We start from the raw sequence: 114,852 nt of genomic DNA on the forward strand, positions 1-114,852 counted from the left end.
GATCCCCTTCTGCATGTCCTCGGCGATGCCCGCGCCCGTGAACGTCGCCCCGAAGACGACGGTCTGGGCGAAGATGCCGCCGATCAGGAACTCCTTGTAGTCGACGTCGCCGGGCACGTCGATCGCCCCCGAGAAGACGTAGGCGAAGAGCAGCACGAACATGATCGGGCTGATCAGCACGAAGACGAGCACCTCGGGCACGCGCTTGATCTTGATGACGTTGCGCTGGGCGACCACCCAGCCGTCGGAGAGGGCCTTGGTGGTGCTGCTCATCGGGTCGCCTCCGTGGTCTGGTTCTCGTCGTGGTCCTCGGCGGCTCGACCGGTCAGGGAGAGGAAGACGTCGTCGAGGGTCGGGCGTCGCAGACCGATGTCGAGCACGCGGACCTGTTCGGACTCCAGCTGCTGCAGCACGCGCAGGAGGGAGGAGGAGCCGCCGTCGACGGCAGCGGTCAGCGCCCGGCCGTTGTCCTCGACCTGCACCTCGCCGACCGCCACGGAGGCCAGCGCCCGCGTGACGGTCTCGCGATCCGCGGCGTCGGGCAGGACGACCTCGATCCGCTCGCCGCCGGTCTGGGCCTTCAGCTCGTCGGCGGTGCCGCGCGCGATGGCTCGGCCGTGGTCGATGACCACGATGTCGTCGGCCAGCTTGTCGGCCTCCTCCAGGTACTGGGTGGTGAGCAGGAGCGTCGCACCCGAGGCGACCAGGTCGCGGATGACGTCCCACATCTGCTGGCGGCTGCGCACGTCGAGACCGGTGGTGGGCTCGTCGAGGATCAGCACCGGCGGCTCGGCCACCAGCGCGCCGGCCAGGTCGAGGCGGCGCCGCATGCCGCCGGAGTAGGTCTTGGAGGGTCTGTCGCCCGCCTCGGTGAGGGCGAACCGCTCCAGCAGCTCGCGGGCCCGCTCGCGCGACCGTGCTCGGCCCAGGCCGTACAGGCGGCCCACCATCACCAGGTTCTCGAAGCCGGTGAGGTTCTCGTCGACCGCGGCGTACTGGCCGGAGAGCCCGATGCGCGAGCGCACCCCCTCGGGGTCGGCCAGCACGTCGACCCCGGCCACCTCGGCGCTGCCGCCGTCGGGCTTGAGCAGGGTGGCCAGCACCCGCACCGCCGTGGTCTTGCCCGCGCCGTTGGGCCCGAGCAGGCCGAGCACCTTGCCCTCGGGCACCTCGAGGTCGAGACCGCTGAGCGCCTCGACCTCCTTGTAGCGCTTGACCAGCCCGCTGGCCCTGATCATGAGCGTCATATCCGTCGCCTCCTGCGATGCGTGTGCGTGCAGCGTAGGGACCGCCGCCGACATGCGTACTCATCGGTGAGCGGGGAGGTCTGGACCTGCGCGGACGCCGAGCACCCGCCGGACCCGGTGGGTCGGACGGCCGCTCGCGCCACCCGGGGTCGCCGGTGGGGCGGCTCAGGCGGGCGCGGCCGCCCGCAGCTTCTCCAGCAGCGGGCCGGCGGCCTCGTCGAGGAAGCGCTGCTGGTGCTCGTCGCCGACCTGCACCAGGGCGACGTCGGTGAACCCGGCCTCCCAGAAGGGCCGCACGGCCTCCACGATCGCGTCGAGGTCGGGGCCGCAGGGGATGTTCTCGGCGACGTCATCGGGTCGGACGAACTGGGTGGCACCGGCGAAGCCGGCGGGCGTGGGGAGGTCGGCGTTGACCTTCCAGCCGCCCGCGAACCAGCGGAACTGCTCGTGCGCGCGCTGCACGGCGGCGTCGCGGTCGGGGTCCCAGCAGATCGGGATCTGGCCGATCGCCCGGGCCCCGCCGTCGGCTCGCGGCTGCCCGATGGTGCCGGCGCCCTCGACGGCGTTCCACGACTCCACCAGGTCCGCCCGAGGCTCGACGGCGACCAGGTCGTCGGCCAGGGGGGCCAGCTGCGCGATGCCCCGGTCACCCGCGACGGCGACCGCGAGGCGCAGCGGGTCCTCGGGGAGGTCCCACAGCCGGGCGGACTCGACGTCGAAGTGCTGCCCGCGGTAGTCGAACGGCGTCTCGTCGCGGCCGGTGTCGAGCAGTCCGCGGATGATCTCGACCGCCTCGACGAGCATCTCCTGGCGCGCCCCGACGGCGGGCCAGCCGGCGCCGACGACGTGCTCGTTGAGGTTCTCGCCGCTGCCGAGCCCCAGGGTGAAGCGGCCCTCGGCCAGGATCTGCAGGGTCGCGGCCTTCTGCGCCACGACGGCGGGGTGGTAGCGCAGGGTCGGGCAGGTCACGTAGGTCATCAGCTCCACGCGCTCGGTCACCTGCGCCACCGCACCCAGCACGGTCCAGGCGTACGGGGCGTGGCCCTGCTCGGTCAGCCAGGGGGAGTAGTGGTCGCTGGAGACCTCGAAGTCGAAGCCGGTCTGCTCGGCGGCGGCCGCGTAGCGCACCAGCTCGCGCGGGCCGCTCTGCTCGGTCATCAGGGTGTAGCCGAATCGGGTCATGGTCGGCCTGTTCCCGGGTTACCGGCGCCTCATGACTCCCCTCGACGTGCTCCGCGACGCATTCGGCCGGATCCCCGACGGCGTGGCAGGCGTGCTCGAGGGCCTCGACGACGAGCAGCTGCACCACCGTCCGGCCCCGGACGCGAACCCGGTGGGGTGGCTCGTCTGGCACCTGCTGCGGGTGCAGGACGACCACGTGGCGCGCGGCGTCGAGCGCGAGCAGGTCTGGGACGAGCAGGGGTTCTTCGACCGCTTCGTCGAGGCCGGCCTGCCCTACGAGCGCCACGAGATCGGCTACGGCCACACCTCGGAGGAGGTCGGCGCGTTGCGGGTCGACCCGTCACTGCTGCGGGAGTACGCACAGGCGGTGCACGCCCGCACGCTGGAGGTGCTCGACGGCCTGGGCGCCACCGACCTGGACCGCGTCGTCGACGAGAACTGGGACCCGCCGGTCACGCTCGGCGTCCGGCTGGTCAGCGTCGTCGACGACGACGCCCAGCACCTCGGCCAGGCCGCCTACGTGCGCGGCCTGCTGCTCGGCCCCGACGCCTGATCCCGCGCCCCCAGCTGCACCCGGTACCGCACGAAGGACGGCACCGCCAGCGCCGCCACCACCGTGAGCACGACGACGAGCACGCCGCCGCCCGCGGCCGCCGTCGCCGTGCCGACCACCGCCGCGGCCGACCCGTGCGCGACGTCGGCGACCCGCGGGCCGCCGGCCACCACGACGATGAAGATGCCCTGCAGCCGCCCGCGGACGTCGTCGGAGGCCGCGCTCTGCAGCATCGAGGTGCGGAACGCCGCGGAGGCCATGTCGGCGGCACCGCCGACGGCGAGCAGCACCACGCACGCCACCAGCATCGGGCGCTGCCAGCCCTCGCCCAGCCCGGCCAGCCCGACGGCGATGCCGAAGCCGGTCATCGCCAGCCCCCACACGAGGATGCACGCGATCACGGCGCGCCCCTGCGCGGAGACGCGCGACACCCAGCCCGACAGCACGCCGCCGACCACCGCTCCCAGCGGGATCGCGGCGAAGAGCAGCGCGAAGGCCAGCCCGCCCTCCTCGGGTCCGCCGAGGTCGAGGTGCGCGATCTCGGGGAACAGCGCCCGCGGCATGCCGAACACCATCGCGATGATGTCGACGACGAAGCTCATCATCAGCACCGGGTGGCCGCGCAGGTAGCGGAAGCCGTCGACCACCGAGCGCAGGCCGGGCGTGCCCTTGGGCGCCCCCTCCACGGGCAGCAGGGGCAGCGCCAGCACCGCCGAGAGGGTGGCGAAGAGGGTGATCGTGTCGATCAGGTAGAGCCAGGAGAACCCGAGCACGGGGATGAGCACGCCGGCCACCAGCGGTCCCGCGATCGCCCCGGCCTGGAAGACGGTCATGTTCAGCGAGTTGGCGGCCGGCAGCAGCTCGGGCCCCACCAGCTTGGGCACCACCGCGCTGCGGGTGGGCTGGTTGACGGCGAAGAACGCCTGCTGCACCGCGAACAGGCACAGCAGCAGCCACACGTTGGTGGAGCCGGTGACCGCCTGCACCCAGAACAGCCCGCTGGTGACGATCAGGCCGACGGTCGAGACCACCAGCAGCGTGCGGCGGTCGAAGACGTCGGCCAGCGCCCCGCCCCACAGGCCGAACACCACCAGCGGCACCAGGCCGAAGACGCCCGTGAGCCCCACGTAGGCCGAGGAGCCGGTGTCGGCGTAGATCTGCGCGGGCACCGCGACGACGGTCAGCTGCGCGCCGACCACGGTGACGATGTTGGCCAGCCACAGCCGGCGGAAGGCCCGGTTGCGCAGCGGCCGCGTGTCGGCCAGCAGTCCCCGCACTCCCACGTCCGTGCACGTTACGCCCGGGCCGCGGGACCGGTGGTCGGGAGGTCGTCACCCGGGGTACCGGGGCAGGACGCAGCGAATCGACGAGCAAGAGGGAGCACGCGTGAGCGAGCACGAGCAGGGCGGGACGGCGGCGCTGGGCGACGTCGAGGCCGCCTACGGCCGGACCATCCCCGACTGGGCGCGGCTGGTGCGCGCGACGCCGGGCTACGGCGACGGCGGGGGCGCGCTGAGCCGGGAGGACCTGGTCTCGATGATGCGCAGCGACTACGGCATGACCGGTGAGCACGCCGAGGCGCTGATCGACCACCTGCTCACGCAGGACCGTGGCTGAGGTGGCCGGCCACCCCGCCCCGGACCCGGTGGGCCCGGGCCAGGAGTCGGTCTGGGACTACCCGCGCCCGCCGTCGCTGGTGGAGAGCGCCGAGCTGGTCGAGGTGGTGCTCGACGGCGTCACGGTGGCGCGCACCTCGCGCTCCTGGCGGGTGCTGGAGACCAGCCACCCGCCCACCTACTACCTGCCGAAGGAGAGCTTCAGCGAGGGCGTGCTGCGCCCCGCACCCGGCTCCAGCTACTGCGAGTGGAAGGGCGTGGCGGCCTACTTCGACCTGGTGACCGGCGACGTCGTCGCCTCGCGCGCCGGGTGGACCTATCCCGAGCCCACCCGCGGCTTCGAGCCGCTGGCCGGCGCGGTCGCCGTGATGCCCTCGGCGGTGGATCGCTGCCTGGTCGACGGCGAGGTGGTGCGACCGCAGGTCGGCGGCTTCTACGGTGGCTGGATCACCGACCGCGTCGTCGGCCCGTTCAAGGGCGGTCCGGGCAGCGCCTGGTGGTGACGCCGGTGGTGAGGGTGCGCCCGCGCACCTGGGTGCGCTAGAAAAAGATCCGAGAAAGTTCTCGGGCAGGTGTCGTATCGCGCCGACCTCGTTCGTGGACTGTGCGAGAGGCGGCCACGGGGCCGCCCACCCGTCCGAGAGGAAACGCCATGCCCCAGTACCTGCTCTCCGTGCACCACGACGAGGCCGGCACCGCCGAGATGGCCGAGATGACCATGGAGGACATGCAGCCGCTCTTCGAGGCGGTCGACGCCTTCAACACCCGCCTGCAGGAGCAGGGCTCCTGGGTGTTCGCCGGCGGCCTGATGCCGATCGAGCAGTCCACCTGCGTCGACGCCACCGGCGAGGGCGCTCCCGTCGTCACCGACGGCCCGTTCTCGGAGTCCAAGGAGTATCTCGGCGGGTTCTGGATCATCGAGGCCGCCGACCTCGACGCCGCCCTCGACTGGGCTTCGCAGGGCTCGGCCGCCTGCCAGGGCAAGGTCGAGGTGCGGCCGCTGCAGGGCGAGTGAGCTCGCGGGGCGACACGACGCCTGCAGCCCTCGACGTCGAGCGGGTCTTCCGGCGCGAGCACGGCCGCGTCGTCGCCCAGCTGGCGCGTCGCCTCGGCGACCTCGACCTCGCCGAGGACGCGGCCGCCGAGGCGCTCGTGGTCGCGCTCGAGCGCTGGCCCACGGACGGGCTGCCGCCCAACCCGGGCGCGTGGCTCACCACCACCGCGCAGCGCCGCGCCATCGACCGGATCCGGCGCGAGCGCCAGCGCGACGACAAGCACCGGGCGGCCCAGATGATCCTCGACGACACCCCGCACGAGGCCACCGGCGTCGTCGAGGACGACCGGCTGCGGCTGGTCTTCACCTGCTGCCACCCGGCGCTGGCGCCCGAGGCGCGCGTGGCGCTGACGCTGCGGCTGCTCGGCGGTCTCACGGTCCCGGAGATCGCGGCGGCGTTCCTGGTGCCCGAGACGACGATGGCCCAGCGGATCACCCGCGCCAAGGCCAAGATCAAGGGCGCGCACATCCCCTACCGGGTGCCGGCGGCGGCCGACCTGCCCGCACGGCTCGAGGCGGTGCTGGCCGTGCTGTACCTGGTGTTCAACGAGGGCTACCTGGCCACGGGGAGCGGCGAGCCGCTGCGCGCCGAGCTCACGCAGGAGGCGCTGCGACTGACCCGGGTGCTGCACGAGCTGCTGCCCGAGGAGCCCGAGGTGCAGGGCCTGCTGGCGCTGCAGCTGCTGGTGGAGGCGCGCCGTCCGGCCCGCCTCGACGATGCGGACGACGCCGCCCTGGTGCCGCTGGACCGGCAGGACCGCTCCCGCTGGGACGCCGCCCTGGTGGCCGAGGGGCACGCGCTGGTGCGCGGGTGCCTGGCCCGGGTGGCCGCCGGCGGCGCGCCGCCGGGTCGCTTCCAGGTGCTCGCCGCCGTCCAGGCCGTGCACACCGACGCCCCCACCTTCGCCGCCACCGACTGGCGCCAGGTGCTCGCGCTCTACGACCAGCTGCTCGCCCTGGACCCCTCACCGGTGGCGCGGCTCAACCGCGCCGTCGCGCTCGCCGAGCTCGACGGCCCCCAGGTGGGTCTCGCGGAGGTCGACCGGCTCGCGGAGCGGCTGGCCCGCTATCCCGCCTGGCACAGCACCCGCGCTGCGCTGCTGCGCCGGCTGGGTCGTGACGAGGAGGCGCGGGCTGGCGACCAGGCCGCCCTGGCGCTGACCGCCAACACCGCCGAGCGGGCCTTCCTGGAGCAGCGACTGGCGCATGTTACTGACCCGCCCGACTAGTAGGAGGGGTCATGGTGACGGGTCCTACTAGTGCCAGCGATCAGTAACATGCGCCCGCGCCCAGCCGCTGAGCTGCGCCCGAGGTCAGCCCCGGCAGGCGGTCCGGGCGTCGGCGCCGCGGGGCAGGGCGAGGTCGCGGGTGTTGGTCACGCGGCCCGCGGTCACGCTGACGCCGTCGAGGGTGCACTGGCCGAAGAGCTCGCGGTCGGGCTCGACGCCGAGGTAGCCGCCGCCCTCGTTCGGGTCGGGCCGGACGACCAGTCGCGCGCCGCGGATGCCGTCGTAGGCGCCGGCGATCCGGTAGCTGCCGTCGGCGCCGGTGGTGTCGCTGCCGATCGCCCGCCCGTCGGAGCCGTACAGCGTCACCATCGCGCCCTTGAGCGGCGTCCGCTCGGCCTTGCCGCCGTCCTTGACCGCGCCGACCACCGACCCGCCGCGCTTGGTCATCACGAAGTCGGTGAAGGTGACCTTGCCGGGGCGCACGCGCCCGCGCACGGGCCCGGTCTGGGTGAGGAAGTCACCGGCGCCGTTGACGACGAGCCGGTAGCCGCCGGGAGCGAGGCCGTCGAAGGTCACCGAGCCACCGCGTGCCTTGGCCACCCAGAACTGGCCGGTGCGACGGTTGACCGCGGTGGCGTAGGTGCTGGGGAAGGCGCGGCGGTCGGCGTCGTAGAGGTCGACGAGCATCCGGCCGGCGGGGGTGGCGAGCTTGACCGTGGTGTTGCGCACGACGCCGGGCTTGAGGTTCTTGAAGTAGCTGCTCTTGGCCGTGAACTTCTTGGCGCGGTCGTAGGTGAACAGGCTGTAGCTGCCCGACGGCAGGCCGCCGAGGGCGAACTGGCCGGCGGCGTTGGCCACCACCTCGAAGGTGCGCTCGTCGGGCAGGGCCGCCACCAGCCGGGCCTTCGAGGCGGGCTTGCCACCCGCGCGCACCGTGCCGACGATCGCCGCGCCGCGGCGGAGCTTGACGTTGCGCTGCGCGGTGCGGCCGGCGGTCACCGTGACGCCGACGTCGACCGGCGCGGCCTTGCCGACGTCGTAGGCCGGCCGGGTGTCGGTGAACTGCAGGCGGTAGCGACCGGGCGCCAGCGAGAGCGAGTACGCCCCGCCGCGCACGGTGCGCTTGCCGAGGTAGCGGTAGTCGGCGGTGAACCACTGCAGCAGCACCGACTTCGCGGCGCTCGGGGCCGAGACCGACCCGCGCACGCGACCGGGCGTCGCGCGCTCCGCGGAGGCGGGCGCGGAGGCAGGGGCAGCAGCAGGGGCAGCCACGGCGGAGGCCGCCTCGGGCAGCAGCAGCGCGAGGGGCAGCGCGAGCACGACGCCGAGCAGCGAGGCCAGGAGCCGGCGCACCAGCAGGGAGTGGGTCGTCATCACAGGTCTCGCGCTCAGTTCGAGGTGTAGGGGATCTTCTCCGCGACCGTGGGGGTCTCGGAGGCGAAGACGGAGATGGGGACGGTGCGCTTGACGACCTTGCGCTCGAACTCGTCCGAGCCCGGGGCGGTCTCGATCCAGGTGAGGATCGAGAACTTCAGGTCGATGCCGACGGTGCCCTGGGGCACCGAGCCGATCGCCTGGTTGCGCAGCTCGAGCGCACCCTTGGGCGAGGTGATCAGCATCCCGTAGCGGTTGGCCAGCGGCTCGGGGTCGAACGTGACGTCGCGCGCCTGGTCGTCGAGCTCGTAGGGCTGCTTGCCACCCTGCACCGGACCGTCGGCGTCGACGAGCGTGGAGGTCACCCGCACGCGACCGGCGTAGACCTCGCGCTTGGTGTCGAAGTCGTCGCGCAGCTCGCGGCGGAGGTCGTAGGCCTGGAAGGTGAAGGAGAAGTACTTGTCCCCGGCCGGGTACCACTCGTGGGTCCGCGGAGTCGCCTTGGTGGGGTAGAGCGTGAGCACCATGTCGAGTCCCTCGACCTTGGTGTGGGACTGGAAGGTGCCGTCGCGGGTGAAGACCGACTCGTAGGGCAGCACCTCCTCGGTGGCCGCCACCGGAGCCGTGGCGGCGGCGCTGGGAGCCGCGTCGCCGCTGAGTCCGAGGGCGTCGCCGACGCTGCTGCAGCCGCTGAGCAGGCCGGAGGCCAGGACGGCGCCGGCGAGCAGCAGGCTGCTGGTGCGGCGGGCGCGGTGGTTGCGGGGGGTGCGGGGGGTGGAGCCGAGCATGGTGGGCGCCTTCGCGGGTGTGGGGGTGAGGGAGTCGGGGAGGGGGTGGGGAGTGGCGGGCAGCCGGCGGGTGCTCATGCGCGGTAGCCCCGGTAGCGCTTGCCGATCTTCAGGAACATGAACGCGGTCTGCGCCAGCGTGACGACGCCGAGGATCGGCCAGCCCGCAGCGAGGATGTCGGAACGCACCGCGATGTCGATCTGCGCCCAGACGGCGACGAAGATCCCGACGATCACACCGAAGATCAGGAACGGGTAGAGGTAGGACCAGCCGCGACCGCGCTCGGCCTTGGCCTGGGCCGCCCAGTTGTCGGTCTGCTGACGGCTGAAGAACTTGGTCCACGCCCGCAGGAAGTGCCCGAACCGGATGATCATGTACAGCTCGGCCGGGAAGATCAGCAGCGCGAACAGGTAGTCGTTGCGACCACGATCCATCATGGAGTGGGCGACGCGGAAGTTCAGCAGGACCGCCGCCATCGGCGGCAGCACCCACCAGGCGTAGAAGACGAACGCGTCGATCATCAGCGCGCCGACGAGCAGCACGATGAACATGCCGCGGGTCAGCAGGTTGAGCACCATCGAGAGGTGCTCGAACCAGCGCAGCCGCAGGTTCGGGTGCAGCGGCTGGCCCTGGGTGTCGCCGCGCTGGCCGGGCCACATCAGGTCGATGGCGCCGAAGTTCCACTTGACCTGCTGGGCGTCGAGCGCGCGCAACGTCTCCATGCCGCCCACGTGGGCGCGGGCCTGCGCGCTGATCTTGGTGAGGTAGCCGGCGCTCTTGATCTGCAGCGAGAGCAGCGAGTCCTCCACCTCGCTGTCCTTGACCCACGGCGTGCGCTGGTGGGAGTCCTCCATCACGGCGCGCAGCGCCTCGGTGGAGAAGATCGAGAACTGGCCGCCGAGCACCGCCATGTTGCGGCCCTTCAGCAGGTTCTGCATGTTGAAGGCGGCGAACTGGGCGCGCTGCCCGGCGATGAGGAACTTCGCCATGGGGCCCTTGAGGGCGCTGTCGTCGATGCTGTAGATCGCCGAGATGCCGCCGATGCGGTTGTCGCTCTCGATCTCCTCCACCAGCCGCTCGACGGCGTCGGGCTGCGGTGTCGTGTCGCCGTCGACGCCGAGCAGGTAGTCGCAGCCCTCGACCAGCGCGTAGCCGTAGTTGAGCGCGCCGACCTTCTTGTCGGGGTTCTTGCCGATGTCGTGCACGAAGACCTCGGTGACCTGCGGACCGGACGGCGTCATCCGCACCTGCTCGCCCGAGTAGTGCGAGGCCACCTCGACGGTGTGGTCGGTGGTGTTGTTGACGACCACGTGGATCACGTCCGGCAGCCGGGTCTGCATGAGCAGGGAGTCCAGCACCGCGGCGATGCTCTCGCCCTCGTTGTAGGCCGGGACGACGCAGCCGACGGTAGGCCGGTAGACGACCGGGTCGAGCAGCTCGCCGAGCTCCAGGGCGAGCTCGTTGGTCTCGCCGAGGCCCGGGTGCGTGGGCACGTTGCCGTTCATGCGGGTGTTCCGTTCCGAGTGTCGTGGGGAGCGGCCCCTCGGACGTGCGGGGAGGGGCGCCACACCAGGATGTGGCCCCGACCTTGGCAGGGGGTCAGGCTCCGCGCAGGATCTCCCGTTGTTTGCCTCCGGTTCGGCTCAGGAAATGTCCGATCGGTTGCTCAGGATCTGCTCAAGACGGGTGGTGGGCCACCACGGGACGGTCATGATGGGGCGATCAGACTGGTTGCCTCGGGGCAGCGGGGTTCTCCCGCGCCGCGAGGTCGGGCGTGCGAGGAGGCGCAGGTGAGCGGGGTCCGACGGACTCTCCGCAGCGGCATCGCGCTCGCGGCGGGTCTGGCCCTGACGGCGCTGCTGGTGGCCGTCGTCGTCGGCGGGTGGCGTCCCTGGGCGGGGCCGAGCTCCCCGTTCGCGGGGCGCGCGCTGTTCGTGCCGCCCTCCTCGGCCACGCTCGACGCCGTCGACCAGCTGGCCGCCACCCAGCCCGAGCAGTCGCAGGCGCTGGCCCTGATCGGGTCGACGCCGCAGGGGGTGTGGCTCACGCCGGAGGCGCTGCCGCCGGGACGGGTGGGCGACCGGGTGGCCGAGCTCTCCGGGCAGGCGGCGGCGGCGGACGCCGTCGTGCTGCTGGTGCTCTACGGGCTCCCCGACCGTGACTGCTCCGGCGGGCTCTCGGCCGGCGGCCTGGACGCCGCCGACTACCCCGGCTGGGTGGCCGAGGTGGCCGGCGCCGCCGACCCCGACCACATGGCGGTGGTGCTGGAGCCCGACGCCGTCCCGCAGCTGATCACCTGCGGTGGCGGTGTCGACCGCGAGGAGCGCCTGGGTCTGCTGGCCGGCGCCGTCGGGGTGCTGGCCGAGGCCGAGGTTGCGACCTACCTCGACGCCGGCCACTCCAACTGGCTGCCCGCCGAGCAGGTGGCGCCCCTGCTCGAGCAGGCCGGCGTCGCCTCCGCGCGGGGTTTCGCCACGAACGTGAGCAACTACCAGCCCGAGTCCGACGAGCTGGCCTACGCGCAGCGCCTGCGCACCGCGCTCGGGCGGGCAGGCAGCGAGGCCCACTTCGTCGTCGACACGGGGCGCAACGGGGCCGGCGCGACGGCGGGCCAGGACTGGTGCAACCCGCCGGGCAGCGCCCTGGGGCGGCGACCCGTCGCCGTCGAGGACGGCCAGGGAGCGGCTGCGGGCCTGGACGCCTACCTGTGGGTCAAGCCGCCCGCGGAGTCCGACGGCGAGTGCGCCGGGGGACCCCCCGCGGGCGTCGTGTGGCCCGATCGGGCACTGGCCCTGACCCGTTCGGGTGGTGGGTGAGATGAACGTCTCGGTCGGCTTCGATCGACCTCGTGCGCGCACCGGCGGCGCTCGGTAGCCTCGAGCACGGGCTCCCCGGCCCCACCCCCACCCCACCATCGGAGCAGGCACCATGACGAACTGGAACGCGGTGGTCATCGAGGACGACCCCAGCGTGCGCGAGCTGCTGGAGATCGTGCTCACGCAGAGCGGGTTCTCGGTGGTGGCCACCGAGGACGGACCAGCCGGCCTGCAGGCCGTGCGCGACACGACGCCGCTCGTCACGACGTGCGACGTCTCGATGCCCGGCATGGACGGCCTGGCCGTGGCCCGCCGCATCCGCGACTTCAGCGACACCTACCTGGTGATGATCTCGGGCATGGGCGAGGAGATCGACGTCGTCCAGGGCCTGGAGGCCGGAGCCGACGACTACGTGGTCAAGCCGTTCAGCCCGCGCGAGGTGCGCGCCCGCATCGACGCCATGATCCGCCGGCTGCAGGTGCAGGGCCGGATCCCCGAGAAGTCCGACGACGCCTCCGCTCCGGCTCCCGCGGCGCCGGCCGAGCCCGCCGACTGGGTGGCCGAGGCCCGCCGTCGACTGGAGCAGGAGGCGCTGGCCTCGCAGCAGGGAGGGGTCCCCGCCCCGCCGTCACCCGCCCCGGCTCCGGCCCCCGCGCCGGCGGCGAGTGCTGCCCCGGGTACCTACGCGGCTCCGGCTCCCGCCGCCACCATGGCTCCTCCGGCGCCGGTCCCGGCCGCCGCCCACGGCGAGGTGCTCGAGTTCAACGGGCTGCGGGTCGACCTCGCCGCCCGCACCGTCAGCGGGCCGCAGGTGGGCTCCGAGCAGCTGACCCGTTCGGAGTTCGAGCTGCTGGCCACGCTGCTGCAGAGCGGACGTCGCGTGCGCAGCAAGGCTGACCTGGTGCTGGCGCTGCGCGGGCAGGGCCACGTGACCAGCTACTTCGTCAACGAGGCCGACAAGCGCTCGGTCGAGGTGCACATGGCCAACCTGCGTCGCAAGATCGGCGACAACGCCACCACCCCCGAGTTCATCGAGACCGTGCGCGGCGTCGGCTACCGGCTCGCCCCGCAGCGCTGAGCCCCTCGGGGCTGATGCTGCCCCGGACCGTGCAGACCTGCGGCTCCTCGGTGGCCCGGCGCAGCAGTTCGTAGGCTGACGACGTGAGCGAGTCCCCGCAGCCCCTGACCCTGCCCGACGCCGAGGAGTTCGAGGCCTGGGTGCGCGAGCGCGCAGCCGCGGGCATGGCGCAGGCGAGCGAGCTGGTCGCCGCCCTGAAGGCCGACCCGACCGCGAGCACGGTCACGGCGCTCGAGTCCTACGACCGGGCCGTGCAGCACCTGGGCGAGGTCGCCGCGATGGGCTCGCTGTTCAGCAACGTGCACCCCGACGCCGGGGTCCGGGCGGCCGCCGAGGAGGCCGAGTCCCAGGTGATGCGCGTGCTCACCGAGCTGGGCCTGGACCGCGAGCTGTTCGAGGTCGTCGCCGGACTCGACGGCGCCGGTCTCGACGACGCCGCCGCCCGGCTGCTTGCCCACGTGCGCCGCGACTTCACCCGCTCCGGCGTGGACCGTGACGACGCCACCCGGGCCCGCATCACCGCCGTCCGCGAGCGGCTCACCGAGCTCGACCAGGAGTTCTCCCGCCAGCTGCGCGAGGACGTGCGGTCCATCCGGGTCGCTCCGGAGCGGCTCGAGGGCCTGCCCGAGGACTGGCGCGCTGCCCACCCGCCGGAGGACGACGGCCTGGTCACCGTCACCACCGACTACCCCGACGCCGTCCCGACCCGGATGTACGCCCACGACGCGCAGGTGCGCCACGACATGGCCGTCGCGTTCCTCTCCAAGGGCTGGCCGCAGAACGACGCGGTGCTCAAGGAGATGTTCGCCCTGCGCCACGAGCTGGCGGGCCTGGTGGGCCACAGCGACTGGGCCTCCTACGACGCCGAGGTCAAGATGATCGGCTCCGGGCCTGCCATCCCCGCGTTCATCGACCGCATCGCCGACGCCGCCGAGGAGCCGATGCGCCGCGACCTCGCGGTCCTGCTCGAGCGCTACCGCGCCGACCACCCCGACGCCGAGGAGGTGCCGGCCGCCGACGCGCAGTACTACAGCGAGGCGGTGCGCCGCGAGCGCTACGAGGTCGACTCCCAGGAGGTGCGGCGCTACTTCGACTTCACCCGCGTGCGCGCGGGACTGCTCGAGGTCACCGCGCGTCTGTTCGGGCTGCGCTACGAGCCGGTGCCGGACGCCGTCACCTGGCACCCCGAGGTCACGGTGCACGACGTGCACGACGCCGACGCGCCCGCGGGCACCCCGCCGTTCGGCCGGATCTACCTCGACCTGCACCCGCGCGCGGGCAAGTACAGCCACGCCGCGCAGTTCACCCTCACCGACGGCGTCGCCGGTCGCCGTCTGCCCGAGGGGGTGCTGGTCTGCAACTTCTCGCGCGAGCTGATGGAGCACGACCACGTCGTCACGCTCTTCCACGAGTTCGGCCACCTGCTGCACCACGTGCTCGGCGGCCGCGGCCGGTGGGCGCGCTTCGCCGGCGTCGCCACCGAGTGGGACTTCGTCGAGGCGCCGAGCCAGATGCTCGAGGAGTGGGCCTGGAACCACGAGGTGCTGGCCACCTTCGCCCACGACGCCGCCGGCACCCCGATCCCGCCCGAGCTGGTGGAGCGGATGCGTGCCGGCGAGGAGTTCGGCAAAGGCGTCTACGCGCGCACCCAGATGTTCTACGCCGCGATGAGCTACTGGTTCCACACCGAGCGGCCCGAGGACCTCGAGGCCGCGATGCGGCGGCTGCAGGAGCGCTACGCGCCGTTCGGTTGGATCGAGGGCACCCGGATGTTCGCCAGCTTCGGGCACCTGGGCGGCTACTCCTCGGGCTACTACACCTACATGTGGTCGCTCGTGATCGCCAAGGACCTGTTCAGCGCCTTCGACGAGGACGACCTTTTCGACACCGAGGTCGCCCGACGCTACCGCGAGGCCGTGCTCGAGCCGGGCGGGCGCCGCGACGCCGCCGACCTGGTGGCCGACTTCCTGGGTCGTCCCTCCACCTTCGAGTCCTACGAGGCCTGGCTCGCCCGCTGACCCCGGGGCGCGCGTCACGCCGGTTCCACGCATCCCCTTGGCTGGCGAGGTTGCGCGGCGTACAGTCGCGATATATCGCGAAACGATCGCGACTGTGTCGACTGAAGGAGCACACCATGCATGACCACCACCGACGCCGGCCCGGCGGCTGGCGACCCGAGGACCTCGCCCGCACCTGGGCCCAGAACGCCGGCTCCGGCTGGGGCTCGTGGGGAGCCTGGGGAGGCGGCGCCGACGGCGGCGACGGCCCCTGGGGCGGCCCCGGGCGTCGCGGCCCGGGCGGACGCGGCGGCCCCGGCGGCCCGCCGCCCTGGCTCGCCGGCCTGTTCGGCGCCGTCCAGCCCGAGCGCGGCCGCGGCCCCCGTGTGCGTCGCGGCGACGTGCGCGCCGCGATCCTCGACGTGCTGGCCGAGGCCAACCGCCGCGAGGAGCCCATCAACGGCTACCAGGTGATCCAGCAGATCGCCCGCCGCAGCCACGATGCCTGGCGCCCCAGCCCCGGCTCGGTCTACCCGACCATCCAGCAGCTGCAGGACGAGGGCCTCGTGGTCGAGGACGAGGAGCGCGGTCGCCGCGCCCTGACCCTCACCACCGCCGGCCTGGCCTACGTGGGCGACCACGCCGACGAGCTGGCGGCCGTCTGGGCACCCTTCGAGCGCCCCGACGGCAGCAGCCGGGCAGAGGCCTCCGAGGGTCACGCGGGCGGCGGCGAGCGCGCCGACGTCAAGGCCGAGATCGGCCAGGTGATGAGCGCCGTGTGGCAGATCCTCACCCAGGGCTCGGAGCAGCAGCGACGCGCCGCCGTCAGCATCCTGGTCGAGACCCGGCGCAAGCTCTACGGCGTCCTCGCCGACGGCGACGAGCCGCGCGGCATCACCGCCGAGGAGGACGACGAGCAGGAGCGCTAGCTGGAGGCCGAGGTCAGATCCAGCCCATCCGGCGTGCGGTGGCGCAGGCGTCGTGCCGGTTGGCGGCGCCCAGCTTGGTCATCGCGTTGGAGAGGTAGTTGCGCACGGTGCCGGGGGAGAGCGAGGCGCGGGCGGCGATCTCCTCCACCGGAGCGCCCTCGGCGGCCAGCTCGAGCACGTCGGCCTCGCGCGGCGTGAGCGGGCTGTCGCCGGCGGCGATCGCCTCGGCGGCCAGCTCGGGGTCCACGTGGCGTCCGCCGGCGTGCACCCGGCGCACCACCTCGGCCAGCGTGCTCGCCGAGGTGGTCTTGGGCAGGAAGCCGCGCACGCCGGCCGCCAGGGCCCGCTTGAGGTGACCCGGTCGGCCGTGGCTGGTGACGATCACGCACCCGCAGCCCGGCAGGTCGGTGGCCAGCCGCTCGGCCACCCCGATGCCGTCCGGCGCGGGCATCTGCAGGTCGAGCACCGCCACGTCGACCCGCTCCTTGAGCGCCATCGCCACGGCCTCCTCGCCGCTCGCGGCCTGCGCGACGACGTGGAGGTCGTCCTCGAGGTCGAGCATCTGCGCGAGGGCGGTGCGGATCAGGTGCTCGTCGTCGGCCAGCAGCACCCGGATGCTCCCCGTGCTGCCCCGGGTGGTCATGCCCCCACCTGGCTCGCGCGCCGGCTGCTCAGCGGGCCGCTGCCCGGCAGGCTCGCGGTCACGGTCCACCCGTGCTCGCCGTCGGAGCCGGCCTCCAACCGGGCTCCGAGCGGGGCGAGCCGTTCGCGGATCCCCTGGAGCCCGGTCCCGGTCGCGCTGCCCGCGGATCCCACCGCCACCCCGTCGTTGTGCACCCGCAGCTCCTCGCTCTCGAAGGTCAGGCTCACCGAGCGCGCCGTCGAGTGGCGCAGCACGTTGGTCACGGCCTCGCGCACCACCCAGCCGGCCGCCTCGTGCCAGCCGCGCGGCACGTCGTCCACGGCCAGGTGCACCTCGATGCCGGCCGAGCGGAGCAGGGAGCGTGCCCCCTCGAGCTCCTGGGCGAGGTCGGTGGCTCGGTAGCCGCGCGCCAGCTCGCGTGCCTCGCGCAGCGCCTCGTGCGCGACGCCGCGCACCTCCAGCATCCGGGCGGCGGCGCGCTCGTCGCCGCGCTCGGCCAGGGTGGCGGCCAGCTCGGACTGGACGGCGATGGTCGAGAGGCGTCGACCCATGACGTCGTGCACGTCGCGGCTGAACCGCAGCCGCTCCTCGGCCACCGCCAGCGCCGACTGCGCGTTGCGGGCCTGGTCGAGCTCGGTGACGACGTCGAGCAGCCACAGCGAGGCGCGGACGGTGAAGAGGAAGAACACCGCGACGCCGGCGCCGGCGGCCGCGGCCAGGGGGTTGCCCACCGACAGGCCGAAGAGCGCAGCACCGAAGACGGTGATGGCGGCACTGACCCGGTTGTCGGGGACACCTCCGACCGCCCAGGCGACGTTGGCGAAGACCACCATCACCACCGCGCCCTGGATGCCGTCCTCGAACGCGACGCCGGCGGCCAGGTAGACCGCGGCCACCAGCAGGAACGGCACCAGCTCGGCGCGCGGCAGCGGACCGGTCGCGGGGTGCAGGGCGAAGACGGCACGCATGGCGCGGGTGCCGAGCACGGTGGTGACCAGCGCGCCGCCCAGGGCGACGGCGGTGCCCGTCGACGACGCGGACTCCGAGGTGCCGGAGACGAGGACGAACACGACGAAGGACCAGAGGATCAGGTAGAGCGACTGGCGCGTGTAGAGGTCGACGCGCTCGACCTCGGAGAGCTCCTCCCAGCGGCGCCAGCGCCAGCGCCGGCCGGAGGTCACGGACGCACCCATGGGGCCCAGCCTAGGGATCGGGCGAGGATCCCGGGTCGGGCCCGTGGGGGAGCGCAGCGTGCTGGTCAGGAGCGGGGCTCCCAGCGCATCGAGCGACGCATCAGGTCGAGGGCGATCGCCGTCCAGGCGACCAGCACCAGCAGCGGCTGGCCCGCGGCGGCCCAGGTGTCACCGAAGGCGAGCGACGGGTCGCTGGCCTCACCCTCGGCGAGCCCGAACCAGCCGACCCGCACCAGCTCGGTGATGGCGGCGCCCGGCGTAAAGGAGACGATCTCGCGCAGCGTGTCGGGGAAGGCGATGCTGACCTGGCCGATCACCGCCAGCATGATGATCGGGAGGCTGGTCAGCTGCGCGGCCTCCGCGTTGCGGGTCCAGGCCGCGGTCCAGTAGGCGAAAGCGGCGAACATCAGCACGGTCGCCAGCGCCATCACCGCGACCAGCAGCGGGTTGAGCGGCCACGGCTGGCCGAGGGCGGCCATGATCGGCACGCCCAGCGCGATGATGGCCAGCGCGACGACGACGCCGGGCAGCGCGATCGCGGCGAGCAGCTCGGAGTCGCGCACCTCGCCGGTCCGCATCCGCTTCAGCACCAGCTCGTCACGCCGGTTCACGAACTGCGAGAGCACGTTGTAGTAGACGGGGAACAGGCCGGCCACCAGCACGGAGCTGACGATGGCCGACGCGCCGGCGCCGGTGTCGCCGTCCGCGCCGGCCAGCACCAGCAGCAGCGGCGCCAGGGGCAGCGCGGTGGCGTAGAACAGCGCCAGCTTGTTGCGGGTCAGCAGCACCGCGTTCCAGCGGGCCATGTGCACCGTGCGGCGGGTCGAGAAGCCGCCGCCGCTGCCGCTGCTCGTGGTGGTGGCGGGTCGGGTGGGTGCGGACGTGCTCATCGGGTGGCTCCTTCCAGGAGGGCCGGGTCGGTGGTGCCGGAGTCGGGTGTGTCGTCGGGCTGCTCGACGGCGGGGTCGCGGCCGTCGGCGATCGCGAGGAAGACCGACTCCAGGCTGGCGGTGCGCGCCTCGAGCGACTCGAGCCGCAGGCTGCTGCGCTCGGCCCAGGTGAGCAGCGCGGTCAGCGAGGTCTGCAGGTCGGAGGTCTCGAGCGTGGTGCGGCCCTGCTCCTCGACGGCGCCGGTGACGGCGGCGAGGTCGCCGGGCAGCGGGGCGGAGGCGGCCGCGGGGGTGGTGAAGGCGATGGTGGAGGGGTGGCCCTCCGCGATCTCGGTGGGGGTTCCCGAGCGGACGATCCGCCCGGCGTGCATGATCTCCAGCCGGTCGGCCAGCGACTCGGCCTCGGCGAGGTAGTGGGTGGTCACCAGCACCGTGGCGCCGCCGTCGCGCAGGCGGCTGACCAGCTGCCAGACCTCGCGGCGGCTCTCGGGGTCCAGGCCCGTGGTCGGCTCGTCGAGGAACACCAGCTCGGGGCGTCCCATCAGGGTGCAGGCCAGGTCGAGGCGCCGGGTCTCACCGCCGGAGAGCGCCGAGACGCGGACGTCGGCGCGGTGGCCGAGCGAGAGGGCCTCGAGCAGGTCGTCGACGGGCTGGGGGTCGGTGATCGTGCCGTGCCACAGCCGCAGGGTCTCGCGCACGGTGAGGTCGCCGGAGAAGCCGCTCTTCTGCAGCAGCACCCCGGTGCGACGCCGCACCTCGGCGCGGTCGCGCACCGGGTCCAGGCCCAGGACGGCGACCTCGCCGGAGGAGGCGGTGGCCAGGCCCTCGATCATCTCCAGCGTGGAGGTCTTGCCGGCACCGTTGGTGCCGAGGAGGGCGGTGATCGATCCGGTACGCACGTCGAGGTCGACGCCGCGCACGGCCTCGAACGCCTGGGCGCCCTTGCCGTAGGTGCGGCGCAGCCCGCGCACCCGGATCGCGGTCTCGGAGAGGTGGTTCGTGGTCATGGCTCCACCCTGCCGCCGGTCGGGGCTCCGGGGCAGTCCGCTGCCTCACCGGCTGGTGATGACAGATGTCATCGCCCGGCCGTGAGCACGTGACGTCCCGTGGGTTACCCGTGGTTACAGTGACCGCGTGAGCAGCGACCCCACCGGCCCCGCCGGCCCCTCCTTCGACCTCGGCCCCGACCACCTCGAGCTGCGCTCGTGGGTGCACGACTTCGCCGCCGAGGTGATCCGCCCGGCCGCTGCCGAGTGGGACGAGCGCGAGGAGTTCCCCTGGCCCGTCGTCGAGGAGGCAGCCAAGATCGGCCTGTACTCCCTCGACTTCTTCGCCACCCAGAGCTTCGAGGAGTCCGGCCTGGGCATCCCGATCGCCATGGAGGAGCTCTTCTGGGGCGACGCCGGCATCGGGCTGGCCATCGTGGGCACCGCGCTGGCCGCCGCGGGCGTGCGCGCCAACGGCACCGACGAGCAGGTCATGGAGTGGGTGCCGCAGATGTTCGGCAGCCCGGGCGACCTCAAGCTGGGCGCCTTCTGCTCCTCCGAGCCCGACGCCGGCTCCGACGTCGGCGCCATGCGCACCCGTGCGGTCTACGACGAGGCCACCGACGAGTGGGTCCTGAAGGGCACCAAGACCTGGGCCACCAACGGCGGCATCGCCGACGTGCACGTGGTCACCGCCGTCGTCGACCCCGAGCTGCGCACCCGCGGCCAGGCCAGCTTCGTGGTCCCGCCCGGCACGCAGGGCCTCAGCCAGGGGCAGAAGTTCAGCAAGCACGGCATCCGCGCCTCGCACACCGCCGAGGTGGTGCTCGACGGCGTGCGCGTGCCCGGCCGCTGCCTGCTGGGCGGCAAGGAGAAGCTCGACGCCCGCCTGGCGAAGGCACGCGAGGGCGCTCGCGCGGGCACCACCGGTGGCGGCAACGCCAGCATGGCCACCTTCGAGCGCACCCGTCCCGCCGTCGGCGCGCAGGCGGTCGGCATCGCGCGCGCCGCCTACGAGGTGGCGCTGGACTACGCCCGCACCCGCGAGCAGTTCGGCAAGCCGATCATCGAGAACCAGGCGGTGGCCTTCATGCTCGCCGACATGGCCACCTCGATCGAGGCCGCCCGGCTGCTGGTGTGGCGCGCGGCGTGGATGGCGCGCCAGGGCAAGCGCTTCGAGAAGGCCGAGGGGTCGATGTCGAAGCTCGTCGCCGGCGAGGCGGCCGTCAACGTGACCACGCAGGCCATGCAGATCCTCGGTGGGAACGGCTTCACCCGGGAGTACCCCGTGGAGCGGATGAGCCGCGACGCCAAGATCTACACGATCTTCGAGGGCACCTCGGAGATCCAGCGGCTGGTCATCGCGCGCACGATCAGCGGCGCCCCGATCAGGTAGGGATCCGCACCGCGCGGTGCACCCAGTCCGAGGTCACCACCATGCCGAGGCGCTCGTAGAGGCCGAGCGCCCCGGTGCGGGAGTCGGTGGAGAGCTCCGCGCGGTCGTGGCCGTGACGCCGACCCTCGGCGAAGGCGTCGGCCAGCAGCGCCTGGGCCAGGCCGCGCCCGCGGTGCTCGGCCCGGACGGCGAGCTGGGCGACGAACACCGTGCGGCCGTCGTCGCCCCCGACGGTGAGCACGGCGACGCCGACCACCTGGTCGTCCTGGTCAGTGGCCACGCGCAGGTGCCAGGGTTCGAAGCCCGGCCGGCCGACCACGCCGGCGGCCCAGTCCTCGAGCGGCTGCCGCTCGCGGCGCGACCACTCGAGGAAGGCGTCCTCGACGACCTGCCAGCACGCGGCCAGCTCGTCGTCCCGGGCGGCGCGGACGGCGTGCCCGGGCGGGAGGGTGCGGGCGGGCACCTGCGCGTGCGCCGGCAGCGCGAGCACCCAGCTGCGCCAGCGCACGTGCCACCCCAGGTGCTCGAGCAGTCGGTCGGCGGGGGAGCCGGCGGGCACCGGAGTGCCGACGACGCTCGCGCCACCTGCTCGCGCGGTGCGCTCCAGCCACCCGGCCAGCCAGGTGCCCAGCCCCGAGCCACGGTGGTCGGGGTGCACGGCGAGGTCGCCTCGTTCGGCGTGCCCGAGCTCCCCGTAGGCCACGAGCGTGCCGGGGGCGGCCAGCGGCTCGACGCCGATCGTGCGCAGCGACGGGTCGAAGGACGGGCGCGACCAGTCGGCGGCCAGGTCGGCCTCCTCGACCAGCACGTGCCCCAGGTCGTGCCGCTCCTGCGCCGCGACCAGCGCGGTCACGGCCGGGAGGTCGTGCACGGTGAGCGGCCGGGCGCGGTGGCCCGGGGGCAGGGGCACGTCGGGATCCGGCACGCCACCGAGTGTGCGTCGGCCGGCCTCGCGCACGCCAGCCGTTTCCTGCGCCGCGCAGCACCGGGCCGACCCGTGGGGGTCGGCCCGGTGCGGTGGTGCGGTGCGGTGCGCCGCGGGGGTGCGGCTCAGGCGTTCTGGATGGCCGAGACGTCGAGGTCGAGCTTGATCTTCTCGGAGACGAGGACGCCGCCGGTCTCGAGCGCGGCGTTCCAGGTCAGGTTCCAGTCCTTGCGGTTGATCGTGACCGAGCCCTCGAAGCCCACGCGCAGGTTGCCGAACGGGTCGCGCGCCGAGCCGGTCTCCTCGAAGTCGATGGTCACCGGCTTGCTGGTGCCCTTGATGGTCAGGTCGCCGGTGATGCTCCAGGTGCTGCCGTCGCGCTCGACGCCGGTGGAGACGAAGGTCAGCTCGGGGTTGTTCTCGACGTCGAAGAAGTCGGGGGAGCGCAGGTGGCCGTCGCGGTCGGCGCTGCCGGTGTCGATGCTGGCGAGCTGGGCGGTGATGGTGACCGAGGAGGCGGCGGGGTTCGCGGCGTCGATGTGCGCGGTGCCGGCGAAGTCGGTGAACTGGCCGCGGACCTTGGTGACCATGGCGTGGCGGGCGGTGAAGCCCAGGCGGCTGTGGCTGGCGTCGATGGTGTAGTCGCCGGTGATGTCGGCCAGGGCGGTGGTGGGGGCGTCGAACTCGGACATGGGATCTCCTCGGAGGTAGGTGGTTGAAGAATCAACTGGCCTAACCGTACCGCAGTCCGCTTCTATTCCGCACCTGGCGATCTCCCCGGACGCACAGGAGGACCACGCCCGGCGGGCGTGGTCCTCCTGGGTGGCCGACGGGCGTCGGCCGGGGTGCTGCGTCCTCAGGCTGCGCGGTCGACGAGCACCGCGGCCTCGGCCGTCACGCTCGTGTCGATCCACCGCATCTCCAGGGACGGGCGACCGGACTGGTCGGTCGTCGTCACCCAGCGCATCTCGAGGGAGTTGGTCATCGGCGAGTTGGTCATGTGACACCTCCTGTTCACCTTGTGTTCACCAGAGTACCTGGTCCCCACAAGAGGTGTCGAACATTCGCGATTTCTCGCAGGATTCCCCCACCTGGGGACCGAACACGCCGGGCATCGATGGCGCGGCGCTCCACCGGGCCTCGCGGAGGAGGTCGTGGTCGAGCTGGAACGCGAGCTGGTTCCCCCTGAGGATCAGGTTCCTGCCCGATATCGGGCAGGAACTTGCCGAGTCACCTGCACGCCAGGCACAGTGCGCTGCGTGCCCGCCGACCCCGACCTCGTGGCCCACCTCGTGGCCACGACGCCGCTGAGTGCCGCCGAGGCCGCGCGCGTGGTCGCCGACGTGGTCGCGTTCCACGCCGAGCCGGTCGAGCACTACGTGCGACGCCGTCACGCGGCGCTGCAGACCCGCGGCGTGCGCAACGCCCAGATCTACGCCCGGCTGCGCGCCGAGCTGGCCGAGCGCGTCGTCGCCCCGCCCGAGCTCAGCGAGCGGCAGCTGCGCCGGATCGTCTACGGCTGAGCACCCGCGGATCCCCACCCCGGATCCCCACCCCGAGTCCCCTCACGTCCCCGGAAGAGAAGAGAACCCCTGCATGTGCGGCATCGTCGGCTACATCGGTCACCAGCCCACCGCCCCCCTGCTGCTGGAGGGGCTCGCTCGGCTGGAGCACCGGGGCTACGACTCGGCAGGCATCGCGGTCCTCGGATCGGGCGAGGGCCGGCTGCGGGTGGCCAAGCGCGCCGGGCGGGTGCGTGAGCTCGACGGCGCCATCGCGCCGCGCTACGCCGGGCGGATCGGGATCGGGCACACCCGGTGGGCCACCCACGGCCCGGCCACCGACGCCAACGCCCACCCCCACCTCGACGCCACCGGCCGCGTGGCGGTGGTCCACAACGGGATCATCGACAACGCCTCGGTGCTGCGCGAGAAGCTCATCGCCGAGGGCGTCGAGCTGGCCTCCGACACCGACTCCGAGGTCCTGGCCCACCTGGTGGCCCGCTCGGACGCCGAGACCCTGGAGGAGAAGGTCACCCAGGCCCTCTCCCACGTCGAGGGCACCTGGGGCCTCGCGGTCCTGCACGCCGACTTCCCCGACCGCATCGTCGCCGCCCGCAACGGCTCCCCGCTGCTGGTCGGGGTGGGGGAGAAGGAGATGCACGTGGCCTCCGACCTGGCCGCGATCGTGCGCTACACCACCACCGTGGCCCACCTCGAGGACGGCGAGCTGGCCACCGTCACCGCCAGCGGGTTCACCACCTTCCGCGCCGACCTGACCCGCACCGCCTCGGTCGCGACCACCCTCGACGTCGACCCCGCCTCCTACGACGCCGGCGAGCACGCCTCCTTCATGCGCAAGGAGATCCTCGAGCAGCCCGCCGCCGCCGAGCGCGTCCTGCGCGGACGCCTCGACGAGCGCTTCGGCACCGCCCACCTCGGCGGCCTCAACATGGACGCCCGCGAGTCCCGCGCGATCCGCCGCGTCAAGATCCTCGGCTGCGGCTCGGCCTACTACGTGGGCCAGATGGGCGCCGGCATGATCGAGGAGCTGGCCCGCATCCCCGCGAACGCCGAGGCGGCCTCGGAGTTCCGCTACCGCAACCCCGTCATCGAGCCCGACACCCTCTACGTCGCGGTCTCCCAGTCCGGGGAGACCATCGACACCCTCCTCGCGGTCCAGGAGATCCGCCGCAAGGGCGGGCGCGTCGTGGGCCTGGTCAACGTCGTGGGCTCCGCGATCGCCCGCGAGGTCGACGGCGGCATCTACCTCCACGCCGGCCCCGAGGTCGCCGTCGCCTCCACCAAGGCCCTCACCACCATGTACCTGGCCTTCGCGCTCCTGGCCATCCAGCTCGGCCGGGTGCGCGACCTCTCCATCTCCGAGGGCCGACGCCTGGTCACCGCGCTCCAGGCCCTGCCCGAGCAGATCCAGACCATCCTCGACACCGAGGAGGAGCTCGCGGCCGTGGCCCACCGGCTGGCCCAGGCCCGCTCCCTGTTCTTCGTCGGCCGCGTCCGCGGCTACCCCGTGGCCCGCGAGGGCGCCCAGAAGTTCAAGGAGATCAGCTACCGCCACGCCGAGGCCTACCAGACCAGCGAGCTCAAGCACGGCCCCCTGGCCCTCATCGACCCCGAGGTCCCCACCGTCGCCCTCGTGCCCCACGACGAGCTCACCGACCGCAACCTCGCCGCCCTGCACGAGATCGCCGCCCGCCGCGGCCCCCTGGTCGTCATCACCCACCCCGACGTCGACCTCGGCGACCTCGCCCAGCACCCCGAGGTCACCCGCATCGAGGTCCCCCGCTCCGAGCGCGAGCTGGACCCCATCCTGCTCACCATCCCCCTGCAGCTCCTGGCCTACCACGCCGCACTCACCCTCGACCTCGACGTCGACAAGCCCCGCAACCTCGCCAAGTCCGTCACCGTCGAGTAACGGGCACGGCCAGGGGCCACGGGGCCCGTGACCAGTCGCACCGCGACGGGGAATCCCCACGCGGCGCTCGGACCCCCTACCGTGGACGGGTGAACGACGACGCACCGGCCCCCCGCACCGACGAGGCCCCGGAGGCCCCGAGCCTGACCTTCGCCGACCTCGGCCTGGGCGAGGCCGTGCTGCGCAGCCTGCGCGACGTCGGCTACGAGACGCCGTCGGCGATCCAGGCCGAGACCATCCCGCACCTGCTGGCCGGGCGCGACCTGATGGGCCTGGCGCAGACCGGCACCGGCAAGACGGCGGCGTTCGCGCTGCCGATCCTCGACCGGCTCGACGTCTCCCAGAAGAGCCCGCAGGCGCTGGTGCTGGCGCCCACCCGCGAGCTGGCGCTGCAGGTGTGCGAGGCGTTCGAGCGTTACGCCGCCCGTACGCGCGGAGTGCACGTGCTGCCGGTCTACGGCGGTCAGGGCTACGGCGTCCAGCTCTCGGCGCTGCGGCGCGGCGTGCACATCGTCGTGGGCACGCCCGGCCGGATCATGGACCACCTCGACAAGGGCACGCTCGACCTCTCCCAGCTGCGCTTCCTGGTGCTCGACGAGGCCGACGAGATGCTCAACATGGGCTTCGCCGAGGACGTCGAGACGATCCTGGCCGACACGCCCGCGGAGAAGCAGGTGGCGCTGTTCTCGGCCACCATGCCCGCCCAGATCCGTCGGCTCTCGGCCAAGTACCTCAACGAGCCCGTCGAGATCCAGGTCAAGGGCAAGACGGCCACGGCCAGCAACATCACCCAGCGCTACCTGACCGTCAGCTACCCGCAGAAGGTCGACGCCCTCACCCGCATCCTCGAGACCGAAAACTTCGAGGGGATGATCGTCTTCGTCCGCACCAAGAACGAGACCGAGACGCTCGCCGAGAAGCTGCGGGCCCGCGGTTTCTCCGCCGAGGCGATCAACGGCGACGTCGCGCAGGTGCAGCGCGAGCGCACCGTCAACCGGCTCAAGTCCGGCAAGCTCGACATCCTCGTGGCCACCGACGTCGCCGCCCGCGGTCTCGACGTCGAGCGGATCAGCCACGTCGTCAACTACGACATCCCCACCGACACCGAGTCCTACGTGCACCGCATCGGCCGCACCGGCCGCGCCGGGCGCAGCGGCGACGCGATCTCGTTCGTGACGCCGCGCGAGCGCTACCTGCTCAAGCACATCGAGAAGGCCACCCGCCAGCCGCTGCAGCAGATGCAGATGCCGACCGTCGAGGACGTCAACACCACGCGGTTGAGCCGCTTCGACGACGCCATCACCACCGCGCTGCAGGCGACCGAGCGCATCGAGCGCTTCCGCGACATCATCGCCCACTACGTGCGCGAGCACGACGTGCCCGAGGTCGACGTCGCCGCGGCGCTGGCCGTGGTCGCGCAGGGGGAGACCCCGCTGCTGCTCGACCCCGCCGCGGAGCCGAAGCCGCGCCAGGAGCGCCCGGTCCGCGAGGAGCGCGGACCGCGCGGTGACCGGCCGGAGCGGCCGGCGCGCGAGCGGGGGCCCCGCCGGGGCGGCGCCGAGAAGCCGATGGCCAGCTACCGGATCGCGGTGGGCAAGCGCCACAAGGTGGAGCCGCGCCAGATCGTGGGTGCGATCGCCAACGAGGGCGGGCTGCAGCGCTCCGACTTCGGGCACATCTCCATCCGCCCGGACCACTCGATCGTGGAGCTGCCGGCCGACCTGGACCCGCAGATCTGGGAGAAGCTCAGCAGCACCCGGATCAGCGGCAAGCTGATCGAGCTCAGCCAGGACCAGGGCCCGCCGAACGCGCGTCGTCAGCAGGACGGCCCGCCCCGGCAGAAGAAGCCGCGGCACAAGAACGGCTGATCGAGGGTTTCCCCGCTACCGCGTGCCCGTGCGCGGTGGTGGGCTCAGCGCATGCGCCGCCTCGCCCTCGCCGTCACCACCGCCGCCACGGCGCTCAGCGCCCTGATCGCCCTGCCCGGGGCCGGTGCCACGGAACCGGCGGAGCGCACCGCCACGGCGGCGGCCGGCTCCTACGTGGCGCTGGGCGACTCCTACGCGTCCGGCCTGGGCACCCGCAGCTACCTGGCCGACGGCAGCCAGTGCCGCCGCTCGGCCCAGGCCTACCCCAGCCTGGTGGCCGCCCAGCAGGGCCTCGACCTGGACTTCCGGGCCTGCTCGGGTGCCACCATCCCCGACGTCACGAACGCCCAGCTCGGGGCGCTCGGCGCGTCCACCAGCCTGGTCACGGTCTCGGTGGGTGGCAACGACGCCGGCTTCGCCGACGTGCTCACCGAGTGCGCGACGCCGTTCTGGGCCGGCGACTGCGACGCCGCCGTCGACGGTGCCCAGGCCTTCATCGCGGGAACGCTGCCCGGCCGCCTGGGCACGCTGTACTCCGGCATCCGCAGCAGGGCGACGACGGCGCGGGTCGTCGTCGTCGGGTACCCCCGGGTGTTCATGGGCGAGGACTGCAACGCGCTCACCTGGTTCTCGCCGCAGGAGCAGACCCGGCTCAACCAGACCGCCGACCAGCTCAACGCCGTGCTCGCCGCGCGTGCCGCGGCGGCCGGCTTCGCGTTCGTGAACCCGACCAGCCGGTTCACCGGCCACGCCGTGTGTGACGACCCCGAGTGGCTCAACGGCCTCTCCAACCCGATCGAGGAGAGCTACCACCCCAACCTCGCCGGGCACAGCCAGGGCTACACGCCGATCGTGGGCTCGGCGCTCACCGGCAGCACCGTCCGCGTCACCACCGCCACGCGTTCCTTGGCTCGCGCCCAGGCGCCCGAGCTGGCCCGCGAGCAGCGTCGCAACGCCGGGCTCGACGCCGGCATCGAGCCCCGCACCTTCCGGGCTCCGCGCCTCGACAGCCCCCAGCTGCGCCGCGCCGCCGAGCGCGCCGGCGTCGACTTCGACCGCTGGCTCGCGCGGCAGCGTCGCTGATCGGTCGGAGGCGCCTGGTAGAACCGGGCGCATGCGAACTCGGTCGCGCCGCCTGCTCCCCCCGACAGCCGCACTCCTCACGCTCTGCCTGGTCGCCGCCGGCTGCACCGGCGGCGACGGCGAGGCCGAGGGCGAGGGGCCGCAGGCCGCCGCCGAACGGCTCGCGCAGGGCCTGGCCGACGGCGACCTGGCGCGGGTGGCGTTCACCCGCGAGACCGCCGAGGCGGTGACCGAGGAGCGCGCGGCCGTCGTCGAGGGGCTGGTGGCCCAGCTCGGGGAGGCCGAGGTCGCCGTCGAGGTGGTCGAGGTGGAGGAGCAGGAGGGCTCGGCGACGGCGACGCTGGCGTGGTCGTGGCCGCTCGGTCCCGCGGGTGAGCCGTGGGAGTACGAGAGCTCGGTGCGCCTGACCGAGGTCGAGGGTGCGTGGCAGGCGGTGTGGGAGCGCGCGGTGGTGGAGCCCAGCCTGCGGGGTGGCACGGTGCTCGACGCGACGCCGATCGGGGGCGCGCGCGGCGAGATCCTCGGCGCCCGCGGCCTGGCGCTGGTGGCCGACCGGCCCGTGGTGCGGGTCGGCCTCGACAAGGCGCGCATCCGGCCGGCGCAGCTCGAAGGCGCCGCCCGTGCGATGGCGCGGCTGGTGGGCATCGAGCCCGCCGGCTACCTGGAGCTCGCGCGGGCCGCGGGCGAGGAGGCGTTCGTCGAGGCCATCGTGCTGCGCTCCCAGGAGTTCCCCGAGCGGGTCGCGCTCGACTACGACACCATCCCCGGCGGCATGCTGATCAACGACGACCTGCCGCTCGCGCCCTCCCGCGAGTTCGCCGCACCGATCCTCGGCACCGTGGGCGAGGTGACGGCCGACATGATCGAGGAGGAGCCGGACCGCTACGAGGTGGGCGACGTCGCCGGGCTCTCGGGCCTGCAGGCGCGCTACGACGAGCAGCTGCAGGGCACCGACGGCGTGGTGGTCGACGCCGTCGCCTCCGACGGCCGCGAGCGCGAGCTCTGGCGCCTCGAGGCGCAGGCCGGCGAACCGCTGCGCACGACCCTCGACCTCGACCTGCAGCAGTCCGCCGAGCGGATCCTGGCCGGCGTCGGGCCCGCCAGCGCGATCGTCGCGCTGCGGCCCAGCGACGGCGCGGTGCTCGCCGCCGCCAACGGCCCCGGCGCCGAGGGGCTCAACATCGCGACGTTCGGGCAGTACGCCCCCGGCTCCACGTTCAAGACCGTCAGCGCCCTGGCCCTCCTGCGCGCCGGTCTGACGACGTCCTCGCCGCTGCGGTGCGAGGCCACCGCGGTGGTCGACGGCCGGCAGTTCGGCAACTACAGCGACTTCCCCTCCTCCGGGCTGGGCCAGGTGCCGCTGGGATCCGCGCTCGCCGACTCGTGCAACACCGCCTTCATCAACGCCCGCGACCGGCTCGGCGACGGCGACCTCGCCGCCGCGGCCGCCGCCCTGGGCCTCGGGGTCGACCACGACCTCGGCTTCCCCGCCTACTTCGGCCAGGTGCCGCCGCCCGAGTCCGAGACCGAGGCGGCCGCCGACCTGATCGGCCAGGGGCGGGTGCTGGCCTCGCCGATGGCGATGGCCGCGGTCGCCGCGTCCGTGCAGGCCGGCCGCACCGTGGTGCCGCAGCTGCTCACCCAGGTGGAGGCCGCGCCGAGCGCCGGGCAGGAGCTGGCCGCGCCCGAGGCGGAGACGCTGCAGGGTCTGCTGCGCGGCGTCGTCACCGACGGCACCGCGAGCCTGCTCGCGGGGCTTCCCGGCCCGCCGGTGCTGGCCAAGACCGGCACCGCCGAGTACGAGCGCGACGGCCAGGTGCGCACCCACGCCTGGATGATCGCCGCCCAGGGCGACCTCGCCGTCGCGGTGTTCGTCGAGGACGGCGCCTCCGGGTCGCAGACCGCCGGCCCGTTGCTGGCCGAGTTCCTGCACGCGGCCCGCTGAGCTGCTCCTCGGGCTGATCGCTAGTCTCCCCGTGTGACGCGGCTGGTCGGGCGGGGTGACCTCCTGGCGGAGCTCGGTCGACTGCTCAGCGCCGGGGAGTCCGTGGCGCTGCACGGCCCCGCCGGCGTCGGTCGCACCGCGCTGCTCGACGCCGTCGAGGAGGCCGTGCAGGCGCGTGGCGGCGCGCACCTGGTGCGGGTCTCGGGCTCGGCCGAGGAGCGGACGCTGCCCTTCGCCGCGGTGCACGACCTGCTCGACCAGGTGCCGCCGGAGGTCACCGCGACCCTGCCCGAGGTGCTGCGCGAGCGGGTGCGCAGCCGGCTCCAGGAGGGTCTGCGCGGTGTGCCCGGGGAGGCCGGGGAGGGCCAGCAGGCCGAGCTGGCCGGTCTGCTGCGCGCGGTGCTCGAGCAGTGGAGCAGCACGGCGCCGGTGCTGCTGCTCATCGACGACGTGCTGCTGCTCGACCCCGAGTCCTCGGCCGTCGTCGGGTACGCGCGGCGTCGCCTGGCCGGGCGCTTCGTGCTGGTGGCCACCATCGGCGCCGACCTCGGGGGTGGCGGGGGCCGACCCGACGAGATCGACGTCAGCGAGCTGCGCCAGCTCGAGGTGCCGCCGCTGGCGGCCGCCGACACGGTGGGGCTCCTGGTCGGCCTCGGGCTCGGCCCCGACGTCGCGCAGCGGGTGCACGTGGAGTCGGGCGGGCTGCCTGGGACGGCGCTGGCGCTGGCCGGCGCGCTCGGCGAGCGGCCGGGGGTCCTCGACGCGCCGGCACCGCTGCCGGCCAGCGTGGCCCGCGGCCTGGCGACGCGGCTGCGCGCGCAGCCGGACGGGGTGCGCGAGACCCTCGCCACCGCCGCGCTGCTGCACCGGCCGACGCTGCGCCAGCTCGAGCGCGCCGGTCTGCTGGACGCCGAGGCCCACCTGCGCCGCGCCGCGCTGGCGGGGTTGGTGCTGCACCGCGGCGAGCTGGTCCGCTTCACCCCCACGGCGCTGCGCCAGGTGGCGGCGGAGTCGCTGTCCGCCGCGGAGCGCGCCGCGCGCCACCACGCTCTCGCCGAGGCCGCGCGCAGCCGACCCGAGCGGCTGCGGCACCTGGCGCTCGCCGACCCCCGACCCGACGCCGGGCTGGCCCGCGAGGTCGCGGACGCCGCGGGCGAGGCGACGGCGTCCGGGAGCCGTGACCTGGGTGCCGAGCTGTTCTGCCTGGCCGCGGAGCGGGCCCCCTCGAGCCTGCACGACGAGCGAACGGACTGGCTGACCCAGGCGGTCGAGAGCGCGGCGCCGGGCAACCACCGCGAGCTCGTGGGCCGGGCCCTGGCCGACTTCTGGGAGTCCGGGCCGACCCCCGACCAGGCGGTGCGGGTGCGTCTGGCGATCCCCGAGCTGGCGGGCGGCGCCACGATCATGCTGGACGAGGTCCTCACCGCGGCGCTGGCCGACGCCGGTGACGACGACCGGCTGGTCGCCCGGGTGCTGCTGCAGCGCGCCCGGGTGGCGCTGCGCGAGTCGCGGCCGGTGGCCTCGGCCCGCGACGCCGAACGTGCCGTCGCGGTGCTGGAGCGTGTGGGCGACCCGGACGAGCTGGCGCTGGGCCTGACGACGCTCGCCGGCGCCCGGCGCTGGGTGGGCGAGGACCACCTGCGCCCGGTGCAGCGCGCCGTCGCCCTGGCGGGGCCGCCCGCGCCGGGGTTGGTGCACATCTCCCCGGCCTACATGGCCGCGCGGTTCGCGTTCTACGACGACCGCCTGGACGAGGCCTGGGGCAGCTTCTCGGCCCTGCTGGCGCAGGTGGACCGCGGTGCCGCGGCCGACGAGGTGCACGTGCTGCGCTGCCTGGTGGAGGTGGGGGTGCGGCGTGGCCGGTGCCGCGAGGCCCGGGGCTACGCCGAGCGGGCGGAGCGGCTCGGTGAGGAGTTCGACCTCGACCCGCAGACGGCCTGGTTCATCAGCGCCCTGGCCGAGCTGGCCGGCGGTGACCTGGCCCGTGGCACCACCCTGGCGACGCGAGGTGCCGAGACCGCCGAGGAGCAGGGCGACACTCGTTACCTCATCCGTCACCTGGGCCTGCTGGGCCAGGCGCGGCTGCGCTCGGGCGAGGCGGCCGCGGCGCGCGAGGCGCTGCTGCGCATCCGCGAGGTGGAGGAGGAGCGCGGCTTCAGCGACCCGACGGTCAACCGCTGGCACGCCGACCTGGCCTCGGCGCAGGTGGCCCTGGGTCAGCTGGCGGAGGCCGAGGCCACGATCGCGCAGGCGCGCGGCGAGCTGGCGCCGCGGGTCAGCACCGAGGGGGTGCTGGCCACGCTCGACCGCGCCGAGGCTGAGCTGGCGGTGGCGCGCGGCGACCTCGACCGAGCCGACCGCCTGCTCACCCGTGCGGCGGCCGCCCTGGCCGCCCGGCAGATGCCGATCGAGCTCGGTCGCACGCTGATGGTGAGGGCGCTGCTCGAGCGGCGGCGTCGTCGGGTGGCCGCGGGCCGAGCTGCCACGCGCCAGGCGCTGGACGCCTTCACCCTGGCCCGGGCGGAGGCCTGGGTCAGCCAGCTGCGCCAGGACGAGCCGGCGCGGGCGAGTGCGGGCGACCCGCGGCTGGCGCGCCTCAACGACACCGAGCGGCGCATCGCGCACGAGGTCTCGACCGGCGCCAGCAACCGCGAGATCGCCGAGCGCACCTACCTCAGCGTCAAGACCGTCGAGGCCACGCTGACGCGCATCTACCGCAAGCTCGAGGTGCGCTCGCGCACCCAGCTGGCGGCCCTGCTGCGGACGCCGCCGCCGGGGGAGTAGCGCTGAGGAGGGGAACCGGAGGCCGAGTCGTCAGGGGGATGCCGACCCGGCCTCCGGCGTGAGGAACCCCCCGTTGCATGGGGTCAACGAGGGGTTCTGTCGCCTTCTCGGTGCTCCCTCCGAAGAACGACGTGCCCATGCTAGCGCGGTACCCCGCGGGGCGTCACCTCTTGGACAGAAGTGGCCGACCTGTCCAGACGGCCGATCGGCCGACACCTGCTCGCCGCTGATCGGGGCGGCCGGGGCGCAGCGCCGGTGACCGCCGGGGTGCCACAGTGGTCCCATGAGCGGACTCGACCTCGTGCCCCAGCAGCAGCGTCACCTCCTCATCGGTGGGGAGTGGCGCGAGTCGTCCTCCGGAGCCCGGATCGAGGTGCTCGACCCAGCCGACGGATCGGTGCTCGCCGAGGTGGCGGACGGCACGCCGGACGACGCCGTCGAGGCGCTCGACGCCGCCGTCGCCGCGCAGGCCGCGTGGGCCGCGACGCCGCCGCGCGAGCGCAGCGACGTGCTGCGCCGCGCCTTCGAGCTGATCACCGAGCGCACCGACGAGTTCGCCGAGCTGATGAGCCTGGAGATGGGCAAGCCGGTGGCCGAGGCGCGCGGCGAGGTGGCCTACGGCGCCGACTTCTTCCGCTGGTACGCCGAGGAGGCCGTGCGCATCCAGGGCAGCTGGTTGCCCGCCCCCGCCGGTGGCAGCCGGATCCTGACGATCCGCAAGCCGGTGGGTCCGTGCCTGTTCGTCCTGCCGTGGAACTTCCCGCTCGCGATGGGGACCCGCAAGATCGGCCCCGCCATCGCCGCCGGCTGCACGATGGTCGTCAAGCCGGCCGCCCAGACGCCGCTCACCACGCTGGCGCTGGCCGCGCTGCTCGAGGAGGTCGGCCTGCCCGCGGGCGTGCTCAACGTCGTCACCACCACCGACGCCGGCGGTCTCAGCACCGCGCTGCTCGGTGACGACCGGCTGCGCAAGCTCAGCTTCACCGGCTCCACCGCCGTCGGACGCCACCTCGTCGAGCTCTCCGCCCCCCAGCTGCTGCGGGTCAGCATGGAGCTCGGCGGCAACGCCCCGTTCCTGGTCTTCGACGACGCCGACCTCGACGCCGCCGTCGAGGGCGCCATGCTGGCGAAGATGCGCAACATGGGCGAGGCCTGCACCTCGGCCAACCGCTTCCTCGTGCACGAGTCGGTGGCGGCGGACTTCTCGCAGCGCCTCGCCGACCGGATGGGCGCCCTGACCCTCGGCCGTGGTCAGGACGACGGCGTCGACGTCGGCCCCCTGATCGACGAGCGCGCCCTGGAGTCGGTCAGCCAGCTGGTCACCGACGCCGTCCACGACGGCGCGCGGGTGCTCACGGGCGGCAGCGCGAAGGAGGGCGCGGGCTACTTCTACGAGCCGACCGTGCTGGTGGACGTGCCGGCGGACTCGGCGATCAACACCGAGGAGATCTTCGGCCCGGTCGCGCCCATCACCACCTTCGCCACCGAGGAGGAGGCCATCGAGCGCGCCAACTCCACCGAGTACGGCCTCGCCTCCTACGTGTTCACCCGCGACCTGCAGCGCACCATCCGGCTGGCCGAGGGCCTGGACTTCGGCATGGTCGGCGTCAACACCGGCCTGGTCTCCAACGCCGCCGCCCCCTTCGGCGGCGTCAAGGCCAGCGGGTTCGGCCGCGAGGGTGGCTTCGAGGGGATCGACGAGTACCTCGAGACCACCTACGTGGCGCTCAAGACCGACTGAGGCGGAGCCTCCTCACGGCGCGAAGCCCTCGCGCGCCGCGCGGGCCCCGTCGTCGAGCTGCTCGGCGAAGAGGGTGATCTGCAGCCCCGGTGCGGCCGGCACGTCGAGCCGCGAGTTCACCGACTGCCACGGCGTGAGCCGCGGAGCGGCCACCAGCTCGGCGCCGCCCGCGACGGCGGCGTCGGTGGCCGCGGGGGTGTCCGCCACCTCGAGCGCGACGCGGATGGTCGGGCTCGGCCGCCCCTCGGCCTCGACGTCGTCGATGAAGCGCTTGTGGGCGGGGTTCGCGATCTCCAGCGTCGCCCGGCCGGCGTCGAGGATGACGACCTGGGCGTCGTCGCCCTGCGAGAACGAGGCCAGGGCAGGCATGCCGAGCACGTCGCGGAACAGCGCGACGGCGGCGTCGTAGTCGTCGGCCTCGACGACGACACGGAGCTGGCGGACGGCGGGCTGGTGCGCGTCGGCGGTCACGGACCCATCATGCGCACCGTGCGGCGAGCGGCGCTGACGGCTCGTAGGGTGGCGCGATGGAGACAGCTCCCATCACCGCCTGGACCTTCGTCGCCGAGTGCCCGATCCCGCCCGACCTCGGCCCCATCCTGGTCGAGGGCGAGCAGCCGTGGGCTGCCTACAAGACGTACCGGGACAGCGCGATCTTCACCAACAAGCGCCTGATCGTGCGTGACGCCCAGGGCATCACCGGCAAGAAGGTCGAGATCTATTCGTTGCCGTACTCGTCGATCAACATGTGGTCGTCGGAGAACGCCGGCAAGATCGACTTCAATGCGGAGATGGAGCTCTGGACGCGGGCCGGACACATCAAGGTGAAGCTGGGCAAGGGCATCGACATCCGCAAGCTGGACCACCTGATCTCCCACGCGGTCCTCAACGGCTGACGGGGTTCACTGCGCTCAGCCCTGGGCGTAGGCGTCGTCGACGAGCAGCTGTCTGAGGCCCAACTCGATGGAGGTTCTCGGCCTCGGTGCTGTCGTCGTTCTCCCGTGGGCAGGACGTGGTCGAGGTGGCGGGCGGGTGCGTCGACGTCCGCGGTCTTCCGGCTCCCTGCACTGCCGTCCAGCTCGAAGGCCTGCTCCCTGTGCTCGGCCGGCTCAGGTCACCCGGCTGACGGCGAAGGCGGCGGAGGCACCCCAGGCGCCCAGGTACCAGGCGAGCACCACCGCGACGCTGCGCCGCGAGCGGGCGTGCGCGAGGGCGACGGCGGCGAGCGGCACCGCGGCGAGCACCAGCAACGAAGGGGTCAGCATGGCCTCGTCGACGCCGTTCGCACTGAGCAGCCGGTCGAACAGGTCGGGAGGGGAGCTCGCGCCCCGGCCCCCGTGCACGAACACGGCGAGTGGCGCCCCCCAGCCGGCGGCGACGGCGGCCAGCCCCCAGGCGGCGCGGCCGTACCGGGGGAGTGCCGGAACGAGCGCGCCCGCCCACACCAGCGTCAGGGCGCCCCACAGGTGGGCCAGCAGCACGACCCGCGGCGCGTCGTCACCGGCGGCGGCCACCAGCAGGTCGCTCCAGGCGGGCGCGAGGACGAGCAGTCCCACGACGACCAACCCGACCGCCAGGAGGGCCACGGCCACCACGATCACCCCCCAGTGCCGCGGCAGGCGGGCCCCGTCGTCGGTGGGCGGGGCGGCAGGTCGCCGGCTCATCCCTGCGGCACCTCCGGCGGCGCCGGGTAGAACCCCTGGGAGGTCCCGATCAGCACGTAGGCCAGCGCCCGGGTGAGCGGACGGGCTTCGGCCGAGGCCGGGTCGTCGCCGGTGGGCGCCTCGCCGGGGTCCTCGGCGGCGATGACCAGTGCGAGGGCGGCCCGCGCTGGCGTGGCGAGGGTGTCGCCCGGCGGCTCGGGCAGGCCGGCGCCGGGCACCAGCTCGACGTCGTCGAGGTCGTCGTCGAGCTGGTTCAGGGCACGCTCGGTGCGGGTCTGCAGCACCACCGCCACGAGGGAGCCGGTGTCGCGCCGGTCCGTGTCCGACCCGACCCTGCCCACGGCCTCGACGAGCAGCGCGGAGCGGCAGCCCTCCAGCGACGGCGAGCCGCCGTCGACGGCGAGTGCCTGTGCTGCCTCCTCGCACGAGACCACCGCGGCGCGCGAGGGGGCCAGGCCCACCTGGAAGTCAGAGGTGACCGCTTCGGAACCCTCGCCGGGTCCTGCCAGCTCCTGTGCGGAGGTGGCCAGCCAGTCGCCGCGCGATCCGTAGCTCTCCACCGTGAACCAGACCAGCGTCGCGCCGGCTCCCCAGACCAGGGTCCACACCACGACGGTGGTGCGCCAGCGGCGGACCGGCCCCTGCGGCTCGCGGACGCCGGCGCCTGCCCCGCTGGCCGCCGCCACGAGCATGGGGAGCGAGAGCAGCAGACCCATGGCCACCCAGGCGAGGTCGCTGCCCACGGAGAAGTCCGCGAGCACCTCCTGCGCCAGGTCCTCACCGCGGTCGCTGCCCGAACCACGGCTCGGCATGAAGGCGAGCATCGGCAGGGCCGCGAGCACCAGCAGCGCCCAGAGCGGTGCCGCCGACCAGGCACCGCGCCGGCGCCGTACCTCGGTGGCGAGCACCACCGGCACGAGCAGCAGCCAGCACCAGCCGACGACGACGAGCTCGAGCAACCGACGGTCGCCGTCGGCGACCCAGGTGTCGAGCCAGCCGATCCACGGGCGGGCGATCACGACCGAGCCCCAGATCAGGACCACGAAGCCCCCGAGGAGGAGGACCAGCCCTCCGAACGCGCCCGCCGCGCCCCCCTTCCCGGACCTCTTGCCGGACCTCGTGCTGGAACCGCCCGGCCGGGTCGCGGTGCGCGACCTCACGTGGAGGAGCTGGTCGACCCCGCGACGGTGTCGTCCGTGGCCGCGCCGACGCCGGTCTCCAGGCCCATGCCGCCCGCGGCCTTCTGCACCGAGCGCTGGATGAGCGTCTCGAGGTCGAGCCCGGTGGAGGTCTTGAGCATGTTGAGCGTCTGCACCACGTTCTCGGTGACCTGCTTGGGCATCGCGTTCGCGCCGTCGGTGGAGATGACGGTCAGCTGGTCGATGGCGCCGATCGGGGCGGCCACCTCCTTGGCGATCTGCGGCAGCACCTCGATCAGCATCTGCAGCACGGCGGCGTCGTTGTAGTTGGCGAACGCCTCGGCGCGCTTGTCCATCGCCTCGGCCTCGGCCTGGCCGATGGCCAAGGTGGCGGCCGCGGTGGCCTCACCCTCGGCGCGGGTGGCGTCGGCCTCGGCCACGCGGCGGGCCTTCTCGGCCTCACCGCGCTTGGCGCCCTCGATGGCCTCGGCCTCGGCGAGGGCGGCACGGCGCGACTTCTCCGCCTCACCGGTCAGGCGGGCCTCCTCGGCCTTGGCCTGCGCGGCGGCGATGGTGGAGGCCTTGCGGGCGTCGGCGGCGGCGATCTCGGCCGAGCGCTTGGCCTCGGCGTCCTGCTCCACCCGGTAGCGCTCGGCGTCGGCGGGCTTGCGCACCTCGGTCTCGAGCTTGCGCTCGGTCAGGGCCGCCTGGCGCACGGCCACCTTCTCCTGCTCGAGCAGGATCGCCTGGTCGCGGTCGGCCTGGGCCAGCGGACCCGAGGCCGCGGCCTGCGCCGAGGCGGCGTCGGTCTCGGACTTGATCTCGGCCTGCTTGAGCGCCAGCGTGCGCTGGGCGACGGCGATCTCCTGCTCGGCGGCGATCTGCGCCTGCTCGGCCGCTTGGCGGGCGTTGGCCTCCGCGATCCGGGCCTCCTGGCTCAGCCGCGCGGCCTCCGGGCGACCGAGGTCGGCCAGGTAGGAGCCGTCGTCGGTGACGTCCTGGATCTGGAAGGTGTCGAGGATCAGGCCCTGACCGGTCAGGGAGTTCTCGGACTCGTCGGCCACGCGCTGGGCGAAGGCGGCGCGGTCGCGGATGATCTGCTCCACCGTCAGGCCACCGACGATCGAGCGCAGCGCGCCGGCCAGCACCTCCTGGGTGAACGGCTCGACGTCGGCCTGCTGGCTGAGGAAGCGCTGCGCGGCGAGCCGGATCTGGTCGGCGTTGCCGCCCACCTTGACGATGGCCACGCCCTCGACGTTGAGCTTGATGCCCTGCCCCGAGACGGCGCCACGGATCTGCACCGAGATGCGGCGGCTGGAGAGGTCCATGGTGGCGAGCTTCTGCACGAACGGGATCACGAAGACGCCGCCGCCGAGCACCACCTTCTGGCCCGAGAGGTCGGTGGAGAGCTCACCGGTCTCGGGGTTGAGCACCGCCTTGCCCTTGCGGCCGGTGACGATGAACGCCTGGTTGGGGCCTGCCACCTTGTAACGACTGGTGACCAGCAGGACCAGCAGCACCACCAGGACGATGAGGCCGATGATCGGGACGAGCGGGGAGTCGGGCATGGAGGTGCCTTTCGGAGCTGGTGCTGCAGGGTGGGTCGGGTCGGGGGGGAGTGCCAGCGAGGGTCAGCGTTCGGGGAGCTCGTCGACGTCGAGCTGCCACACCGGCGCGACGGCGACGGCGGAGGGCGAGAGCACCTCGGTGACGTGCACGGGGGTGCCGGTCTCGAGGGCGCGCGCCACCGAGGAGCGGGCGTTGAGTCGCATCGTGTGGCCGCCGAGCCGGACGACGACGACGCCGTAGCCCTCGGCGGGGATGTCGGTGACGACGTCGGCGTCGCGCCCGACCGTGGCCTCCAGGGTGGGGGTGGCGTCGCTGCCGCCGTCCTTGACCAGGCGGGTCAGCCAGACGGCGAACCAGGCGAAGACCACGCCGGAGCCGATGCCCACGGGCAGGGTGACGGCGCCGGGGAGGCCCGCGCCGGCGGCCGCGGCTCCGCCGAAGCCGAACGCCGAGACGAACGCGCCGATCACGGCGCTGGAGAAGACGTCGCCCGCGAGACCCTCCAGGCCGTCGAGGGCGCCGTCGAAGAGGTCGCCGACGACCAGCGAGACGGCCAGCAGCGCGAGGCCGACCACGCCGATCACCAGGAGCGTCGTCATGGGTTCCACCCTCTCCTATGCCGGTGCCGGCGAAACCCCGAGGATAGGGGAATGCAGATCTCGGGGTCGGTGCGCGAGCAGTACGAGGCGTTCCTGGGTCAGTGCGGGGACTCCCCGACGTTCGTGGACTGGACGCGCGGGGTGCTCGGGGACCCGGAGGTCCAGGCCTGGATCAGTGCTCTCCGCGAGGCCAAGCAGCAGCCCAACCTCGTGTACGCGGCCGCGCGGTGGCACGGCGTCGCAGCGCCGGGCCCGTTCGGCGGGCTGCGCGCGGCCCTGCTCGACGACGACGGCTCGATCCGCGACACGATCCTCTCGCGCGCCACGCAGACCAACGAGGTCGGGCGACTCGCGACGCTGCAGCCGGTGTTCGCGTCCGTGGCCCGGCAGCACCGGGGGGCGCCGCTGGCGCTGGTCGAGGCGGGGGCCAGCGCGGGACTGTGCCTCTACCCCGACCGGTGGGGCTACCGGTGGAGCACCGAGCGCGGGCCGGTCACGCTCGGCGAGGAGCCGGCGCTGCGCTGCGAGGTGAGCGGCCCCGCGCCGCTCGGGCACGGCCCGCTGCAGGTCGCGTGGCGCGGCGGCGTCGACCTCAACCCGCTCGACGTCACCGACGCCGACACGGTGGCGTGGCTGCGGACGCTGGTGTGGCCCGAGCACGAGGACCGGCGGGCGCTGCTGGCCCGCGCCGTCGAGGTGGCGCGGGCCGAGCCGCCGCACCTGGTGCGCGGCGACCTGCTCGAGCGGCTGCCCTCGGTCGTGGCCGAGGCTGCCGCCCACGGACCGGTGGTGGTGTTCCACAGTGCGGTGATCGCCTACCTCGCCGACGACGACCGCGAGCGGTTCCACGACCTGATGGCGGGCCTGGTCGCCGACGGCGCCTGCCACTGGGTCAGCAACGAGGGGGCGCGGGTGCTGCCCCGGGTGACGGCGACCGTGCCGGGCGCACCGGGCGAGGTCGAGCGTGCGCCGCTGCCGTTCGTGCTCGGTCTCGACGGGCGGGCCGTAGCCTGGACGCACGGTCACGGCCGGGCGATGGCCTGGCTCGGGTGACCTCAGGTCGAGCGGAGGATCCGACGACGAGGAGCGGAGGCAGGGTGCGCGGCACGGCGGCAGCGGCGGTGGCGATCTGCGCACTGCTCGCGGCCTGCGCCGGCGCGGACCCCGCGGAGTCCGGCACGGCCACCGAGGAGGGCTCGGCCGCAGCATCCGGATCGGTGTCCGGGTCGCCGTCGTCGAGACCCACCCAGGTGCCCAGCCCGATCGCGCCGCCCGCCGTCGACCCCGAGCTGCGTGACCTCGCCGAGCAGCTGGCCGGCGAGACCCGGGTGCCGCCGCGCAGCGAGCCGGTGCTGGGCGGCGACGTCAGCTGGCCGCAGTGCCCGCCCGGCATGGGCATCCCCGAGAAGCGCTCGCACGGCGGCCCGATGCCGGTCGACGACGCCGAGTACGTGGTGGTCGGGCTGACCAACGGCCCGGGGTTCACGCCCAACCCGTGCCTCGCCGAGCAGGTGGCCTGGGTGCGCGAGCGCAGCCTGCTGATCTCGGCGTACGCGGTGGCCAGCTGGCCCGGCGAGGAGGTGGTGCGCGAGCTCGGCGACGACGGGCCCTTCGACGGCGGCACGCGGCTCGGCGCGCTGCGCAACGCCGGCTACCAGCAGGCGCTCTTCAACGTGGAGAACATGCGCCGCGCCGACTTCCCGACCCCCATCGTGTGGATCGACGTCGAGCCGGTGCCCGACTTCGACTGGCCCGCCGACCTCACCGAGAACGCGGCCGTCGTCGAGGGTGTCGCCCAGGGCTACCGCGACGCGGGCTACGCCATCGGCGTCTACTCCACGCCCTTCCTGTGGGAGGAGATCGTGGGCGGCTTCGAGCTCGGCGTGCCCGAGTGGCGCGCCGCCGGCCAGACCTCCGGCGAGGAGGCGCTCGCCCGCTGCGGCGACGAGTGGGTGATCCAGGGCGGCGAGGCCGTGCTGGGCCAGTGGGTCGAGGCCGACCGCGACATGAACTGGACCTGCCCCGGCATCTCCGCCGACCTCGGCCGCTGGTTCGCGCAGACCTGAGGCCGGCCAACCGCACCAGGTCACCACTTGACTTCAACCTCGGTTGAGGGTGTCTGCTCCTGACCTGGGAGGACGCCACCACCGATGAATCCGGGTGCGACTGTCGGTCCTCCTCTGCACACTGCTGCGTGAAGGAGGACCGATGACCGAGCAGCTCACGCCCGACCCCGTCGCCGCCGCCGATGTCGCGAGCGCCGGCGGGCGGTCGTTGCCGCGCGCGCTCACGCCGTTCCGCCACCCGGGCTACCGGCGGCTGGCGGTCGCGCTGGTCTTCAGCAGCCTGGCCTCGGGCATGTGGGTGGTGGGCCTGGTGTGGGAGGTCATCCGCATCGACGGCGGCCCGGGCACGCTCTCGCTGGTCACCACCGCCGGCGCGGTGGGGGTGCTGATCCCCGCCCTGCTGGGCGGGGTGGTGGCCGACCGGGTGCCGCAGAAGAGCATCCTGCTGTGCGTGGCTGCCGTGGAGCTGGCCGGCATGGGGCTGGTGGCGACGCTCTCGGCCCTCGACGCCACGACGGTCGGCTGGCTGATGGGCGTCTCCTTCGCTGCCGGCGCGGGCATGGCCTTCTACTACCCCGCCTACTCGGCCTGGCTGCCCGCGCTGGTCGCCGAGGAGGACCTGATGGCGGTCAACGGCTTCGAGGGGATGGTGCGGCCGACCATCGGGCAGGCCGCCGGCCCGGCGCTGGCCGGCATCGCCGTCGCGGCCGTCAACCCGGCAGCGGCCCTGGGCTTGGCCGCCCTGTCGTCGCTGGTGGGGCTGCTGGCGCTCACCGCCGTGCCGCGCACGCCCGTGCGCCGCGACCTCACGCTCGGGGAGCCCGGGCAGGGCGCGGTGGCGTCGGCGCTGGCCGACATCCGCGAGGGCTTCGCGTACATGGTGCGCACGCCGTGGCTGCTGGCCACGCTGCTGTTCGCCTCGATCATGATCCTGGTAATGATGGGGCCGCTCGAGGTGCTGGTCCCCTTCCTGATCAAGGACCGCCTCGGCGGCGGGCCGGGCGACCATGCCCTGGTGCTCGCGGCGTTCGGCATCGGCGGCGCGCTCGGGTCCCTGGTGATGGCCTCACGGCCCATGCCGCGGCGCTACCTGACGGTGATGAACCTGATGTGGGGTGTGGGCTGCCTGCCGTTCATCGCCATGGTGCTGGCCACCGCCGTGTGGCAGGTCGTGGTGGCGGCGCTGGTGCTCGGCGTCTTCTTCTCCGCCCCGATGGTCATCTGGGGCACGCTGCTGCAGCGTCGGGTGCCGGCGCACCTGCTCGGCCGGGTCGCCTCGCTGGACTTCTTCGTCTCCATCAGCCTGATGCCGGTCTCGATGGCGCTGGCCGGCCCGGTCTCGCAGTGGATCGGGCTCGAGGCCACGTTCTTCCTCGCCGGCATCGTGCCCGGTGTGGTGGCGGTGGTCGCCGTGGTGGCAGCCCGGCTGCCCGCCGACGAGCTGGCCCACCCGATGCGCGACGACTGACGGGTCAGCTGGGTGCCAGCACCTCGGCCAGGGCGCGGCGCGAGCGGATGCCGAGCTTGCGGTAGACCCGCGAGAGGTGCCACTCGACGGCCTTGACGCTCAGCAGCAGCTCGCCGGCGATCTGCCGGTTGCTGTGCCCGGCCGCCGCCGGCACCGCGACGCGGCGCTCGGCCTGGGTCAGCGCGGCGAGGGCCTCGGCGTGGACGCGGCGCGGGGTCTCGCCCGCGCGCTCCAGCAGCCGGTGGACACGACTCTGGAGCGGCCACAGCTGCTCGCCGTCCGCGTAGGTCTCGGCCGAGCGCAGCAGCGCGACGGCCTCGGTGCGGGCGGCGGGGTCGCCCTGGAGCAGCAGCACGCCGGCGACGTCGGTCGCGATCTGGGCCGCCAACCGAGCCGCGGGAACGCCGGCCAGGGCCTCCTGGGCCTCGCGCAGCAGCACCAGGCGGCGGCCTCCGCCGTCGGTGGTGGCCAGGGTGCGCAGCGCCTGTGCGACGGCGTGCGCCGAGCCGGAGGTGGTCGCGGCCACGAGCTGGGCGCCGGCCAGGTGGTCGGCGTCACGGCCGCCGCCGCGCACGAGCGCCAGCACCGCGCCGACCCGCCACGGCAGGTCGTCGGGCGCGAGCCGGTGCTCGGGCGACAGCTCGGCCTCGCGGTCGCCGGCACGACGGAAGTGGGCCAGGGCGGCCTCGGGCGCGCCGAGGGCCAGCTCGATCTCGCCCAGGGCGTGCTCGGCCAGCGCGGCTACCGCAGCTGCCTGCTCGGGGCGGCAGAGCGCCGGCAGCTCCTCGCGCAGCTCGAGCGCGTCACCCAGGTCGCCACGGGCCAGGCGACAGTCCACGAGCAGGGCCAGCAGTCGTGCGTGCTCCAGCGGGTCGATCGGCCCCTGCGAGGAGCGCAGCGCCTCCAGCACCGCGAGGGCCTCGCCCACCTGCCCGCTGCGGGCCAGCATGCCCGCCAGCTGCAGGGTCGCGGCGACGTCGACGTCACCACCCGCTCCGACCTCGCGACACGTGTCACGGCCCCCGCCGTCGATCGTCATGGCCGCAGCCTAGGAAGCGCGCGGCTCCCCTGTACGGCGAACGCCGTGGTTGGTGGCGGCTGGTCTTGACCTACCGCGACCCAGCAGCGCCAGCAGCCGGGTGCTGGCGTCCGCGGACGCCGCGGGCGGAAGGGCCGTGGCGAAGCGAACCCCCCGGTCCGCGGGGTCCACGAGCACCGCTGCCACCTCGAGCAGGTCGCGGGCGAGCGCGGGGGCGAGCGGCGCCGGACGGCCGACGGCGGCGGCCACGTCCCAGCCGTGCACGGCCACCTCGAGCGCCGCCGTCAGCGCGACGAGCCCGGTCGGGACCGGGACGCCGTCGACCCGGGTGAGGGGCGGCGGTGCGGCGCTCCAGCGGCCCAGCAGGTGGCTCGAGCGGCGGCACAGCGCGTCGACCCGCACCGCGGCGGTGAGGGACGGGAAGGACGGGACGGACGGGGAGCCCGCGACGTCGACCCGCCCGTCGGCGCCCTCGTCGAAGGCGGCCAGGCCGTCGTCCATGTGGGCCAGCAGCTCCCCGAGGGTCCAGGCCGCGCACGGCGTCGGAAGCTCCAGCAGGCCGGGGCGCGCGGTCGACCGGAGAGCGGCCAGCACCGGCCGGGTGTGCTCGAGCGCGCGCTCGAGCAGCAGCACCGGGTCGGGCAGTCCGGGGATCGCGAGCGGGTCGGCCGGGCGCGGGCCCGGCCGGGTCACGAGACCGTCGCCGGGTCGTAGCCTGCCGGCAGCATCGCGGGCAGGCCGAAGCGCTCGAAGGTGCCCTCCTCGAAGAAGGCGCCGACGTGGCGCACCCGGGTGCCGTCGAGGTCGAGCACCTGCAGGTGGAAGGGACGGAAGGTGCCGTCGGGCTGACGCATGTAGAGGCCGAAGGCCGGCTGGCCGTTGGCGGTGGTGCGCACCATCGGCATGTCGTGCGTCCCGCCGGGGCACTGTCCGTCGATGAGCCGGCCGATGTTCTCGGCGCCCAGGTACCAGCCGGTGAACGGCGGCATCTCCCACACGGCGTCGGCGCGCAGCATGGCGACGATCGCCTCGATGTCCTTGCGCCAGAAGGCCTCCACGTAGCGGGACAGCAGCCCCTCCTGCTCGGGGGTGAGCTCCTCGACGACGGTGTCCTCGGTCAGGCCGCGCTCCTGCATCTGGGCGTGCGCACGCTGCAGCGCGGAGTTGACGGCGGCCACCGTGGTGTCGAGCGAGGCGGCGGTCTCGGCGGCGCTCCAGCGCAGCACGTCGCGCATGATCAGCACCGCGCGCTGGCGGGCGGGCAGGTGCTGCAGGGCGGCCACGAAGGCGAGTCGGATGGTGTCGCGCTCCTCCACCACCACCGCGGCGTCGGGCACGGGCTGGAGCCAGGCGACCTCCTGGTCGACCTCGAGGGCGTCACCGGCCTGCGAGTCGGCGGTGCCGAGCCCGGTGGGCAGCGGCCTGCGGGGCCGGCCCTCCAGGTTGGTGAGGCACACGTTGGTGGCGATCCGGTACAGCCAGGTGCGCACCGAGCTGCGGCCCTGGAAGCCGGCGCTGGCCTTCCACGCGCGCAGGAAGGTCTCCTGGACCAGGTCCTCGGCCTCGTGCACCGAGCCGCTCATCCGGTAGCAGTGCGCCAGCAGCTCGCGCTGGTAGCGCGAGGTGAGGGTGTCGAAGTCCTCGAGCTCGTCGGGTGTCGTGCTCTCGCGGGTCGTCACACCCGTCTCCTCGGTGCTGATCGTGGTCGTCGTCATCCTGGGCCCTCCGCAGTCTGCCTGGTGTCTGCGGTGACGACCAGGGTCGCGCGATGAACTCATCGCTCAGCCGGCGACGAGTGCCAGGGCGCGCTCGGCGGCGGGCACGGCCAGGGCGCGGTCGGCGGGCACCAGGCCGACCCGGGTGCGGCGGTCCAGCAGGTCGCCGACGTCGTGCGCGCCCTCGTGGGTCACGCCGAAGACGAGCTCGGCCAGGGCGGTGGGCACGCCGGGTGCCACCGGGGCGATCAGCTCGTCGGCGCCGAGGCCGGTGACCTCGCGCGCGATGTGCAGCACCAGTGCGGCGTCCGTGCCGTACCGGCGCACGAGCCGGGGCGGCAGCTCGAGCGCGGCCAGCTCGGGGCGGGGGGCGGCGCCCAGCAGCGGCAGCTCTCGGGTGCGACACGGGCCGGCGTCGAGCCCACCGGGCGCCGTGGCGAGGGCGACGTCGAGCGCGTCCTGCGCCATCCGGCGGTAGGTGGTCAGCTTGCCGCCCACCACCGTGACGACGCCGCTGCGCCCGGTGAGCACGGCATGACGTCGGGAGAGGTCGGCGGTGGAGCCGTCACCGGCGTCGAGCAGTGGGCGCAGCCCCGCGAAGGCGCCGACGACGTCGGTGCGGTGCAGCGGCCGCGAGAACGCGGCCGCGACGACGTCGAGCAGGAAGCCGATCTCGGGCTCGGTGGGCACGGGGACGTCGGGCACCGGGCCGGGGGCGGGCTCGTCGGTGAGCCCCACGTAGACGGTGCCGTCGGCCTGGGGGAGCACCAGCACGAAGCGGTTGGTGTGGCCCGGCACGGGGGCGAACACCGAGACGCTCAGACCCGGCAGGGCCTCGGCGCGCAGCACCAGGTGGGTGCCACGGCTGGGGCGCAGGCGCACCTGCTCGTCCAGGTCGCCGGCCCACACACCCGCGGCGTTGACGACGGCGCGGCAGGCGACGCGGGCGGTGGCGCCGGTCAGCCCGTCGCGCAGCACCACCTGCGTGCCGGTGGCAGAGAGCACCCGGGCGCGGGTGCGCACGTGGGCGCCGAGGCCGGCGGCGGTGCGAGCGATGGTGGTGACCAGGCGGGCGTCGTCCTCCAGCTGGCCGTCCCACGAGAGCAGCCCGCCGCGCAGGCCCTCGGGGCGCAGCGCGGGTGCCATCTGCAGCACCTCGGTGCGGGTGAGTCGGCGCGGGCGGGGGAGCGTGTCGGCGGCGGTGCCGGCGGCGCGGCGCAGGCCGTCGCCGGCCAGCAGCCCGGCGTGCACGAGGCCCGCCTGCGCGCGGCCCACCGAGGAGGTGAGCGGCAGCACCGTGGCCATCGGGCGGGTCAGGTGCGGAGCAGTGCTCTCCATCAGCACGCCGCGCTCCACCGCGCTCTCGTGGGCCACCCCCACCTGCCCGTTGGCCAGGTAGCGCAGACCGCCGTGCACCAGCTTGGAGGACCAGCGCGAGGTGCCGAAGGCCAGGTCGTGGGCGTCGACGGCGAGCACGCTGAGGCCCCGGCTGACGGCGTCGAGCGCCACGCCGGCACCCGTGACGCCGAGCCCGACGACGACGACGTCGACCTCCTCCGGCACGCCGGCGAGACCGGGGGCGATCCGGGTGGGGGACGCGTGCGTGCTCACGGCGCCAGCACCGCGCGCACGAGGTGGCGCAGCTCGGCCTCGAGCGCCTCGGCGCTGACGGCGTCGTCGACCATGGTGTGCGCGGAGATCACGAAGCCGTGCAGCGCCAGCAGCAGTGCCCGGGCGATGAGGACGGGCTCGCCCGCGCGCACCCGGCCGGCCCGCTGACCGGCGGCGATGGCCTCCTCGCCCGCCGCCAGGACCAGGTCCTGCGAGCGGCCGCGCCGGTGGAGCAGGTAGGGGAGCACGAGCTCGGGGTCGACCTCGACGATGCGCACGAACAGCTCGTTGCCGCGCAGCGCGCGCACCGCGGCCAGCACGCCGTCGGCGATCCGCTCGACGGCGTCGCCGCCGGCTTCCGGGGACTCCGCGACGGCGGTCGCGGCCATCACCTGCGACCACTCGCGCGTCATCAGGTCGCCCAGCAGCTGGGGCATGTCGTTCCAGGTGCGGTAGATCGTCATCCGCGAGACGCCGGCGCGACGGGCGACCTCGGTGAGGGTGGTGCGCCGCCAGCCGACGTCGAGCAGGCAGGCGCGGGCGGCGTCGAGGTAGCCGTCGCGCGGGCCCGGCTCGCTCGGGGGAGGAGATGAAGTGTTGTGACGAAGTGACGCCATGTGTCACACTGTAACACATGAGCAGCACGCGACCGGCCCACGAGCAGCCCGAGATGCACCCCAGCCGCTGGGGCGACCCCGCCCGCGCCGGCGGCCTGCCCGACGGCGCGAGGGGTCTGGTCGAGATGGTCTTCGGCGTGCACGAGCGGCCCGCGCTGGACGCCGTCACGCTGCCGGCGAGCGGCCTGGCCGACGACCTGCTCGAGAGCCTGCGCGCGGTGGTGGGCGCCGACCACGTGCACACCGACGACGCCACCCGCCGCCTGCGCACCCGCGGCAAGTCCACACCCGACCTCCTGCGGCAGCGCAGCGGCGACCTCGACGACGCGCCCGACGCCGTCGTCCGCCCCGGCGACCACGAGGAGGTGGCAGCCGTGCTGGCCTGGGCGGTGCAGCACCACGTGGCCGTGGTGCCCTTCGGGGGCGGCACCTCGGTGACCGGCGGGCTGGTGGCGCGGCGCGAGGGCTACGCCGGGCTGGTCAGCCTCGACCTGGTGCGGATGAAGCGCCTGCTCGGCGTCGACCGCACCTCCATGACCGCCACCCTCGAGCCCGGCCTGCGCGGTCCCGAGGCCGAGGCGCTGCTCGCCGCCGAGGGCCTCACCCTCGGCCACTACCCCCAGAGCTTCGAGCACGCCACCATCGGCGGCTTCGCGGCCACCCGCTCCAGCGGGCAGGCCAGCGCCGGCTACGGGCGCTTCGACGCGCTCGTCGTCGCCCTGCGCGTGGCCACCCCGCGGGGCGAGTGGCGCCTGGGCACCGCGCCGGCCACGGCTGCCGGTCCCGACCTGCGCCAGCTGGTGCTGGGCTCGGAGGGCGCGTTCGGCGTCATCACCGAGGTCACCGTGCGGGTGCGGCCGGTGCCGGCCGAGCGCCGCTACGAGGGCTGGCGCTGGCCCGACTTCGCCACCGGCACCGAGGCCATGCGCACCCTCGCGCAGGCGGGTCTGCTGCCCACCGTGCTGCGGCTCTCCGACGAGGCGGAGTCCGGTCTCAACCTGGCCCACCCCGACGCCATCGGGCAGGAGAACGCCGACGGCGCCTGCCTGATGATCACCGGCTACGAGGGCGAGCCCGAGGTGGTGGAGGCCAGGCGCGCCGCCGTGGCCGCCGTGCTCGAGGCCCGCGGCGGCCGCTGCGTGGGCGCCGAGGCCGGCGAGGCGTGGGTGCGCGGGCGCTTCGACGCGCCGTACCTCCGCGACGCGCTGCTCGACGTGGGTGTGCTGGTCGAGACCCTCGAGACCGCCACGTTCTGGTCGCGACGCGAGGCCGTCTACGACGTCGTGCGCAGCGCGCTGCAGGCCTCGCTCGGCGAGGGGACGTTGGTGCTCTGCCACGTCTCGCACGTCTACGAGACCGGCTGCTCGCTGTACTTCACCGTCGCCACGCCCGGCGGCGACCACCCGCTGGAGCGCTGGCTGGCCGCCAAGGCCGCCGCCAGCGACGCGATGACCGCCGCGGGCGCCACGATCACCCACCACCACGCCGTCGGCACCGACCACAAGCCGTGGCTGACCCGCGAGATCGGCGAGCTCGGCGGCTCGGTGCTGCGCGCCGTCAAGGCCGACCTCGACCCCACCGGCGTGCTCAACCCGGGGGTGCTGGTCCCGTGAGCGGCTCCCCCGAGCGGTCGTTCAGCTTCGTCGTCAACCCCGCCTCCGGCGGCGGCGCGGCGCCCGAGGCGGTCGTGCCGGTGGCGCGGCTGCTGCGCGACGCCGGCGCGCGCGTCGACGTCACCTACTCACCGGGGCCGCAGGCGATGGCAGCGGTGGTGCGGGCCGCGCTCGAGCGCGACGACGTCGTGGTCTCGGTGGGCGGCGACGGCATGGTCTCCTCGCTGGCCGGGCCGGTCTCGCGCGCGGGCGGCACGCTGGCCGTCGTGCCCGCCGGCCGCGGCAACGACTTCGCCCGGATGCTCGGGCTGCCCGAGGACCCCGCCGCGCTGGCCGAGGTGCTGCTGCACCAGCCGGCCCGCGCCGTCGACCTTCTCGACCTGGAGCTCGGGTCCGGGTCGGGCTCCGCGCCGCGCCGGGTGGCGGGGTCGGTCTACTGCGGCGTCGACGCGCACGCGGCCGCCGTCGTCGACCGGGCGCACCTGCTGCCCCGCACGCTGCAGTACCCCTACGCCGCGGTCCGCTCGCTGGCCACCTACCAGCCCGGCCGGTTCCGGGTAGTCGTCGACGGGGTGGTGGGGGAGTACACCGCGGCCACGGTCGTCGTCGCCAACTCGGCCTACTACGGCAAGGGCATGAAGATCGCCCCCGACGCCGTGCTCGACGACGGCCTGCTCGACGTCGTCGTGATCGAGGCCGCCGGCCGGCTGGAGCTGATCCGCGCGCTGCCCAAGGTCTACGACGGCGGCCACGTGGCCCTGCCCGAGGTGACCGTGCTGCGCGGTCGCCGCGTCGAGCTCACCGCCGACCCTGCCGGCTCCGCCCGCGGCCACGGGGTGCCCGTGGGCGGTGACGGCGAGCCGCTCGGCGTCCTGCCCCGCCTGGGCAGGCCCCCCGCCGTCGTCGAGGTGGCCCCCGGCGCCCTCCAGGTGCTCGCCTGACCGTTCAGGCAGCCTGCCGACTCGGCGCGTGCGCGCGTGTGGGGAGTGCCGAGTCGGCGCTTGCGCGCGTGTGGGGAGTGCCGAGTCGGCGCTTGCGCGCGTGTGGGGAGTGCCGAGTCGGCGCGTGCGCGCCTGGGTGACCGCGTTCTTGTCGAGGGCGCGCGCGGTAGCGCCGACTCGGGCTTCTGGGAGCGCGCCGTCGCGCCGACTCGGGCCTCTGGGGGCGCGCGGTGGCGCCGACTCGGGCTTCTGGCAGCGCGCGCTAGTGCCGACTCGGCACCACCTCGGCGCCGCCTCAGAGGCGCAGGTCGCCCAGGGGCGGGCGGTCGTCGGCGGCACTCGCGGCGGTGGCGCGCTCAGCGTCGAGGTCGCGCCCGCCGCCGGGGTGAGTCGTCCAGTGCCCGGCCGCGCCGGTGCGGTGCAGGAACACGGGGGCCGGGCCGTCGTGGAAGGTCCAGACGAGCAGGTCGGTAGGGACGCCGGCGGAGACGGTGTGGGCGGGCTCGTCGGTCATCACGAACGCGTCGCCCGTGGCCAGCGGCTCGGCCAGCGAGGAGCGCAGCAGGGCGCCGGTCGCCACGTAGGCGTGCACCAGCGGGGCCGTGGGCAGCTCGACGGCGACCGCCGGGTCGCCGGAGAGGCGCACGAGCCACAGGACCGCGTCGAGCCGCGGCTGCGCGAGCGGCTGCGCGGTGTCGGGGACGACGTCCGGGGTGGCGTGCTGGTAGTCGCCGGGCTGGACCAGCACCTCGGACTCCTCGCCCGGTCGCAGCCACACCTGGACGAACCGGCAGGGTCCGGACGACGCTGCGTGCTCGGCGTGGTCGACACCGTCGGAGCCGGCGGAGAGGACGGCCACCGAGCCGGGGCCCAGGGTGACCTCCCCGGCCGCGGATCCCGTGTGCACCAGGGCGCCCTCGACCACCCAGGAGACGATCAGCAGGTCGCTGTGCCGGTGGGTCTCGAACCCCCGTCCGGCCCCCAGCAGGTGGTCGTCGTGGCACACCATCGGACCCAGCTCGAGGCGCTGGGGGTCGTAGTGCGCGCCGAACGAGAAGGCGTGCTGGGTGCGCCGTCCGGCCTCGCGGTCGACGAAGCGGGCGGTTCCTCGGCGGATCTCGACGGTCACGGCCATGATTGTGCCCGTGGCACACCCCGAGGAGTACCCGCAGCTCCCGCCCGGCTTCCGGTTCGGCACGAGCACCGCGGCCTACCAGGTGGAGGGTGCGGCGCAGGAGGACGGTCGCGGGACGAGCGTCTGGGACACCTTCACCGCCGAGCCCGGCCGGGTCGTCGACGGCAGCAGCGGCGCCGTCGCGTGCGACCACTACCACCGCTTCGCCGAGGACGTGGCGCTGATGAAGCGCCTCGGCACCACCGGCTACCGCTTCTCGGTCGCGTGGCCGCGCATCCAACCCACCGGTCGCGGCGCGGTGGAGCAGCGCGGGCTCGACTTCTACGACCGGCTCGTCGACGAGCTGCTCGCCGCGGGCGTCCAGCCGATGGCCACGCTGTTCCACTGGGACCTGCCGCAGGCGCTCGAGGACGACGGTGGCTGGCTCAACCGCGACACCGTGGAGCGCTTCGCCGACTACGCCACCATCGTCGGGCAGTGCCTGGGCGACCGGGTCGAGCACTGGGTGCCGGTCAACGAGCCCAACGTCGTGACGCTGATGGGCTACGGCATCGGCATGCACGCGCCCGGCAAGACGATGATGTTCGAGGCGCTGCCGGTGGCCCACCACCTGCTGCTGGCGCACGGCCGCGCCGTCGTCGCGCTGCGCGAGGCCGGTGCCAGCAGCGTCGGCTGCGCCAACAACCACGCCCCGATGTGGCCCGCGAGCGACGACCCCGCCGACGTCGGCGCCACCAAGCTCTTCGACGCCGTCTGGAACGCGCTGTTCCTGGAGCCGATGCTGCTGGGCCGCTACCCGGTGGACCTGCAGCCGCTGCTGGAGGCGCACGTGCGCGAGGGCGACCTGGCCACGATCCGCCAGCCGCTCGACTTCTACGGCGTCAACTACTACAACCCGATGAAGATCGGCGCCGCCGCCGAGGACGCCGAGCTGCCCTTCGAGTTCCGCGAGCTGGTGGGCTACCCGGTGACCGACTTCGGCTGGCCGGTGGTGCCCGACGCGCTGCGCGAGTGGCTGATCATGTTCCGCGCGCGGTTCCGCGCCGCGCTGCCGCCGATCATCATCACCGAGTCGGGCTGCAGCTACGGGATGGGCCCGGACGCCGACGGCGTCGTCGACGACCAGCCGCGCATCGACTACCTGCGCAGCCACGTGCAGGCCGTCGCCGAGGCGGTGCAGCGCGGCGTCGACGTCCGCGGCTACTACGCGTGGTCGCTCATCGACAACTTCGAGTGGAGCGAGGGCTACACCCAGCGCTTCGGCCTCGTGCACGTGGACTACGAGACGCAGGCGCGCACGCCCAAGCGCTCCTTCGAGTGGTACGCCGACCTGATCCGCGCCCAGACGCCGGGTCGGGGCTGAGCCGGGACCGGTCGGGGCGGGCTAGCCGCTGGTCGAGTGACGCCGGGCGAGCACCGCGCGGGCGGCGTCCTCGTCCCAGGTCTCGCCGAGCCACTCCACCAGGCCCCGCAGCACCGTGGGGTCGGCGGTCCACTCGTCGTAGTGCACGCGGTAGGCGGCCTCGTCCAGCTGCTCGGCGATCGCCAGGATCCCGCGCTCGATGCGGGCGAGCTTGGCGCCGGCGTCGGGGTCCTCGGCCCACCAGCCGCTGCGCAGCACCGCGGCGTGGTCGCGGGTGTTGACGACGAAGCGCGCGCCGGGGAACACGCGGCGCAGCCACGCCACGTACTCGGGCAGGTCGGGCTGAGCCCAGCGGATCTCCTTGAACCCGGTCACCCGCGTGTCCGGCTTGGGGCGCAGCAGCGTCTCGAGCAGCATCCGCCGGCTCCCCGCCTCGGCGCGGGCCAGCGGCACGTCGGCGATCCCGAAGAACGGGTGGGTGCGCATCCGCGAGGCCTGCGCGGGCGTGCGCTCCTTCTCGGCGGCGAGCGTCTGGTGGAACCGGAACAGGTGGTAGGCGGCGTCGCGGTTCTCGCCGCGCAGCAGGTAGCCGGGCAGCGAGTTCAGCAGCCCCATCAGCAGCGTCGAGCCCGAGCGGCCGTAGGTGACGACGAAGACGTACCCGAGCTCGTCCCCGCGGTTGTCTCGGTCTCTGCTGGGCGGCACGCGGTGAGTCTAGGGAGGCCCGGCTGCGCGAGCCGGGCGGCGCGGCGCCAGTAGGGTGACGGCCATGGTCAGCAGCCCGCCGAGCAGCCCCGCGGACGGCCCGCCCCCGGTCAAGCGACGGGTGGTCTTCGTCGTCGGCTCGGGTCGCAGCGGCACCAGCACGATGGCGGGCATCCTCTCCACGCTGGGCATGCGCGTGCCGCAGCCCGAGGTGGCCGCCGACGCCACCAACCCCAAGGGGTTCGGCGAGCCGCAGTGGGTGGTCGACCTGCACACCGAGCTGCTCCAGCGCTGCACCGTGCAGGTCAGCGACGCGCGGCCCTCGGCGTGGTTCGAGTCGGGCAAGCTCAGCACCTTCGAGCCGTTGCGCCAGCGGCTCACCGAGTGGCTGGACCCGCAGTTCGACGAGGGCGCCGAGATCGTCGTCAAGGACCCGCGGCTGGCGTGGTTCCTCGGCCTGTGGCGCGCGGCCGCGCTGCGCAGCGACGCCGCGCCGGCCTACGTGACGATGCTGCGGCCGGTCACCGAGGTGGTGGGCAGCAAGCAGCAGTACTACGGCTCCAAGTTCGGCGAGGTCAACCGCACCGCCGCGTGGGTCAACATGATGCTGCACACCGAGCGCGCCACCCGCGGATCGCAGCGCGCGTTCGTGCGCTACGCCGACCTGCTGGAGGACTGGACGGTGCCGGTGTTCGGCCTCGGGCAGGCCTTCGACCTGGCCTCCGTGCAGACCGCCTCGGCCAACGACGTGCGCGCCGTGCACGCCTTCGTCGACCCCGGCCTGCGCCGCGTGCAGCTCACCTGGGACGACGTGCTGGTGCCGCCGCGGCTGCGCGAGATCGCCCAGGAGAGCTGGGAGGCGCTCGACCGGCTCGCCGATCCCGACGGCGACACCCCCCAGGTGCACGCCACCCTCGACTCGCTGCGCCGCGCCTACGCCGACTTCTACGAGGAGGCCGAGGCGGTGGCGCAGTCCAGCGCCGTCGCGGCCCACCGCGCCGGGCTGGCCCAGCTGCCCGAGCCCGCCAGCACCAGCCGCAGCGTCGTCGACCGCGTGCCCCACGGCGTCCGGGCGATGGTGCCCGAGAGTGCGCGTCGGGGCCTGCGCAAGGCGCTGGGCCGCGAGCGGTGAGCGTGACCCGGGTGCTCCCATGATCAGGAACCGCGAGGGGCTGGCGGACTACGACGTCCACTGGGCGTGGGAGGACGGGCCGCTGCCGCCGGGGCTCACCTGCGTGTTCCGGGTGCGCAACGAGGCGCGCAACCTGCCGTGGGTGCTGCCGCCGATGTTCGAGGCCGTGCAGCACGTGGTCGTCGTCGACAACGGCTCGGACGACGGCACGCCCGAGGTGGCGCGCCGCGCCGCGGAGGCCTGCGGGGCGCTGGACCGCCTGACGCTCACCTCCTACCCGCACCGCGTCAGCCGGGCCGGCGCCGAGCACCTGGCCACGCCGCCGGACTCGGTGCACTCGCTCACCCACTTCTACAACTGGTCCTTCAGCCACGTGCGCACCGGCTACTCCATGAAGTGGGACGGCGACATGGTGCTCACCACCGAGGGCGTGGCGCTGCTGCGCGACCTGGCCTGGCAGCTCGAGGACTCCAGCGCCGTCGTCGCCTTCCCGCGGCACCCGCTCACCATCGAGTCCGACTCGGTGGCCTGGATCGACCTCGGCTTCCGCTTCCTCGAGCCGTGGGTCTACCCGATGGGCCCGGAGTTCACCTACGTCAAGGCCTTCGAGTGGGAGGTGCGCGAGTTCCCCACCTCCTCCGACCGGATCGTCGCACCGGAGGGACTCGTCGTCGAGCTCAAGTGGCTCGAGGAGGACGAGTTCGCGCACTGGACCAGCACCGACGACTTCGAGTCCTCCCGCGCGCCGCGCAAGCGCCGCGAGTGGGAGGTCTTCAGTGCCCTGCGGGCCGGCCGCGGCCACGAGGTGCCCGGGCTGCACCGCGTGGAGGCGCCGCCGGGCGTGCACGTCGTCGACCACGTGACGAGCACCTGGCTGCCGCGCGCCGAGCGCCCGCTGGTGCGTCGCCGCGGCGCGCTGGAGGGGTAGGCGTGCTGCCTCCCCCGGCCGCGGCCTTCCTGCAGCAGTCCGACGACGCCGTGCTCGTGACGGCGGGCGCCACCGGACTGCCCGAGGGGCGGGTGCCACGAGTGCTGGTGGCTGTCGCCGACCGTGGTGAGCTGCGGGCGCTGGCCCGTGCCCGTTCGGTGCCCGCCGACCTGCGCACACCGGTGCTCGGGGTGTGGCTCGACGAGGCGAGAGCAGCGCTCTCCTACACGCCGCGACCGACGCCCACAGGCCCGTCGTTGAGGGCGATCAACGCCCGCCCCGAGAGTGAGGGGTGGCTGTGCGTGCTGCGGTTCGACAAGCCGGTGGCGGTCGCGCCGGTGCTCGCCGAGCTGGCGCGGCAGTCGGTGGCCGCGACGGCGGCGCCCGTGCCCGAGGCCGCCGTCGAGCTGGGTGTCGATGTGCGGGTGGTCAATCCGACCGGGTTCGACGCCGACGCGGCCGACCCGGTGGTCCACGCCTCTTCTCTCCCTCTCGGTATGGGCAGAGGCGTGACCGAGGCGTTGCTCGGCTCCCTGCGGCCGACGCTGGGCGTCCGGCTCGACGTCGACGTGCCGCCTCGCGACCTGCTGGCCCTGCAGGCCTCCGGCGTGCCGCTGGTCGGCGGCTCCGCCGGGGAGGTCGACCTCGCCGACCGGCACGCGCGCGAGGTGCACAGCATCCGCCAACGACGTCGTGCCCTCGACCGCCTGGTGCCGCCGGCCTCGCGCCCCTCGGTGAGCATCGTAATGGCCACCCGCCGCCCCGAGATGCTCGACCACGCGCTCGCCCAGGTGGGCGCGCAGCGTGGGGTCGAGCAGCTGGAGCTGGTGCTGGCCCCGCACGGCTTCGAGCCTGCCCTGCCGCCGGACCTGCCGCTGCCGGTGACCGTGGTGCCGTGCCCGGCCGAGATGCTCTTCGGTGACGTGCTCGACGCCGCCGCGGTCGCCGCCTCGGGCGACCTGGTGCTCAAGATGGATGACGACGACTGGTACGACCCCGAGTTCGTGGTCGACCTGCTGCGCGCCCGCGCCTACAGCGGCGCCGACCTGGTGGGTTGCCCCGACGAGCTCTACCACCTCACCGAGCAGGACCGCACCATCCACCGCCGCCACCCCGGCGAGCGCTACACGCACTGGGTGGCCGGCGGCACGCTGCTGCTCTCGCGGGGGCTGCTGCGCGAGGTCGGCGGCTTCGCCCCCGTGCCACGCCACGTGGACCGCCACCTGCTCGACGCCCTCGCCCGCGGCGGGGCCACGGTCTACCGCACGCACGGCCTGGGCTACGTGCTGCGCCGCAACGCAGGAGGCCACACCTACGACGCCGACCTGGACGCGATCCTGGACCCCGCGCGGCTGATCGCCCGGTGGCCCGGGCTGCACCTGGGTCCGCTCGTGTCACCGCCGGTCGAGTAGCGCCGCCACCCGCTGGTGATCGAGTAGCGCTGTCCCGAGCTTGCGAGGGACGGCGCGTACCGAGATCCGGTGAGCCGACTGCCGTCCGGCCCAGGCCGCTGGTTGAGGTGCTCCGGAGCGAGGCACGAGCGCAGGAGCCTCGAAGCCCGGTGAGCCGAGTGCCCTCCGGTGAGTCCACCGGCTCCCTCGGTACGGCTTCGTTCCTCAGCCGTGCCTCGTCCGCCTCGGCTGCTTCTCGGCTCACCACGTCTCGATACGCTCTTCGCGGCTTCGCGAGCTCAGCCGCGGACGCTACTCGACGACCATCAGGTAGGGATTCGCGAGCTCATCCCTACCTCCTCCCCAGCCCGCGCGCCGTCCAGCCGTGGGAGCGCCACAGGTCGAGGTCCAGGAGGTTGCGGCCGTCGAGGATCTGCTTGCGGCGCACCACCTCGGTGACGGCGGCGGGGTCGACCTCGCGGAACTCCTTCCACTCGGTCAGGTGCAGCACCAGGTCGGCGTCCTGGGCGGCCTCGAGGGCGGAGCCGGCGTAGCTGAGGGTCGGGAAGACCGCGCGGGCGGTCTCGGTGGCCTCGGGGTCGTAGACGGTGACGTTCGCCCCGCGCAGGTGCAGCTTGCCGGCGATCGAGAGGGCGGGGGAGTCGCGCACGTCGTCGCTGTCGGGCTTGAAGGCCGCGCCCCAGACGGCGATGTTGGTCTTGGTGAGGCTGCCGCCGAGCATCCCGGTGGCGATCTTCGAGACCCGCACCCGCTGGCGCTGGTTGATGTCGTCGACCTGGCGCAGGAACGACATCGCGTCCTCGACGCCGAGCTCGCCGGCGCGGTGCACGAAGGCGCGGATGTCCTTGGGCAGGCAGCCGCCGCCGAAGCCGATGCCGGCGTTGAGGAACTTGCGGCCGATGCGGGCGTCGAGCCCGATGGCGTCGGCGAGGTCGACGATGTCGCCGCCGGCGGCTTCGCACACCTCGCCCACGGCGTTGATGAAGGAGATCTTGGTGGCCAGGAAGGCGTTGGCGGAGACCTTGACCAGCTCGGCGGTGGCGTAGTCGGTGACCAGCAGCGGGCAGCCGGCGTCGGTGATGGGCGCGTAGAAGTCCCGCAGGGCCTGCTCGGCGCGCTCGGAGGTGACGCCGACGACGAGGCGGTCGGGCTCGAGGGTGTCCTTGACGGCGAAGCCCTCGCGCAGGAACTCGGGGTTCCACACCAGCTCGGCGTCGACGCCCTCGGGGGCGAGGTCGCGCAGCTCACCGGCCAGCCGGGCGGCGGTGCCCACCGGCACCGTGGACTTGCCGACGACGTGGTGGGTGCCCGGCCGCAGGTGCGGGGCGAGGGTGCGCACGGCGGCGTCGACGTAGCTGACGTCGGCGCCCATGCTCTCGGCCTGCTGCGGAGTGCCGACGCACACGAAGTGCAGGTCGGCGAAGGCGCCGGCCTCCTCGAAGGAGTCGGTGAAGCGCAGCCGTCCGGACTCCACGTGCTTGCTCAGCAGCTCGGGCAGCCCGGGCTCGAAGAACGGCACCCGGCCCTCGCTGAGCGCGGCTCGCTTGGCGGCGTCGATCTCGACCCCGAGGACCTCGTGGCCGAGCTCGGCCATGCTGGCGGCGTGGGTGGCGCCCAGGTAGCCGCACCCGATGACGGTGATCTTCACGTGCGGAGTCTAGGGAGGGCGATGTCAGGCGCGTGTCAGGGCGTGGGCCGTGCGGTGAACGACCTCGGTGAGCCGCTCGGGGCTGGTGGCGATGTTGAGCCGCACGTGGCCGGGCAGCCCCGGCTGGTAGTCGTGCCCGGCGGCCAGCCGCACCCGGCCGTGCTCGAGCGCCACCTCGGCGGGGTCGCCGTGCCCGTAGGCGCGCAGGTCGATCCAGGCCAGGTAGGTGGCCTCCAGCGGACGCATCCGGGCGAGCGGCAGGTGCTCGGCGAGCAGCTGCTCCAGCAGCGAGCGCTGCTCACCGAGCCGGGTGCGCAGGTCCGCGAGCCACGCGTCGCCGTCGGTGTAGGCCGCGATCGCTGCGACGACGCCGAGCGTCGACCACGAGTCGTTGCGCACCATCGGCGCCTCGAGCAGCCGGGTGCGGGCGTCGTCGTCGGGCACCACCAGCTGGGCGCACTTCAGGCCCGGCGTGCCGAACGCCTTGGAGGCCGCGACGACGGCGACGGCGTGGTCGTGGGTGCCCTCGACGTCGAGGTAGGAGACGTGCTCGCGCCCGGGCAGCACCAGCGGGGCGTGGATCTCGTCGCTGACCACCCGGGCGCCGTGGCGCACGACGACGTCGCGGATGCCCTCGAGCTCGGCGCGCGAGAACACCCGCCCCCAGGGGTTGTGCGGCTGGGTGAGCAGCAGCGTGCGGGCGCCCTCGGCGAGCAGCAGGTCCAGCTGGGTCAGGTCGATCTCGGCGCGCTCGGCGTCGGGGTGGACCGTGAGCGGCCACTGCTCGCGACCGGTGACCTCGCCGATGGCGAGCTGCGGCGCGTAGGCGGGCACCGGCATCACGACCGGCGCGGGGTCGCTGAGCACGTCGATGGCGAACCGCACCCCGGCGGTGACGTCGACGACGGGCAGCACCCACCCGGGGTCGACCCGCTGGCCGAACTGGCGCTGCGCGAACCCCGCGTACGCCTTGCCGAGCGGGCCGCCCGCGCCGAACCACGGGTAGCCCGCGACACCGGCCGCCACGGCGTCGTGCAGTGCCGCGGTGATCGGCTCGGCCAGCGCGTAGTCCATCTCGGCGACCCACGCCGGCAGCACGCCCGGCTCGGTCCCGCCCCACTTCATGGGCATGGCGCGGCGCGCCTCGGCCTCGGTCAGGTCACGGATCAGGCTCACCCGGGCAACCTACGCCCGAGCCTGCTAGAGGGCCGCGGCCAGCCGGGTGCCCTGGTCGATGGCGCGCTTGGCGTCGAGCTCGGCGGCGACGTCGGCGCCACCCACCACGTGCCGGCCCGGGGCGACGAGGTCGCGCACGGACTCCTGGCCGGCGCAGAGCACCACGTGGTCGACCTCGAGCAGCACCGGCTCGCCGTCCACCAGCAGGTGCAGGCCGGCGTCGTCGACGCGCACGTAGGTGGCGCCGGTGACCTGCTGCACGCCGGCCTGCTTGAGCACCTCGCGGTGCGCCCAGCCGGAGGTCTTGCCGAGGTCCTTGCCGATCCGGCTGGTCTTGCGCTGCACCAGCGTCACCTCGCGGGCGGGACTGCGCGGCTTGCGCTCGGTGAGGCCGCCGGGGTGCAGCGAGGGGTCGCCGACGCCCCACCACGCCATCCAGTCCTCGGTGGTGGCGCCGTCCTCGTGGGTGAGCCAGTGGCTGACGTCGACGCCGATGCCGCCCGCCCCGACGACGGCGACCCGGCGTCCGGGCACCACCTCGCCGGAGAGCACCTGGGCGTAGGTGAGGACCTTCGGGTGGTCGACGCCGTCGAGCTCGGGGATGCGCGGCATCACGCCGGTGGCGACGACGACCTCGTCGAAGGCCGCGAGGTCGGCCTCGGTGGCCTCGTGGCCGAGCTCCACCTCGACGCCGAGCACCTCGAGGCGGCGTCGGTAGTAGCGCAGCGTCTCGGCGAAGTCCTCCTTGCCGGGCACTGCCATCGCCAGGCGGAACTGCCCGCCCACCTCGGTGTCGCGCTCGAAGAGCGTGACGGCGATGCCGCGCTCGGCGGCCGAGACCGCCGTCGCGAGGCCGGCCGGTCCGGCGCCGACGACGGCGAGCGTGGTGCGCCGGCGGGTGGGGGCGAGCACCAGCGTGGTCTCGTGGCAGGCGCGGGGGTTGACGAGGCACGAGGCGCGCTTGTTGCGGAACGTGTGGTCCAGGCACGCCTGGTTGCAGGCGATGCAGGTGTTGACCTCGTCGGCGCGGCCGGCCGCGGCCTTGTTCAGGATCTCCGGGTCGGCCAGCAGTGGGCGCGCCATCGAGACCAGGTCGGCCTGCCCGGCGGCCAGGATCTGCTCGGCCATCTCGGGGGAGTTGATCCGGTTCGAGGCGCACACCGGCACGCCGACGGCGGCCTTGAGCCGCGCCGTCGCCTCCACCCAGGCGCCCCGCGGCACCTGCGTGATGATCGTGGGCACCCGCGCCTCGTGCCAGCCGATGCCGGTGTTGAAGACCGTGACGCCGGCCTGCTCGAGCGCGTGGGCCAGCGCGACCGTCTCCTCCCAGGTCTGGCCGTCCTCCACGAGGTCGAGCAGCGAGATCCGGTACATCACCGGGAAGTCGCCGCCCACCAGCTCGCGGGTGCGGCGCACCACCTCGAGCGGGAAGCGCATCCGGTTCTCGGCGCTGCCGCCCCAGCGGTCGGTGCGGTCGTTGGTGCGCCGGGCCAGGAACTGGTTGATCAGGTAGCCCTCGGAGCCCATGACCTCGACGGCGTCGTACCCGGCCTTGACCGCCAGCGCCACGCTGCGGGCGAACGAGGTGGCCGTCTTGTCCACCCCCGACGTCGAGAGCGCGGAGGGCCGGAACGGGGTGATCGGGCTCTTGCGGCGCGAGGCGCCCACGCTGAGCGGGTGGTAGGCGTAGCGGCCGGCGTGCAGCACCTGCAGGGCGACGGCGCCACCCTCCTCGTGCACCGCACCGGTGACCTCGCGGTGGCGCATCGCCTGCAGGCGGGTGGTCATCTCGGAGGCCAGCGGCTTGAGCCAGCCGCGCTTGGTGGGGGCGTACCCGCCGGTGACGATCAGCCCGACGCCGCCGCGGGCGCGCTCGCGGAAGAACGCCGCCAGCTCGGGCAGGTGGCGCACCGAGTCCTCCAGGCCGGTGTGCATCGACCCCATCACCAGGCGGTTGCGCAGCGTGAGCGGGCCGAGCTCGAGCGGCTCGAGCAGGTGCGGGAAGTGCTGGTTCATCGGGACTCCGTCGGGTGCGTGCCGGGTGTGGTGCTGTGGGCGGTGAGGTACTCGGTGAGCCACGCGATCCAGGTCTCCTCCATGAGGATCCCGCCGCGCAGCACCAGGTACTGGTCGAGCTCGAGGCCGGTCAGGCGCGCGGGCTCGGGGTGGTCGCGGGCCGCGAGCTGGCGGTAGTGCGCCAGGCGGGCGTGGTGCTCGGCCAGCTGGGTGCGGACGCCGTCGAGCACGGCCGTGCGCTCACCGAAGGAGGCGCCGCGCAGCTTGACGGCGAGGTCGCTGCGCAGCGGGGTGGCGGCGGGCGGCTCGGCCAGCCACGCGGTGAGCGCGGCGGCGCCGTCGTCGGTGACGGCGTAGACCTTCTTGGCCGGGCGCCCCTCCTGGTGCTGGGTGGTGGCCGCGACCCAGCCGTCGGCCTCCATGCGCGCCAGCGTGCGGTAGATCTGCTGGTGGCTGGCGTGCCAGAAGAACCCGATCGAGCGCGCGAAGCGCCGGGTGAGGTCGAGCCCCGCCGCGGGCTGCTCGCGCAGCGCCACCAGCAGCGCGTGCTCCAGGGCCATGCGGACATCCTGACACCCATGTGCAACGAGTTGCAAGTGCATCTCGTTGCATGCTGGCCCGATAGTGCGCAGCAAGGTGGTCGTCATGGCCCCTGAACCGCGACCACCTTGCTACGCACTATCGGGACGCGCGCCGACTGTGACAGTGAATGTGTCAAGATCGCGCGCATGGCTGATCACACGAGCGAGCAGAGCATCGAGCTGGGAGCGGGCACGGGTCCGCTGCGGGGCGTGAAGGTGGTGGAGATCGCCGGGATCGGGCCCGGCCCGCACGCCTGCATGATCCTGGCCGACCTGGGCGCCGACGTCGTGCGCATCGAGCGGCCGGGTGGTCAGTTCCTGGCCGGCGGGCCCACGATGCTGCTCAACCGCGGCCGCCCCAGCGTCGCGCTGGACCTGAAGAACCCCGAGGCCGTCGAGGTGGTGCTGCAGCTGGTCCGCGACGCCGACCTGGTCGTGGAGGGCATGCGGCCGGGCGTGACCGAGCGGCTCGGGCTGGGCCCCGAGCACTGCTGGGCGGTCAACGAGCGCGTCGTCTACGGGCGGATGACGGGCTGGGGCCAGGACGGCCCCCTCGCGCAGGCGGCCGGCCACGACATGAACTACATCGCCATCACCGGCGCGCTGCACATGATGGGCCAGGACCCCGCGCGCCCCCACTTCCCGGCCAACCTGGCCGGTGACTTCGGCGGCGGCTCCACCTACCTGGTCATCGGGCTGCTCGCGGCGCTGCTCGAGGCGCGCCTTTCGGGCAAGGGCCAGGTGGTCGACGCCGCGATCGTCGACGGCACCGCCCACCTCAACGCGATGACCTCCGCGTTCGCCGCCGGCGGCCAGTTCCGGGAGGAGCGCGGCGCCAACATGCTCGACGGCGGCGTGCCGTTCTACGACGTCTACGAGACCTCCGACGGCGAGCACATGTCGGTCGGCGCGCTGGAGCCGCAGTTCTTCGCCACGCTGGTGCGGCTGCTCGGCGTCGAGGAGACCTGCCCCGGCCAGGGCGAGATGGACCGCTACGACGAGATGCGCGAGGTCCTCACCCGCACCTTCGCCTCGCGCACCCAGGCCGAGTGGATCGAGCTGTTCGAGGGCACCGACGCCTGCGTCGCCGGCATCGTGCCCATCAGTCGTGCCCAGGAGCACCCGCACCTGGTGGCCCGCGGCACCTTCGTGGAGCGCGACGGCATGGTGCAGCCGGCCCCGGCCCCGAGGTTCTCGCGCACCGGGCCGAGCCTGACGACGCCGCCGCCCGCCGCGGCCGGCGCGCAGACCCGCGCGGCGCTCACCGCCTGGGGCGTCGACGACGTCGAGGGCCTGCTCGAGCGCGGGGTGGCCGTCCAGGTCGACTGACGCCGGGGCGAGCGCCGTCACAGCCTATTGAACATCTGTCAACGAGCGGCGTACCCTGGTGGCATGACCACGCCCGAGCACGTCGACGTCCTGGTGATCGGAGCCGGCCTGTCCGGCATCGGCGCCGCCTGCCAGATCACCGAGGCCTTCCCCGACAAGACCGTCGCGGTGCTCGAGGGCCGCGAGGTCAGCGGCGGCACCTGGGACCTGTTCCGCTACCCCGGCATCCGCTCGGACTCCGACATGTTCACCTTCGGCTACTCCTGGCGCCCCTGGCCCGGCGACACCGCCCTGGCCGACGGCCCACTGATCCTCGACTACGTGCGCACCGTCGCCGCCGAGCGCGGCGTCGACAAGCTGATCCGCTACCGCCACCGCGTCACCGGCGCCGAGTGGAGCAGCGAGACCGCCACCTGGACGGTGCACGTGGAGCACGACGGCGCCCCGCTGACGCTGACGACGAGCTTCCTCTACGGCTGCACCGGCTACTACGACTACGAGCAGGGCCACCAGCCCGAGTTCCCCGGTGCCGAGCGCTTCCAGGGCACCCTGGTGCACCCCCAGCACTGGCCCGAGGACCTCGACCACACCGGCAAGAGGGTCGTGGTGATCGGCAGCGGCGCCACCGCCGTCACCCTGGTGCCCGCGATGGCCGGCGAGGCCGAGCACGTGACGATGCTGCAGCGCTCGCCCTCCTACGTGCTCTCCCGCTCGGGCCGCGACCCCGTGGCCAAGGCGCTGCGTCGCCTGCCGCAGAAGGTGGCCTACCCGGCGGCCCGCTGGGCCAACATCCTGCTCGCCATGGGCACCTACGGCCTGGCCCAGGCGCGCCCCGCGCTGGCCCGCAAGATCATCCGCAAGGGCACCGCGCAGCAGCTGCCGCCCGAGGTCGACGTCGACACGCACTTCAACCCCAGCTACGACCCGTGGGACCAGCGCCTGTGCTTCGTGCCCGACGGCGACCTGTTCCGCGCCCTGCGCCGCGGCCAGGCCTCGATCGTGACCGACACGATCGAGACCTTCACCGAGCGCGGCATCCGGCTCAGCTCGGGCGAGGAGCTCGAGGCCGACATCGTCGTCTCGGCCACCGGCCTGCGGCTGCTCGCGTTCGGCGACATCGACTTCACCGTCGACGGCGAGCGCGTCGACATCTCCCAGGCCATGGCCTACCGGGCGCTGATGCTCAGCGGCGTGCCCAACTTCGTCTACACCATCGGCTACACCAACGCCTCGTGGACGCTGAAGGCCGACCTGGTCGGCTCCTACGCCGTGCGGCTGCTGCGCCACCTCGAGCGCACCGGGCGGCGCAGCGTCGTGCCGCGCCGCGACCCCACCGTGCAGGAGCGGCCGTTCCTCGACTTCTCCTCCGGCTACGTGCAGCGCGCCCTCGACCGCCTGCCCAAGCAGGGCGACCGCGCCCCGTGGTCGCTGAAGCAGAACTACGTGAGCGACCTGCGCACCATCAAGGGCGCGCCGCTGGAGGACGGCGTCCTCGAGTTCGCCTGAGTCGGCCGTGTCTCCCGGGTCTACCCGGTCACACCCGGCGCGTCGTGGGGCTCAGTGCGCGAGCGAGGGGTACCGGGTGGCCGTACGGCATCCGACTACCCGAGGAGGAACCATGGGGCTCGACGACAAGATCGGCAACAAGGCCGAGGACCTGAAGGGCAAGACCAAGGAGGGCGCCGGCAAGGCGACCGGCAACGAGCAGATGGAGGCCGAGGGCAAGGGCGACCAGGCCTCCGCCGCGGTCAAGGACGGCGTCGAGAAGGTCAAGGACGCTGCCAGCAACATCAAGGACAAGCTGACCAAGTAGTCCCCGCACCACTGGCAGTCACCGCAGGTCCGCCGTCCCGGCCCGGGCGCTCCGCCCGGCCGGGACGCACCTGCTCCATCGGTCCCGGGAGGTAAGCGCGTGCGCGCCTGGTTGCAACGGTCCCTGCTGGACGTCGTCCCGCGCGACCAGCGAGACACCCCGCGCGCCCTGCGGCGCCGTCAGGTGGTCACCGCGAGCTTCGTGGTGCTCGGCGCCGTGGTGCTCGGCTTCTCGCTGCGGCTCGACGCCGGCAGCGTGTGGTTCTACCCCGCCACCTTCGGGCTGGCCGCCATCTGGACCGTCGGCGCCTTCGCCTCCGGGCGTCTGCACCTGGGCCGGATCGCCCGCCACGACCTCTACGTGCGGCCGATCCTGACGCCGATCGCGCTCGGCCTGGCCCTCGCCGCGATCTTCGTGGCCGGCGGGCTCGTGGTGCGCCAGATCGAGCCGCTCGCGCGCCAGGTCTCCACCGTCCTGGACTTCGCCGACCAGGGCTCGCTACCGATCCTGGTGGTGATCACCGCGGTCAACGGCATCGCCGAGGAGCTCTTCTTCCGGGGTGCCGCCTACGCCGCCATCCCGCGCAACCCCGTGCTGTGGACGACCATCGCCTACGTCGTCGCCACCGCCGCCACCGGCAACATCATGCTCAGCTTCGCCGCCGTGTTCATCGGCGTCGTCGTGGGTCTCCAGCGCCGGGCCTCCGGGGGCATCCTCGCCCCGATCCTGACCCACTGCACGTGGTCGCTCTCGATGCTGTTCTTCCTACCGCTGGTGTTCGGGCAGACCCCGGGCAACTGAGCTCCGGCTCCGGCTCCGGCTCCGGCTCCGGCTCCGGCTCCGCGCGGCGCGGGTTCGTTCCGCACCCGCGGCGCGCTCCGCCTGGTGCTGCTGACCGGGCTGCGGGGATCTCGACGCGCCCGTCACGGGCTCGTTCCTCGCCCGTGGGGCTTGCTCGATCTGCGCGCGTGACGCGTCGACCTCGTCCCTCGGTCGCCGCTACGCGCTTTGCTCGATCTGCGCGCGTGACGCGTCTACCTCGTTCCTCGGTCGCCGCTACGCGCTTGCCCGCTCCTCCTCGATGGCGCGGCGGACGGCCTCCTGGTAGCTGACCGGCTCACCGGGCACGACCTCGCGGATGCTGTGGTCGTGCACGATCACCTCGGTGCTCATGGAGTCGATCAGGTTGCGGCCGGTGGTGGCGTCGACGTCGGTCACGAAGCCGATCCAGCGCGCGGAGAGCTGCGGGCTGAGCACGGGCACGGTCACGATGATCACGCGGTTGCCGTTGATGACCTCCGCAGCCTGCTGGAGCATGTCCACGTAGCTGACGACGTCGGAGCCGCCGATCTCGAAGACCCGCCCGATCGCGTCGGGGTGGTCGATGACGCCGGCGAGGTAGCGCACGACGTCGTCGATGCCGATCGGCTGGCTTCGGGTGGCGGCCCACTTGGGCACCACCATGGCCGGCAGGTTCTTGACCAGCTGGCGGGTGATCTCCCAGGAGATGCCGCCGTGGCCGACGACGATCGCGGCCCGCAGCACGGTGACCGGCACGCCCGCCTCGCCGAGGAGCCCCTCGACCTCGCGGCGCGAGCGCAGGTGGGCCGAGAGGTCCTGGTCCTCGGAGCCGAGGCCGCCGAGGTAGACGATCTGGCGCACGCCGGCCGAGGCGGCAGCCTTGCCGAAGGCGCGGGCCGCCTCGGCGTCCTTGCGCTCGAAGTCGTCGTCGTCGAGGGAGTGCACCAGGTAGACCGCCACGTCGACGCCCTCGAAGGCGCGCGCGAGGCTGCCGGGGTCGTGCACGTCGCCGTGCACGGGCTCGCCGGGGCCGTCGTACTCGCGGGGGCGGCGCGTCATCGCACGCACGGTCATCCCCTGCCCGGTCAGCTCGGGCACGAGGCGCTTGCCGACGAAGCCGGTGGCACCCGTGACGAGCACGGTGATCGGGTCGGTGGCGTCGCGGCCCTGGCTGCCCGCAGGCTTGTCAACGGTCACACCTCACCGATACCCCGATCGGCCCGCGGCGTGACGGGGACGCGCCGCCGGGTGACGGCGCTCACGGGACAGGACCCCCGGCGCGCGCGGATGCGGGGCGTGGGGGTGGCGACCGGTAGTCTCGGCCACGAGAAGCAGCCGGACCAGTCTTGCCACCGGCTCCTGCACCACCGCTCACGCAGCGCCGGTGCGGTCACCCGAGGCACCCAGCCTCCCGCAGCCCCGATCTCGGGGGTGCGTCTCGGTGAGACACAACCGAGAGATCTACCGACGTGAACAACGTGACCAGCTCCACCGACTTCGGCGCGCTCGGCGTGCCGGCCGACCTCGTGGCCATCCTGGCCGACCGCGGCATCACCACCCCCTCCCCGATCCAGGCCGCGACGCTGCCCGACAGCCTCCGCGGTCGCGACGTCCTCGGCCGCGGCCGGACGGGCTCGGGCAAGACCTACGCCTTCCTGCTGCCCCTCGTGGCCCGCCTCGCGGGCGGACGACGCGCCGCCGCGAAGTCGCCCCGCGCGCTGATCGTGGCCCCCACCCGTGAGCTGGTGGGCCAGATCGAGCAGGCCCTCGCGCCGCTGGCGGCCTCTGCCGGCCTCACCACCCAGACCGTCTTCGGCGGTGTGGGCCAGGGTCCGCAGGTCAACGGCCTGCGTCGCGGCACCGACATCGTGCTCGCGTGCCCCGGTCGGCTGGAGGACCTCATCCAGCAGGGTCACTGCTCGCTCGGCTCGGTGCAGGTGACCGTGCTCGACGAGGCCGACCACATGGCCGACCTGGGCTTCCTGCCCGCCGTCAAGCGGCTGCTCGACGCCACGCCGCGCGGCAGCCAGCGCATGCTGTTCTCGGCGACGCTCGACAACGCGATCGACGTGCTGGTCAAGCGCTACCTCAGCGACCCCGCCGTGCACGAGGCCGACTCCGCGCAGTCGCCGGTCTCCACGATGGACCACCACGTGCTGCACCTCGGCGGCCGCGACCAGCGCCTGCCGGTGCTCATCGACCTGGCCAGCGCGCCGGGTCGCACCGTGGTCTTCACCCGCACCAAGCACGGTGCCAAGGCGCTCGCCCGGCAGCTCAACAAGTCCGGCGTGCCCGCCGTCGACCTGCACGGCAACCTCAGTCAGGGCGCCCGCACCCGCAACATGGACGCCTTCCACTCCGGCAAGGCCAGCACGCTGGTGGCCACCGACATCGCCGCACGCGGCATCCACGTCGACGACGTCGCGCTCGTGGTGCACGCCGACCCGCCGACCGAGCACAAGGCCTACCTGCACCGCTCGGGCCGCACCGCCCGCGCCGGCGCCGCCGGCACCGTGGTCACGCTGATGACCGACGAGCAGGTGCGCGACGTCCGCGCCCTCACCCGCGCGGCCGGCATCAAGCCGCAGACCACCAAGGTCGACGGCGCGGGCCACCCGCTGCTGGCCGACCTCGCCCCCGGTGACCGGGTGCTCGTGCCCGGCGGCTACGTGGGCGAGCAGCCCGCCGGCAACCAGGGTGGCGGCAACGGCGGCCAGGGCGGCGGCAACGGTGGCGGACGTCGCTCCGGTGGCGGCGGACGCCGTCGCTCCGGCGGTGGCGGCCAGGGCGGTGCCTCCGCGCAGGCCGGCCAGGGCGGCCGCGGCGGTCGCGGTGCCCAGGGCGGTCGCTCGCAGGGTCAGTCCGCGGGCTCCGGCTCCGGTGGTGGCGGCACCGGCAACGGCGGCGGTCGCAACCGTCGCCGCGGTTCGGGCGCCGGCGCCGCGGCGGGCTCCGGCTCGAACCGCAACCACAGCGCGGCCTCGTTCAGCGGCCGTCGCTGACCTCGTGTGACGAACGCCCTCCCGCACGGCCCGACGGGTCGCGGGAGGGCGTTCGGCGTCCCGGGTCAGCCGCGGGTGCGGCGCTCGATCGTCTCGCGGTTGGTCTGGTCCATGCCCACCTCGTAGGCGGTCACCAGGCTGGCGATCGAGAGCGGCTTGAGCCGCTCCACCAGCTCGCGCACCGTGTCCGGTGAGGCGCCGGAGTCGCGGTAGCGCGGCCACACCATGGTGTGGAAGACGTCGTTGAGCTCGCGCGCGAGCTCGCGGCCGTGCCGCTCGTAGAGCGCCTTGGAGGCCAGCGCGGCCTCCCGGGGGAAGCCGAGGTCGATCAGTCCCAGGCCCACCGAGAGCTGTGAGAGCGCGACCTTGAGCACGTCCGGGTCGTCGTCGGGGAAGACCACGCCGATCGCCACGAGCGTGTCGAGCTCGTCGTCGGTGAGCGGCCGGTCCACGCGCTGCTCGAGCTCGGCGCGCGTCATCCGCGCGGGCGGCTCGGCCTGCCAGGGCGCCAGCATCGTGCGCCGCAGCGCCACCTCCTCGGGCGTGGCGTCGTCGGGCAGCCCGGCCACGTAGCGCTCGATGGCGGCCAGGGTGAAGCCATGGCCCTGCAGCTCCTGCACCAGCTCGAGCCGGGCCACGTGGTCGGCGGAGTAGTAGCCCGAACGGCCGCGGCGGATGGGCGGCGGCACGAGCCCCTTGGAGGTGTAGAAGCGCACGTTGCGCACGCTCATCCCCACCCGGGTGGTCAGCTCCTCGAGGGTGAGCAGCTGCTCCGGCCCGGCCCCGGCGAGGGGCTCGGGCTCGGGCGTGGGCTGGGCGGACATGTGACTCCTGGCACTCGCGGGACCCTTGACGACACTGCTTGACGACACTGACAGTATTGGTGTCACCATCGAGGGGCGCAATCACCGTGCCCGCTCGACCCCAGGCGATCGCGAGGACGGCTCCAGGACCATGGCAGAAGCATTCGTGTACGACCACATCAGGACCCCGCGCGGCAAGGGCAAGGCCGCCGGCTCCCTCCACGAGGTGAAGCCGGTCGACCTCGTCGTCGGGCTGCTCGACGAGGTGCGCAAGCGCAACGACGGCTTCGAGCCCGAGCGCGTCGACGACGTGATCCTCGGTGTCGTCTCCCCGATCGGCGACCAGGGCGGCGACATCGCCAAGACCGCGGCGCTGGCCGCGGGCTACCCCGAGACCGTCGCGGGCGTGCAGCTCAACCGCTTCTGCGCCTCGGGTCTCGAGGCCGTCAACCAGGCCGCCTCCCGCGTGCGCGGCGGCTTCGAGGACCTGCTGCTCGCCGGCGGCGTGGAGTCGATGAGCCGGGTGCCCATGGGCTCCGACGGCGGCGCGTGGGCCTCCGACCCCGCCACCGCGCTCACCACCGGCTTCGTGCCCCAGGGCATCGGCGCCGACCTGATCGCCACCATCGAGGGCTGGTCGCGCGCCGACGTCGACGCCTACGCCGCCGAGTCGCACCACCGCGCCGCCAAGGCGTGGGCCAACGGCTACTTCGGCCGCTCGGTCGTGCCGGTCGTCGACATCAACGGCGTCACCGTGCTCGACCACGACGAGACGATCCGCCCCGACACCAGCCCCGAGGGCCTGGCCGGGCTCAAGCCCTCCTTCGCCCAGATCGGCGCCGACGCCGGGTTCGACGACGTCGCGCTGGAGAAGTACCACTGGGTCGAGAAGATCGACCACGTCCACCACGCCGGCAACTCCTCGGGCATCGTCGACGGCGCCGCCCTGATGGCGATCGGCAGCGAGCAGGTGGGCAAGGACCTCGGCCTGACGCCGCGCGCCCGCTTCGTCTCGGCCGCCGTCTCCGGCGCCGACCCGACGATCATGCTCACCGGCCCCGCCCCCGCCGCGCGCAAGGCGCTGGCCAAGGCCGGGCTGGACGTCAAGGACATCGACCTGTTCGAGATCAACGAGGCCTTCGCCGCCGTGGCCATGCGCTTCATGCGCGACATGGGCATCAGCGACGAGATCACCAACGTCAACGGCGGCGCCATCGCGATGGGTCACCCCCTGGGCGCCACCGGCGCGATGATCCTGGGCACGCTGATCGACGAGCTGGAGCGGCGCGACCTCAAGCGTGGCCTGGCCACGCTCTGCGTGGGTGGCGGTATGGGGATCGCCACCATCGTCGAGCTCGTCTGAGACCGGTCGAGGAACGAGACCGAGCTCAGAAGTCGAGCGAAGGTCGAGTAGCGCCACGGTCGAGGAACGAGGCCGTGACGCGCGTACCGAGACCCCCGCAGTCAGGCTGACAGCGCTCAGCCAAGCCCGCCCAGCATCCCCGCACCAGCACCGAACAGGACCCAGATGAGCACCGACACCCAGACCGCCGTGCGCTACGAGAAGGACGCCGACGGCATCGTCACCCTCACCCTCGACGACCCGAACCAGAGCGCCAACACGATGAACGAGCTGTACATCAGCTCGATGGAGGCGGCCGTGGGTCGCCTCGAGGACGAGCTGGCCGCCGACGCCGGCTCGGTCACCGGCGTGGTGGTCGCCAGCGCGAAGAAGACCTTCTTCGCCGGTGGCGACCTGAAGAACATGGTCCAGGCCGGCAAGGACGACGCCGAGAGCGTCTTCGCGCTCGGCGAGCGCGTCAAGGCGGCGCTGCGCCGCCTCGAGAAGCTGCCCAAGCCGGTCGTCGCCGCCATCAACGGCGCCGCGCTCGGCGGCGGCTACGAGATCTGCCTGGCCACCAACCACCGCATCCTGGTCGACGACAGCAGCGTCAAGGTCGGCCTGCCCGAGGCCACGCTGGGTCTGCTGCCCGGCGGCGGCGGCGTCACCCGCACCGTGCGCAAGTTCGGCCTGCAGACCGCGCTGATGGATATCCTCCTGCAGGGCACGCAGTTCAACCCGGCCAAGGCGCTCGAGAAGGGTCTGGTCGACGAGCTGGTCGCCACCCGCGAGGAGCTCGAGCCCGCCGCCAAGGCGTGGATCAAGGCCAACCCCGACGCCGGCCTCAACCCCTGGGACGCCCCCGGCTACAAGATGCCCGGCGGAACCCCGAAGTCGCCCGCGCTGGCCGGCTTCCTGCCCGCCTTCCCCGCGATCCTGCGCAAGCAGACCAAGGGCGCCGTGTACCCCGCCACCCGCGCGATCCTCTCGGCCGCCGTCGAGGGCGCGCAGGTCGACTTCGACACCGCCTCACGCATCGAGTCGCGCTACCTGACGAACCTGATCGTCAACCAGGGCTCCAAGAACATGATCCAGGCGTTCTTCTTCGACCTGCAGGCGATCAACGCCGGCAAGCTGCGCCCCCAGGGCATCGACACCTGGAAGGCCACCAAGGTCGGCGTGCTCGGCGCCGGCATGATGGGCGCCGGCATCGCCTACGTGTGCGCCAAGGCCGGCATGGAGGTCGTGCTCAAGGACGTCGAGCAGGCCAACGCCGAGAAGGGCAAGGCCTACTCCGAGGGCCTGCTGGACAAGGCGATCTCGCGCGGTCGCAGCACCGAGGAGAAGAAGGCCGAGCTGCTGGGCCGGATCACCGCCACTGCCGACCCCGCCGACCTCGCCGGCTGCGACCTGGTCATCGAGGCCGTCTTCGAGGACCCCGCCCTCAAGGCCAAGGTGTTCGCCGAGGTGGCGCCGCACGTCAACCCCGACGCGCTGCTGTGCTCCAACACCTCGACGCTGCCGATCACCGAGCTGGCCCAGGGCGTCGACCGGCCGAAGGACTTCATCGGGCTGCACTTCTTCAGCCCCGTCGACAAGATGCCGCTGGTCGAGATCATCAAGGGCAAGGAGACCTCCGAGGAGGCGCTGGCCAAGGCCTACGACGTCGTCCAGCAGATTCGCAAGACGCCGATCGTCGTCAACGACAGCCGCGGCTTCTACACCTCGCGCGTCATCGGCTTCATGGTCAACGAGGGCATGGCGATGCTCGCCGAGGGCGTGCACCCCTGGACCATCGAGCGGGCCACCACCCAGGCGGGCTACCCCGCCCCGGTGCTGCAGCTCAGCGACGAGCTCAACCTCGAGCTGATGGGCAAGATCGCCAAGGCCACCCGCGAGGCCGCCGAGCGCGACGGCCTCGACCAGCCCGAGCACCCGGGAATCGCCGTCGTGCAGAAGATGCTCGACGCCGGCCGCGCCGGGCGCCTGCGGGGTGCCGGCTTCTACGACTACGAGGACGGCAAGCGGCAGTCGATCTGGAGCGGCCTGGCCGAGATGTTCCCGCCCGCGGAGAAGCAGATCCCGATCGAGGACGTCAAGGACCGGATGCTCTTCGCCGAGGCGCTCGAGACGGCCAAGTGCTTCGAGGAGGGCGTCATCACCTCCTCCGCCGCGGCCAACATCGGCTCGATCATGGGCATCGGCTTCCCGCCGATGACCGGCGGCGCCGCCCAGTTCATGACCGGGTACGAGCACCCCGTGACCGGCGAGATCGGTCTGCAGGCCTTCTGCCTGCGCGCCGACGAGCTGGCCAAGCTCTACGGCCAGCGCTTCGAGCCCACCCCCTGGCTGCGCGACCTCGCGGCCTCGGGCGGCTCGCTGCCCGCCTGACCTGATCCACCCCGCTCCACCCGTTCCACCCAGCGCCCCGACCGGTCCGCCGGTCGGGGCGCTGTGGTCCCCGCCCGGGACTAGTCGCAGGTGACCGATCGGTCAGACCTGCACCTCGTGACCGCGAACCGTTCCCCCGCGGCCCGGGGTCGGCGAGAATCGAGCGGGTGAGGGACAACCAGCAGCCCGCGCCCGTCGTCGACGTGCGCAGCCTGCACGTGCGCTTCGGCGAGGTCGAGGCCGTCGCCGGCGTCGACCTGCAGGCGCACGCGGGCGAGGCCACCGCGCTGCTCGGGCGCAACGGCGCCGGCAAGTCCACCACCATGCGCGTGCTGGCCGGCGTCGTGCCGCTCACCGCGGGCAGTGCCCGGGTGGCCGGCCACGACGTGCGCACCGAGCCGCTGCGGGTCAAGCAGGTCGTCGGCTACTGCCCCGACGTCGGCGGGCTCGTGCCCCGCGCGACGCCGTGGGAGCACCTGCAGCTGGCGGCGCGGCTGCGCCGGATGACCGGCTGGGAGGAGCACGGCCGCGACCTGCTCGAGCGCTTCGAGCTCGGCGACGTCGCCCACCGGGTGACTGCCGGCTTCTCCCACGGCATGTCGCGGCGCCTCTCGGTGGTGCTCGCCGCCCTGCACCTGCCCCAGGTGCTGCTGCTCGACGAGCCCTTCGACGGCGTCGACCCGATCGGCGTCGAGGCCACCTTCGAGGTGATCGCCGACGCGCGCGCCCGGGGGGCCTGCGTGCTGGTCTCCACGCACCTGCGCGAGCTGGCCGTCGAGGCGTGCACCAGCGTCAGCGTGCTGCGCGGCGGCTCGCGCGTGGCCACCCTGGCCGCCGAGGAGATGGCGGGGGAGGAGGGCGCGCGTGCCTACCGTGGCCTCCTCGACTGAGACCCCGCCCGTCCCCGCGCCGCCGCGCGGGCTCTGGCACCCGCGGCTGCGCGGCCCGCGCCGCAGCGACCTCACCGACGCTGTCCGTGCCGTGGTCGACGTGGGGCACCTGCTGCGTTTCCGTCGCGCCACCATGCGTCGCCGGGGTGCCTTCGCGGCCGGGATGACGCTCCTGCTGCTGCTCACCGCGACCGCCGCCACGGTGCCCGCCCTGACGCCGGGGGCCGGCGGGGACGGGCGCGCCTTCGAGGTCCTGCTCCTGCTGCCCACCGCGCTGGGTGCCTTCCTGGCGCTCGCGGTGGTCTCGGCGACCGCCTCGGGCGGCGGGCGCGAGCTGTTGGCCCGCGACCCCGCGGCCGTGCACCCGGTCAGCCCGACCACCGACCACCTCGGCGCCCTGCTGCTCGCCCCCCTCAACATCGCCTGGCTGCTGCAGGTCTGGATGCTGCTCGGGACCACCGCGTACGCGTTGGGCTGGCGGCCGCTGCTCGTCGGTGCCCAGGCCGTGCTGCTGCTCTGGGTGCTGACCGCCACCGCCGTCGCCCAGGCGTTCGCGTGGGCACTGGAGTCCGCCCGCCGGCTGCCGCACGGCGTCGTCGGTGTGCGGGCGCTGGTGGTGGGGCTGCTCGGCGCCGTCGTCGGGCTGCAGGTCGCGGGACAGCTGGTGGCCACCTTCGACCGGATCCCCACCCAGTGGGTGGTCATCGGCATGATCACCGGCGACCCGTGGGTCCTCGCTCGCACCCTGCTGGTGCTGCTGGGCGCCTTCCTCCTGGCCGTGGTGCTGGGCGCCGTCCCCGCCCACGTGGCGGCCCACCGCGTGCCGCGCGACGAGATCGGCGTCGAGGGATCCTCCTACGGGGTGCGCCGCACCCCGCGCACCGACCTCGGCGTGCTGCTGCGCACCGACCGCGCCTCGGTGTGGCGCGCGGTGCCGATGCGCCGCGGCATCACCGTGCTGGCGCTCGGGCCGGCGCTCGTCGCCGTCATCGGCAACCTGCCGTGGAGCTCGATGACCGTGCTGCCCGGGCTCGTCGCCTCCGGCGGGGCGCTGCTGTTCGGCGTCAACGCCTGGTGCCTGGACGGTCGCGGCGCCCTGTGGCGCGAGAGCCTGCCCGTCACCGCGGCGGCCGTCTTCGCCGCTCGCGCCTGGGTGCTGGCGGAGTTCCTGCTGGTGGCCTCGCTGGTCACCGTCGCCGTGGCTGCCCTGCGTGCCGGTCTCCCCACCGCCGCCGAGACGGCGGCCCTGGTCTGCACGGTCGTCGTGGTGACCGTGCAGGTGGTGGCGGCCTCGATGCGCTGGTCGGCCGCGCGGCCCTACGCCGTCGACTTCCGCTCCGCCCGCGCCACGCCCGCACCGCCGCTCGGGATGGTCGGCTACTCGGCGCGGCTCGCCATCAGCACCACGTTCACCGGCCTGCTGTTCTCGGGCCTCTCGCGCATCCCGGAGTGGCGCATCTCGGTGCTGGTGGCCCTGCCCCTGCTGATCTGGTCCGCCGCGCGGCTGCACCGGGCCTACCGACGCTGGCTGGAGCCGGACCAGCGGGCGCGCGTGGTCACGACCGTCGCCGTCTGAGCATCCGGTCGCGGACCGGTCGTGGGGGATAGACTCCGCCGTCATGCGCGCTGGCCCCCTCGACGTCGTCGCCGGCCTGCGCGCCGCCGTCGTCACGCTGCTGGCGGTCGGTGCCGTGTCGCTGCTGCTGGGCCAGGTGGCCGCGGCCCTGCAGGGTCCGGTCGACGACCCGTTCTTCGCGGCCATGGAGGCGCGCGGCACGTCGGCGTGGACCGACCTGCTCGCCGTCACCACGCAGATGGGCAACGTCCCCGAGACGCAGGTGCTCACGGTCGTGCTCGCGGTGGGCCTGGCGGCCTGGTTCGCCCTGCGGGGCGGGTGCTGGTGGATGCCGCTGCTGGTGCTGCCGCTGGCGTGGTGCGTCACCCGGTGCGCGCAGCTGGGCCTGGCCGGCGTCACCGACCGCGAGCGCGAGGTGCTCAGCCTGATCGGCACCGAGATCGGGGCCTACCCCTCGGGGGGCGTCGCACGGATCGTCGTCGTCACCGGTACCGCCGTCGTGCTCGTGGCGCACTACCTCCGACCCCGGAGGGCCGTCGTGCGGCTGCTCGGCGTCGGCGTGGTGCTGCTCGGGGTCGCCGAGATGTACTTCCGGGCCCGGCTCAACCAGCACTGGCTCACCGACGTCGTGGCCGGCTTCGTGGTGGGTTGCCTGGTGCTGTGGTCGGTGCGGCGCACGCTGCGTGCCTTCCACCCGCTGGCGGTGGCCGACCCGGCCGCAGCACTCGTGGGTGCCCCCGCGGTCGAGGCCCCCGCCGTGCCCGAGGTCGCGTCGGCCAGCTGAGCTGCGCGGAGCGGTTCGGCAGATCTGCTGACGCCCGGGGCCCGTCGGTGCGACGATGCGGGACCCCACCCCCCACCGCTTGGAGTGCCGATGCTCCCCGGCCCCCGTCCCCCCGTCCTCGTCCTGGTGCTCGTCGCCCTGGTGCTGGCGCTCGGCCTCGGTGCGGCCCCCGCCGGCGCCGGCGCGCCGGCCGTCTCCGCGGCGCGCGCCACTTCGGCCGACCGGGCCGCCGACCAGCTCGTCGTCGCCGTCAACCGCAAGCGGGTCGCCGCAGCGAAGAAGGTGGCGGCCCCCGGCGTCGTCGCGACGCTGATGACCCACCGCCGCGCCGGCCTGCGCTTCGGTGGCCGCGAGGTCAACCCGTGCACCGGCACGGGCACCCAGCGCTCCTGCACCGCGCTGGTCTACCGCGGCTCGGCCCTGCGCGGCTACCTGCAGGCGACGGCGACCAGGGCCGGCGGCGGCTGGACGATCACCCGCGCCACCGTCACCCTCTTCTGACCCACCCGCCCGACCCACCCGCCCGGCCGCCTGGTCGCGCTCACTAGTCTCCAGCCGAGACCGACGAGCGGCAGGGAGCAGGGGAGCAGATGGCACTGGTGCTGCTGGTGCGCCACGGGCAGGCGTCCTTCGGCGCCGCCGACTACGACGTGCTCTCCGAGACCGGCTGGGAGCAGGCACGCACGCTCGGGCGCTGGCTCGCCGAGCAGGGCCTCACCGCGACGTCGCTCGTGCGTGGCGGCCTGCGCCGGCACCGCGACACCCTCGCCGGGATCGTCGAGGGCGCCCGGTGGGACGACGTCGAGACGGTCGTGGACGAGCGGTGGGACGAGTTCGACCACCTCGGCCTGATGGCGCACGGCCCCGAGCTAGCGCCGGGACACACCCGCGAGGAGTTCCAGGCCGTCTTCGCCGAGGTGACCGCGGCCTGGGCCGCCGGTGCCGAGCACGACTACCCCGAGACCTTCGCCGCCTTCGTGGACCGCGTGCGCGCCGCCCAGGCCGACGCCGCGGCCCGGGCCACCGAGCAGCCCCGCGGCCTCGTCGTCGTGGTCACCTCCGGGGGGCCGGTGGGGGTGAGCGCCGCCCTGCTCACGACGCCGGCCGCCGCCGCCGAGCGCGATCCCGCGGCGCTGGGTGAGCCCTGGGCCGCCTTCAACACGGTGGTGGTCAACTCCTCGGTCACCCGGCTGGTCGTCGGGTCCGGCGGCACCCGGCTGCTGACCTTCAACGAGCACACGCACCTCTCGGCCGGGCTGCGCACCTACCGGTGACCGGCGCCTGATGAGAGGCGCCCGATGAGCGGGGCCGGCGTCGACCTCTCCAACGCGCTGCTCGCCACCCTGCTGGGCAGCGTGCTGGCAGTGCTGCTGCTGGTGCCCACCGCCGCCGTCCAGTACCGGCGCGACGGTCGGCTCGGGCCCGGCGACCTGCTCACGCTGCTGGCCGCCGCGGTCTACGGGCTGGCGCTGTGGACCTACACGCTGCTGCCGCTGCCCGACCGCGCCGACCTGCGCTGCGCCGGCCGCCAGCTCGAGCCGCTGGGCTCGATCCGGCCGGCGCTGGACCGCAGCGTCGTCGGCCTCGAGCTGTTGAGCGACCCCGCCTTCCTGCAGGTCGCGCTCAACGTGCTGCTGTTCGTGCCGTTCGGGTTCTTCGTGCGGCGGGTGCTGCGCCGGGGCGTCGTGGTGGCGACGCTGGCCGGCCTGCTCACCTCGGTGCTCATCGAGATCACCCAGGTGACGGGGGTGTGGGGCCTCTTCCCGTGCGCCTACCGGGTGCTCGACGTCGACGACCTGCTGCTCAACACGCTCGGGGCCGTCCTCGGATCACTGCTTTCCGCGCCCGTGGTGCGACGTCGGCCGGACCGCCCGCGACCCCCGACCCGGTTGACGCTGGGCCGCCGCTGGATGGGGATGGTGTGCGACCTGCTGGTGGTGGTGCTCGTGGGTGCGGCGGCCGGGGCGGCCTACCGGTCCTGGAGCCTGCTCGCGGGTGACCGGCTCCCCGACCTCGGCACCCAGGAGCTCTGGCAGCTCGCGGCCTCCGGGGCGGTGCAGGCCGGGTGCGTGCTGCTGCTGGGGCGCACCGCGGGGGAGTGGACGGTCGACGTGCGTCCGCGGCTGCGTCGTCGCCTCCCGGTGGCGGTGGCACGCCTGCTCAAGCTCGCCGTCGGCGTCGGTCCGCTGGTGCTGCTGGTGTGGGTGGAGGACAGCCGGGCCACGCTGGCGCTGCCGGTCTTCCTGCTCGTCACCGGCCTCGCGGCCTGGCCGACCCGCGGCCACGGCGGGCTCAGCGGCGTGGTCTCCGGGCTCGAGCCCGAGGTGGACGCCGATGCCCCGACCGGCACCGACACGCTCAGATCAGGCGCTTGAACAGCGGCAGCGGCGCGTGCTTCATCACCGGCGCCAGCACCGACCAGGGCAGCGACGGCACGCAGGCGTCGGCCACCTCCTTCTCGATGGCGCTCACCATGGCGCGCACGCCCTTCTCGGTGGAGACCATGAGCGGGGTCGAGCCCTCGACGCCATCGTTCATCTCCGAGGCGATGTAGCCCGGGTAGAGCACGCTCACCTTGACGGTGCGACCCAGCGGGCGCCCGGCCAGCTCGGTGCGGATGCCCTCGGCCAGGTGCGCGACGCCGGCCTTGGTGGCGGCGTAGGTGGTCATCGTCTTCGGCATGCCGCGCATCGCCGACATCGAGGAGACCATCACCAGGTGCCCCGCCTCCTGGGCGCGGAAGACGGTCATCGCGGCCTCCGTCTGCGCCAGCGCGCCCACGAAGTTGGTCATCGCGGTCTCGAGGTTGGCGTCGAAGCGGCCGGTGCCCAGCGGGGCGCCCTTGCCCAGGCCCGCGTTGACGACGATCCGGTCCAGCCGCCCGAGCGTGCTCGCCAGCTCCTCGAAGGTGCTGAACACGGCGTCGTGGTCGTTGACGTCGAGCGCCCGCACCTCCACCCGCACCTGCGGGTGGGCGGCACCGATCTCGGCCCGCAGCTCCTCGAGGCGCTCCAGGCGGCGGGCGCACAGGGCGAGGTCGTAGCCGCGGGCGGCGAACTGGCGGGCCATCTCGGCGCCGAGACCGGAGGAGGCGCCGGTGATGAGGATCGAAGGCATGGGCGCAGTGTGTCAGGCGTAGAAGTGCTGACACGTTGCCCGTGCCCGAGCACGCTCATGCGATGGATCTGCACGCGTCGTGCTCGAGCGAGGCCTTGTCGCCGTGCCAGGTGAAGGAGTCGGCCTCCAGCACGATCCGCAGGTGCACGTCGACCAGGTCGGGGCGCCCGAGGAACTCGCGCCCGTGCAGGGAGACCTGGGGTCGCACCCGGAGTCCTGCGACCTCGAGGCAGACCGCGCGGAGTGCCGACTCGAAGGGGTTGGCCGCCCGCCCGTCGGCCCGCGCGGCGATCGAGCGGGCTGCGGGAGCGCCGGTCCCTCGCAGCTCGGCGGTCACCCGCGCCAGGCGGGCATGCGAGTAACCGCTGCGCAGCGCGGAGTCGGCCACGGCGAGTGCCTCTCGGGCGGGGAGGTGGCGCAGGCAGTCGCCCAGCGTCCGATCGGGTGTGGTGGCGCCGTCGCGCACCTCGTCAGACTCGAGCGTCGCCCAGCGGAGCTCGACGTCGCGGCGCCGCTCAGGGCTCAACCGGCGGTAGCGCGGCACGGTGACCTGCGGGACCGGTGGCACGAGGAGGACGGACCACCCGTGGTGGAGGGCCGCGCTGAGGTGGGAGAGGTGCCCGCCGACGCGGTGTGCCGCCGCGGGTGCCCGGTCGACACGAGCGAGCACGTAACGGCCGCGCGCCACCACCGCCACGTCGCCGACGTCGATCGCCCGGTCGACCGCGGACCGATGGGTGAGCGCCAGCAGCTGGGCGCGCGTCGCCACGCCTCCGAGCTGCTCGAGCACCGACGTGACCGCCACCGACATGCACGCCACCCTCGCCGATGCGCGGTCACCCGTGCTCGTGGTCATCCACAGGCGTCGAGTCGCCGGGCTCGTCCCGCGGGCGTCGACCCGCAGCCGACCACCCCGGCGGCGACCGGGCCCGCAGGGTGGGCGGGGGTCGTAGCGTGGGAGGGGTGACCACCACCCCCGCGACCAGCACCGCCGCCGGGCTCGACGCCGTCCGGCTCAGCCACCGCTTCGCCGACGCCCTGCCGGAGCTGGCGCGGCCGTGGCGGGCGCAGGAGGCGCCGCAGCCGCAGCTGCTGGTGCTCGACGAGCAGGTGGCGGGCGAGCTGGGCCTCGACGCCGCGTGGTTGCGCTCGCCCGAGGGCGCGCGGTTCCTGGCGGGCAACGCGGTGCCGCCGGGCGCGGAGCCGGTGGCGCAGTGCTACGCGGGCCACCAGTTCGGCGGGTACAGCCCGCGGCTGGGTGACGGCCGGGCGCTGCTGCTGGGGGAGATCGGTGACCGGGGGACGCCGGGCGGCCTGCGCGACCTGCACCTCAAGGGGTCGGGTCGCACGCCGTTCGCGCGCGGTGGTGACGGGCTCGCCGCGGTGGGGCCGATGCTGCGCGAGCACGTGATGAGCCTGGCCATGCACGCGCTGGGTGTGCCCACCACCCGCTCGCTCGCCGTCGTCGCGACCGGCGCCGCGGTGCAGCGCGAGCAGCCGCTGCCGGGGGCCGTGCTGGCGCGGGTGGCGGCCAGCCACCTGCGGGTCGGGAGCTTCCAGTACGCCCGCGCCACCGACGACCTCGACCTGCTGGAGCGCCTGGTGCAGCACGCGATCGAGCGCCACCACCCGCAGGCGGCCGACGCCGAGAACCCGGCCCTCGCGCTCTTCGAGGCCGTGGTGGCCGCGCAGGCGCGCCTGGTGGCGCGGTGGATGCTGGTGGGCTTCGTGCACGGCGTCATGAACACCGACAACATGACGATCTCCGGCGAGACCATCGACTACGGGCCGTGCGCCTTCCTCGACGGGTTCGACCCCGCCACGGTCTTCAGCTCGATCGACGAGGGCGGGCGCTACGCCTACGGCAACCAGCCCGGCATCGCCGCGTGGAACCTGGCGCGGCTGGCCGAGACGCTGGTGCCGCTGGTGGCCGAGACCCAGGAGGAGGCGGTCGAGCTGCTGACCGGGCGGCTCGGTGGCTTCCAGACCGGCTTCGGCGTCGCCTGGACCGACGGCGTCCGCGCCAAGCTGGGTCTGGCGCCCGCCGGGGAGGGCGGCCCCGACGACGCCGAGGTGCAGGCGCTGGCCGACGGCCTGCTCGCCCTGCTCCGCGAGGCGCACGCCGACTGGACCGGCTCGTGGCGCGCGCTGGGAGCGGCGGCCCGCGGCGACGCCGAGCCGCTGCGCAGCCGGGTGGTCGACCTGGCCGGCGTCGACGCCTGGCTCGAGCGCTGGCGCGCCCACCACCCCGACGCCGCGCGCACCGAGGCCGCCAACCCGGTCTACATCCCGCGCAACCACCTGGTCGAGGAGGCGCTCGACGCGGCCACCGAGGGCGACCTCGGCCCGGTGGAGCGGCTGCTCGCGGTGCTGGCCGACCCGTTCACCGAGCGGCCCGGCCTGGAGGCCTACGCCGAGCCGGCGCCGGAGTCGTTCGGGCAGCACGTCACCTACTGCGGCACCTGAGGTCCCGGTCGCGCCGCCGTCCACCGACTAAAAGTCAGTCTTGACTGTTTGTAACTGACCGCGTCATGCTGCACCGGTGACGACGGCACCCACCCGCACGCCCCAGGGCGAGCGCACCCGGGCGATGCGGGCCCGGCTGCTCGAGGCCGCCGTCGAGTGCCTGGTCGAGCGCGGCTTCTCGGGCACCTCCACCACGCTGGTCTCCGAGCGGGCGGGGGTCAGCCGGGGCGCCCAGCTGCACCACTTCCCGACCAAGAACGACCTGGTGCTCGCCGCCGTCGAGCACCTCACCGAGGTGCGCGGCGCCGAGCTGCGGGCGGCCGCTGCCCGGCTGCCGAGCGGCCCACGCCGCACCCGCGCCGTGCTCACCATGCTCGAGGACCACTTCACCTCCCCGGTGTTCACCGCCGCGCTCGAGCTGTGGGTGGCCGCCCGCACCGACCCCGCGCTGCAGGCCGCCGTCGGTCCGCTCGAGCAGCGGGTGGGCCGCGACGCCCACCGGCTCACCGTCACCGCGCTGGGGGCCGACGAGTCGCAGCCCGGTGTGCGCGAGCTGGTGCAGGCCACGCTCGACCTGGTGCGCGGCCTCGGCCTGGCCACCACCATCTCCGACGACGCCCGCCGGCGCCGCCGGATCCTCGACCAGTGGGCGCGCACGCTCGACGCCGCCCTCGACCCCGGTCGGCACGCGGAGAAGGAGGGCACGACATGAGCGAGGTGCTCGAGCAGCTGCTGGACGACCTGCGCGTGGAGAGCGACCAGCTGCTCGCCGTCGTGCAGGGACTCGACGACGGCGCGGACGGCGGCTGGGCGTCGCCGACGCCGGCGCCGGGCTGGACGGTGGCCACCCAGGTGGCCCACCTGGCCTGGACCGACGAGGCCGCCACGCTGGCCGCGCGCTCGCTGCAGGGCCGTGCCGAGTCGGAGGCCTGGGACGACCTGCTCCTGCGGGGGAGTGCCGACCCCGAGCGCTTCGTCGACGACGGCGCGCACGCGCTGGCGGCGCTGCCACCCGAGGAGCTGCTGCCGCGGTGGTCGCGGGGTCGGGCCGCGCTGGCCGAGGCGCTGCGCGCGGTGCCGGCGGGGCAGCGGCTGCCGTGGTTCGGCCCGCCGATGTCGCCGGCCTCGATGGCGACGGCCCGCTTCATGGAGACCTGGGCCCACGCCCAGGACGTCCACGAGGCGCTGGGCTCCGCCCCGGAGCCCACCGACCGGATCCGCCACGTGGCCCACCTGGGGGTGCGGACCCGCGACTTCGCCTACGCCGTGCACGGCGAGGAGCCACCGACCGAGCCGTTCCGCATCGAGCTCACCGCGCCGTCGGGGGAGGTCTGGACGTGGGGACCGGACGACGCCGCGCAGTCGGTGCAGACCGTCAGGGGCCCCGCCCTGGACTTCTGCCTGCTGGTCACCCAGCGCGTGCACCGCGAGGACACCGCTCTCGTGGCCGACGGCGCCGACGCCGAGCACTGGCTGGGCATCGCGCAGGCGTTCGCCGGACCGCCGGGACCCGGGAGGGAGAAGCGATGACGAACGACCCGGCCCCGAGCACCGGGCCCGCGCCGCTGCTCGTCGGCAACTGCTCGGGCTTCTACGGCGACCGCCTCGCCGCGATGCGCGAGATGGTGGACGGCACCACGGGCGGACGCTCGCTCGACGTGCTCACCGGCGACTACCTGGCCGAGCTGACGATGCTGATCCTCGGCAAGGACACGATGAAGGACCCCTCGCTGGGGTACGCGCGCACCTTCGTGCGCCAGCTCGAGGAGTCCCTCGGTCTCGCGCTGGAGCGTGGCGTGCGCATCGTCGCCAACGCCGGCGGGCTCAACCCCGCGGGACTCGCCGCGAAGGTGCGTGAGGTGGCCGCAGGGCTCGGCGTCGAGGTCGCGGTGGCGCACGTGGAGGGCGACGACCTGAGAGCCAAGGCCGCCGAGCTGGGTCTCGGCGACGCGCTCACCGCCAACGCCTACCTGGGCGGTGCCGGCATCGCGGCCGCGCTGCGCGAGGGCGCGCAGGTGGTGGTGACCGGCCGGGTCACCGACGCCAGCCTGGTCGTCGGAGCCGGGATGGCGCACCACGGCTGGACCTTCGAGGACCACGACGCGCTGGCCGGAGCCGTCGTCGCGGGGCACGTGCTCGAGTGCGGCACCCAGGCCACCGGCGGCAACTTCTCCGGCTTCCGCTCGCTCTGGGTCGACGGCGAGCCCGACCCGCGCCCGCTCGGCTTCCCGCTCGCCGAGCTGGCCGCCGACGGCAGCAGCGTCGTCTCCAAGCACGACGGCACCGGCGGCGCCGTCACCGTCGACACCGTCACCGCCCAGCTGGTCTACGAGATCCAGGGCGCGCAGTACCTGAACCCCGATGTGACCACGCACCTCGACACCGTGCGGCTGACCCAGCTCGACACCGACCGGGTGGGCATCAGCGGCGTGCGGGGCAGCGCGCCACCGCCGCGCCTCAAGGTGTGCGTCAACGAGCTCGGTGGCTGGCGCAACAGCCTCGAGCTGGTGCTCACCGGCCTCGACCTCGACGCCAAGGCGCACTGGGTGCGCGCCCAGCTCGAGCCGCACCTGCGCGCCACCAGCGTCACCTGGACCCACACCGCCTCCCCGCTGGCCGACGCCGACACCGAGGAGGGCGCCTCCTGCCTGCTGCGGTGCACGGTGATGGACCCCGAGCCCGGCCCCGTGGGCAAGGCATTCACCGCGCCCGCCGTCGAGCTCGCGCTCGGCTCCTACCCCGGGTTCACCATGACCGGCCCGCCGGGGACGCCGACGCCGTACGGCGTGTACCGGCCGCACCTGGTGGCGCGCGACGCCGTGGAGCACGCCGTGGTGCACGCCGACGGCCGGCGCGAGGTGCTGGCCGACCCGACGGCGACCGCCGACCCCGACCCCGATGCCGGCCGGCGACCCTCGCCCTACCCGGCCCCGCAGGACTCGGTGAACCGCCGGATGCCGCTCGGCACGTTCGTGCACGCGCGCTCCGGCGACAAGGGCGGCGACGCCAACATCGGCCTGTGGGTGGCCCACGACGGCTCCCCTGACGAGCTCTACCGCGCCCGATGCACCTGGCTGGCCAAGCTGATGAGCCCGCGCAAGGTGCGCGAGCTGCTGCCCGAGGCGCGCGACCTCGACGTCGACGTGTTCCTGCTGCCGCACCTCGGCGCCGTCAACGTGGTCGTGCACGGCCTGCTCGGCGACGGCGTCGCCGCCTCCACCCGCTTCGACCCCCAGGCCAAGGGCCTCGGGGAGTGGCTCCGCTCCCGCATCGTCCACATCCAGGAGAATCTTCTGTGAGCACCGCTCTTGCACCTGCCGAGAGCTCTGCTCTCGCCGATCAGCAGACCGTCACCGAGCTCGGCGCCGAGTTCGTGCGCCGCGAGGTGTACCCGCACCTGCAGGAGTGGGAGGACGCCGGCACCATCCCGCGCGAGCTGCACCGCACGGCGGCCGAGCAGGGCCTGCTGGGCATCGCCTTCCCCGAGGAGGTCGGAGGCGTGGGCGGCGGCCTGATGGACTCGGTGTACCTGCAGGAGGGCATGTTCGGCGCCGGCGCCTCGAGCGGGCTGATGGCGGGCCTGTTCACCAGCGGCATCGCCCTGCCCCACATCGCCGCCACCCGCGACCCCGACCTGGTGGAGCGCTTCGTGCGCCCCACGCTGGCCGGTGAGAAGATCGGCTCCCTGGCGGTCACCGAGCCCGGTGGCGGCTCCGACGTCGCGGGCATCCGCACCACCGCCGTGCGCGACGGCGAACACTACGTCGTCAACGGCGCCAAGACCTTCATCACCAGCGGGGTGCGTGCCGACTTCGTGACCACCGCGGTGCGCACCGGCGGGCCCGGGCACGCCGGCGTCTCGCTGCTCGTCGTCGACGCGGGCACGCCCGGGTTCACCGTCGACCGCAGCCTGCGCAAGATGGGCTGGCACTGCTCCGACACCGCCGAGCTCTCCTACGTCGACGTGCGGGTGCCGGTGGCCAACCTGGTGGGGGCCGAGAACTCGGGCTTCTACCAGATCGCCGAGCAGTTCGTGGTGGAGCGGATCGGCCTGGCCGTGCACGCCTACGGCATCGCCCGGCGCAGCCTCGACCTCACGGCCGAGTACTGCCGTCAGCGCGAGACGTTCGGCAAGCCGCTCATCGCCAACCAGGTGGTGCGGCACCAGCTGGTCGAGATGCGCCGCCAGGTGGAGGTGGCGCGCGTCTACGCCCACGACGTCGTCCGCCGCCACGAGGCCGGCGAGAACGTGATCGCCGAGGCCTGCCTGGCCAAGCAGACGGCGTGCGACGCCGCCACCAACGTGTGCGACCGGGCCGTCCAGCTGCACGGCGGTGCGGGCTACATGCACGGCACCGAGGTGGAGCGGCACTACCGCGACGCACGCATCCTGCCGATCGGTGGTGGCGCCACCGAGGTGCTGGCCGACCTGGCCGCGAAGCTGATGGGGTACGCGTGAGCGGCGGCGCGGGCAACCGCGAGGCCCTGCTCGAGAAGATCACCGCGCTCGACGCCGAGCACGCCAAGGCCGTGGCCGGTGGCGGCGAGAAGTCCGTGGCGCGCCACCACGGGCGGGGCAAGCTGCTGCCGCGCGAGCGCATCGAGCTGCTGGTCGACGAGGGGTCGGCCTTCCTGGAGCTGAGCCCGTTGGCCGGCTGGGGCTCGGACTTCGCCGTCGGCGCCAGCGTGGTGACCGGGATCGGCGTCGTGGAGGGCGTCGAGTGCCTGATCACGGCCAACGACCCCACGGTCAAGGGCGGCGCGAGCAACCCGTGGACGGTCAAGAAGATCTTCCGGGCGGCCCAGATCGCCGAGGAGAACGGGCTGCCCACGATCTCGCTGGTGGAGTCTGGCGGAGCCGACCTGCCCACGCAGAAGGAGATCTTCATCCCCGGCGGCAAGCTGTTCCGCGACCTCACCCGCGCCAGCGCCCGCAAGCAGCCCACGATCGCGATCGTGTTCGGCAACTCCACGGCCGGCGGCGCCTACGTGCCCGGCATGAGCGACCACACCGTGATGGTCAAGGAGCAGGCCAAGGTCTTCCTGGGTGGGCCGCCGCTGGTCAAGATGGCCACCGGCGAGGAGACCGACGACGAGTCCCTGGGCGGTGCCGAGATGCACGCGCGCACCAGCGGCCTGGCCGACCACCTCGCCGAGGACGAGCACGACGCGATCCGCATCGGACGCCGCATCGTGGCGCGGCTCAACTGGCGCAAGGCCACCGTCGCGCCCACCTCCTGGGCGGAGCCCGACGCGGACCCCGAGGAGCTGCTCGACCTGGTGCCGGCCGACCTCAAGGAGCCCTTCGACCCGCGCGAGGTGATCGCCCGGCTCTGCGACGGCGTCAGCCCCACCAACGGAGCCGTCTTCGACGAGTTCAAGCCGCTCTACGGCACCTCGCTGGTGACCGGGTGGGCGCGGCTGCACGGCCGGCAGATCGGCATCCTCGCCAACGCGCAGGGCGTGCTGTTCAGCGAGGAGGCCCAGAAGGCCACCCAGTTCATCCAGCTGGCCAACCAGGTCGACGTGCCGCTGCTCTTCCTGCACAACACCACCGGCTACATGGTCGGCGCGCAGTACGAGCAGGGCGGCATCATCAAGCACGGCGCGATGATGATCAACGCGGTCAGCAACTCCCGGGTGCCTCACCTGAGCGTCGTCATGGGCGCCTCCTACGGTGCGGGCAACTACGGCATGAACGGCCGCGCCTTCGACCCGCGCTTCCTCTTCACCTGGCCGAGCGCCAAGTCCGCCGTCATGGGTCCGGCGCAGCTGGCCGGCGTGCTCGAGATCGTGGCCCGCCAGTCCGCGGAGTCCAAGGGCCAGACCTTCGACGCCGAGGGGTTCGCGGGCATCAAGCAGGTCGTCGAGCAGCAGGTCGAGGAGCAGAGCCTGCCGCACTTCCTCTCCGGGATGCTCTACGACGACGGCGTCATCGACCCGCGCGACACCCGCACGGTGCTGGCTATCTGTCTGTCCGTGATCGAGAACCGGCCCGTCGAGGGCACCGACCGCTTCGGCGTCTTCAGGATGTGAGCCCGATGCCCCAGATCACCCGCGTGCTCGTGGCCAACCGGGCCGAGATCGCCAGTCGCGTCTTCCGCACCTGCCGCCGGCTCGGCATCGGCACCGTGGCCGTGCACTCCGACCCCGACGCCGCACTGCCCTACGTGCGCGAGGCCGACGTCGCCGTCCGGCTGCCCGGCAGCACCCCGGCCGAGACCTACCTCGACGTCGACGCCGTGCTGGCTGCGGCGCGAGCCGCTGGCGCCGACGCCGTGCACCCCGGCTACGGGTTCCTCTCCGAGAACGCCGGCTTCGCACGGGCGGTGCAGGAGGCCGGCCTCACCTGGATCGGCCCGGACCCCTCCTCCATCGAGCAGATGGGCGACAAGATCCGCGCCAAGGAGCTGATGCGGGCCGCGGGGGTTCCGGTGCTCGAGGCTCCCGAGCAGCCCACCGAGGTCGACCTGCCGCTGCTGGTGAAGGCCTCGGCCGGTGGCGGCGGGCGCGGCATGCGCGTCGTCCGGGCGCTGGCCGACCTGGAGCGCGAGGTGGCCGCCGCGCAGGAGGAGGCCGCCTCGGCCTTCGGCGACGGCACGGTCTTCGTCGAGCCCTACGTGGAGCAGGGGCGCCACGTGGAGGTGCAGGTGGTGGGGACGACCGTGTACGGCGACCGCGACTGCTCGCTGCAGCGCCGCCACCAGAAGGTGGTCGAGGAGGCCCCGGCGCCCGGGCTCCCCGACGAGGTGCGCACCGCGCTGCACGAGGCCGCCCGTCGCGCTGCCGAGGCGATCGACTACCGCGGCGCGGGCACCGTGGAGTTCCTCTACGACCCGGCCAGCGAACGGTTCTTCTTCCTGGAGATGAACACCCGGCTCCAGGTGGAGCACCCGGTCACCGAGGAGGTGCACGGCGTCGACCTGGTCGAGCTGCAGCTGGTCGCGGCCGAGGGTGCGCCGGTTCCGGAGCGCGCGGGCCGCGCGTCGGGCCACGCCGTCGAGGTGCGCCTCTACGCCGAGGACCCTGCGGCCGACCACCAGCCCCAGAGCGGGGTGCTGCGGTGCCTGGAGATCCCGCAGGAGCCGGGTGTGCGGGTCGAGGCCGGGTTCGAGGCCGGCAACGAGGTCTCCACGTTCTACGACGCGATGCTCGCGAAGGTGGTGGTGTGCGCGGACACGCGTGCCCAGGCCGTGCGGCTGCTGGCCACCGTGCTGCAGCGCAGCCGGATCCACGGCGTGCGCACGAACCGCGACCAGCTGGTGGCGATCCTGCGCGACGAGCGCTTCGTGGCCGGTGAGGTCTCCACCGCACTGCTGCCGCAGGTGGCGCTGCCCGCACCCGACGCCGGCCTCGCGCCGGTGGCCGCAGCCCTGGCGCTCGCCGAGCGCGACCGTGCCGCGCGCACGGTGCAGCGCGGGCTCCCGCCGGCCTGGCGCAACGTGCCGAGCCAGCCGCAGGTGACGATCCTGGGTGACCACCGCGTCGAGTGGTGGGGCGGGCGCGACGGCTACCGGGTGGAGGGCGCCGCCGTGGTGGCCGCCTCTCCGGAGCAGGTGACGCTGGAGGCCGACGGCGTGCGCACCACCTACCGGGTGAGCGTGGCCGGCTCCGACGTCGACGTCGACTGGCCCGGGGGGCACGCCGCGCTGGTGCGCACCCCGCGGTTCGTCGACCCCGCCGAGGCGGTGGCCAGCGGCAGCCTGCTGGCACCGATGCCCGGCACCGTCGTCCGCGTAGCCGTAGAGAGCGGTGCTCACGTCGCCGCCGGCGATCCCGTCCTCGTGCTCGAGGCCATGAAGATGCAGCACACCGTCGCGGCGCCGCACGCCGGCACCGTGGCGCAGATCAACGTCCAGGCCGGCGCGCAGGTCGCGGCCGGCGAGGTCCTCGCCGTCGTCGAGGAACAGCAGGAGGAGACCGCATGAGCACCGCCGCCACGACCACCAGCCGCTTCACCGAGTCCGAGGAGCGCCAGGAGCTGCGCCGCCAGGTGGCCAAGCTGGCCTCCAAGTACGGCCACGAGTACTTCACCGAGAAGGCCCGCTCGGGTGGCAAGACCACCGAGCTGTGGCTCGAGATCGGCAAGAACGGCTACCTCGGCATCAACATCCCCGAGGAGTACGGCGGGGGTGGCGGCGGCATCGGCGACGTCGCCGCGGTCTGCGAGGAGCTCGCTGCCCAGGGCTGCCCTCTGCTGCTCATGGTCGTCAGCCCCGCCATCTGCGGCACCATCATCAGCCGCTACGGCACCGAGGAGCAGAAGCAGCGCTGGCTGCCCGGCATCTGCGACGGCACGGGCACCATGGCCTTCGCCATCACCGAGCCCGACGCCGGCACCAACACGCACAACATCACCACCACCGCCCGCCGCGACGGCGACGGCTGGGTGCTCAAGGGCCAGAAGATCTGGATCTCCGGCGTCGACGAGGCCGACCACGTGCTGGTGGTCGCCCGCGCCGAGGACGCCCGCACCGGCAAGGTCAAGCCCGTCCTGGTGGTCGTTCCGACCGACGCCGAGGGCTTCTCGGCCACCCACATCCCGGTGGAGATGGTCAGCCCGGAGAAGCAGTTCCAGGTGTTCATGGACGATGTGCGGCTGCCGGCCGACGCCGTGGTCGGCGATGAGAACGGCGGGCTCGTGCAGCTCTTCGCCGGCCTCAACCCCGAGCGCATCATGGCCGCCTCGTTCTCCACCGGCCTGGCCCGCTACGCCCTGGGCAAGGCGGTGGCCTACGCCAAGGAGCGAGAGGTCTTCAACGGCCCGATCGGCGGCCACCAGGCGATCGCGCACCCGCTGGCGCAGAGCCACATCGAGGTCGAGATGGCGCGCCTGATGACCCAGAAGGCGGCGGAGCTCTACGACGCCGGCGACGAGCACGGTGCCGGCGAGGCCGCCAACATGGCCAAGTACGCCGCCGCCGAGGCCGCCTGCGACACCGTGGACCGCGCGGTGCAGACCCACGGCGGGTTCGGTGCCAGCCAGGAGTACGGCATGGCGGCACTGCTGGTGGCCACCCGCGTCGGCCGGATCGCGCCGGTGAGCCGCGAGATGATCCTCAACTTCGTCTCCATGCACTCCCTGGGGCTGCCCAAGTCGTACTGACCGATCCAGCCGTAAGCCTCCCTCCGGCGGTCCTCAGGAGGGAGGATGTGCCCGGGAGAGGGAGACCGGGCAGTGACCGCCATCGACACGGGTGCCTCGGCCGGGCCGTTCGCGACGCGTCGCGAGGGCACCGGCGGCGTCGTGCTGCGCGGGCACCCCGAGCACACGGGGTGGTCGGACTCCTCGGCCCGGGCGGTGCTGCAGCTGCTCGTGGAGTCCGTGGCCGAGATGGTGGGCTTCCGCGTCGCGGTGCTCTCGGTGGTGATCGAGGGCGAGCTGGTCACCATGGCCTACGTCGGGCCCGAGGAGCACCGGGAGTGGCTCTCCCAGACCGACCCCGTGCACGTGCTCGACCCCGTGCTGGAGCGGGCCTGCGCGTGGGGGCGCTTCTGCTTCCTCGCCGCCGAGGACTACGACGTCGAGGAGCTCAAGGGCCACTGGGTCGTCGTCGCACCGGACGGTGAGGAGCGGCCCGACGCCTGGCACCCGCACGACGCGCTGCTGGCCACGCTGCGCGACGACGCCGGCGTGCTGGTGGGCATCCTCTCGGTCGACGACCCCGTCTCCGGGTGCCGCCCCGACGCCGCCCAGCGCCGGCTCCTGGAGCGGTACGCCGCGCAGGCCGAGCGGGGCGTCATCACCGCCGTCGAGCGCGAGGAGATGGTGCAGCAGATCGCGCACGCCGAGTCCGCGCGCCGCCTGGTGCGCGACGCCTCGGCGGCGGGCCACGACTCCCTGGAGGCGGTCGTGGCCCACGTGCACCGCCCGCTGGTGGAGGGCTTCGACGCCCGCGGCTCGTGGGTGCACGTGGTGGAGCCCGACGGCACCGGGCGTGGGTGGGCCCGCGACCTGGCCGACGAGCTGGTCGAGCTGCCCACGGAGGTGGTGCGGCTGGCCGAGGGGCTGGCGCCCCACCTGTGGCGCCACCAGCGCGTCGTCGTCCTGGGTGGCGAGGAGGCCGACCGTGCGGCGCTCGAGATCCCCCAGGTCGCGAGCCTGCTGCAGCAGAGCAGCACCCTGCTCGCCCGGCTGGGGCTGGGATCGGCGCTCGCGGTGCCGCTGGGAGTCGGTCCCACCTGCCGCGGCTTCCTGGTGCTGGCGCGCGACCCGGGCGACCCGGTCTGGTCCACGGTCGAGCGCGAGTCGGCGCTCGAGATCGGGCACGACCTCGGCGCCTCCCTGACGACGGCCGCCGTGCTGGAGCGCGAGCGACGCCTGGTGCGCGAGCTGCAGCAGCTCGACGACCACCGCTCGCAGGTGATCGCCACGCTCTCCCACGAGCTGCGCACCCCGCTCGCGGTGATCTCGGGCAACCTGGAGCTGCTCGGCGACCTCGACCTGGCCGAGGCCTCGCCCTACCGGGCGGCGATGGCGCGCGGCACCGCGCGCATGCAGAACGTCGTCGAGGACCTGCTCCTGCTGACCCGGGTCAGCGACCCCCGCCACCCGCTCGTGCGCGTGCCGGTCGACGTGCGGGCCGCGCTGGAGGAGGTGGCGGCGCTGATCCGCAACACCGCCCAGGCCAAGGGGCTGACCCTCGACCTCGGGGTCGGCGCGGGCCGGCTGGTGGTGCCGGGCGACCCCCACGAGATCGACCGGATGCTCAGCAACCTGGCCAGCAACGCCGTGAAGTACACCCCCGCGGGAGGCCGGGTGACCATGACGGCGCACCGCTACGGCGGCGAGGTGCGGGTGCAGGTGTGCGACACCGGCATCGGCATCGGCGAGCAGGACCAGGCGGCGCTGTTCCGCGCGTTCTTCCGCACCACCAACCCCGAGGCACTGCGACAGCCCGGCACCGGGCTGGGGCTCTCCATCGTGGCGGCGGTGGCCGAGCGGCACGGCGGCGAGGTGGCCGTCAGCTCGGTGCTGGGCGAGGGCACCACGTTCACCCTCACCCTGCCGGCGACCTGAGCGCCGGCGCGACCACCGACCCCACGTAGCATCCCCGGCGTGGGTGGGGTGCTGGCGGGCTTCGGCACCATCGCCGTCGTCGTCGGGCTGGGTGTGCTCGTCGCGCACCTGGGCCTGGTGGATGCCGCCGGCCAGCGCACCCTGAGCGCCGTCGCGTTCTTCGTGGCCAGCCCCGCCCTGCTCTTCACCGTGCTCCAGGACGCCGACCTGCGGGCGGTGTTCTCGGGCAACCTGGTGGCGATCGTGGCCGCGGTGGTGGTCACGGCCGTCGTCAGCGCGGGCGTGGCGCGGTGGCGGCGCGACGACCTGGGCACCTCGGTGATCGCGACCATGTGCTCCTCCTACTGCAACGCCGGCAACCTGGGCCTGCCCATCGCGGCCTACGTGCTGGGCGACCCGGCCCTGATCGCGCCCGTGCTGCTGCTGCAGCTGGTGGTGCTGCAGCCCCTGGCGCTCGCCGTGCTGGACTCCGCGGTGAGCGACACGGCGGTGTCGTGGCGCCGGCTGCTGAGCCGGCCGGCGCGCAACCCGATCACCGTGGCCAGCGTGGCCGGGCTGCTGGTGGCCGTGAGCGGTGCTCCGGTGCCGGCCGTGGTGGCCGACCCGCTGGAACTCGTCGGCGGGATGGCGGTGCCGGCCATGCTGCTGGCCTACGGCGTGGGGCTGCGGCTGGGGCCGCTGCCCGGCCGGGGCGTGCCGCTGCAGCGGCTGGGGCTGCCGGTCGGGCTCAAGCTGCTGCTCCAGCCGCTCGCGGCCTACGCCACGGGCCGGCTGATCGGGCTCGACGACGCCGGGCTGCTCGCCGTCACCGTCATCTCGGCGCTGCCGACCGCGCAGAACGTCTACGTGATCGCCCTGCGCTACGAGCGCGCCGTGCTGCTGGCGCGTGACGCGATCTTCGTCAGCACCCTCGGGTGCGTGCCCGTCGTGGTCGCCGTCGTCGCCCTGCTGGCCTGAGGCTGGCGAGAAGCCGGTGCCCCGCCCGGTACCGTGAGCAGGTGGGCGTGATGAGCGGGGTCGACCGGGCGCAGCGGCGGGTGCCGCTGCTCGGCGTCCCGATCGCGGTCTTCTACAAGTTCTACGACGACCAGGGCAACTACATGGTCGCCGCGCTCACCTACTACGCGTTCGTCGCGATCTTCCCGTTGCTGCTGCTCGCCTCCTCGATCCTGGGCTTCGTGCTGCAGGGGCGCCCGGAGCTGCAGGAGGTCGTGCTCGACTCGGCGCTGGCCCAGTTCCCGATCATCGGTGACGACCTGGGGCGCCCGGAGGGGCTGCAGGGGTCCACGGCCGGCATCGTGGTCGGTCTGCTGGTGGCGCTGTTCGGTGCCTCCGGGTTGGGCCAGGCCATCCAGAACACGATGAACACCGCGTGGGCGGTGCCGCGCAACAGCCGGCCCAACCCGTTCTTCGCGCGTTTCAAGAGCCTGCTGCTGCTGATGCTCGCCGGCCTCGCCGTCGTCGCGGTCTCGGTGGTCTCGACCCTGGGTGCCAACACCGAGGTGTTCAGCGACCAGCTCAGTGCGACGCTGCGCTGGCTGATCCGTGCCGGCACGGTGGTGCTGCTCGGCCTCGTGCTGACCGGACTCTCGCGCCTGGCCGCCGCCCGCCACGACTACGTGGGCCGCGCGTGGCCCGGGGCCTTCGCCGTCGCCCTGATGTGGCAGCTGCTGCAGTACATCGGCGCGCTGTACGCCAGCAACGTGCTCACCGGCACCAGCACCATGAACCAGACCTTCGGCCTGGTGCTCGGCCTGATCGGCATCATCTACCTCGCCGCGGTCATGGGCGTGCTGGGCATCGAGCTCAACGTGGTGCTGGCGCGGCGGCTCTACCCCCGCTCGCTGGCCACCCTGTTCACCGACGAGGTCGACCTCACCGACGCCGACCGCCGCACCTACGCCGGCCTGGTGCACATGAACGCGCTCAAGGGCTTCGAGTCGGTGGCGGTGCGCTTCGACGAGCGCAGCGGCGAGACCCACGAGATCGTCCTGGAGCCGAAGACGCCGCCGCGGGGCACCCCGGTGGTGGAGGCCTCGAGCGCGGAGCCCCCGCCCCACGCCCCCACCCCGGCCGACGAGCCCGTCGCCGCCCAGCACACCGAGAACGGCACCGCCACGCAGCCGTTGCGGCGCCAGGACGACGCGACGCCCACGGCGTAGGGGCAGCGCCACTGCGCAGACATGTGCAGTTTCGTGCACTGCATGTTTGTGCAGTGCGACCGGTCTTCACGGCGGGCGGCGGGCGGTGCAGGTTGGGAGAGGTTCGTCGTTCACCCACCGGAGGTCGCTCCCAGCATGTCGTTCTCGCTTCGTACCCACCTGACCACCGCGGCCGTCCTGGCCGCCGGCGCCCTCGTGCCCGCGGCTGCCGTCCCGGCCGCTCAGGCCGCCAGCCCTGCCAGCCCGGCCAGCACGGCCGAGGCCGCGCTCGCCCCGCTGCTCTCGGCCGAGCGCGCCATCGACTCGCGCTACATCGTGGTGCTGGAGGAGGGCGCCGAGGCGCCCGGCGCCGAGGCACGGGCCGCGGTCGACGGCGACGCCGCCGACGTGACGCACGTGTTCCGGGAGATCGGCGGGTACACCGCGGTGCTCACCGACGCGCAGCTGCGCGAGGTGCGCGAGGACCCCGACGTGGCCTTCGTGCAGGAGGACTCCACGGTCACCGTGCAGGCCACCCAGAGCAACCCCACGTGGGGGCTGGACCGCACCGACCAGCGGGCGCTGCCGCTCTCGGGCAGCTACACCTACAACGCGACCGGGGCCGGCGTCCGCGCCTACGTGATCGACACCGGCATCCGGGCCTCGCACGCCGACTTCGGCGGCCGCGTTACCACCGGCTACAGCTCGGTGCTGCTCGGCAACGCGCGCAACGACTGCAACGGCCACGGCACGCACGTGGCCGGCACCATCGGGGGCGCCACCTACGGCCTGGCCAAGCAGGTGACCCTGGTGCCCGTCCAGGTGCTCAACTGCCTCGGCAGCGGCAGCAACTCCGGCGTCATCGCCGGCATGGACTGGGTGGCGCGCAACGCCGTCAAGCCGGCCGTGGCCAACATGAGCCTGGGCGGCGGTGCCAACGAGGCCACCGACGCCGCGGTGAAGCGGATGACCGACGCCGGGGTCACCGTCGTCGTCGCGGCGGGCAACGAGGACGCCGACGCCTGCACCTCCTCGCCGGCCCGTGCAGCCTCGGCGATCACCGTCGGCGCCACCACGCGCACCGACGCCCGCGCCACGTTCTCCAACTGGGGCTCCTGCGTCGACATCCTGGCCCCGGGCCAGGACATCACCTCCACCTGGAACAGCAGCAACACCTCCACCAACACCATCTCGGGCACCTCGATGGCCTCGCCGCACGTGGCCGGCGTCGCCGCGTTGCTCCTGCAGGGCACGCCGAGCGCCGCGCCCGCCGCCGTGGCCTCCGCCCTGGTCGGCAACGCCACCACCGGGGCGGCCAGCGACGTCAAGGGCTCGCCCAACCGGCTGCTGTTCAGCAGCTACTGAGCTCGAGGGCCACGAGGGGCACACCAGACTGCGGCGGCGACGTCGCAACCGGCGACGGCCGGCTCACCGCGGGGGGCGGAGGGCCGGCCGTCGTGCTGGGTCCTGCGGTGCTCCGAGGGCGGCGTCGGGAAAACCGAGTCGTGGGCGCGACGCGTCCCTGATGATGTGCGCGTGACCAAGCTGTACCTGTTGCTGGCGGTGGCTGGCTTCGCCCTGCTCGTCTACTGCGTCGTCGACATCCTCACCTCCCGCGAGGACGAGGTGCGCCACCTGCCCCGGCTCCTGTGGCTGGCGTTCGTGGTCTTCTTCCCGTTGCTCGGCTCGATCGCCTGGCTGGCGGTGGGTCGGCCGGTCGCCGCCCGTCCCCGCGCGGGCGAGCGGGCCGCGCCCGCCTTCCCCGAGTACGACCGCCCGGGTCGGGCCGCGGCCACCCAGGGTGAGAGCGACGACGCGTTCCTGCGGCAGGTCCGCGAGCGCGCCGAGCAGCAGCGCCGGGCGCACGAGGCCGCTCGTCGCGAGCGGGAGCGGGCCGCCGAGGCCGAGCGGGCCGCCGAGCGCGAGCGACGTCGTCAGCGCGACGCCGGGGGTGCCGACCCGGCTCCGCAGGACTGAGCCGCGGCTCAGACGAGCCGGGCGCGCAGCCGGTCGAGCTCGGTGGTGGAGAGCCCGAGCCCCTCGCGCAGGTAGCCCTCGAGGGAGCCGTGCGCCGCCAGCGCGGCGTCGTGCGCGGTGGCGAGGTAGGCGGCGTCGGCGACCATCACCCGCTCGTAGACCTCGACCAGCTCCTCGCCCAGGTGCTCACGCACCATCCCGAGGTACTTGCGGCGCGTGCCGGCCGATCGGTCGTTGGTGCGCAGGTAGTCGCGCTCGATCTCCGCCCAGGCGACGCCGGCGACGTGCAGCACGAGGGCAGCCGCCCAGCCGGTGCGGTCCTTGCCGGCGGTGCAGTGGAACAGCTGTGGCTCCGTGCCGTCGGCGAGCCGTCCCAGCAGCGCCGCGAAGGCGGCTCGGCCACCGGGGTGCTCGACGAAGCCGCGGTAGACCCGGTGCATGACGTCGTCGGCCTGCTGCACGGTCGCGAGCGAGGCGACCTGGTCCATCGGGATGCCGCGCACCTCGAGGTGCTCGTTCGCCGCTCCCGGCACCTCGACGTCGGGGTGGGCCTCGACCTCGTGCCGGTCGCGCAGGTCGTAGACCGCGCGCACGCCGAGGCCGGCGATCGTGGCGGCGTCCTCGTCGGTCAGGCCGAGCTCGTTGGAGCGGTAGAGCACGCCCGCGCGGAGCGGCACGCCGTCGGCGGTGCGCAACCCGGGGCCGGCGACGTCGCGGAAGTTGTCGGCGGAGGCCAGCCGCACCAGCTCCTCGCCCGCTGCGGCGCCCGGGCGGGCGGCGGGGTCGTTCATCCCTTCGGCGGCAGCGGGAAGAACATCGAGGTGCGCTCGGCGTACTCGGGGTAGCCCTGGCGCTGCATCATCGTCTTCTCGAGCAGCTTGGCGCCGGTGACCTGGATCAGGAAGAACGTCATGGCGGCGGGGCAGAGGATGGTGAGCAGGCCCGTGACCCAGCCCGACCCGAGGCCGGCCACCAGCCAGACGCCCCACCACACGCACGCGTCGCCGAAGTAGTTGGGGTGGCGGGTGTAGCGCCACAGCCCCTGGTCCATGACGATCGGCCGGGACTCCTTGGGCTGGGCCTTGTAGGCGGCCAGCTGCCGGTCGCCGACGGTCTCGAAGAACAGGCCGGTGGCCCACACCAGCACGCCCAGGACGACCGCGGGCCACCACGGTGCCGTCAGCACCGCACCCACCATCACCGGCACGGCCACGAAGAACTGCGCCACGCCCTGCACGAGGAAGACGCGCTTGACGGCGGTGCCCATGCCCACCTCGGAGAGCGAGCCGCCGAGCATCTCGGCGTAGCGCGGGTCCTCCTTGCCCTGGTGCTCGCCGATGGCGCGACCGCGCACGTGCCAGGCCAGGCGCAGGCCCCAGGCCCCGACCAGCGCGAGCACCAACCAGCGGCGCCAGGCGTCACCCTCGTCGACGGCGGTGCCAACGAGCGCCGCCACCAGGGCCACCAGCACGAAGCCGGCACCCCAGGCGACGTCGACGACCGCCACCTTGTCGAGCTGGCGGGCGCGCACGGCGGCAGCGCCCATGCCCACCACGACGGTGAGCAGGCCGGCCAGGAGGCTGATGATCACGGGGTCCATGCCTGACCGTTACCCCGGGATCAGAACGTGCGGACGGCGGGCAGGGTGTGAGGTGCGCCCGGGCGCACCATCAGGATCTGGTCGACGCCCATCCGGCCGTCGCGGAAGGCCATCGAGCCGCCCACGAGGTAGAGCCGCCACACGCGGACGACCTCCTCGCCGACCAGCTCGGTGAGCCGCTCGACGTTGGCCTCGAAGCGCTCCAGCCAGCCGGCGACGGTGAGCACGTAGTGCTCGCGCAGGCCGTGCACGTCGCGCACCTCCAGGCCGCCGCGCTCGAGCATGCCCACGGTCTGGCCGACGGGGCGCATGTACATGTCGGGGGCGATGAAGGACTCGATGAAGGGGCCGCCGCCCGGCCACTTGCCGGTGCGCGACATCTGCTGCACGAGCACGCGCCCGCCGGGCTTGACCGAGCGGCGCAGCACCTCGGCGTAGGTGGGGTAGTTGCGCTGCCCCACGTGCTCGCCCATCTCGATGGAGGAGACGGCGTCGAAGTGGTCGCGCTCGGGCACCTCGCGGTAGTCCTGCAGGCGGATCTCGACGCGGTCCTCGAGACCCCGCTCGCGGATCCGCTCGTCGATGAAGCGCTTCTGCTCCGCGGCGATGGTGACGCCGACGACCTGCGCGCCGAAGTGCTCGGCGGCGTGCAGCGACATCGAGCCCCAGCCGCAGCCGACGTCGAGCAGACGCATGCCGGGCTCGAGCCCGAGCTTGGTGCACACCAGCGAGAGCTTGGCGTCCTGGGCCTCCTCGAGCGGCTGCTCCGGGGAGGAGTGGTAGCCGCAGGAGTAGGCCATCGAGCGCTCGAGGATGAGGGAGTAGAACTCGTTGGAGAGGTCGTAGTGGTGGCTGATCGAGCGGCGGTCGCGCAGCGGGCTGTGCAGGCGCCCCTTGATCTGGGCCTGCGAGGCCGGCGCCGCCGGCGGGCGGCCCAGGACGCCCATGTCGAGCGCGGTGCGCACGGCCTTGACCAGCGCCGACGGCGTGGGCCGCACGCCGGAGAGGCCGCGCTCGCGGGCCACGGCGAACGCGTGGGTCAGCGCGCGGTCGAGGGTCCAGCCGTCCTGCTCCGGCACGTCGAGCTCGCCCGTGACGTAGGCCTGGGCCGCGCCCAGCTCGCCGGGGTGCCAGAGCAGCCGGCGGACGGCGTCGGGGCTGCGCAGCTCGACGACGGGGCCGGCGGGGTCGCCGGCCTCGGAGCCGTCCCAGGCGCGCAGCAGCACCGGGAGGGAGCCACCGATGAAGGGGGCCAGCGCCTCGGCGAGCCGCTGAGCGACGCCGGTGCCGGTGGCGCCGGCGGCGCCGCCGGATGCGGGGGCGCCGAGGGGGGTGGTGGTGGCGGTCATCGGAGCTCCCCGGGCGTGGTGCCCGACTTGGTGAAGGTCAGCTGGTTGACGTCGAGGTAGGCCGCGGCGAAGCCGGCGCGGGAGTACTCGAGGTAGAAGTGCCACATCCGCAGGAAGGTCTCGTCGAAGCCGAGCCGGAGCACCTGCTGCGACGCGGCGAGGAACGCCTCGTCCCACAGCCGCAGCGTCTGGGCGTAGTGCTGGCCCATCGAGAGACGGTCGGTCATCCGCAGCGCCGTGTGCTGGCAGGTGATGTCGTCGATGACGCGCACCGAGGGCAGGAAGCCGCCGGGGAAGATGTACTTGTGGATCCACGTGTAGGTGCGTCGGGTCGCCAGCATCCGGTCGTGGGGCATGGTGATGGCCTGGATGGCCACCTTGCCGCCGGGGGCCAGCACGGAGTCGATGGTCTCGAAGTAGGTCTGCCAGTACTGCCAGCCCACGGCCTCGATCATCTCCACCGAGACCACGGCGTCGTAGGTCTCGCCCGCGCGGGCGACGTCGCGGTAGTCGCAGAGGTCGACGCTGACCTGGTCGGTGTAGCCGGCCTCGGCCACGCGGGCCTCGGCCAGCGCCTTCTGCTCGACCGAGAGCGTGATCGTGCGCACGGTGGCACCGCGGCGGGCGGCGCGCACGGCCAGCTCACCCCAGCCCGAGCCGATCTCGAGCACCCGGCTGCCCTCGCCGACGCCGGCCTGGTCGAGGAGCCGCTCGATCTTGCGGGCCTGGGCGGGCTCGAGGTCCTCGCGGGTGGGCGCGCCGGGGTCGGGGGCCGCACCGCCGCCGGCCCGCGGCGGGCTCTCGACGAACAGCGCCGAGGAGTAGCTGAGCGTGGGGTCCAGGAACAGCTCGAACAGGTCGTTGGAGAGGTCGTAGTGGTGCGCGATGTTGCTCTGCGAGTTGCTCTTGCTGCTGAGCATCCGCCGCGGCGGGCGCTTGACGACGAGCGCTCGCAGCTTCTGCAGGCTCTCGGGCACCAGCGTCTGCATCTCGGCGGCCAGCACGGTGAGGAAGCCCCCGAGGTCCTCGGCGTCCCAGGCACCGGTCAGGTAGGCCTCGCCGAACCCGATCAGCTGGTCGCGGCCCAGCCGCAGGAACAGCTCCTCGGGGCGGTGCACGACCATGGTCGGGCCACCGCGACCCCAGGTCTCGACGGTGCCGTCGGGCCGGGTCAGGCAGACGGTGACGTCGAGGCGCGCGAGGGCACCGCGGAAGAGCCGCTCGGCGACGCGGGCCGAGAAGCGGGCGCGGGCACCGGTGGGGACGGCGTCGAGGCCGGGCCAGTGGTTGGCCGAGAGGCGCTGGGAGGTGACGGTCACTGCGACACGCCTTCCTGGTGGTGTTCGGGTCGGGGGCGCACGGGCAGTCGACGGCGGCGGGTGGCCCACAACCAGATGCCGTGCAGGTGGATCAGGACGGAGCCTCGCAGAGCCGCCGGAGCGGCCCGCCACGGGCTGGTGTCGCTGCGGTGGCCGACGAGCGAGGCGCTGAAGACGGCCCCGTCGTCGGTGCGCAGGCTGACGGCGACGTCGAGCCGCTCCCCGGGGACGGGCACGGCGAGCGTGTAGGTGCCGTCGGTGCCGTGGAAGGGCGAGACGTACATCTGCTTCGGCGTGGTGGCACGGCCCTGCTCGTCGGGGTGCACGAGGTAGGCGTGCCGGTCGCCGTAGGTGTTGTGCACCTCGACGACGACGGCGGCCTGCTGGCCGGCGGCGTCGAAGCACCAGAACACCGAGATCGGGTTGAAGCACCAGCCCAGCGCGCGCGGCTGCGCCGCCATCACGATCCGGCCCTTGCCGAGGTCGATGTCGTGACGGGCGAGGAACGCCTCGACGTTCTCGCGCAGCGTGCGCTCGGGGTCGCCGAGGTGGTCGCGCGCCTCGAACCGGCCGAGCAGACCGTGGTCGGGCAGGTCGTCGAGGTCGACGAGCCAGGTGTGGCTGCGGTGGGTGAAGCGCCGCTGGATCGGCCGACGCCGCGTGTGGCTGATCTCGGTGCGGTACACCGCAGGGGCGGCGGGACCGGCGGCGACCGGCGTGACCTCGGTGGCGGGCCAGCTGAGCCCGAGCCGCTCGACGGCGGCCAGGCCCGAGCGCGCGCCGTCCTCGTGGAATCCCCACCCGTGGTAGGCGCCGGCGAAGGCGATGCGGTCGGTGTCGATCTCGGGCAGCCGCGCCTGCGCGGCCACCGACGTGGGGTTGTAGAGCGGGTGCTCGTACTCGCGACGCGCGATCACCGTGGCGGGGTCGACCAGGTGCTCGCCACCCAGGGTCACCAGGTAGTGGACGTCGGTGTCGAGGCGCTGCAGGCGGGTCAGGTCGTAGGTGACGACGACGCCGCCCCCGCCGCGCCCGGCGTGGTCGTCCTCGGAGGGCCGGGCGAAGTTCCAGCTGGCCCAGGCGTCGCGCGCCCGCGGCATCACCGAGGTGTCGGTGTGCAGCAGTGCGGTGTTGGCCGAGTACGGCATGGCGCCCAGCACCTCGCGCTGCAGGGGGGTGGGGTCGGCCAGCATGCCGAGCGCGTGCGAGGGGTGGGTGGCGATGACGACGGCGTCGTAGCGCTCGGTGGCGCCGTTGCCGTCGGTGACCTCCACGCGGCCGGCGGCGTCGAGCACCGAGGTGACCTTGCTGCCCAGGCGCACGTCGTCGAGGCCCGCGGCCACGCGCTGCACGTAGGCGTGGGAGCCACCCGTGACGGTGCGCCACTGGGGGGAGCCGAAGATGCCGAGCATGCCGTGGTGCTGCAGGAAGGTGAACAGGTAGCGCGCCGGGTACTCCAGCGCGACGCCGGGCTCGCACGACCACACGGCCGCCACGAGCGGCTCCATGAAGTGGCGCACGAAGTAGGCCGAGAAGCGACCGCGGCGCAGGAACTCGCGCAGCGTGACGTCGTGCTCGGGTGCGTAGGCGCCGGGTTCGGTGGGCACGGAGCCGGTCCGCGCGAGGAGCTTCTTGGCGCGGGCGTGGAAGCGCGGTATCTCCACCAGCATCGCCAGGTAGCGCGGGTTGCGCACGTTGGCGGAGGTGGGGAACAGACCGGTGCGGCCCAGCGCGCCGGCCCACTCCAGGTGCGAGTCGTCGTCGCGGATGCTCATCGACATCTCGGAGGGCTGGGTGGCCACCCCGAGCTCGGCGAAGAGCCGCAGCAGCACCGGGTAGGTGCGCGGGTTGTGCACGATGAAGCCGGTGTCGATGCCGAGCTCGCGGGCGCCCTCGCCCTCACCCTCGCGGACGCGGTGGGTGTCGGCGTGACCACCGAGGCGGTCGTCGGCCTCGTAGAGCGTCACGTGGGCCGTGCGGCCCGCCACGTGGGCGGCGACCAGCCCGGCGACGCCGGAGCCGATGACGGCGACCCGGCGAGGAGCCACCGTCATCACGCCTGCTCGAACCCGACGCTGCCGACGAGCGTGGGGCTGGGGGTGCTGACGCGCTCGCCGGCGGCCTCGACGGTGATCCCGGCGCCGTCCGCGGTGCGGGCGTCGCCGCTGAGCAGGATGGCGGAGGTGTCGTCGTCGGCGTTGACCACGCCGGCGAGCACCATGGCATCGTCGTGCTGGAGCCAGACGGCGTAGGCGTGGCCGTTGGGCGCGGGCGGGAGCTCGGGAGCCTCGAGGACGGCCTTGTTGAGCTCGGCCGAGCGGACGACCGAGACGGTCTGCTTGCCGACCTTCATCTCGAAGCGCTCGGCGTCGGGGGCGTTGAGCACCTCGTCGGTGGCGCTCACCGCGCCGACCACGGAGGGCTGCGACTCCTGCCAGGGCTGCCAGACGGCGGCACCGGCGCCGAGCACGGTCACAGCAGCTGCTGCTGCCACCAGGCCTTGAAATCGACGGCGACGCCGATCGGCGCGAGCGGTCAGGTCGGCCACCACGGGCGGCAGGGGGCGGACGGTCTCGATGGAGGCGAGCACCGACTCCCGCAGCGAGGCGGGGGGCTCGAAGGAGGTGGTGTCGGAGAGCAGGGAGGCGGCCTCGGTGAGGCTCTCGACCTCGGCCCGGCACTCGGGGCACTCGGTCAGGTGCCGCTCGAACCGGGCGCGCTCGAGGTCGTCGAGAGCGTCGACGGCGTAGGCGCCGGACAGCCCGTGCACGTCGCTCATGCTCCTAGTCCCATCGTGTCGCGCAGCCGGATCAAGCCATCTCGGATGCGGGTCTTGGCGGTGCCGACCGGTAGGTCGAGCAGCTTGGCCACCTCGGTGTGCGTGTACCCCCCGAAGTACGCGAGCTCGATCGCCTCGCGCTGCACGGGGGTCAGGCTGCCCAGCGCGTTGCGTACCCGGTGCGCCTCCAGGGAGGCGTGGGCGGCATCGGCCGTGGCGTCGTGGTCGATCGTGCGGTTCTGCTCGTGGTAGCTCACGTCGCGCCGTGTGGCCGCCTCTGCCGAGCGGACCCGGTCGACGGACTTGCGGTGCACGATCGTGAGCATCCACGCGGTGGCGCTGCCCTTGGCCGGGTCGAACCGGGTGGCGGTGCGCCAGATCTCCAGGAAGGCCTCCTGGGCGACCTCCTCGGCCTGGGCCGGATCGCGGACGACCCGGACCGCGAGTCCGTAGACCCGCGACGAGGTGGCGTCGTAGAGCCGGGCGAAGGCCGCCTCGTCGCCGCGCGCGGCCTGCTTGAGCAGGCCGTTGAGCTCGGCGGTGTGAGCCGGCACCGCCGGCACTCCCTTGTCAGGAGTGCCGGCGGGCACGGGCGTCACGTGGTCCATGTGAACCAGTGTCTCAGCAGTCTGATCCTCGGGCGAGGATCAGGAGCCGATCCCGGTCAGGACCTTGTCGATCACGTAGACCGTGGCGTTGGCGGTGGGGATGTTGCCGCACAGCACGTTGGCGGTCACGGTGCCGTCGGAGACGGTCATGCCCGACTCGTCGCCCTCGATGGTGAGGGTGTCGCCGTTGAGGGTCTCCTGCTCGCCGACGACCGCGGCCGCGTCGTTGTTCGCGGGGAGCACGTGGTGCGAGAGGATCTTGGCGAGGTCGGAGTTCATGCCGTCGGCGGTCGCGCCCTCGATGAGGCCGTTGAGGTCGGCCTCGGGGATCTCGGCGAACGCACCCTCGAACGGGGCGAAGACGGTGAGCGCCTCCTGGGTGTTCAGGGTGTCGGCGAGGCCCTCGACGGAGCCCACGGCGGTGACGAGGGTCTGCAGCAGCGGGTTGGCGCTCGCGGCGGTGGCGACCGGCTCGGTGACCATGCCGTTGAACGAGCCCGCGCCGTCGGCGGGGACCTGGTCGCAGGCGGGGCCGAAGACAGCGGCGGCGGCGTCGTCAGCGGGAGCGGACTCCGACTCCTCGGGGGCCTCCTCGCTCGGGGTCTCCTCGGCGGGGGCGGAGGAGGACTCCTCGGTGCCGGAGCCCTCGGTGCTGTCGTCCTCGCTGCTGCACGCGGCGAGGGAGACGGAGAGGGCGAGGACGGCGGCAGCGGCGGTGCCGCGGCGAACGGTGTTGAGCTTCATCGGAATGGTGCCTTCCGGTTGGTGGGCCCCCGTTGCCGGGGAGTTACACGTGCTGTTCGGCGCTGCTCGGCAGGTGGATGGGTGGATGGGTGGATTTCTTCCGATTTCTCGGTGTGACCGCGCTCACGCGCTGTGGGGGAGCCGCCCTGAGACCCCCTCCGACGCAGCACCACCCCCCGCCCGAGGGGCGAGGGGTGGTGCGTCGAGCGAGGGGCGGTGCCGGGTCAGGCGCCCACGTTGACGATCAGGGCCTGCACGCCGCTGGCGCCGTTGGGGAAGGGCTCGGCACGGGCGTCGGTTTGCACCTCGCCGTTGCCGTCCACGACGCGGGCGGAGATGTTGTGGCCGCCCTCGGCCGCGTCCCACTCGTAGTACCACTGGCGCCAGTACACGTTGTTGACGTCGGGGCCGAGCTCGGCGTCCTGCCAGCCCTCGCCGTCGATCTGCACCTGGACCTTCATCACGCCGCCGTCGAACTGCGCCCAGGCGACGCCGCCGATGACGGTCTTGCCGCTCGGGATCTCCTGCAGGCCCGGGGGCGTGTCGATGCGCGCCATCGGCTTGATGGGGGCGTCGGTGTCCCAGTCGCGGTCGGTCCAGTAGGAGGTGCGCTCGGCGTAGGTGGTCAGCGTGATCCGCTCGATCCACTTGGTGGCGCTGATGAAGCCGTAGAGGCCGGGCACGATCATCCGGGCCGGGTAGCCGTGCTCGCGGGGCAGGACCTCGCCGTTCATGCCCAGCGCGATCATCGCGTCGCGGCCGTCGGTGGCGATGTCGAGCGGGGTGCTGATGGTCATCCCGTCGAAGTCGGTGCTGAGGATCTGGTCGGCCTTGCTGCCCACGCCCGCCATGTCGAGCAGGTCGGTCAGGCGCACGCCGATCCAGCGCGCTCCGCCCACGTAGGGGCCGCCGACGTTGTTGGAGACGCAGGTGAGGGTGATGTCGCGCTCGATGAGCGGCATGTCGAGCAGGTCCTGGAAGGTGAAGGTCATCTCGTTCTCGACGTCGCCGTCGATGGTGAGCGTCCACCCCTCCATGTCGACCAGCGGGACGTCGAGGCGGGTGTCGACCCGGTAGAAGTCGGCGTTGGCGACCCGGAGCGGGGAGATCTGGGCGAAGCGACCCTCGATGCCCTCGGGGAAGGCGGGCGCCGGCGAGGCCGGCGTGGGGAAGGTGACCTCGGTGACCTTGCCGCGCAGCTGGGTGACCAGGCGGCCTGCGCCGCCCATCACGGCGGCGAGCGCGAGCATCACGCCGCTGCCGACCAGGACGCCGCGGCGCGAGGCGCCGCGGGTGGCGGGCGCCTCCCCGGCCTCGCCGCCCTCGCCGGTGGCGGCGTCGTCACGGCGCCGCAGGGAGCCGCGGGTGGCGACCAGGTCCAGCGCGCGCAGCGCTGCCACGCCGACGACGGCGGCGACCACGCTGGGCAGCACGTCGAGCGGCGTGGAGCCGGCGCGGGTGAGCGCCGCGACGGCCGGGAAGGCGGTGAGCACCACGAGCATCGCGGCGCCGACGGCGAAGCGGCGCCGGGTGAGCACGCCGGCGATCGCGGCGAGCACCAGCACGCCCGCCATCACCGATCCCACCAGGATCAGCTTGTCGGCGCTGCCGAAGGTGCGGATGGCCCACTCCTTCATCGGCGTGGGCGTCGCGTCGATGACGGCGGAGCCGACCGCGAGCACCGGCGAGGAGCCGGGCTCGAGGAAGCTGGCCACCAGGTGCCCGGCGGCGACGCCGGCCAGGGTCGCCACGAGGCCGAAACCGGCGTAGGCGAGGCGACCCGGTGGACGGCGGTCGGTGCGGGCAGGGGAGGACTCGGTCATGGGAGGTGTTCGGAGGCGAGGGGCCTCCCGGATGGCTGTCTGCGGCAGGATGCGACCCATGGACGCCCTGGTGCACTACGTCGCCGCCGACGGTGTGGCGACGATCACGCTCGACTCGCCCCACAACCGCAACGCGCTCTCACGCCAGCTGGTCACCGAGCTGCTGGCGTCGCTGGATCGCGCGGCGGACGACGACGCGGCCACCGTGGTGGTGCTGCGCGCCGAGGGGCGGGTGTTCTGCTCCGGTGCCGACCTCTCCGAGGCCTCCTCGGGTGGGATGGAGGAGGGCACGCGGGCGATGGTGGAGATGCAGCGCCGCATCGTCGCCCACCCCAAGCCGGTGGTGACCCGCCTGCACGGCGCCGTCCGCGCCGGCGGCATCGGCATCGTGGCGGCCTCCGACGTCGTCGTCGCCGCCGAGGACGCCACCTTCGCGCTCACCGAGGTCAAGCTCGGGCTGGCCCCCGCCGTCATCTCGCTCACCGTGCTGCCGCGGCTGACCTCGCGCGCCGCGCAGCTGACCTGCCTCGGGGGTGAGGTGTTCTCCGGCGCCCAGGCCGCCGAGTACGGGCTGGTGACCTCGGCCGTGCCGGCCGACGCGCTCGACGACGCCGTCGCCGCGGTGTGCGCCTCGCTCGCCACCGGCGCACCCCAGGGCCTGCGCGAGACCAAGCGGCTGCTCAACGCGCCGCTGCTCGCGCGGATCGACGCCCACGAGGACGAGATGGCGGCGCTGAGCGCCCGGCTCTTCGGCTCCGACGCCGCCCGCGAGGCGATGACGGCGTTCCTCTCGCGCAGGAGGGCGTAGCCCGTCCGGGTGGGTGTGACCACCGGTTGCACCATGCGGCTTGGCCGGTAGGACGTTTCTGCTGGTCAGGCGGGTGGAATCGGGTCCGAGGGGGTTTCAGACGGGCACGGGTGGTGCTCGACTGCAGGATCGGTGAGCGTCTGGGCTCGCCCATCCCCCCACGGAGAACACCATGGACACCACCCTCAAGGGAGCCCTGGCCGCCGGTGCGGCCGCCGTCCTGCTGGTCGGCGGCGCCGGCACGCTCGCGTTCTGGAGCGACAGCGAGACCGTCACGGGCACCGGCATCAGCAGCGGCGAGCTGAAGCTGGGCACGCCGGTGTGCGGCGCCTGGCAGCTGAACGGCGCCGGCGCGTTCACGACGCAGCTGATCGTCCCGGGCGACCAGCTGACCCGCACGTGCACCGTCGACCTCATCGCCGCCGGCGAGAACCTCGAGGCCGACCTGGCGCTCACCTCGCCCGACCTCGGCACGTCCAACGGCCTGGTCGACGAGCTGGACGCGTCCGCCGAGTTCACGGTCGATGGCGCGGTGGTCACTTCGGTGACCGAGGCGGACGACGGCGGCCCGACCGTGACCGACGAGATCGGCGTCGAGGTGACCGTGGACCTCGACTTCACCGACGCCACCAACGCGAGCCAGGACCTCACGGCGACGCTCGCCGCGCTGACCCTCTCGCTCACGCAGTCCGACGCGACACCCTGATCCGACCGGTCGGATCCGCCATGACCACGCTGCACCGCGCACCCGACCCGGCGCCCCCCACCACCGCTCCCGCGAGCGGCCGGTGGGGCGCTGGGCGGTTCGTGGTGCGCGTGGTGGCCTGGGTGGTCGTGCTCGGCGTCACCGGGGTGCTCCTGGCCGCGGTGCTGCTGCCGCGGGTGGCCGGCGCGACGCCGTTCGCGGTGCTGACCGGCTCGATGCAGCCGGGCCTGCCGCCCGGCAGCCTCGTGGTGGTGCGTCCGGTGGAGCCCGAGGAGCTGGGGGTGGGCGACGTGATCACCTACCAGCTGCGCTCGGGCGCGCCGGCGGTCGTCACGCACCGCGTCGTGGGGGTGGGCTACGACGGCCGCGGCGAGCTGAGCCTGCAGACGCAGGGTGACGCCAACGACGCGCCCGACCCGCTGCCGGTGCGACCGGTGCAGGTGCGCGGCGAGCTCTGGTACTCGCTGCCGCACGTCGGCCGGTTGCACGTGTGGCTCACCGGCAGCCAGCGCGACCAGCTCGCGCACGTGGCCGCGGGCCTGCTGCTGCTCTACGCGGCGCGGGCGTTCTTCACGGCCTTGCGCGAGCGGCGTCGTCGGCTCGCGGGATCCGAGACGGCGTCGTGAGCCGCCGCTCCGCCCACCGCGCCCCGGCCGAGCGCTCGCCGCGGGTGCTCCTCGCCAAGGTCCTGTTGTGCCTGGGCTGCCTGGTGGGTGTCAGCGGCGTCGGCACGCTCGCGTTCTGGACCGACACCGCCACCGTGCCCACCGGCAGCTTCGCGAGCGGGACGCTCGACGTGACCGTCAACGGGCTGCTGCCGGGCCAGGGCGGCAGCACCACCCTGAGTGGTCTCTCGATGTCGAGCATGGTCCCGGGCGAGAGCGTGGCCGCGAACCTGACGATCGCGCCGGCGGCCGGCACGCTGCCCCTCGATTACTACCTGACCGCGACGGCGACCGGGACGCTCGCCACCGACGCCACGGGACTCAAGTGGACGGTGACCCAGGGGACGGCGGGCACTGCGCAGGGCAGCCAGGCCAGCGGCAACCGCAGCAACACGTGCTCCGGCACGGTCCTCGCGTCCAGCGTCGCCCTCACGACCGGGAGCACCACGTTGGTGGGCGGCAACACGGCTGCGCAGCGCCGTGACGTCGCCGCCGGCGGCTCCGAGACCCTGTGCGTGCTGGTGACCCTGCCCAGCACCGCCGCCAACAGCCTGCAGGGCGCCAACGGCTCCGCCACCCTGACGGTGAACGCCTCGCAGATGGGTGCCCCGTGAGCCTGCGGGCGCCGCGCCTGCTCGACCGGCTGCTGACCCTCGGCGCCGCGCTCGGGGGGCTCTGCCTCGCCTGGGCGGGGGTGACGCTCGCGCTGGGCCTGACGCCGCTGGTGGTGCTCTCGGGCTCGATGGCTCCGGCCATCGGCACCGGCGACCTGGCCGTCGCGCGCACCGTGCCCGCCGCGGAGGTCCGCGAGGGCGACGTGGTGAGCGTGGTCGCCGACTCGGGGGTGCGGGTCACCCACCGCGTGGTCGCTGTCGACCCGCTCGGCGGCGGTGCTGTCGAGCTGGTGCTGCGCGGCGACGCCAACGCCGGTCCGGACCCCCAGACCTACCGGGTGGCCGAGGTGGAGCGGGTGTGGTTCCACGTGCCGCACCTGGGCAGCGTGGTCTCGGCTGCATCCGGCCGCGGTGGGACGCTGTTGGCGGGGGGACTCGTGCTAGCCGCGATCGGATCGGCGATGCTGCCGCGTGCGGGTTCACGAGGGCTCGAGGAAGCTGCCAGACCTCGTCATCGAGCGGCCGTACGACACCATCGACGGGCCACGCTCAGCTTGCTTGCGCTGGCCCTGGTGGCGTCTGGACTGCTTGTCGCTCGTGCGAGCCCGACTGTGGCGGCGTTCTCCGATCAAGCCTCGGTGGGCAGCGGTCAGTTCGTGGCTGGCTCGCAGACGCCCCCGTTCATCACGTGCACTAACGGCTCGCCACGGCCAACGATCAGCTGGCCCCAATCCTCGAACCCCGCGCCCAACGGCTACCGCGTCTCCTACCGTGGCGGCACCTTCGACGTCTCCACCCTGTCCTGGCTGGTACCTGCGCCTAGCAGCGTTCTCGATGTCGGCACTTATCAGGTGAGCGTGCAAGCGATCCGGGGCAATTGGATCTCCGGACCGTCGAACACGCGCTCCATCAGCATCTTGTCTGTCATCGGGCTTGGCCTCGTCGTCCAGTGCTCTAGCGGGTGACCGCGCGAGCTTCGCTGGCCTGTAGAGTCCTCCTCTTGCCGCCACCCGGTCGCCGACGCCCGGGACGAGCGGCATCGAAGCGGGCCTGACCGAGGGAAGCGACGCGTGACGGACGAGCTGGTGGAGCGGGAGATCGCTCACGAGCAGCAGGTGGTCGACCGGGTCTACACCCAGCTCGAGAGCGCCGGTGCTGCCGCGCAGCGCTTGGCGCGCGAGGGGCACGACCGCGGGCGGCTGGGTCACGAGGGTGGCCTGGTGGAGCGCGACGCGATGGTGTTCCAGGCCGCCAAGCGGCTGGCGCAGCTCGACGCCGCCCACGAGGGGCTGGTCTTCGGCCGGCTCGACCTGCGCCCCGACGTCGACGCCGAGCCGCGCTACATCGGCCGCATCGGCCTGCGCGACGACGAGATGAACTCGCTGCTCATCGACTGGCGTGCCCCCGCGGCCGCGGTGTTCTACCAGGCCACGGCCGCCTCGCCGCAGCAGGTGCTGCGGCGCCGGGTGCTGCGCAGCGTCGGGCGCAGCGTGGCCGGCGTCGAGGACGAGCTGCTCGACGCCGAGGGCATGGCCGAGACCGGCGCCGACCTGCCGATCATCGGCGAGGGCGCGCTGATGGCCCAGCTCTCCCGGGCCCGCGACCGCTCGATGCACTCCATCGTGGCCACCATCCAGGCCGAGCAGGACGAGGCGATCCGCGCACCGAGCAAGGGCGTCGTCGCGATCTCCGGCGGCCCCGGCACGGGCAAGACCGTCGTCGCCCTGCACCGCGTCGCCTACCTGCTCTACAACGACCGGCGTCGCTACGAGAGCGGCGGCGTGCTCGTCGTCGGCCCGAGCGGGGTGTTCATGCGCTACATCGAGCGCGTGCTGCCGAGCCTCGGGGAGACCGCGGTGGCGCTGCGCTCGCTCGGCGAGGTCGTCGACGGCGTCCGTGCGACCCGCCACGACGAGCCGGCCGTGGCCGACGTCAAGGGATCGGTGCGGATGGCGGAGGTGCTGCGACGCACCGCGCGCCAGCAGGCGCCCGGCAGCCCGGCCGAGTTCCGGCTGTTCTGGTACGACAACCAGCTGCGCCTGGACCGCGGGCTGCTCGGCCGGGTGCGGCGCCAGCTGATGAGCCAGGGCCTGCGCAACCGCCAGATGCCGCGGGTCGCCACCGCGCTGCTCGACGTGCTGTGGCGCCAGGTGCGCTCCGAGCGCGGCCGCGAGCGGGGTCGCGAGTCCTTCGACGACGACCTGCTCTCCACCGACGCCTTCATGGACTTCGTCGTGGAGTGGTGGCCGCCGGTCGACGCGCCGACGGTGCTCGGCTGGCTGCGCGAGCCCGAGCTGCTGGCGCGGATGTCCGACGGCCTGCTCGACGCCGAGGAGCAGCGGCTGCTGCTCAAGTCGTGGGGCGGCGGCACCGGCCGGCTCGACCTCTCGGTGCAGGACGTGCCGCTGGTCGACGAGCTGCGCTACGCGCTCGGCGACGTGCCGCAGCGCACCGAGGACCGCGACGACCCGCTCGCGGCGATCGACGGTGCGGTGGACATGCAGGAGCTCTTCACCGCCGCGGACCGCGAGTACGCGCCCACCGGCCGCGCCTGGGCGCCGCCGACCCACAGCATCGAGGACGACGGCTTCGCGCACGTGCTGGTCGACGAGGCGCAGGACCTCACCCCCATGCAGTGGCGGATGGTGGGCCGCCGTGGCCGCACGGCCACCTGGACGATCGTCGGCGACCCCGCCCAGTCCTCCTGGCCGCTGCCCGCCGAGGCGGACGCCGCCCGTGCGGCCGCGGTGGAGGGCAAGGCCGTGCACGCCTTCCACCTCTCCACCAACTACCGCAACTCCTCGGAGATCTACGCCTACGCCGCGGCCTACGCCCAGCGCGTGGGCCTCGACGCCGACCTGCCCACGGCGGTGCGCTCCACCGGCGTCGACCCCGTGGAGCTGGGTGCCGGCGACGACCTCGAGGGCACCGTGCGCGGCGCCGTGGTCGACCTGGCCGGTCGCGTTGGCGGCACCGTCGGCGTGGTCGTGCCGGTGGCCAGGCGCTCCGAGGTCAACGCCTGGCTGGCCTCCTGGTCCGAGCTGGCCGACGACGCCCGCGGTGCCCGCGCCGCCGTCGACTCCTCCGTCGCGCCCTCGGGCGAGGACCGCGTGGTCGTGCTCACCGGCCTCGACACCAAGGGCCTGGAGTTCGACGGCATCGTCGTCGTGCGGCCCGAGGAGATCGAGCGCGAGTCGGCCACCGGCCGCGCGACGCTGTACGTGGTGCTCACCCGCGCCACGCAGCTGCTGACCGTCGTCACCTGATCCGCCCGCGAGCCGTGGCACGACGAGGCGGTGCAGGCCGTGGCGGGGGCCGGGCCGCCCGCCACTAGCATCTGCGCATGACCTCAGCCTCCGCCGCCCGGGACGCCATCGCCGCGCTCCAGGGGCACGAGGCGTGGGCGATCATCCGGCGCTCCACACGGGCCGGGGAGCGCGACACCGTGGGGCTCGTGGGCGGGCGCCGCAGCGAGGTGGCCTCGATCCTCGACATC

103 protein-coding genes (2 of these 103 only partly in view) are annotated in these 114,852 nt (G+C 73.8%); 60 read left to right on the forward strand and 43 right to left on the reverse strand.

Going from position 1 to position 114,852, the window contains the following annotated elements; translation table 11 throughout:
* From ABD948_RS00495 to ABD948_RS00505, 3 genes are all read right to left on the reverse strand, one after another.
* On the reverse strand, positions 1-273 hold the beginning of the coding sequence (locus tag ABD948_RS00495; RefSeq protein WP_345262077.1) for an ABC transporter permease. It extends 534 nt beyond the left edge of the window; the window shows 273 of its 807 coding nt (coding positions 1-273); the start codon lies at positions 271-273; the stop codon falls past the left edge of the window.
* Positions 270-1,247: an ATP-binding cassette domain-containing protein gene (locus tag ABD948_RS00500; protein ID WP_345262078.1), complete on the reverse strand. Its 978-nt coding sequence runs from the start codon at positions 1,245-1,247 to the stop codon at positions 270-272. Before ABD948_RS00500 ends, ABD948_RS00495 begins: the two co-directional genes overlap by 4 nt.
* Positions 1,248-1,412: 165 nt before the next feature.
* Complete coding sequence (locus ABD948_RS00505; RefSeq protein ID WP_345262079.1) at positions 1,413-2,429, reverse strand: TIGR03557 family F420-dependent LLM class oxidoreductase; 1,017 nt, start codon at positions 2,427-2,429, stop codon at positions 1,413-1,415.
* 31 nt (positions 2,430-2,460) lie between these two features.
* On the opposite strand from ABD948_RS00505, the gene ABD948_RS00510 reads away from it, so the two are divergent.
* A complete protein-coding gene (locus ABD948_RS00510) occupies positions 2,461-2,982 on the forward strand; it encodes a mycothiol transferase (RefSeq protein WP_345262080.1) in 522 nt (173 codons plus the stop codon).
* On the opposite strand, the gene ABD948_RS00515 is transcribed toward ABD948_RS00510, so the two are convergent.
* Entirely contained in the window at positions 2,946-4,265 is a 1,320-nt protein-coding gene (locus tag ABD948_RS00515; protein WP_345262081.1) for an MFS transporter, read from the reverse strand. The genes ABD948_RS00510 and ABD948_RS00515 overlap by 37 nt on opposite strands.
* 103 nt (positions 4,266-4,368) lie before the next feature.
* Here ABD948_RS00515 and ABD948_RS00520 point away from each other — a divergent pair, with 103 nt between their 5' ends.
* The 4 genes from ABD948_RS00520 (at position 4,369) to ABD948_RS00535 (ending at position 6,881) form a co-directional block, all read left to right on the forward strand.
* On the forward strand, positions 4,369-4,599 hold the full coding sequence (locus ABD948_RS00520) for a DUF4287 domain-containing protein (RefSeq protein ID WP_345262082.1): 231 nt from the start codon (positions 4,369-4,371) through the stop codon (positions 4,597-4,599).
* Between the two features lies 1 nt (position 4,600).
* Positions 4,601-5,101, forward strand: a complete 501-nt coding sequence (locus ABD948_RS00525) for a DUF427 domain-containing protein (protein ID WP_345262083.1) — start codon at positions 4,601-4,603, stop codon at positions 5,099-5,101.
* Between the two features lie 149 nt (positions 5,102-5,250).
* Positions 5,251-5,613 carry a YciI family protein gene (locus ABD948_RS00530; protein WP_345262084.1) on the forward strand — a complete coding sequence of 121 codons (363 nt, stop codon included), beginning with the start codon at positions 5,251-5,253 and terminating at the stop codon, positions 5,611-5,613.
* Entirely contained in the window at positions 5,610-6,881 is a 1,272-nt protein-coding gene (locus tag ABD948_RS00535) for an RNA polymerase sigma factor (RefSeq protein WP_345262085.1), read from the forward strand. Before ABD948_RS00530 ends, ABD948_RS00535 begins: the two co-directional genes overlap by 4 nt.
* A gap of 84 nt (positions 6,882-6,965) precedes the next feature.
* Here ABD948_RS00535 and ABD948_RS00540 read toward each other — a convergent pair whose 3' ends face one another.
* Genes ABD948_RS00540 through ABD948_RS00550 form a run of 3 tightly spaced genes read right to left on the reverse strand, consistent with a single transcriptional unit; the run spans position 6,966 to position 10,548 of the window.
* Positions 6,966-8,255, reverse strand: coding sequence for an MSCRAMM family protein (locus ABD948_RS00540; RefSeq protein ID WP_345262086.1), 1,290 nt, complete (start codon positions 8,253-8,255; stop codon positions 6,966-6,968).
* A gap of 14 nt (positions 8,256-8,269) precedes the next feature.
* On the reverse strand, positions 8,270-9,121 hold the full coding sequence (locus ABD948_RS00545; RefSeq protein ID WP_345262087.1) for a hypothetical protein: 852 nt from the start codon (positions 9,119-9,121) through the stop codon (positions 8,270-8,272).
* Positions 9,118-10,548 (reverse strand): glycosyltransferase family 2 protein, encoded by a 1,431-nt coding sequence (locus ABD948_RS00550; RefSeq protein WP_345262088.1) that lies wholly within the window; start codon positions 10,546-10,548, stop codon positions 9,118-9,120. Before ABD948_RS00550 ends, ABD948_RS00545 begins: the two co-directional genes overlap by 4 nt.
* A gap of 285 nt (positions 10,549-10,833) precedes the next feature.
* Between ABD948_RS00550 and ABD948_RS00555 the strand changes: the two genes are divergently transcribed.
* From ABD948_RS00555 to ABD948_RS00570, 4 genes are all read left to right on the forward strand, one after another.
* Positions 10,834-11,859, forward strand: a complete 1,026-nt coding sequence (locus tag ABD948_RS00555; RefSeq protein ID WP_345262089.1) for a glycoside hydrolase family 6 protein — start codon at positions 10,834-10,836, stop codon at positions 11,857-11,859.
* A gap of 112 nt (positions 11,860-11,971) precedes the next feature.
* The gene (locus ABD948_RS00560) at positions 11,972-12,937 is read left to right on the forward strand and encodes a response regulator transcription factor (protein ID WP_345262090.1); all 966 of its coding nucleotides are present in this window, start codon (positions 11,972-11,974) and stop codon (positions 12,935-12,937) included.
* An 83-nt stretch (positions 12,938-13,020) separates the two neighbouring features.
* Positions 13,021-14,955 carry a M3 family metallopeptidase gene (locus tag ABD948_RS00565; RefSeq protein ID WP_345262091.1) on the forward strand — a complete coding sequence of 645 codons (1,935 nt, stop codon included), beginning with the start codon at positions 13,021-13,023 and terminating at the stop codon, positions 14,953-14,955.
* Between the two features lie 116 nt (positions 14,956-15,071).
* Positions 15,072-15,863, forward strand: coding sequence for a PadR family transcriptional regulator (locus ABD948_RS00570; RefSeq protein ID WP_345262092.1), 792 nt, complete (start codon positions 15,072-15,074; stop codon positions 15,861-15,863).
* A gap of 13 nt (positions 15,864-15,876) precedes the next feature.
* Here ABD948_RS00570 and ABD948_RS00575 read toward each other — a convergent pair whose 3' ends face one another.
* The 4 genes from ABD948_RS00575 to ABD948_RS00590 form a co-directional block, all read right to left on the reverse strand.
* Entirely contained in the window at positions 15,877-16,506 is a 630-nt protein-coding gene (locus ABD948_RS00575) for a response regulator (protein WP_345262093.1), read from the reverse strand.
* On the reverse strand, positions 16,503-17,699 hold the full coding sequence (locus tag ABD948_RS00580; protein WP_345262094.1) for a sensor histidine kinase: 1,197 nt from the start codon (positions 17,697-17,699) through the stop codon (positions 16,503-16,505). Before ABD948_RS00580 ends, ABD948_RS00575 begins: the two co-directional genes overlap by 4 nt.
* Before the next feature lie 65 nt (positions 17,700-17,764).
* A complete protein-coding gene (locus tag ABD948_RS00585; protein ID WP_345262095.1) occupies positions 17,765-18,589 on the reverse strand; it encodes an ABC transporter permease in 825 nt (274 codons plus the stop codon).
* The gene (locus ABD948_RS00590; RefSeq protein WP_345262096.1) at positions 18,586-19,596 is read right to left on the reverse strand and encodes an ABC transporter ATP-binding protein; all 1,011 of its coding nucleotides are present in this window, start codon (positions 19,594-19,596) and stop codon (positions 18,586-18,588) included. The genes ABD948_RS00585 and ABD948_RS00590 overlap by 4 nt, the downstream gene beginning before the upstream one ends.
* Positions 19,597-19,723: 127 nt before the next feature.
* Between ABD948_RS00590 and ABD948_RS00595 the strand changes: the two genes are divergently transcribed.
* The gene (locus ABD948_RS00595; RefSeq protein WP_345262097.1) at positions 19,724-20,971 is read left to right on the forward strand and encodes an acyl-CoA dehydrogenase family protein; all 1,248 of its coding nucleotides are present in this window, start codon (positions 19,724-19,726) and stop codon (positions 20,969-20,971) included.
* On the opposite strand, the gene ABD948_RS00600 is transcribed toward ABD948_RS00595, so the two are convergent.
* From ABD948_RS00600 to ABD948_RS00610, 3 genes are all read right to left on the reverse strand, one after another.
* Positions 20,964-21,896, reverse strand: a complete 933-nt coding sequence (locus ABD948_RS00600; protein WP_345262098.1) for a GNAT family N-acetyltransferase — start codon at positions 21,894-21,896, stop codon at positions 20,964-20,966. The two genes, ABD948_RS00595 and ABD948_RS00600, sit on opposite strands and share 8 nt — an antisense overlap.
* A 125-nt stretch (positions 21,897-22,021) precedes the next feature.
* Positions 22,022-22,588 carry a YceI family protein gene (locus ABD948_RS00605; RefSeq protein WP_345262099.1) on the reverse strand — a complete coding sequence of 189 codons (567 nt, stop codon included), beginning with the start codon at positions 22,586-22,588 and terminating at the stop codon, positions 22,022-22,024.
* 164 nt (positions 22,589-22,752) lie between these two features.
* The gene (locus ABD948_RS00610; protein WP_345262100.1) at positions 22,753-22,896 is read right to left on the reverse strand and encodes a hypothetical protein; all 144 of its coding nucleotides are present in this window, start codon (positions 22,894-22,896) and stop codon (positions 22,753-22,755) included.
* Positions 22,897-23,155: 259 nt separating this feature from the next.
* Between ABD948_RS00610 and ABD948_RS00615 the strand changes: the two genes are divergently transcribed.
* The 7 genes from ABD948_RS00615 to ABD948_RS00645 all read left to right on the forward strand — a co-directional run bounded on the left by ABD948_RS00615 (position 23,156) and on the right by ABD948_RS00645 (position 34,752).
* Positions 23,156-23,419: a hypothetical protein gene (locus tag ABD948_RS00615; protein WP_345262101.1), complete on the forward strand. Its 264-nt coding sequence runs from the start codon at positions 23,156-23,158 to the stop codon at positions 23,417-23,419.
* 73 nt (positions 23,420-23,492) lie between these two features.
* Complete coding sequence (glmS, locus tag ABD948_RS00620) at positions 23,493-25,331, forward strand: glutamine--fructose-6-phosphate transaminase (isomerizing) (RefSeq protein ID WP_345262102.1); 1,839 nt, start codon at positions 23,493-23,495, stop codon at positions 25,329-25,331.
* 89 nt (positions 25,332-25,420) lie between these two features.
* Positions 25,421-27,199, forward strand: coding sequence for a DEAD/DEAH box helicase (locus ABD948_RS00625; protein WP_345262103.1), 1,779 nt, complete (start codon positions 25,421-25,423; stop codon positions 27,197-27,199).
* A 51-nt stretch (positions 27,200-27,250) separates the two neighbouring features.
* Positions 27,251-28,282 (forward strand): SGNH/GDSL hydrolase family protein, encoded by a 1,032-nt coding sequence (locus ABD948_RS00630; protein WP_345262104.1) that lies wholly within the window; start codon positions 27,251-27,253, stop codon positions 28,280-28,282.
* A gap of 31 nt (positions 28,283-28,313) precedes the next feature.
* Positions 28,314-30,227, forward strand: a complete 1,914-nt coding sequence (locus ABD948_RS00635) for a penicillin-binding transpeptidase domain-containing protein (RefSeq protein WP_345262105.1) — start codon at positions 28,314-28,316, stop codon at positions 30,225-30,227.
* Between the two features lie 33 nt (positions 30,228-30,260).
* Positions 30,261-33,011 carry a helix-turn-helix transcriptional regulator gene (locus tag ABD948_RS00640; protein WP_345262106.1) on the forward strand — a complete coding sequence of 917 codons (2,751 nt, stop codon included), beginning with the start codon at positions 30,261-30,263 and terminating at the stop codon, positions 33,009-33,011.
* Between the two features lie 283 nt (positions 33,012-33,294).
* Complete coding sequence (locus ABD948_RS00645) at positions 33,295-34,752, forward strand: NAD-dependent succinate-semialdehyde dehydrogenase (protein ID WP_345262107.1); 1,458 nt, start codon at positions 33,295-33,297, stop codon at positions 34,750-34,752.
* Between the two features lie 12 nt (positions 34,753-34,764).
* Here ABD948_RS00645 and ABD948_RS00650 read toward each other — a convergent pair whose 3' ends face one another.
* Positions 34,765-35,223, reverse strand: a complete 459-nt coding sequence (locus ABD948_RS00650; RefSeq protein WP_345262108.1) for a VOC family protein — start codon at positions 35,221-35,223, stop codon at positions 34,765-34,767.
* Positions 35,224-35,279: 56 nt separating this feature from the next.
* Between ABD948_RS00650 and ABD948_RS00655 the strand changes: the two genes are divergently transcribed.
* Positions 35,280-35,648: a PH domain-containing protein gene (locus ABD948_RS00655; protein WP_345262109.1), complete on the forward strand. Its 369-nt coding sequence runs from the start codon at positions 35,280-35,282 to the stop codon at positions 35,646-35,648.
* 213 nt (positions 35,649-35,861) lie between these two features.
* Here ABD948_RS00655 and ABD948_RS00660 read toward each other — a convergent pair whose 3' ends face one another.
* The 4 genes from ABD948_RS00660 to ABD948_RS00675 form a co-directional block, all read right to left on the reverse strand.
* On the reverse strand, positions 35,862-36,416 hold the full coding sequence (locus tag ABD948_RS00660) for a hypothetical protein (protein WP_345262110.1): 555 nt from the start codon (positions 36,414-36,416) through the stop codon (positions 35,862-35,864).
* Entirely contained in the window at positions 36,413-37,459 is a 1,047-nt protein-coding gene (locus tag ABD948_RS00665; RefSeq protein WP_345262111.1) for a hypothetical protein, read from the reverse strand. Before ABD948_RS00665 ends, ABD948_RS00660 begins: the two co-directional genes overlap by 4 nt.
* Positions 37,460-37,572: 113 nt before the next feature.
* Positions 37,573-39,123 (reverse strand): flotillin family protein, encoded by a 1,551-nt coding sequence (locus ABD948_RS00670; protein ID WP_345262112.1) that lies wholly within the window; start codon positions 39,121-39,123, stop codon positions 37,573-37,575.
* A gap of 63 nt (positions 39,124-39,186) precedes the next feature.
* Positions 39,187-39,723, reverse strand: a complete 537-nt coding sequence (locus ABD948_RS00675; protein ID WP_345262113.1) for a hypothetical protein — start codon at positions 39,721-39,723, stop codon at positions 39,187-39,189.
* 51 nt (positions 39,724-39,774) lie between these two features.
* Between ABD948_RS00675 and ABD948_RS00680 the strand changes: the two genes are divergently transcribed.
* The 3 genes from ABD948_RS00680 (at position 39,775) to ABD948_RS00690 (ending at position 43,257) form a co-directional block, all read left to right on the forward strand.
* Complete coding sequence (locus tag ABD948_RS00680; RefSeq protein ID WP_345262114.1) at positions 39,775-40,776, forward strand: DUF2332 domain-containing protein; 1,002 nt, start codon at positions 39,775-39,777, stop codon at positions 40,774-40,776.
* 44 nt (positions 40,777-40,820) lie between these two features.
* Positions 40,821-41,789, forward strand: coding sequence for a glycoside hydrolase family 25 domain-containing protein (locus ABD948_RS00685; RefSeq protein ID WP_345262115.1), 969 nt, complete (start codon positions 40,821-40,823; stop codon positions 41,787-41,789).
* 142 nt (positions 41,790-41,931) lie between these two features.
* Entirely contained in the window at positions 41,932-43,257 is a 1,326-nt protein-coding gene (locus tag ABD948_RS00690; protein ID WP_345262116.1) for an MFS transporter, read from the forward strand.
* Between the two features lie 4 nt (positions 43,258-43,261).
* Here ABD948_RS00690 and ABD948_RS00695 read toward each other — a convergent pair whose 3' ends face one another.
* The 5 genes from ABD948_RS00695 to ABD948_RS00715 form a co-directional block, all read right to left on the reverse strand.
* On the reverse strand, positions 43,262-44,296 hold the full coding sequence (locus ABD948_RS00695; protein WP_345262117.1) for a helix-turn-helix transcriptional regulator: 1,035 nt from the start codon (positions 44,294-44,296) through the stop codon (positions 43,262-43,264).
* Between the two features lie 9 nt (positions 44,297-44,305).
* On the reverse strand, positions 44,306-44,989 hold the full coding sequence (locus tag ABD948_RS00700; protein WP_345262118.1) for a TIGR03086 family metal-binding protein: 684 nt from the start codon (positions 44,987-44,989) through the stop codon (positions 44,306-44,308).
* The gene (locus ABD948_RS00705) at positions 44,986-46,011 is read right to left on the reverse strand and encodes a sigma-70 family RNA polymerase sigma factor (protein WP_345262119.1); all 1,026 of its coding nucleotides are present in this window, start codon (positions 46,009-46,011) and stop codon (positions 44,986-44,988) included. Before ABD948_RS00705 ends, ABD948_RS00700 begins: the two co-directional genes overlap by 4 nt.
* Before the next feature lie 66 nt (positions 46,012-46,077).
* Positions 46,078-47,622, reverse strand: a complete 1,545-nt coding sequence (locus ABD948_RS00710; RefSeq protein WP_345262120.1) for a glycerol-3-phosphate dehydrogenase/oxidase — start codon at positions 47,620-47,622, stop codon at positions 46,078-46,080.
* Positions 47,619-48,239 (reverse strand): TetR/AcrR family transcriptional regulator, encoded by a 621-nt coding sequence (locus tag ABD948_RS00715; RefSeq protein ID WP_345262121.1) that lies wholly within the window; start codon positions 48,237-48,239, stop codon positions 47,619-47,621. The genes ABD948_RS00710 and ABD948_RS00715 overlap by 4 nt, the downstream gene beginning before the upstream one ends.
* A 17-nt stretch (positions 48,240-48,256) precedes the next feature.
* Here ABD948_RS00715 and ABD948_RS00720 point away from each other — a divergent pair, with 17 nt between their 5' ends.
* Both ABD948_RS00720 and ABD948_RS00725 read left to right on the forward strand, forming a co-directional pair.
* Positions 48,257-49,852, forward strand: coding sequence for an FAD-binding oxidoreductase (locus tag ABD948_RS00720; protein ID WP_345262122.1), 1,596 nt, complete (start codon positions 48,257-48,259; stop codon positions 49,850-49,852).
* Entirely contained in the window at positions 49,849-50,793 is a 945-nt protein-coding gene (locus ABD948_RS00725) for a diacylglycerol/lipid kinase family protein (protein ID WP_345262123.1), read from the forward strand. Before ABD948_RS00720 ends, ABD948_RS00725 begins: the two co-directional genes overlap by 4 nt.
* A 295-nt stretch (positions 50,794-51,088) precedes the next feature.
* Here the strand turns inward: ABD948_RS00725 and ABD948_RS00730 are convergent, their stop codons facing one another.
* Positions 51,089-51,922: a pirin family protein gene (locus tag ABD948_RS00730; protein WP_345262124.1), complete on the reverse strand. Its 834-nt coding sequence runs from the start codon at positions 51,920-51,922 to the stop codon at positions 51,089-51,091.
* 4 nt (positions 51,923-51,926) lie between these two features.
* On the opposite strand from ABD948_RS00730, the gene ABD948_RS00735 reads away from it, so the two are divergent.
* Positions 51,927-53,291 (forward strand): GH1 family beta-glucosidase, encoded by a 1,365-nt coding sequence (locus ABD948_RS00735; protein WP_345262125.1) that lies wholly within the window; start codon positions 51,927-51,929, stop codon positions 53,289-53,291.
* 21 nt (positions 53,292-53,312) lie between these two features.
* Here ABD948_RS00735 and ABD948_RS00740 read toward each other — a convergent pair whose 3' ends face one another.
* Positions 53,313-53,996: a sulfotransferase gene (locus tag ABD948_RS00740; RefSeq protein WP_345262126.1), complete on the reverse strand. Its 684-nt coding sequence runs from the start codon at positions 53,994-53,996 to the stop codon at positions 53,313-53,315.
* A 64-nt stretch (positions 53,997-54,060) separates the two neighbouring features.
* Between ABD948_RS00740 and ABD948_RS00745 the strand changes: the two genes are divergently transcribed.
* Genes ABD948_RS00745 through ABD948_RS00755 form a run of 3 tightly spaced genes read left to right on the forward strand, consistent with a single transcriptional unit; the run spans position 54,061 to position 57,468 of the window.
* The gene (locus tag ABD948_RS00745) at positions 54,061-55,128 is read left to right on the forward strand and encodes a sulfotransferase family protein (RefSeq protein WP_345262127.1); all 1,068 of its coding nucleotides are present in this window, start codon (positions 54,061-54,063) and stop codon (positions 55,126-55,128) included.
* Between the two features lie 19 nt (positions 55,129-55,147).
* Positions 55,148-56,056, forward strand: coding sequence for a hypothetical protein (locus ABD948_RS00750; protein ID WP_345262128.1), 909 nt, complete (start codon positions 55,148-55,150; stop codon positions 56,054-56,056).
* Positions 56,057-56,058: 2 nt separating this feature from the next.
* Entirely contained in the window at positions 56,059-57,468 is a 1,410-nt protein-coding gene (locus ABD948_RS00755; RefSeq protein WP_345262129.1) for a glycosyltransferase family A protein, read from the forward strand.
* 331 nt (positions 57,469-57,799) lie between these two features.
* Here the strand turns inward: ABD948_RS00755 and ABD948_RS00760 are convergent, their stop codons facing one another.
* Genes ABD948_RS00760 through ABD948_RS00775 form a run of 4 tightly spaced genes read right to left on the reverse strand, consistent with a single transcriptional unit; the run spans position 57,800 to position 62,868 of the window.
* Positions 57,800-59,116: a UDP-glucose dehydrogenase family protein gene (locus ABD948_RS00760; protein WP_345262130.1), complete on the reverse strand. Its 1,317-nt coding sequence runs from the start codon at positions 59,114-59,116 to the stop codon at positions 57,800-57,802.
* Between the two features lie 24 nt (positions 59,117-59,140).
* The gene (locus ABD948_RS00765; protein ID WP_345262131.1) at positions 59,141-60,292 is read right to left on the reverse strand and encodes a MalY/PatB family protein; all 1,152 of its coding nucleotides are present in this window, start codon (positions 60,290-60,292) and stop codon (positions 59,141-59,143) included.
* Between the two features lie 24 nt (positions 60,293-60,316).
* On the reverse strand, positions 60,317-62,308 hold the full coding sequence (locus ABD948_RS00770; protein ID WP_345262132.1) for an oxidoreductase: 1,992 nt from the start codon (positions 62,306-62,308) through the stop codon (positions 60,317-60,319).
* Positions 62,305-62,868 carry a PadR family transcriptional regulator gene (locus ABD948_RS00775; RefSeq protein ID WP_345262133.1) on the reverse strand — a complete coding sequence of 188 codons (564 nt, stop codon included), beginning with the start codon at positions 62,866-62,868 and terminating at the stop codon, positions 62,305-62,307. The genes ABD948_RS00770 and ABD948_RS00775 overlap by 4 nt, the downstream gene beginning before the upstream one ends.
* Before the next feature lie 168 nt (positions 62,869-63,036).
* Here ABD948_RS00775 and ABD948_RS00780 point away from each other — a divergent pair, with 168 nt between their 5' ends.
* From ABD948_RS00780 to ABD948_RS00795, 4 genes are all read left to right on the forward strand, one after another.
* Positions 63,037-64,218, forward strand: a complete 1,182-nt coding sequence (locus ABD948_RS00780) for a CaiB/BaiF CoA transferase family protein (protein ID WP_345262134.1) — start codon at positions 63,037-63,039, stop codon at positions 64,216-64,218.
* Positions 64,219-64,281: 63 nt separating this feature from the next.
* Positions 64,282-65,724, forward strand: a complete 1,443-nt coding sequence (locus ABD948_RS00785) for a flavin-containing monooxygenase (protein WP_345262135.1) — start codon at positions 64,282-64,284, stop codon at positions 65,722-65,724.
* 112 nt (positions 65,725-65,836) lie between these two features.
* Entirely contained in the window at positions 65,837-66,031 is a 195-nt protein-coding gene (locus ABD948_RS00790; protein WP_345262136.1) for a CsbD family protein, read from the forward strand.
* Positions 66,032-66,130: 99 nt separating this feature from the next.
* The gene (locus tag ABD948_RS00795) at positions 66,131-66,832 is read left to right on the forward strand and encodes a CPBP family glutamic-type intramembrane protease (RefSeq protein WP_345262137.1); all 702 of its coding nucleotides are present in this window, start codon (positions 66,131-66,133) and stop codon (positions 66,830-66,832) included.
* Positions 66,833-67,087: 255 nt separating this feature from the next.
* Here the strand turns inward: ABD948_RS00795 and ABD948_RS00800 are convergent, their stop codons facing one another.
* Positions 67,088-68,029 (reverse strand): NAD(P)H-binding protein, encoded by a 942-nt coding sequence (locus ABD948_RS00800; protein WP_345262138.1) that lies wholly within the window; start codon positions 68,027-68,029, stop codon positions 67,088-67,090.
* A gap of 281 nt (positions 68,030-68,310) precedes the next feature.
* Between ABD948_RS00800 and ABD948_RS00805 the strand changes: the two genes are divergently transcribed.
* A complete protein-coding gene (locus ABD948_RS00805) occupies positions 68,311-69,834 on the forward strand; it encodes a DEAD/DEAH box helicase (RefSeq protein WP_345262139.1) in 1,524 nt (507 codons plus the stop codon).
* A 65-nt stretch (positions 69,835-69,899) separates the two neighbouring features.
* Here ABD948_RS00805 and ABD948_RS00810 read toward each other — a convergent pair whose 3' ends face one another.
* Entirely contained in the window at positions 69,900-70,658 is a 759-nt protein-coding gene (locus ABD948_RS00810; RefSeq protein ID WP_345262140.1) for a MerR family transcriptional regulator, read from the reverse strand.
* A gap of 130 nt (positions 70,659-70,788) precedes the next feature.
* Here ABD948_RS00810 and ABD948_RS00815 point away from each other — a divergent pair, with 130 nt between their 5' ends.
* From ABD948_RS00815 to ABD948_RS00850, 8 genes are all read left to right on the forward strand, one after another.
* Positions 70,789-72,000, forward strand: a complete 1,212-nt coding sequence (locus tag ABD948_RS00815; RefSeq protein ID WP_345262141.1) for an acetyl-CoA C-acetyltransferase — start codon at positions 70,789-70,791, stop codon at positions 71,998-72,000.
* 165 nt (positions 72,001-72,165) lie between these two features.
* Positions 72,166-74,370: a 3-hydroxyacyl-CoA dehydrogenase NAD-binding domain-containing protein gene (locus ABD948_RS00820; RefSeq protein ID WP_345262142.1), complete on the forward strand. Its 2,205-nt coding sequence runs from the start codon at positions 72,166-72,168 to the stop codon at positions 74,368-74,370.
* A gap of 167 nt (positions 74,371-74,537) precedes the next feature.
* Positions 74,538-75,260 (forward strand): ABC transporter ATP-binding protein, encoded by a 723-nt coding sequence (locus ABD948_RS00825; protein WP_345262143.1) that lies wholly within the window; start codon positions 74,538-74,540, stop codon positions 75,258-75,260.
* Positions 75,235-76,836 carry a hypothetical protein gene (locus tag ABD948_RS00830; RefSeq protein WP_345262144.1) on the forward strand — a complete coding sequence of 534 codons (1,602 nt, stop codon included), beginning with the start codon at positions 75,235-75,237 and terminating at the stop codon, positions 76,834-76,836. The genes ABD948_RS00825 and ABD948_RS00830 overlap by 26 nt, the downstream gene beginning before the upstream one ends.
* Positions 76,837-76,879: 43 nt before the next feature.
* A complete protein-coding gene (locus tag ABD948_RS00835; RefSeq protein WP_345262145.1) occupies positions 76,880-77,620 on the forward strand; it encodes a phosphatase PAP2 family protein in 741 nt (246 codons plus the stop codon).
* A 90-nt stretch (positions 77,621-77,710) separates the two neighbouring features.
* A complete protein-coding gene (locus tag ABD948_RS00840; RefSeq protein ID WP_345262146.1) occupies positions 77,711-78,121 on the forward strand; it encodes a hypothetical protein in 411 nt (136 codons plus the stop codon).
* Positions 78,122-78,210: 89 nt separating this feature from the next.
* Positions 78,211-78,894 carry a histidine phosphatase family protein gene (locus ABD948_RS00845; RefSeq protein ID WP_345262147.1) on the forward strand — a complete coding sequence of 228 codons (684 nt, stop codon included), beginning with the start codon at positions 78,211-78,213 and terminating at the stop codon, positions 78,892-78,894.
* Between the two features lie 24 nt (positions 78,895-78,918).
* Complete coding sequence (locus ABD948_RS00850) at positions 78,919-79,995, forward strand: VanZ family protein (protein ID WP_345262148.1); 1,077 nt, start codon at positions 78,919-78,921, stop codon at positions 79,993-79,995.
* Here ABD948_RS00850 and ABD948_RS00855 read toward each other — a convergent pair.
* Together ABD948_RS00855 and ABD948_RS00860 are read right to left on the reverse strand one after the other, a co-directional pair.
* Positions 79,979-80,737: an SDR family oxidoreductase gene (locus ABD948_RS00855; RefSeq protein WP_345262149.1), complete on the reverse strand. Its 759-nt coding sequence runs from the start codon at positions 80,735-80,737 to the stop codon at positions 79,979-79,981. The two genes, ABD948_RS00850 and ABD948_RS00855, sit on opposite strands and share 17 nt — an antisense overlap.
* Before the next feature lie 55 nt (positions 80,738-80,792).
* A complete protein-coding gene (locus ABD948_RS00860; protein ID WP_345262150.1) occupies positions 80,793-81,548 on the reverse strand; it encodes a hypothetical protein in 756 nt (251 codons plus the stop codon).
* Between the two features lie 152 nt (positions 81,549-81,700).
* Here ABD948_RS00860 and ABD948_RS00865 point away from each other — a divergent pair, with 152 nt between their 5' ends.
* From ABD948_RS00865 to ABD948_RS00925, 13 genes are all read left to right on the forward strand, one after another.
* Positions 81,701-83,203, forward strand: a complete 1,503-nt coding sequence (locus ABD948_RS00865; RefSeq protein ID WP_345262151.1) for a protein adenylyltransferase SelO — start codon at positions 81,701-81,703, stop codon at positions 83,201-83,203.
* 76 nt (positions 83,204-83,279) lie between these two features.
* Positions 83,280-83,915 (forward strand): TetR/AcrR family transcriptional regulator, encoded by a 636-nt coding sequence (locus ABD948_RS00870; protein WP_345262152.1) that lies wholly within the window; start codon positions 83,280-83,282, stop codon positions 83,913-83,915.
* Positions 83,912-84,733, forward strand: a complete 822-nt coding sequence (locus tag ABD948_RS00875; RefSeq protein WP_345262153.1) for a TIGR03084 family metal-binding protein — start codon at positions 83,912-83,914, stop codon at positions 84,731-84,733. Before ABD948_RS00870 ends, ABD948_RS00875 begins: the two co-directional genes overlap by 4 nt.
* Positions 84,730-86,502: an acyclic terpene utilization AtuA family protein gene (locus ABD948_RS00880; protein ID WP_345262154.1), complete on the forward strand. Its 1,773-nt coding sequence runs from the start codon at positions 84,730-84,732 to the stop codon at positions 86,500-86,502. Before ABD948_RS00875 ends, ABD948_RS00880 begins: the two co-directional genes overlap by 4 nt.
* Positions 86,499-87,662, forward strand: coding sequence for an acyl-CoA dehydrogenase family protein (locus tag ABD948_RS00885; RefSeq protein WP_345262155.1), 1,164 nt, complete (start codon positions 86,499-86,501; stop codon positions 87,660-87,662). Before ABD948_RS00880 ends, ABD948_RS00885 begins: the two co-directional genes overlap by 4 nt.
* The gene (locus tag ABD948_RS00890; RefSeq protein ID WP_345262156.1) at positions 87,659-89,239 is read left to right on the forward strand and encodes an acyl-CoA carboxylase subunit beta; all 1,581 of its coding nucleotides are present in this window, start codon (positions 87,659-87,661) and stop codon (positions 89,237-89,239) included. Before ABD948_RS00885 ends, ABD948_RS00890 begins: the two co-directional genes overlap by 4 nt.
* A 5-nt stretch (positions 89,240-89,244) precedes the next feature.
* Positions 89,245-91,131: an ATP-binding protein gene (locus tag ABD948_RS00895; protein WP_345262157.1), complete on the forward strand. Its 1,887-nt coding sequence runs from the start codon at positions 89,245-89,247 to the stop codon at positions 91,129-91,131.
* Entirely contained in the window at positions 91,128-92,309 is a 1,182-nt protein-coding gene (locus tag ABD948_RS00900) for an acyl-CoA dehydrogenase family protein (RefSeq protein ID WP_345262158.1), read from the forward strand. Before ABD948_RS00895 ends, ABD948_RS00900 begins: the two co-directional genes overlap by 4 nt.
* Positions 92,310-92,381: 72 nt before the next feature.
* A complete protein-coding gene (locus ABD948_RS00905) occupies positions 92,382-94,223 on the forward strand; it encodes an ATP-binding protein (protein ID WP_345262159.1) in 1,842 nt (613 codons plus the stop codon).
* 39 nt (positions 94,224-94,262) lie between these two features.
* Positions 94,263-95,180 carry an AEC family transporter gene (locus ABD948_RS00910; RefSeq protein WP_345262160.1) on the forward strand — a complete coding sequence of 306 codons (918 nt, stop codon included), beginning with the start codon at positions 94,263-94,265 and terminating at the stop codon, positions 95,178-95,180.
* Positions 95,181-95,230: 50 nt separating this feature from the next.
* Entirely contained in the window at positions 95,231-96,385 is a 1,155-nt protein-coding gene (locus ABD948_RS00915; RefSeq protein ID WP_345262161.1) for a YihY/virulence factor BrkB family protein, read from the forward strand.
* Positions 96,386-96,520: 135 nt separating this feature from the next.
* Positions 96,521-97,729 carry a S8 family peptidase gene (locus ABD948_RS00920; RefSeq protein ID WP_345262162.1) on the forward strand — a complete coding sequence of 403 codons (1,209 nt, stop codon included), beginning with the start codon at positions 96,521-96,523 and terminating at the stop codon, positions 97,727-97,729.
* A 171-nt stretch (positions 97,730-97,900) separates the two neighbouring features.
* Entirely contained in the window at positions 97,901-98,341 is a 441-nt protein-coding gene (locus tag ABD948_RS00925; RefSeq protein ID WP_345262163.1) for a PLD nuclease N-terminal domain-containing protein, read from the forward strand.
* 8 nt (positions 98,342-98,349) lie between these two features.
* Here the strand turns inward: ABD948_RS00925 and ABD948_RS00930 are convergent, their stop codons facing one another.
* From ABD948_RS00930 to ABD948_RS00970, 9 genes are all read right to left on the reverse strand, one after another.
* Complete coding sequence (locus ABD948_RS00930) at positions 98,350-99,132, reverse strand: tyrosine-protein phosphatase (RefSeq protein WP_345262164.1); 783 nt, start codon at positions 99,130-99,132, stop codon at positions 98,350-98,352.
* Complete coding sequence (locus tag ABD948_RS00935; protein ID WP_345262165.1) at positions 99,129-99,941, reverse strand: DUF1295 domain-containing protein; 813 nt, start codon at positions 99,939-99,941, stop codon at positions 99,129-99,131. The genes ABD948_RS00930 and ABD948_RS00935 overlap by 4 nt, the downstream gene beginning before the upstream one ends.
* 20 nt (positions 99,942-99,961) lie before the next feature.
* Entirely contained in the window at positions 99,962-101,290 is a 1,329-nt protein-coding gene (locus tag ABD948_RS00940) for a class I SAM-dependent methyltransferase (RefSeq protein ID WP_345262166.1), read from the reverse strand.
* Complete coding sequence (locus tag ABD948_RS00945) at positions 101,287-102,609, reverse strand: class I SAM-dependent methyltransferase (protein WP_345262167.1); 1,323 nt, start codon at positions 102,607-102,609, stop codon at positions 101,287-101,289. Before ABD948_RS00945 ends, ABD948_RS00940 begins: the two co-directional genes overlap by 4 nt.
* Positions 102,606-104,663: an FAD-dependent oxidoreductase gene (locus ABD948_RS00950; RefSeq protein ID WP_345262168.1), complete on the reverse strand. Its 2,058-nt coding sequence runs from the start codon at positions 104,661-104,663 to the stop codon at positions 102,606-102,608. The genes ABD948_RS00945 and ABD948_RS00950 overlap by 4 nt, the downstream gene beginning before the upstream one ends.
* Entirely contained in the window at positions 104,663-105,388 is a 726-nt protein-coding gene (locus tag ABD948_RS00955) for an anti-sigma factor (protein ID WP_345262169.1), read from the reverse strand. Before ABD948_RS00955 ends, ABD948_RS00950 begins: the two co-directional genes overlap by 1 nt.
* The gene (gene sigK, locus ABD948_RS00960; RefSeq protein ID WP_345262170.1) at positions 105,385-105,996 is read right to left on the reverse strand and encodes an ECF RNA polymerase sigma factor SigK; all 612 of its coding nucleotides are present in this window, start codon (positions 105,994-105,996) and stop codon (positions 105,385-105,387) included. The genes ABD948_RS00955 and sigK overlap by 4 nt, the downstream gene beginning before the upstream one ends.
* A 39-nt stretch (positions 105,997-106,035) precedes the next feature.
* Positions 106,036-106,740, reverse strand: a complete 705-nt coding sequence (locus ABD948_RS00965) for a fasciclin domain-containing protein (protein ID WP_345262171.1) — start codon at positions 106,738-106,740, stop codon at positions 106,036-106,038.
* A 224-nt stretch (positions 106,741-106,964) separates the two neighbouring features.
* On the reverse strand, positions 106,965-108,563 hold the full coding sequence (locus ABD948_RS00970; RefSeq protein WP_345262172.1) for a molybdopterin-dependent oxidoreductase: 1,599 nt from the start codon (positions 108,561-108,563) through the stop codon (positions 106,965-106,967).
* A gap of 58 nt (positions 108,564-108,621) precedes the next feature.
* Between ABD948_RS00970 and ABD948_RS00975 the strand changes: the two genes are divergently transcribed.
* The 7 genes from ABD948_RS00975 to ABD948_RS01005 all read left to right on the forward strand — a co-directional run.
* Positions 108,622-109,371, forward strand: a complete 750-nt coding sequence (locus tag ABD948_RS00975) for an enoyl-CoA hydratase family protein (RefSeq protein WP_345262173.1) — start codon at positions 108,622-108,624, stop codon at positions 109,369-109,371.
* A 172-nt stretch (positions 109,372-109,543) separates the two neighbouring features.
* Positions 109,544-110,077: an alternate-type signal peptide domain-containing protein gene (locus ABD948_RS00980; RefSeq protein WP_345262174.1), complete on the forward strand. Its 534-nt coding sequence runs from the start codon at positions 109,544-109,546 to the stop codon at positions 110,075-110,077.
* Between the two features lie 20 nt (positions 110,078-110,097).
* Entirely contained in the window at positions 110,098-110,703 is a 606-nt protein-coding gene (locus ABD948_RS00985; RefSeq protein ID WP_345262175.1) for a signal peptidase I, read from the forward strand.
* A complete protein-coding gene (locus ABD948_RS00990; protein ID WP_345262176.1) occupies positions 110,700-111,356 on the forward strand; it encodes a SipW-dependent-type signal peptide-containing protein in 657 nt (218 codons plus the stop codon). Before ABD948_RS00985 ends, ABD948_RS00990 begins: the two co-directional genes overlap by 4 nt.
* Entirely contained in the window at positions 111,353-112,321 is a 969-nt protein-coding gene (locus ABD948_RS00995) for a signal peptidase I (protein ID WP_345262177.1), read from the forward strand. The genes ABD948_RS00990 and ABD948_RS00995 overlap by 4 nt, the downstream gene beginning before the upstream one ends.
* Before the next feature lie 105 nt (positions 112,322-112,426).
* Positions 112,427-114,622: a HelD family protein gene (locus tag ABD948_RS01000; RefSeq protein WP_345262178.1), complete on the forward strand. Its 2,196-nt coding sequence runs from the start codon at positions 112,427-112,429 to the stop codon at positions 114,620-114,622.
* 77 nt (positions 114,623-114,699) lie between these two features.
* Positions 114,700-114,852, forward strand: the 5' end (the start) of a protein-coding gene (locus ABD948_RS01005) for an anthranilate synthase family protein (protein WP_345262179.1). It continues 1,785 nt past the right edge of the window; the window shows 153 of its 1,938 coding nt (coding positions 1-153); its start codon is at positions 114,700-114,702; its stop codon lies beyond the right edge, outside the window.

The sequence above is a fragment of the Nocardioides nanhaiensis genome (genome assembly GCF_039542785.1).
Classification (GTDB): Bacteria; Actinomycetota; Actinomycetes; order Propionibacteriales; family Nocardioidaceae; genus Nocardioides; species Nocardioides nanhaiensis.

Coding starts and splice junctions, on each gene's coding strand:
- ABD948_RS00500 (WP_345262078.1), bottom strand. CDS start 1,247: ATGACGCTCATGATCAGGGCCAGCGGGCTGGTCAAGCGCTACAAGGAG.
- ABD948_RS00505 (WP_345262079.1), bottom strand. CDS start 2,429: ATGACCCGATTCGGCTACACCCTGATGACCGAGCAGAGCGGCCCGCGC.
- ABD948_RS00510 (WP_345262080.1), top strand. CDS start 2,461: ATGACTCCCCTCGACGTGCTCCGCGACGCATTCGGCCGGATCCCCGAC.
- ABD948_RS00530 (WP_345262084.1), top strand. CDS start 5,251: ATGCCCCAGTACCTGCTCTCCGTGCACCACGACGAGGCCGGCACCGCC.
- ABD948_RS00540 (WP_345262086.1), bottom strand. CDS start 8,255: ATGACGACCCACTCCCTGCTGGTGCGCCGGCTCCTGGCCTCGCTGCTC.
- ABD948_RS00545 (WP_345262087.1), bottom strand. CDS start 9,121: ATGAGCACCCGCCGGCTGCCCGCCACTCCCCACCCCCTCCCCGACTCC.
- ABD948_RS00550 (WP_345262088.1), bottom strand. CDS start 10,548: ATGAACGGCAACGTGCCCACGCACCCGGGCCTCGGCGAGACCAACGAG.
- ABD948_RS00560 (WP_345262090.1), top strand. CDS start 11,972: ATGACGAACTGGAACGCGGTGGTCATCGAGGACGACCCCAGCGTGCGC.
- ABD948_RS00570 (WP_345262092.1), top strand. CDS start 15,072: ATGCATGACCACCACCGACGCCGGCCCGGCGGCTGGCGACCCGAGGAC.
- ABD948_RS00575 (WP_345262093.1), bottom strand. CDS start 16,506: ATGACCACCCGGGGCAGCACGGGGAGCATCCGGGTGCTGCTGGCCGAC.
- ABD948_RS00580 (WP_345262094.1), bottom strand. CDS start 17,699: ATGGGTGCGTCCGTGACCTCCGGCCGGCGCTGGCGCTGGCGCCGCTGG.
- ABD948_RS00585 (WP_345262095.1), bottom strand. CDS start 18,589: ATGAGCACGTCCGCACCCACCCGACCCGCCACCACCACGAGCAGCGGC.
- ABD948_RS00590 (WP_345262096.1), bottom strand. CDS start 19,596: ATGACCACGAACCACCTCTCCGAGACCGCGATCCGGGTGCGCGGGCTG.
- ABD948_RS00605 (WP_345262099.1), bottom strand. CDS start 22,588: ATGTCCGAGTTCGACGCCCCCACCACCGCCCTGGCCGACATCACCGGC.
- ABD948_RS00610 (WP_345262100.1), bottom strand. CDS start 22,896: ATGACCAACTCGCCGATGACCAACTCCCTCGAGATGCGCTGGGTGACG.
- glmS (WP_345262102.1), top strand. CDS start 23,493: ATGTGCGGCATCGTCGGCTACATCGGTCACCAGCCCACCGCCCCCCTG.
- ABD948_RS00630 (WP_345262104.1), top strand. CDS start 27,251: ATGCGCCGCCTCGCCCTCGCCGTCACCACCGCCGCCACGGCGCTCAGC.
- ABD948_RS00635 (WP_345262105.1), top strand. CDS start 28,314: ATGCGAACTCGGTCGCGCCGCCTGCTCCCCCCGACAGCCGCACTCCTC.
- ABD948_RS00645 (WP_345262107.1), top strand. CDS start 33,295: ATGAGCGGACTCGACCTCGTGCCCCAGCAGCAGCGTCACCTCCTCATC.
- ABD948_RS00655 (WP_345262109.1), top strand. CDS start 35,280: ATGGAGACAGCTCCCATCACCGCCTGGACCTTCGTCGCCGAGTGCCCG.
- ABD948_RS00660 (WP_345262110.1), bottom strand. CDS start 36,416: ATGAGCCGGCGACCTGCCGCCCCGCCCACCGACGACGGGGCCCGCCTG.
- ABD948_RS00670 (WP_345262112.1), bottom strand. CDS start 39,123: ATGCCCGACTCCCCGCTCGTCCCGATCATCGGCCTCATCGTCCTGGTG.
- ABD948_RS00675 (WP_345262113.1), bottom strand. CDS start 39,723: ATGACGACGCTCCTGGTGATCGGCGTGGTCGGCCTCGCGCTGCTGGCC.
- ABD948_RS00680 (WP_345262114.1), top strand. CDS start 39,775: ATGCAGATCTCGGGGTCGGTGCGCGAGCAGTACGAGGCGTTCCTGGGT.
- ABD948_RS00690 (WP_345262116.1), top strand. CDS start 41,932: ATGACCGAGCAGCTCACGCCCGACCCCGTCGCCGCCGCCGATGTCGCG.
- ABD948_RS00695 (WP_345262117.1), bottom strand. CDS start 44,296: ATGACGATCGACGGCGGGGGCCGTGACACGTGTCGCGAGGTCGGAGCG.
- ABD948_RS00705 (WP_345262119.1), bottom strand. CDS start 46,011: ATGACGACGACCACGATCAGCACCGAGGAGACGGGTGTGACGACCCGC.
- ABD948_RS00715 (WP_345262121.1), bottom strand. CDS start 48,239: ATGGCGTCACTTCGTCACAACACTTCATCTCCTCCCCCGAGCGAGCCG.
- ABD948_RS00720 (WP_345262122.1), top strand. CDS start 48,257: ATGAGCAGCACGCGACCGGCCCACGAGCAGCCCGAGATGCACCCCAGC.
- ABD948_RS00735 (WP_345262125.1), top strand. CDS start 51,927: ATGATTGTGCCCGTGGCACACCCCGAGGAGTACCCGCAGCTCCCGCCC.
- ABD948_RS00745 (WP_345262127.1), top strand. CDS start 54,061: ATGGTCAGCAGCCCGCCGAGCAGCCCCGCGGACGGCCCGCCCCCGGTC.
- ABD948_RS00750 (WP_345262128.1), top strand. CDS start 55,148: ATGATCAGGAACCGCGAGGGGCTGGCGGACTACGACGTCCACTGGGCG.
- ABD948_RS00770 (WP_345262132.1), bottom strand. CDS start 62,308: ATGAACCAGCACTTCCCGCACCTGCTCGAGCCGCTCGAGCTCGGCCCG.
- ABD948_RS00775 (WP_345262133.1), bottom strand. CDS start 62,868: ATGGCCCTGGAGCACGCGCTGCTGGTGGCGCTGCGCGAGCAGCCCGCG.
- ABD948_RS00780 (WP_345262134.1), top strand. CDS start 63,037: ATGGCTGATCACACGAGCGAGCAGAGCATCGAGCTGGGAGCGGGCACG.
- ABD948_RS00785 (WP_345262135.1), top strand. CDS start 64,282: ATGACCACGCCCGAGCACGTCGACGTCCTGGTGATCGGAGCCGGCCTG.
- ABD948_RS00790 (WP_345262136.1), top strand. CDS start 65,837: ATGGGGCTCGACGACAAGATCGGCAACAAGGCCGAGGACCTGAAGGGC.
- ABD948_RS00810 (WP_345262140.1), bottom strand. CDS start 70,658: ATGTCCGCCCAGCCCACGCCCGAGCCCGAGCCCCTCGCCGGGGCCGGG.
- ABD948_RS00815 (WP_345262141.1), top strand. CDS start 70,789: ATGGCAGAAGCATTCGTGTACGACCACATCAGGACCCCGCGCGGCAAG.
- ABD948_RS00820 (WP_345262142.1), top strand. CDS start 72,166: ATGAGCACCGACACCCAGACCGCCGTGCGCTACGAGAAGGACGCCGAC.
- ABD948_RS00835 (WP_345262145.1), top strand. CDS start 76,880: ATGCGCGCTGGCCCCCTCGACGTCGTCGCCGGCCTGCGCGCCGCCGTC.
- ABD948_RS00840 (WP_345262146.1), top strand. CDS start 77,711: ATGCTCCCCGGCCCCCGTCCCCCCGTCCTCGTCCTGGTGCTCGTCGCC.
- ABD948_RS00845 (WP_345262147.1), top strand. CDS start 78,211: ATGGCACTGGTGCTGCTGGTGCGCCACGGGCAGGCGTCCTTCGGCGCC.
- ABD948_RS00850 (WP_345262148.1), top strand. CDS start 78,919: ATGAGCGGGGCCGGCGTCGACCTCTCCAACGCGCTGCTCGCCACCCTG.
- ABD948_RS00855 (WP_345262149.1), bottom strand. CDS start 80,737: ATGCCTTCGATCCTCATCACCGGCGCCTCCTCCGGTCTCGGCGCCGAG.
- ABD948_RS00860 (WP_345262150.1), bottom strand. CDS start 81,548: ATGTCGGTGGCGGTCACGTCGGTGCTCGAGCAGCTCGGAGGCGTGGCG.
- ABD948_RS00875 (WP_345262153.1), top strand. CDS start 83,912: ATGAGCGAGGTGCTCGAGCAGCTGCTGGACGACCTGCGCGTGGAGAGC.
- ABD948_RS00880 (WP_345262154.1), top strand. CDS start 84,730: ATGACGAACGACCCGGCCCCGAGCACCGGGCCCGCGCCGCTGCTCGTC.
- ABD948_RS00895 (WP_345262157.1), top strand. CDS start 89,245: ATGCCCCAGATCACCCGCGTGCTCGTGGCCAACCGGGCCGAGATCGCC.
- ABD948_RS00900 (WP_345262158.1), top strand. CDS start 91,128: ATGAGCACCGCCGCCACGACCACCAGCCGCTTCACCGAGTCCGAGGAG.
- ABD948_RS00915 (WP_345262161.1), top strand. CDS start 95,231: ATGAGCGGGGTCGACCGGGCGCAGCGGCGGGTGCCGCTGCTCGGCGTC.
- ABD948_RS00920 (WP_345262162.1), top strand. CDS start 96,521: ATGTCGTTCTCGCTTCGTACCCACCTGACCACCGCGGCCGTCCTGGCC.
- ABD948_RS00930 (WP_345262164.1), bottom strand. CDS start 99,132: ATGAACGACCCCGCCGCCCGCCCGGGCGCCGCAGCGGGCGAGGAGCTG.
- ABD948_RS00935 (WP_345262165.1), bottom strand. CDS start 99,941: ATGGACCCCGTGATCATCAGCCTCCTGGCCGGCCTGCTCACCGTCGTG.
- ABD948_RS00940 (WP_345262166.1), bottom strand. CDS start 101,290: ATGACCGCCACCACCACCCCCCTCGGCGCCCCCGCATCCGGCGGCGCC.
- ABD948_RS00950 (WP_345262168.1), bottom strand. CDS start 104,663: ATGACGGTGGCTCCTCGCCGGGTCGCCGTCATCGGCTCCGGCGTCGCC.
- ABD948_RS00955 (WP_345262169.1), bottom strand. CDS start 105,388: ATGAGCGACGTGCACGGGCTGTCCGGCGCCTACGCCGTCGACGCTCTC.
- sigK (WP_345262170.1), bottom strand. CDS start 105,996: ATGGACCACGTGACGCCCGTGCCCGCCGGCACTCCTGACAAGGGAGTG.
- ABD948_RS00965 (WP_345262171.1), bottom strand. CDS start 106,740: ATGAAGCTCAACACCGTTCGCCGCGGCACCGCCGCTGCCGCCGTCCTC.
- ABD948_RS00970 (WP_345262172.1), bottom strand. CDS start 108,563: ATGACCGAGTCCTCCCCTGCCCGCACCGACCGCCGTCCACCGGGTCGC.
- ABD948_RS00975 (WP_345262173.1), top strand. CDS start 108,622: ATGGACGCCCTGGTGCACTACGTCGCCGCCGACGGTGTGGCGACGATC.
- ABD948_RS00980 (WP_345262174.1), top strand. CDS start 109,544: ATGGACACCACCCTCAAGGGAGCCCTGGCCGCCGGTGCGGCCGCCGTC.
- ABD948_RS00985 (WP_345262175.1), top strand. CDS start 110,098: ATGACCACGCTGCACCGCGCACCCGACCCGGCGCCCCCCACCACCGCT.